Genomic DNA, 115,343 nt, shown 5'->3' with positions numbered 1-115,343 from the left:
TTTTTTGATTTTTTTCTGGAGTTGTTGGTTTCTCTTTTCAACCCCCACTTCGTATGTTGCTTTTTCACCTTTTGAATTAATAACATCAATCTTGATGTAAAAGTAATTTTCTCCTGTTCGGATTAGATCGAAATCCTTAACTTCTCGAAAGGAACGGTATAACAAAAAATATCCAATCGCTTCTAAAAGATTCGTTTTTCCTGCGGCATTCTCTCCGACGAAGAAATTCAAAGATGGAGAGAATCCAAGATTTTCTTTCTGATAATTTCGAAAGTTCTCAACTACTAAGCTTTCTATAATCACATTTATTCATGGATTTTCATAGGCATTACAATGCACAAAAAGTTTTCATCATTTGGATCATGAAAGAGGACTGGAGACTCTGGGTTTTTGAACGACATCACTACATGATTTGATGTCAATGCTTCTAAAACATCCAAAAGATAATTCGAGTTAAAACCAATAGCCATATTGGGTCCATCGTAATTACACTCTATTCCATCTTCGACTTTTCCCAATTCTGGCGTTGATGATACCACCATGAGGATATTCGGGCTAAAATGCAATTGAACTTGCTTATTGGGCTCTGGTGCAAATACCATAGCTTGGCGTATTGCGTTTATAAAATCTTCCCTGTAAATTTCAGCTCTGTGAGGTAAATCAGTCGGTATTACATAGGTATAATCAGGAAAATTTCCTTCAATCAGTTTTGTGGAAAAATATATATCTCCGGATTTTATATAAACTTGATTTTCGTTTGGGTTATGAGCAATTTGGATTTCTTCAGAATCAGCAAGTAGTCGTTTGATTTCTTTTACAGATTTTAAAGGAATAATCATGGTTCTGCCATTCAAAAAGTTTTCTTCTTTTCTTTTGATGAGGGCTAACCTTCTTCCATCTGTTGCAACAAAGTGTAAAAGGTCTTCACGAAACTCCACAAAAATCCCGTTAAAAACAATCCTTGCATCATCTACAGCTGAAGCATAGAAAACTTTGTTGATCATTTCTTGAACCATCACTGAACTCATAGAATGAAATTCCAGTTTGTTCACTTGAAAAGGGATAGGAAACTCATCTGAAGGCATACCCATGATTTCGATATGAGTTTTGTATTTCCTTTCTTGCTCAGGATTTCCGTTTTGAACAACCACTTTTTCACCAACAGACATAAATTTCATGGTATCATAACGAAATCCTTTGACAAGTTCTGTGAGTTTCTTTCCAGGTAGCAAAATACTTCCCTTCTTGGAAACCAAAGCTGGAACACGGTTTCTCAAAGACTTTTCTAGATCGGTTGCTGTGATAGAAATGTAATTGTCTTCCGCCTCCAATAGGACGTTTCCTACAATTGAACTAATTTCTTTGGACGAAGTAATGGTAGTGACAGTACTAAGACATTCCAAAAATTCATCTCTTCTTATAACGAATTCCATTTTCCACCTCTCTTTTATAACTATTATATCTTATGTATTTTTAATTTGTCGTTTTGTTACGGATGAAATTGTGAAATTCCATAATTTGTATTTAAAAAGTCGGTATTTTTCCCAAAGAGAATATCAAAAATTTAAACGGAACTAAGTCAATCGAATTGTGATTTTTATGTGAAAAACTAAATCGAAGATTTCACACTCTTTGTGAGTGTGAGTAAAGATTTTCACATTTCAATACAAGTCATTCACATGATTTTCACACTTCTAACAAGTAATGATTTGACTAAGAGAATATAAAAAAAAGTTTGATTAGTTGTATAAAATATATAGAATAATATCAGAACATTTTTCTACTTAAAGGAGTTATTCAATGAAGCGAACGTATCAACCCTCGAGGGTATCACGACTAAGAACTCATGGTTTTCGAAAAAGGATGTCCACAAAAGATGGAAGAAAAGTATTATCGAGAAGAAGAAAAAAAGGAAGGTGGAAACTTACCGTCTCCGACGAAGTTTTCAGAAAATAAAAAAGAATTTATCGTAAAAAAAAAGAATGAAATATCAAAAATATTTGAAGAAGGGAAAGTATACTACACGAAAGATTTAAAACTCTATGTCTTAAAAAATAATGTAGGACATCTTCGATATGTGGGATGTGTTTCAAAGAAATATGGAAAAAGTCATGAAAGAAATCGCTACCGTAGGCTCATTAGAGAATCCATGAGGAAGATTATAAAAAAATCACACATTAGAAATCTCGAATACGATGTTGCTATCTTACCAAAAAGTGATTGCTTTAAAGATAAAAACTATAAAAACAAAGAATCCAAGGATCAATTAGAAAAGTTTTTTTTGTATTTAGTGAGAATGAGTCAGTGAGGTTCATTTATGGAAGATAAACAAAATTCTCAAAATCAAATGTCTTCTTTGGTGCCAATCCTCATTTTAGGGATAACCACCATCATATTGTTTCAGTTTCTTGATTTTTCTCAAAGAACTCCATCAGAATCAAAACTAACTACTCCACAAAAAGAAACGAATATAACGAGGATTGATTTTTCCTTTCAAAATCAAAACTTACAAATACAAGAATACATAATAGAAAACGATAGAAATGTTTTCGTTCTATCTAGCAAAGGAGGAAGAGTCGAAAGAGTTTATCTCAAGAGTTCAGAAAGTGTAAACATACCCAAAGTAATCATAGAACAATCTCAGGACCCCTTAGAGAAGCAATACAACGCCTTAGAAATCACACGCCGAAAAGGGATGGACTTTCAGCTACATTTATACAAAAACCAGCTGGGAAATCCAATCCTAAACGAAGCAATCTTTAATACAGAAGTTCAAAATGTTGACGAAAAAATCACCCAGATTCTATTTTCTAAGGATATTGCTTTTAAGGATTATAAGTTTACCCTATACAAAATCTATCGATTTCTAAAAGAAGAAAACTTTTTTCATCAGATTGTGATCTTGCAAAACCAAACGGATCGAGATTTTGTTTTGAATGGGGATTTGTTTTATAAACCCATCTCGGCATTGGGACCAAATCCAGAAGATGTGGAGAGTGGAAGAGAATTAGCGATGTTTGGAAGGTTCTACCACTACAATGGGAGTTTGAATACGTTGTTTGGTTTTTCACCAGATACTGGGTTTTTTGGCTGCTTTTCACCTCCACCAGGAAAGTTTGAAGTTCACACACAAAATCCGGATACGCTTCGGTATGTCGGCGTGAATAGTAGATATTTCATCTCTTATGCGCAGTTTTTGGAAACCAATGAGAAATTACATCTACCAGATGGAGTCATCATTGAGAATTACCCACCACTGGATGGAAGTTCAACATTTAGCGTAGTTTTTAGCGATTTTAGTTTGGGGAAAAAAGAACCTGAAGAATTGAGAATTCTAAAGGCATTCAGAGAAGGGATTATAGATAAAGCAGGGGGTTATGTTGAATTAGTAAGAAGTGATCAAAAACGAAAAGATGTTTTGATTATTGATCAGATTGTCTATACGGGATTGAGGAGTGACGAAGAACATCGATTTTTTTCTCAGGAGTTAGCAAGAAGAGAATTTGGATTAGAAAATGTAGAAAATAGTGTTCGTGATGTGATTTATACATCGGGATTTTTGGCTCTTTTTTCGAAACTGCGTGATGGGATTGTTCTGATGATGAGGTTTATCAACAAGTATGTAAATAACTATGGGGTTACAATCATCATTTTGGCGCTATTTTTTAAGCTTGTTACGTATCCCTTGAATCAGGTTCAAGCCAAGACGATGAAGAAAATCCATGAACTCAAACCTGAGTTAGATCGAATCAATGAGCGGTATCAGGATCCGGCAGAAAGGCAAAAGAAAATCATGGATCTTTACAAAAAACACAAAATCAATCCAGCTATGGGGTGTTTACCAATCTTGATACAAATCCCTATATTTATAGCTTTGTATAGTGCATTTGCAGAGTCAATAGAACTTTGGAAGAGCCCATTTATTTGGTGGATGAAGGATTTGTCACAACCTGATACTGTTTATGTCATTAAAGACCTCATCATAATGAAAAACTTTCATGTCAATATCTTGCCATTGTTGATGGTGGGTTCGCAAATCATTCAGCAAAAGATGACGATGGTTTCATCAGACCCACAACAAAAATTTTTACTATACTTTATGCCAATTTTGATGTTATTTTTCTTCTGGGGTTTGCCAAGTGGCGTTACATTGTATTGGACTGTTCAAAACATTATATCAATTATTTGGCAACTAATCGTAGAAAAATTTTCCAAGTCTGCATGATGAAGCTAAAAATTAACCATCACTTCAAAATCAAAAAAACGTTTTTTGTAGGAGTGATATATGTTGAATATTCTCGAGATCGAAGCAAAAACAAAAATAGAAGCTATCGAAAGAGCAAAGAAGATTTTAGATTATTATGATGAGAAAAAATTAGACATAGAAATTGATGGGGGGATTTTAAACATCATATCCAAAAAGCCTGTCTCATTAAAAGTAAGATACTCCAAAAATTTACCTGATTCTGTGATCATACGTGGAGTGACTTTTACATCGTTTTATAAACTGGGGGTTGATGTTGAAATTGAGTATGTCCGTGAGACATCAGAAAATTTTGTGATTTCTTTAATTTCAGAAGAATCAAGCTTTATCATAGGTAAGCAAGGTAAAAACTTAGACGCTTTTCAGTTTCTGATAAATTTGAACTTGAGTAAACTTCTTAGTAAGAACAAGCGGGTATTGGTAGATATTAATCAATATCGAGAAAAACGAAAGGCTTACTTACAAAGACTAGCAAGATCCATCGCAAATCGAGTGATTCAAACAGGTAAATCCTATTTAATGACACCTCTAAGTCCTTATGAGAGAAGAATCATTCATGTGGAGCTAGAGAAAGATAAACGAGTGACCACAGAGTCAGAAGGAAACGGTCTTTATAAAAGAGTAAGAGTTTTTAAAATTGGCTCTTTAGAGTATAAAAAACGATACATGGAAGAATTCGATGATGAATAAAGATGCTCATGGTTAATGAATTACATCAATGATGATACAATCATTGCTCTCTCTTCCTCTCCTGGAAGAGGCGCAATCTCAGTTGTAAGAATTAGTGGAAAAAATACGCTCACAATTTTAGAAAATATCACTAGTAAAAGCAGTCAAGATTATATTCCCTTCAAAAAAGAAGAAATAGAAAAAAGACCAAGGCATTTAATGCGGGCTTTCTTTTTTATCGAAGGAAATATTATTGATGATGGTTTATTTGCTTTTTTTCCATTGCCGAATTCGTATACGGGAGAAGATGTTGCAGAAATATATCTTCATGGAAATCCTTTGATTTCTCGAAGGCTCATTCAATTTGTATCGAAGAAGGGATTGGCTCGCCCAGCTCTGCAGGGAGAGTTTACAAGAAGAGCATTTCTAAATGGGAAGATGGATCTTACCAAAGCGGAATCTATACAAAGACTGATTTCTGCGAAATCAGAATATGAGCTGCAAGCGGCAAGAAGAGTTTACTTTGGGGATTTGTATAGGATCATAAATCGAATCCGTTCTGAGATCATTCTTTTGAAGGCTCAAGTAGAAGCAGAAATTGATTTTTCAGACCAAGACATAGACTATTCAGAAAAACAGCAGCTGATTGAAAAAACCAAAGCCATCATACGACAAATAGATGAGGTTCTGAAAAGAAGTTCACATGCGACTAAAGTTTCACAAGGATTTCAAATCGCTTTGGTAGGGAAAACAAATGCGGGAAAATCATCTTTGATGAATAAAATCTTGGGATGGGAAAGATCCATTGTTTCAGAAGTCGAAGGAACAACTCGAGATTATGTATCCGAAGAAATAGAAATTGCAGGGGTGAACGTTCGCTTGGTGGATACGGCGGGACTTCGAAAAACATCAGATGTAATAGAACGGGAAGGAATCAAAAGAGCAAAAGAAATCATGGAAAAAAGTCAACTCATACTTCATATCATTGATGGTTCTATAGAGATGTATGAGTTTTTACCAGAATTTTTGGAATTTTTAGAGTCAAATAAAGATAAGTATTCGAAGAAGATTTTGTATGTGATTAACAAAAAAGATATATTACATCCGAATGCATGGAGTTATGAGAAAATCAAAGAATTTTCTCAAACTGAACCCGTAGTGATGTATGTTTCTTGCAAAACAGGAGAGGGTCTCAATGATTTATTCAATCAGTTAGAAAACGCGATAAAAGAGGAATTTCAGATACAGGATCCTTTCTTGTTGGAGGAAAGACAAATTTATCATTTTAATAGAATAAGAAATTCTTTGGATAATGTGATACACCTATGGGAAGAACATACACCAGATGAAATCGTTGCTATAGAAATTCAAAACGCTATAGACAACATTGCAGAACTCACAGGGGAAATCACAACGGAAGAAGTTCTAGGGAAGATCTTTTCGATGTTTTGCATTGGTAAATAATTAGAAAATGAATGCAAAAAAGTAGTTGACGCATATTTTTAAAGTGAATACATAAAAAGCCATGAATAGGCTGTTTATTTTTGTTTTTCTGATTCCTTTGTGGTTTTCTTTTTGTAAAAACGCGGTGAGTTCTACTGCTGATCAACCAAATAAAAGCTATGAGTTGTTGTTTTTATTGAACCAAAAATTTATCGATTCTTTCTATTGGGAAGGATTGATGGATATCTCTGCTTGTACAACAACTCCTGAAAACCTTTTGGGTTGCAATTTGTATCGAGAAAACTACAAAAACTTTCTAAGAAGTAGAACGAAAAATTTGTTCGTATATGCAGATACAATACAAAAAACTGGTAATTTACAATTTGAAATAGCACATCCTCAAAAGCTAGATTTCATTAAATATGAGATTCCGGTCTCTGTTGACGTAGAAATCGGACCAGAAACGGGAAGTGGTGTTGCGAGAATTTTGGTGCTAAAGAATACCAACCCTATTTCACAAGACGGTATATCATTAATATTAAATGAATTTCGAGCAGATGTCTTAGAAGACGGACTTCGAGGAAGTTTAAAAGTAAATCTAAAGGATCAGGAAAATCTTAACTTGAATTTAACATTTTCATTCAACATAAAGAAAAGATTATAGGGGGTGAGACCATGAGATCGTTAAAATACTTCATTTGGGTTGCAGCCTTTATCTTGTTTACAAGTGGGATTTTCCCTCAATCAGGAAATGAATTAAGAGGTTTGAAGTTTACAGGTATTCCTCTAATTAGCTTCAGCACGGATGATGGCGTTGGGTATGGTGTGAGGATTTACGGAACTTTTTATGAACAAGGTTTTGCTCCTTTCAAATATCAAGCTTATGGACAGTTTTATAAAACTACAAAAGGTTTCGAGTACCATGAGTTTTCTTTGGATAGTTTAAAGTTTTTAGGTTCACCCTTTCGAATTCGCATGAATATAGGTTTGGAAAGATACTTAAATGCGCAGTTCTATGGGTATAGCAACTATCAGGATTTGCCAAGACAAATCAAAATAAAATCTGGTGAACTCCCCATCAACGAGAACATACAACCAACACCGGTTTTATACGAAATAAACGAAAACTTTAAGCTAAACACTAACTATGTAAACAGCAATAACTTATTTGATCAGAACAACTATAACAAAAGCCAAAAAGAATTAAAGGAATCTCAAGATAAATACTTTAACTACGATAGTATCAAACCATTTTTTACAATCACATCTGAGGATTTTATTGGTGATACAAATTTCAAATGGTTTGTAGGTGTGCGTTTACAACGTTATCGGATACAATCCTACTATGGGGACATTGATAAGGGACAAACCTATCCAAATATAAAAACCTTGATTGATCATGTAAAACCAGTAGGCTACGATGCTACGGAAAAACCAAGATTTGTAAACACAATTCGCTTAGCATTTGCTTATGACTCACGCCCTCGAATTCGTGAGTTGAATCCTAATGATGGTATTTTCACGGATATCCACTATGAAGGGTCAGGAAGAACCTTAGGCTCAAATTATACCTTTAGCCGATATACTTTCACTTTCCGACAATACATAGAAGTTCTCTCTTCTTTGTTCAATCCAAGAAATGAGGAGTTGGTTTTCGGATATAGAGTTCAAGTTCAGAAAACGGATGGGAATGTTCCATTTTTTGAAGCTGGAAGGATATATACAATGCGAGAGAGTGCATTAGGCTTAGGTGGTAATAGTGGCATTCGAGGTTATCCCGCAAATCAGTTCGTGGACAGAGTGATGGGGGTTTTCAACACAGAGTTGCGTTGGACAGCTTTTCGTGTGAGAGCTCTTGGTGGAATTGATTTTGTCATCCTTGCGTATTATGATGTGGGAAGGGTTGCACCATCATTCGAAGAATTCGCCTTTAAAGATTTCCATCGAGCAGCGGGTGGAGGTATTCGAATCGTATGGCAGATGAACACCATTATCAATATTAGCTATGGGAGGTCCAGATACGAAGCCAATGGAAACTTTTCCTTCAACCACATGTTTTAATATGATATGAAGTTTTCTCTTTTTTTATTTGTAGGAGTTCTTATTTCTGAAATTTTATATTCTCAAAATTTAACTTCTGAGTCTTTAAAACGAGCAATCAAAGTTTTACATAAAAAAGAGGGAGTTTATTTATATGAGTATAAAGAAACCTTAGATTCGATTGATCCTTATAAGGACTATATAAAAAAGTATAAAATCACAAAAAAAAGTGTCATTGAAAGATTAACCCAATTAGTGATAGATAATCAAAATTACCAACCTGATTTCAAAGCGAGATGCCTTCCCGTTTGGGAATACGGACTGGAGTTTCGACGTGAAAATGAGAGCAAATTTTTTCTTCTTTCATTTCGCTGTAGAACCCTGATGGATGTGCATGCTCGAACCTACAAAGATTTTACTCCCCAGTTCGTAGAATTTTATAAAATCATCAAATATGAACTTGATGAGAATGCTTTATTTCTTTTGGATCAGAAGTAAGGGCTTTTATCGTTTTTTTGATTCTAATCTAAGATTGATATTTTTTTCATTTGTTCTGACATATTCTCTTCATTCCAATACCATTGCTGTTGTTCCATCTGAGTTTCCGAAAGAAGAATACGTATTGAGGTTTGGAAGGGATTTGATCTCAATCTTGAAGACAAGAAAAGTCTACCAATTAGTGGAAAAAGAAAAGTTAGAAGAAATTTATCAAGAATTACAAAAGAGCCAAAGTGGATTGGTTCAACAAGAAGAAGCTCCAAAGTTAGGTTATTTAAAATCCATCCATTATTTTGTTTTTTATGACATCTCGAGGAATGAAGGAGCTTTGTTTTCGGCGAACTTTCGGATTGTTCTCACAGAAACAGGGTCGATTATCGGAGCTTCTCGTGAAAAAGGAGACTACGAAACTGTCTTAGAAAAACTAAGTCAAAGACTGATGAATCAGTTGGATATTTACTTGAATATTCAAAATCCAGAGAAACCATACACGGTGTTACTACAACTGGATAAACCCATTCCCGTATACAAAGTAGGAGAAAAGCTAAAGATCAGATTCAAAGTAATTTCTCATAAACAAAATCCCCCGAGAAAAGTTTACATCCAATTGTTTTCGATTGATGCAAAAGGAACAATGAGCATGATCTATCCAAATAAATACTCAGGCTTCGAGCCAATAGAATTGAACAAAGAGTATACATTCCCATCTCATGATGATGATTTTGAGTGGGAGCTCGAGCCACCGACTGGTACGGAATTCATTCAAGCATTTGTTTCAGAAGAACCTAAAGATGTGTTTGGTACTCTCGAAGTTTCAAAGCGGGAATTGTTTCCCACATCAAAATATAATGGCAATTCTCTCATGATGACACGGGGAATTAAAGTTCAATTGAACAAAGAAAAATACAAAAACTGGGCAGCTATGAGAATTGCTTATGAACTCGTGGAGTAAACGGGAAGTTCTGAAGATTGGCATTGCACAATATGAAATCAACCCTCAAAATCCTGAGTATAACTTGAGTAAAATAGAAGCCTTTTTAAAGGAAGCTCAGAAAGACATATTGATTTTACCCGAGATGGGAATCACTGGATACTGGTTAGAGAAAATAAAAGAGTATCTAAAAGAAGTGCCTCATTATATTGAAGTGCTAAAAAAGTATTCTTTAAAATACTCTACTTCTATCTGCACAACACTTCCCTATAAGGAAGGTGAAAGTGTTTATAATCGTCTTTTTTTTATAACTCCCGATGGCTTTTATCATTATGATAAGCACTACTTGATTGATTGGGGTGGATTTCATGAAGGAAGTTTTTTTCAGCATGGCAAAGGTTATTTGGTGACTTCCTATTTTGGTTGGATTGTTGGTTTTGCTGTTTGTTATGATCTTCGCTTCCCCGAGCATTTTTATTACATGAATCAATATTCCTATGATAACTATCAACGGTTCATGCACTTGATACTTCTTCCTTCTCAGTGGCCATCCCAAAGACGAGAACATTTTCTCACTTTATCAAAAGCAAGAGCTATCGAGAATCAAGCCTATTTCGTAGCAGTAAATAACATTGGCAATTTGAAAGAATTATCATTCTCTGGAGACAGTAGGATTTATGATCCAAATGGGAATGAAATTTTATGTTTGAACTCAGAAGAGGGAGTCTTCGTCCAAGAATTGAGTCTTGAATTAGTAAAAGAAATCCAGACCCAACGTCCTATTCTGAAGGATCGATATAAAATATATTTACATCAATAAAGTCCAAAGATAATGTGTGAGTATGAAATACAAAGTAGAAATTTCAAAAGAAATTCAAGATATTGTTCCTGTTTTTTTAGAAGAATTCGATAAAAATGTGAAATTATTAGAACAAGCCATTGATTCGCAGGATTATGAGACAATACGTTCTATAACCCACAAAATCAAAGGGAGTGCAGGAGGATATGGGTTTCACCAGATTTCAGAATACTCAAAAGTAATCGAGAACTTGGCTAAAAACAGAAGTCCGATTGAGCAAATCCAAAATCAATTCAAAAAAATGATAGATTATTACCACAATATGGAAATCATTTACACAAATAAGCCTTTGACGTAAGGTGATAAATCACAAATGAGTTTGGCAAATGGAACATAATTTCACATTTTTTGTTTTGGTGAATATTTTCCATCTTGTGTTTATCATATTTTATCTTATCTATTACGGTAATATAAAACCCATTCTCGAGTTTATTCAATCATTTTTAATGGGTGTTCTGGGGGGATTATTCATTTTGTTATTAGCTCCGTTGATAGTTCCTCTTTTGGATACTAATATTGATTTTTTCGATATCTTTTTGAAGGCAGCTCTTATCGAAAAGTTTGTATCATTTTTAATGATTTACTTCTTGGTTTTTTCTTTCAACAGAGAAGCTGATTTGAATAAGATTTTAATTGCAGGAGTTCAATATGCAGCTGGCTTTGCTTTTTTAGAAAATGTAATATATCAACTCCAATTTGACTCAAGGATGATATACCTACGCTTGATCTCTTCGGTTCCAATGCATTTATCAACTTGTGGTATTCAAGCTTATTTCATTGGACTTTCGATCTTCTACAGCTTGAGGAAATTTCGATTCTTAAATGCGTTTTTGGGGTTATTGATTCCTGTTTTTTTACATTCTGTCTATGATTATTTAACCTTGTCAAGCGAGAATACCCAGAGTTTGATTGGTCCTTCGATTGTTTTAAGTATTTTTATCTTTGAAGTTTTATATTCAAAAATTCAAACTTATCCAAAGAAAGAGCAACTACAAAAAGAAGATTTGTCTTTGGAAGACTGGATTACTTTACAAGTCCAAAAAGGGCATTTAAAGTGGATACTTTATTCGTCAGGAACAAGAAATCTACCGAAAATTTCATTTTTTCGATTTGATAAAGATTATGTAAAACTAACAATTGCGATACTAATGTTGATATTCCCCCTGATTTATTTGACAGAGCCTGAGATTTACTATCGAATTTTTAAGACTCCATCCCAACTACAATTCACGTTGTTTTTTATCATGCCTATTTCATTCTTCTTCATTTTCCTGATTTTGGGGAGTGTTAACCCTGAGTACTTTAAGAACAAAAAGATAAGAATTCCCGTGGTCTTAGATGTAGATATTTTATTGAAAAACAAAAACACAACTACTGGAATCAGCTATGAGCTAAAACCCTACTCGACTTTTATTCACCTCGAAGAAGAACTGAAACATGGAGAAGAAATTATTTTAATTTTTAGTTATAAAAAGAATACCTCTTATCCAATAAAAGCTATAGTTAAAAAATACATACCAAACTTTCATAAAGAATATCCCTCTGGAATTATAGTTTCCTTAGCTGAAATGAGGGAAGACTTTGGACAGTTCTATTACAATTATCTTTTGTATCGAATCGTGAAGGGTTTTGTATTTTTATTGAATCTACCTGGAAGTGAAAGGATACGTTCTTTGTTTGTGCGTCCTTTGACGGTGATGCAGAATGAGAGATTCTACAAAAAAGGAGAAGTCATATTCAGAGAAGGAGATACAGGAAAACACTTTTACTTAATCAAGAAGGGAAGAGTTGCTTTTTATAAAGAATCTGATGATAATAAAAGACATAAAATTTCTGAGCTCGGTGTGGGTGATATTTTTGGAGAAATGGCATTGGTTTCTGACAAACCAAGATCCGCAACAGCGGAATGTGTAGAAGACACAATCCTTGCAGTAGCTCATAAAGATCACTTAGAGGCATTACTTCAAGCAAATCCTGAGTTTGTAATGAAAGTAATCCAAAACCTCATTCAGATAATCCACAAGAAAGAAGCGCTTTTAGAAGAATATAGAAAATACAATGAATTGTATATAAAAACTTTGGAAGAAGTTCAAGGCAAAGGAAAGAAGAAAGATTAAAAATTAGTATCATCCTTGTCTTTCTTGATTGTAATGATACCTTCGTTATCTAGTTCTTTTGCTTTTTGTAAAATCAGGTTTCGTGCTTCATGGATTCTCTTTAAAGGAACATTCGATGAAGTATCAAGTTCAAATATCACATCTGATGCTTTATTCTGAGATAGTGAATTTAAAAAGATTCGCTTGAAGTGTTCAGGCATTCCTAAAAGAGCTGTTGCTATGATTTTTGCATCAAATTTCGAAAGTAAAATTCGGAGTTCTTCGAAATCTAAAAATTCCAATTCTTCAAATGTATATAGTTTGGACTTGATTTTTTCTAAAAGCTCAGGGTCAACTTCCTCTAAGTAGTCCAAAATTTCGTTTTCATATTTGCGATCTAAATGATTTAAAATGGATACTGCAGTTTGAATGCCTTCTAATTCTTCATAGATTTCATTAGATCTTTTTTCTATCTTTTCTTTTAAAGACTCAATGATTTTCTCTAAACTCTCAGGATGAACGTAAGAAGAATGAGCAATCCTCAATATGATTTCTTTTCTTTTATCCGAAGGAAAGAGCTTTAAAATTTGAGCACTAAAATTAGGTCTGAGGAATGATAGCAACGCCGCAACAACCTGAGGGTGTTCGTTCGACAATAAAGAAAAAACAAGTTTTGGATCGTGATTCTCAATGGTTTTGATTTCTTTGTATATGTCTTTGTTTTCTGCTTTTTTTAGGATTTTATCGATTTTACTTTTGTCTGATGGATATACTTTTTCAAGGATTTTTATGGCTTCCTCTTTTCCTGATGTGATGATTGTTTCTTCATTCAAAGATGATAAGAATTCACGAAGGATTTCTTTTTTTTCTTTTTCGGAGATTTTTTTTATGCGTATCATTTCTTCGATGATGAGTTGGATTTCGTTTTCGTTTAATTCTTTTAGAACTCTGGATGCAAGATCAGGACCTAATGCGATCAGAAGTTTTGCTGCTTTTTCTTTCCCTTGAGATTTAAGGGATGATTTTAGGTTATTGTAGACTTTGGGGTTGGTTAAATTTTTTGTATTGTCAACGATAGTGTCAGCTACCGTGAAATCAATTTTTCGTTCTTGGTTTTGCATAAGGATATGTACACACTTCTATGATTTGGTATATCTATTCTATTCTTGTTTCTTGTCTGTTTCAATCACGATTTTGATGGTTTTTTGATTTTCATGATTTGGTATGGTTCGGTAAACCTCCCAGTAATAAAGTAAGGATTCTTGACTTTTTCGCTTAGCTAATTCTGTCTTTAAGATTTTGTTTTCCCTCAAGAGCTCTTTGTGTTCAAGTTGCAATAAATACAATTCCCGATCAAGGATTATACTTTCAATCTTTTTACGAAAAACTAAAATGCTAAATGCAAAAATGGCAAAAAACAAACCAAAAATCTTTATTAGCTGTTTGTATTTTTCCATTGTAGAGCTCGCAGTTTCGCACTCCTTGATGCTGGATTGATTTTTACTTCATCATTTTTAGGAGTCAAGGGTTTTTTAGTTAAAATTACATGTCCTTTGGCTTGGTAGTTTTTAAAATATGTTTTTATCAACCTGTCTTCCAACGAGTGAAAGCTGATGAAGATAGCAATTGCCCGATGATCCAAAACGTCAGGAAGGATTTTGAGTAATTCTTCTAATTCTTGAAGTTCCTGGTTTGCATAGATTCTGAGAGCTTGGAAAACTCTTTGAACAACCTTTGGTTGAATGCGTGTTCGATATTTTTTGTAGTAAACTTTGATGATTATTTCTTTTAGCTGAGATGAACTTTCGATAGGACGATTTCGTATGATTTCTTTTGCAATGATTTTAGAGAATTTTTCTTCGCCATACTGCAAAAAAATCTTTGAAAGAGCGTTTTCTTCGAACGTGTTCAAAATTTCTTTTACATCCATGCTTTCGGGATCCAATCTCATATCGAGAAGCCCATCATCAAAAGAAAACCCCCATGAATTTTTAAGATGATACATAGAAATACCCAAATCACAAAGAAGAAAATTGATCTTCTTGCCAAAGTGCTTTAGTATTTCTCTTATGTTTGAAAAACGTTGATTTACTAAATAGATTTTGTTCTTGGAAATTTTGTTTGAAGGAACTGTCAGAATTTCGTTTGGAATAAGAAGACGGTCGAAATTTTCTTTAGCTTTATTTATCATCCTTTCATCTCTATCGAAACCAACATGATATTCAAAAGGATAGTGTTGATGAATGATATAGCTGTGAGCTCCTCCTCCAATGGTTGCATCAACAAACAATGTTCGATTGGAAAGCAAGCTCGCGAAATCACAAACCTCACGATAAAGCACAGGAAAATGAAAAAAATCAGACTTTACTTCTTCGAGGGTGGGTAAGGTTTTCATCATCCGAATCCGAAAGATCCAAGATCTTCTTGTAATTAGCTACGAAAATTTCATAAGGAACACGCTTTAGAGGAGAATTTTTCAGATTTTCCCATTCTTCTTTTGTTGGGATTGAGGTTATGATTTTTTTGACTTCTTCTCGTAAAAAGAAATCTTTTTCATTTGTTTCTTTCGTTTCTACGCTTTTTTTGCGATTGTGGGGGCAAACTTCTTGACAAATATCGCATCCAAAAATCCAGCCACGACTTTTCTTGGCAATGTGATCAGGAATGACTTCTCTACTTTCAATATTCCAGTATGAAATACACTTTGATACATCCAGTTTATATGGTTCCAAAGCTTGAGTAGGACAAGAAAGGATGCATAATTTACAATTCAAACAAAAATCAGGAATTTCTTTGCTTTCTTCGTAAATAGTCAAATCTTTATCTAAAAAAATGCAACTGATGAAAAAAAACGATCCGTAGTTAGGATGAATGATGTTGGTGTTTTTCCCCTGCCAGCCTATCCCAGCATGTATTGCTAACAATTTCTCTGGCACAGGAGCGGAATCAATCGTTATTCTCGTTTGTATGTCATCAAAGAGCTCTTTTATCTTTGATTCTAGTTTTTTAAGTTTTTTTTTCAACACCTTGTGATAATCCTTGCCAATTGCGTATCGAGAAATTTTTACTTTTTGGTTTTGAATTTGATTATAGGTTTTATTTTTGTAAATATGTCCTAAAACAATCACGCTTTGGCTATGAGGCAAAATTTCTTGAGGGTTCAAACGAATCTGCTTTGTTTTTTCAAACCACGTCATGTTGAGATAGTGTTTGTTTTCAATAAAGGATTTTAGATTCTGATATTCCAGTTCGTTTAGATTAGGTCTTGTGATGCCAAACAAGTCAAACCCTAATTCTTTTGCATATTCCCTTAAGGTTTGGATTTTCCTTTGGAGAAGGGAGCTCACTTTAATGATTGGAATGGGAATAGAAGTAATGAAAAATTCCTAATAAAATTAAAATGATGCCGCTAATTTTTTTCTCATAGATTTGTAGAAATTTAGGGTAATATTTCAACAATCCCATATAACTAACGAATGAAAAAGTCAACATTGAGATTAACGTAAGGGCAGAATAAATGATAGCGATCAATATGGCACTTTCAAATCCAAATCTACCCGCAGAAAAAAAAATTGCCTCAATTTCCAAGCAGGGAGAGAAAAACATTGCCAAGTAAATTAAAAAAAGGCTTATAGCAAGCGACCTGTTCTTTTGGATATTTTCTTCCGTATTTATCTCTTGATGGAGTGAATCATGTTTTATAGTGAGGTAAATCATTCCTAAAAGAATCAAAAAAAAAGAAGGAAGCAATCTTTCTAAATACTCAACTTGTGAGCTATGGTAACCTAAATAACTCAAAAAAAATCCTAAAAGAGAAGTGCTGAAGCTGTGAAAAAAGGAACCTAAGCTTACAATTAGGATGAACCGCTTATAATTGAGATTGGCGTTTTTAGAAAGAACAACAAAAGGAAGCCAATGATTGGGAATACTACCATGAAGTAAACTCAGTGTTATCGTAGCAATGATTAAATCATGCATAAAAAGGCTATTATGTATGGAGCTTAAAGTTGGAAATAATTTTCCTTAATTCAATCGCTAATGCGTTTAGGTTCTGGGTTTGTTTTGCTACAGCTACCATGGCGTTCGATGTTTCTTTGGTGGAATTATCGACATCTCTTGCACTGTGTGATGTCTTTTGAATGATTTCTTTTAATTCTTTTAAATTTTGGATTACATCTTGTGATTCTATAACTTCTTTTTGAGCAATTTCTTTAATGATCTTTAATTCTTCTGCAATATTATTTGCTGATAAAATGAGCTTTTCGAAATATTGATATACTATTTCAGTGGTGCTCTTTCCCTGAGATACTAATTCAAACTGGGATGAAGTGCTTTCAACACTCTTTTTTGAAAAATCAATAATTTGATTGATGATTTGAGTAATTTCTTTTGCTTGTTTGCTTGATTGATCTGCTAACTTCGAGATTTCATCTGCAACTACTGCAAAACCTTTTCCGTATTCACCAGCCCTTGCTGCCTCAATGGAGGCATTTAAGGAAAGTAGTGTGATTTGACTTGTAATTCCATTGATGGTTGATGTAATGTTATTTATTTTTTTCGAAAGTTCATTGAGTTGTTTGATGGAATTCATGATTGTCTCTGCACCGTGATAAATTTTATCTGTGATTTCGTTTAGTGATTTCATTTTTTCTTTCCCAGTTGTAGAGATTTGGTATGTATCTTGAGCGATTATGTATGATTTTTCTGCCTGTTTTTTTGCGTTTTCTAATAGTTGAGCAAAAGAAAATAACTTTTGATTAACAAACTCAGTAAATTCTGTTCCTTTTTTCAAATCTTTGGAAACCTCACTGATAGTCTTTGAAATTTCTGACGATGCCGCACTCACTTCTTCTGATGAAGACGCAAGTTCGTTAGCTGTTTTCAAAATTTCTTCAGAGACTTTTTTGATCATAGAAACTAACTGTTCTTGGCTCTGAACCATTTTATTGAATGCTTGAGCCATTTCTCCTATTTCATCTTTGCTAAGAATTTTGACTTCAGTGGTGAGGTCCCCACCTGCCAAACTCTTGGTCGCAGTGTGAACAGCATTGACGGGTATCAAAAGTAACTTTGTAGCTGGTATAGCAATAAAAATTCCTAGAATTACGAATCCAACTGTCATACTTAGAATGATTAAAACCATATGAATTAACGGCTTTTGAACAAGATTTTGATAGTTCATTCCTACACGAATAAATCCAACTTTACCAATCGGAGTCATTAGAGGAATCACGTATTCTTTTGTATAAAGATCACCTTGAGAGCTATAATAGTTTTGGAAAAATTCTTTTTCAGCATAAAAAGCTCTGGTGCTATTTTGGTCATTAAATTTTAGTCCCACATAATGATAATTACTATGAACAACTGCTTGACCATTCCGATCCTGAATGATTATGTATCGAATAGCTGGGTCTTTGGAAAGTTCTTCAGCTGTCTTTTGTAGCCGAAAAAAATCATTTTTTACTAAAGACTCGGCTGCAAATTTTTCTATGGCTTTGCCGATTTCTATGGCACGCTTTTCTATGTTTTGTTCAAAAATAAAGTAGAAATAAACTAGTACGAATGCGCCAGTAGTAACAATTGCACCAAATTCTAAAAAGGCGATTAGGATAACGAGTTTCTTTAATAATGAAATAGGAAAACTAAGAAACTTTTCCCATAAATATTGATATAATCTTTTAATTTCATTCATTTTTCCCCTCTTCCTTATAGGTTTTTAAATTCTGATTCACTAGTTTTTCGAAATCCTATGAGTTGTGGATGTATGGATTGTAGTATTTCTTTGTGTTGGTTTTCATTCAGATTTAAAAACGCATCTATCAGTTTTTGTTGGAGTTCTGGAGGTAAGTCTTTTTGAATTATTATCGGATAATGTTCGAATTCTTCGGATTCGTAAAGAACTTTTAGTCCAATCGCAGTAATCTTAAATTTTTCAAATGCCAAAACATCTACCCATCCCAAATCAAAATTCCCTGAAAGAATGCCCTGAATAGTGTTTTCGAAGTTTGACGAAAAGGCTATGTCTTTGAATTTCTCGGGATCAATGTCAAGATTTTTTAGAATTCTAAGAGGAATTATGTATCCAAATGTAGAATCAGGATTGTCAAATGAAAGAACAATTTTTTCCTGATTTGCTTTTATTTCAAATATGGATTTTACAGGGTTATCGTTTCGAGCTACAAGTAAGGATTTATTTTTCTGGACATTTTTAAAGACAGGTTTTACGGAAAATATGTAATCATTCGATACATTTCTACTCACGTAAACATAAGGATCGATCATAGCAAGGTGGAGTTTGTTCTTTTCGAGTAGCAAATGTATCTTGTAGTATTGATCCAATGGTTTGAAGATAATCCTTCTTTGAGTTTTTTCAGATAAATGTTTGACTAAAGGATCAAAGTCATATGCAAGTTCTAATGAATTTTTATAGGGAAGAACACTAAAATATAAAACATCTTTTTCTTGAGGAACATTCAAAGGATAGCCATCATAAATAAAAGTAGGTTCAGAGAAGCCTATTTTTTCCCGTTTACAAAAAATTAGTGATTGAAAGATGATGAAAGAAATAAATAAGATTTGGAAAAGAATACGAATTTTGATCTTCATCATCTCTTAAAAATTTTCGGATTTTATAAAAAGTAAATAAAAATTAAGTTTGTTTGTAAAGCTTTTTTAATGGGATTGATAGAAAAAATGGTAAATTCATTAGTGAATGGCAGATTATATATCAAAAGTGGAAAAGATGAACTTTTAAAAAACTTTCATAGCTGGATTTTCTCAGGTGCTGTAGAAAAACTCGAAGCTTTCCATCAAAAATTGCGAAATGGTGAAATCATCGAAATCTATAATAGTTATCATGAATTTCAAGGCTATGCCTTCTATGAAAAACAAGACCAGATTGTTGCAAGGATTTTCTATTTTGGAGGTGAACAAATTCGAGATTTCGACGCCTTTTTTTACGAAAAATTCCAAAAAATCTACGAAAGAAAAAAGAAGCTTTTTCTTGATAGCAACGCTTTTCGTTTTCTTCATTCCGAAAGTGACGGGATTCCGGGAATTGTTTGTGATATTTACCATCATTTAGCGGTTATACAGATAGATTTTTTAGAGTCAAAATACTTGATTGGTTTACTGGTGAATTTCTTGAAAGAACAAAATATTCAATATATCCTTTTGAAGAGAAAAGAAAATATCGAGTGGATAACAGAAGAAATCCCTACCGTTGAGTTTGTAGAAAATGGCCTAAAAATCAAAATTGATTTAGATAAATTTTTAAAAACAGGCTATTTTTTAGATCAGCGATGGAATCGAAGAAAGCTTCAATTCTATGTGAAAGATAAAGTGGTATTGGATGCTTTTTGTTATGTGGGAAGTTTTGGATTACATGCTTTGAAGTATGAAGCAAAAAAAGTGGATTTGGTGGATAGCAAGAACTTAATTTCTATCGTGAAAGAAAATATGTTTCAAAATGGATTTTATTTGGATCAGTTTGAGTTTTTTCGAGAAAATGTATTAGAGTATTTGCAAAGAGTCCCCAAAAATTTGTATGACGTCATCGTACTCGATCCACCTGCTTTTGTAAAAAAGAAAATTCAGTATTCTTCCGGTGTCAGAGGATATTTGAGATTGAATCAATTGGCATTAGAAAAAATCAAAAGTCAAGGATGGATTTTTACTTTTTCTTGCTCACAATTTGTGTCGAAAGAGGATTTAAAGAAAATCATTTTTCTATCTGCAAGAGAAGCAAAAAGAAAAGTTTATATAGTAGAATACTTAACTCAATCTCCAGATCATACCATATCTATTTATCATCCCGAAGGAGAATACTTAAAAGGAATGGTTCTGTATGTGGAAGAATAAAACTTTATTGCTTCTTTTGATCACGATTATTTTTGAGAGTTGTGGTCAAAGAAAACTTCAAATCAGTGATCCTAATTATGATTGGATTGAAATTTCCCATCAAAATTTCGTTCGAAGAGCTGTTCTATATTTTCCTGACAATTACGAAAAAATCAATTTTACTTTGGATCCAAACGTGAGAACCTTCCCTCTCATGATTGGACTGCATGGTGGAGGAGGAGACCATGAAACGTTTTTGTCTCTTTCGAAGGGCAGACTCTTGAAACTCAAAGAAAAATATGGGTTTTTCTTAGTGCTTCCTCTTGGCTACAAAAATCACTGGAATGATGGAAGGAAAGGAAGAATTTCAAAATCGCATACATTCAATATTGACGATGTAGGGTTTTTACTAAAGTTGATTGAGTATTTGAAGAAACATTACCCGATTGATGAAAACAGGATTTTTCTATTTGGGATTTCAAATGGTGGGATGATGGCATTTCGTTTCGCTTGTGAGAGGTCTGAAACAATACGTGGGTTTGCAACAGTGGCAACATCTATGCCAGTAGATTTGATTTCGAATTGTCAATCTTCTATCCGAAAACCATTGAAATTTCTTTTTATTCACGGAACAAAGGATCCGATTGTTCCTTATGAAGGAGGGGAAGTCAAAGTATTTTTTCGAAGTAGAGGGGTAGTTCTTTCCGCAGAAGACACCCTTGATTTTTGGAAAAAAAAGCTTCAATGCAAACCCACAAAGAGCTCATTTTTATCGCAAGCAAAGGTTCAGACGGAAGTACTGGAGTTTGATTGCAAAAAACCTAACTCCATGAAGTTCTATAAAGTTCATCAGGGAGGGCATACATGGCCAGGAGGTCTGCAATATCTTCCTGAATGGTATGTAGGGAAAACAGCAGATGACTTCTGGGCTGAGGAAGTGATGATACAGTTTTTCTTGGAGAAGAATTAGATTTTTGAATTCCAATTGACTTTCAAAAAAGGAAAAATTCAACGTGGGTCATGGAAATGCTTCGACGCCCTCGCAGGAATCGAAAATCCGAAAACATCCGAAATCTTGTTCGAGAAAGCAACATTTCTGTGAATGATTTAATCATGCCTCTTTTCGTGAAGGAAGGCAGTGGCGTTCGTGAACCCATCTCATCCATGCCTGGTATTTTTCGTCTCAGTCCCGATGAAGTAATAAAAGAATGTAAAGAAATTCATAGTTTAGGAATTCCAGCGGTGATACTTTTCCCTGCCATTCCAGATGAGAAGAAAGACCCCTTAGCGAAAGAATCCTACAACCCTGATGGTTTATATCCACAAGTAATTCGAATGATAAAACAAGAAATTCCAGACTTGATTGTTATAACCGATGTAGCCATGGATCCTTATAGTTCTGATGGGCATGATGGAATTGTAAAAAATGGAGAGATTTTAAACGATGAGACTTTGGAAATTTTAGGAAAAATGGCACTTGTGCAAGCAAAAGCAGGAGCTGATGTGATTGCTCCAAGTGATATGATGGATGGACGCGTGAAATATCTAAGAACACTTTTGGATTCAGAAGGATACAAAAATGTTAGCATTCTTTCTTATACTGCGAAATATGCTTCGGCATTTTACGGACCTTTTCGTGATGCGTTGGATAGTGCTCCGAGATTTGGAGATAAAAAAACCTATCAAATGGATCCTGCCAACATTCGAGAAGCTCTTTTGGAACTCCATCTGGACATCGAAGAAGGTGCTGACATTGTGATGGTAAAACCTGGTCTTCCTTATCTTGATGTTGTGAGGGAATTTGCTAAAAATAGCCTTGTTCCAGTAGCAGTGTATAATGTCTCGGGGGAGTATGCAATGCTGAAAGCCGCTTCTCAAAATGGATGGCTGGATTACAAAAAATGTGTGATGGAAATCATGTTGGCATTCAAACGTGCAGGAGCTGATATGATTTTAACCTATCATGCCAAAGAAGTAGCCCAATGGCTTAATGAATGAAAAAAATTGATTTTGTAAACATCCACCTATAATAACGTAAAAGTTTAAGTCCCCTGTCTTTTTAGACTTTGATTTCGTGAAGACAGAAAAGCGCTTATTGGGGTATTGAGTTAGCGTTGAAATTTTATCCCTCCAGTTCATCAAAAATTGCTTTATCAATCAAGTGTTGACAATTTTGATAAAATAAAAATGCTTATACTATGCAAAGAAAAAGAGCTCCTTTTAAAGAAATTTTTGGTTGGGCAATGTTTGATTTTGCAAACTCATCCTACACCACTGTCATTATCACCGTTGTTTTCAGTGTGATTTTTCCTAAAATCATTGTAGGAGATGCACCGGAATTTCGTTTAGGGAATTTCCTTTGGAGTTTGTCTTTGTCTATTAGCTATGCTTTGATTGTCTTAACTGCGCCCCTCTTTGGGGCAATCATGGATTTTACTGCTACAAAAAAGAAATTCTTGTTTTTTAGTTATCTACTTACAGTGATTACAACAGCTCTATTATTCTTTATTCAACCAGGTGATATTTTATTGGCAGTCATACTGATCATCCTTTCGAATTTTGGTTTTGCTGCGGGAGAGTCTTTTGTTTCGTCATTCTTGCCTGACTTGGGACCTCAAGAAGAGTTGGGAAAAATTTCCGGTTTTGCTTGGGGCTTGGGCTACTTTGGAGGATTGTTTTCAACAGCAATTGTAATCTTTGGTTTAGGAGAAATCACCCTCGAGAATTATGACAATCTCAGGTGGGTAGGTCCTATCACCGCATTGTTTTTTCTTATGGCGGGGATCCCAACGTTTTTGTTTTTAAAGGAACATGGAGTTTCAAAAACAAAACCCGAAAATCAAACCTACCTCGAGATCGGTTGGAGCCGGATCTTAAAAACCTTTCAAGAAATCAGAGACTTCCGGGATTTGATGATTTTTTTTATTTCAATGTTTTTTTCCCAAGCGGGCTTATCGATTGTAATCAGTTTTGCTTTCATCTACGGAGATCAAATAGTAAAATGGAAATCTTCGACTATGGTAATCATGTTTGTTTTAACTCAGTTCACAGCAGCTGCGGGAGCCTTTCTTTTTGGTTGGATACAGGATCGATTAGGAGCCCTCAAAACCTACGTAATTACGTTGGTTCTCTGGATTTTTTCCATTTTGGCTATTTACTTCACAGAAGAAATCACGATGTTTTTGAATCAAATTTTGAACCTTTCTTTATCCACTGAACAAGCTTTTTTGATTGTTGGGGTTTTAGCAGGAACGGGATTGGGAGCGACTCAATCTTCTGGTAGAGCAATTGTGGGGATGTTTTCACCCGAATCCAAATCTGGTGAGTTTTTCGGTTTTTGGGGTGTGGCTGGAAAACTTTCCGCTATCTTTGGTTTATTGAGCTTAGGAATATTGCAGACTTACTTAGGATTAAAAAATGCTGTGTTGTTCACTGCGACTTTGTTTATTATTTCTATTGTGATTGCTTTTGTTGTGAACGAAGAACGTGGAAAACAATCCGCCATCCAACATGAAGGAGAATAAAAGAAATCAAGCCAAATCCAACGAAAAATTTGCTTTACCAAAAGAAATTTAAGAAATAAAACAATATCATGCCAAGCACTTTAGAAAATAAATACGTAATCTTCACTTTAGATGAGGAAGAATACGGTTTTAGTGTGGAAAAAGTGATCGAGATTGTCAAGATGGAAAAAGTCATCCCCATTCCTAATTCAAAAGAATATTTCATGGGAATGGTGGATATTCGAGGTAAGGTAATACCTGCAATTGATCTAAAAAAGAAATTACAAATCCATACAGAAAGTTCTCAAAAACCCGAGCGACTCATCATCATAGATATTTTCGATAAACGCATTGCTTTAGCCGTTGACAATGTGTTGAATGTGTTAGATCTCCTACCAGATGAGATTGATAAAGGTCCTCCAGCTGTAAAATCTCATTACACGAAATATATCTCTGGAATCGGAAAAAAAAATGATCGCTTCATTGTAATGTTAAACATAAACACACTATTTACAGAGGAGGAACTACGACAACTAATAACTATTGGAAGTTAGAAGACTTCATCAAGCTTACACATTTATCATCTTCAAAATTCAAGAACCAAAACTTGCTTTATAGATAAGAGTTGTAGATTTGTTAAAAAAATTTATAAATTAACTTATACTTCGAAACTCGTAGCTTAGATTTTTACTAAATTCTTTGACTTCTCTTTTCTTTTTTAACTGCCATAGATATTGGTTTATATAAGATTGATGGTTTTCCATATCAACAATGGGGTGAGGATAGTTTTTTCCTAATTCGAAACGATATAGTTTTTGCTCAAGGGTGGTTAACCTCCAAGGAGTGTGAACAAGGGATGGGGGTATATTTCGTAATGATGGAAGCCATTTGTAAATAAACTTTCCTTCGGGATCGTTTTCTCTGCTTTGTTTGATGGGATTATACATTCGAATGGTGTTGTATCCAGTGATGCCCGCCTGCATTTGGATTTGAGGAAAGTGAATTCCTGGTTCGTAATCAATAAAAAGTTTCGAAAGAAAATAGTGAATATCCCTCCAATCTTGTTCTAAATAAAAGCAAAAGAATGATACCAACATAGCCCTCATTCTGAAGTTTAACCAGCCTTCGTGTTTTAATTGGAGGATGCAAGCATCAATTATGGGTATGCCAGTTTCTGCGTTTTGGAATTTCAAGATCAGTTCTTCATTTTTCTGAATGGGGAGATTCTCAAAGTAAGGATTGATTGCATGATATTCATAAGTAGTACAATCTTTTTCAAACTTTTGAATAAAATGCCTTCGCCAAAAAAGCCTACTAATGAAAGCATCAAGATTTCTTTTATTTTTTGGATACTCTTGAGAAATGGCTATGGTTTGGAGAATAGAACGAGTAGTGATATTTCCAAAAGAAAGAAAATGCGACAAACGGGAAGAATAAAAATAACTTTTAAAAGGCTGGGAAATGGTAGACAAATAAAACCTTGCTCTTTTTTGGAGAAATGAATTTAAGGTTTCTTTGGCTTTTTCTTCTCCGACATCGAGATTTAATGAATCATTCTTTATATAGTTCAAAAATGATTCGGGTACGGGGAATTTTTCTTGGAGTTCTGGATATTCGATGAGCCTTTTTAGTTTTGGAGTTGCGACTTTTTTGTGATAATAGTATTCTTGGATTTCTTCGTGGGTGTGAAGTTTTCTACTTCCTCGTGCAATACAATCAAGGGGGATTTCTAACATGTGTATCTGATGGTTTTTGCAGAATTTTCGAACATGCTTATCTCTTTCGTAAAGAGCTCTGGTTGTATATTCTTCATACGCAATTAAAGTATGGATTCTATTTTTTTGATTGATCAAGAACCTAAGAACATCTTCCATCTCGGAATATAGAATAGAAATAGTTTTTCCTGTTTTCTTTTGGATGGTTCTTTGAAACTCTATAGCGTTTTTATAAAATAATTTAAAGAATCTTTCATTTCGATCTTTGAGTTTCAACGAAAAAGGTTCAATTAACACCACAATCAAGTAAGGCAAAGATAATTCCTCAGCTTTTTGTAGAGCTTCGTTATCTTCTATCCTAAAATCCTTTTTTATCCAAACGAGATTAATAAGATTGGACAAAACTTCCATATTTTTATAAAACCGATTTAATATAGGTTTCCACTTGTTTTTGGATTTCATTTTCATTTTTTGATGATAGATGCCTGAGGAGTATGCTCATTCTTGGATTAGTTTGTAGTTTTGATTGGTGATCAAACAAAAACTTCCAAAACAAAGCATCAAAATATATTCGCCAATCTTGATTTTTGTAAGAAGAGTCAGACATCTTTATAATGTATGAACTCGAACTAAAATAGGGTTTTGTGGACATCAAACCCCCATCAGCAAATTGAGACATACCATAAACATTGGGAACCATCACCCAATCATAAGCATCAATATAGTGAATCATAAAAAAAAGATAAACTTCTTCGGGATGAATATTTAAAAGAAGCATCAAATTTCCAAGAAGCATCAATCTCTCAATGTGATGAGAATAGGCAATCTTGTGTACTTTCTCTAATACTAAATCAACTGGCAAAATGTTTGTTTTTCTTTTGTAGAAGATTTCAATCTGCTTTCTGTTTTCGAAGTTCCAATAATTGGAGTTTCTCTGAGTGATTCCGTATTTCACATAGACATAGCGGATGAATTCTCGCCAACCCAAAATTTGACGAAGAAAACCTTCAATGCTATTTATAGGAATTTTTCGCTTTGACTCGAAAAACTCCATCGTCTTTTTGATAACTTCTTTGGGAGTAATTAAACCAATGTTCATACAAGCAGAAAGATTTGAGTGAAATAAAAACGGGTCCCTAAAACTTATGGCATCCTGATATTCTCCAAAATTATGAAGTTTAAACCTCAAGAATAAATCAAGATGATTTTGGGCATCATCAAATGTCAAAGGATAGTATGAATTTTCTAGGATTTCTCCGGGATTTTGATGAAATTTATCTAAGACGAGAGCTTTTGCTTGGATCCATTCTTTGTTTGTGTAAGTTTTTGATACGGGGATGACTATGCTTCGTGGGATTTTTTTTCGGTTTTGAACGTCATAACTCCACTTGCCACCAACTGGTTTTGAATTTTCCTCAATAAGGATTTGAAACTTTTTTCGAAAGTGGATATAAAAAGAAGTTTGATGGGGTTTTGCTTTCTGAAACTCATGATGATATGCTTCTATGTCTTTTTGAGAAAGTAAAAACATGGGGCTATCTAAGATTTTTAGATTAGCATTGAATTCACTTGATTTTCTTTTGATTCTTTTTGATAGCCAATCATCCACAGGATCGATCACGTAAATGGTTGAGTAGCCTTGTTTGATAACATGAGGAATAAGATTTCTTACATCACTAAGAGGGAGTTCATGCGAGATGTATTCAACGTTTAGATTTTTGTTTTTAAGGTAGTGAAAATAGAACTTCATGGTGGCGATGTGATAGGCAAGTTTGGTTTTATGAAATTTGTATTGTAAAAAGAAAAGGTATTCTTCTATTAAGTAATACTTATCAATTTTATACTCAAAAAGGGGTGATGATAAAAAAAGCTGATGCGGAAATATCAATCCACAGGATTTCAACTTTTAAAAATTCCGTATGGTTGACATTCCACCATCAACAGGGATTACTTGACCTGTAATCCAACTGGATTTCGGGCTAAGTAAAAACACTGTTAGCTCTGCAATGTCCTCAGGACTACCTATTCGTTTGAGGGGATGTCGATCGGAGAGATTTTTGACTTTCTGTTCGGTGTTAAGAAATCCACTTGCCAGTGGCGTATTAGTAATGGAGGGAGCAATACAATTCACTCGTATATGAGGAGCAAATTCGGCGGCAAGAGAAAGAGTCAAACCCTCAATAGCGGATTTTGACGTTGAGACAAGAGAATGAAAGCTCATACCAATCTTGGTAGCCACTGTGCTAAAAAGAACTATGCTTGCCTTTTGACTTTGTTTTAGGTACTTCAAAACATATTGGATGGTTTTCGCAGCTCCTAAGACTTGGAGCTCAAAGTCATTTTTGAATTCTTCAGGAGAAATACGATCAAAAGGTTTCAACAAAATAGCTCCAGGTGTGTAAACCAAACCATCAAGAGATGAAAGATTAAGATTTTCAAAAGGGTTGTGATTTTCTAATACATTGTACTGGATTTTCGTTGCTGAAGGAAACTCTTGTATAGGGTGTTTGTTATACGTCAATATCAGTTGATTCTCGGGTTCTCGGCTTAGAATTTCGGCAATTTTTTTCCCAATGCCACCTGATGCGCCAATGATTAAGTACTTCATAGCTTAATAAATTCCCATGAGCATTCGGATTTCTTCGCTTGCCATTTCTCTTGGATTCCATGGAGGATCAAAAGTGATTTGAACAATCACATCTTCAATACCTGGGATTTGTTTGCAATACTCTTTGACTTGGTGTTCTAAGTAAGGTCCTGCCGGACATCCCATAGAAGTGAGGGTCATTTTTATATAAGCTTTCTGATTTTCTAACCAAATGTCATAGACCAATCCCAAATCTACAATCGAAAAACCGATTTCTGGATCATATACTTTTCTGACTTCTTCCCAAAGTCTTACGAGGAGATCTTCTTCATTATTTAGGTTGCTATTATTGGCTTCTCTTTTTTCATTAGTTGGAGAACTCATATAGAAATATAAGAAAGACTAAGACGAAACGTCTATAAAAAATTGCAGAGTGAGATGGCAATAAGCCATCTCACGTAAGTGATATGAATTACTTAATTAAAGGAGCTATAATTAAAGAAACAACGCTCATTAATTTGATCAAAATATTTAAGGAAGGTCCGGAGGTATCTTTGAGGGGGTCTCCTACTGTATCACCAACAACAGCAGCTTTGTGGGCATCGGTTCCTTTCTTATAAATTTTGCCATGAACTTCTACGCCACTTTCGAACATTTTTTTGGCATTATCCCAAGCTCCTCCTGCGTTGGCTTGGAAGATTGCCAAAAGCACGCCAGAAACTGTCACGCCAGCCAAAAGCCCACCTAACGCATTTGGTCCAAAGAGAAAACCAATCAAAACAGGAATGACAACAGCTAAAAGCCCCGGTAGGATCATTTCTCGAATCGCTGCTTTGGTTGAAATTTCTACACATCTTGCGTATTCAGCCTTTCCTTCTGCGGCTTCAAAGATTTCTTTATCTTTTCCTTTTAAGTTGTGGGATTCTCCGTGATGTTTCTTTAATACCTCCAATGCGGCTTTGAGTTCTGGGATTTCATTGAATTGTCGACGAACTTCGTTGATCATGTCCATTGCCGCTCTACCGACCGCACTAATTGCCAATGAAGAGAACAAGAATGGAATCATACCTCCCACGAATAGACCCGCAATCACGTTGGGATCAGAAATGTTGATTACTTTGACGTCTGCTTGTTTCATGAATGCTGCGAAAAGAGCAAGAGCCGTCAAAGCAGCAGAAGCAATAGCAAATCCTTTACCGATCGCGGCTGTGGTATTTCCAACGGCATCAAGTTTATCTGTTCTTTGACGAACTTCTGGAGGTTGTTCGGACATTTCTGCAATACCACCGGCATTGTCAGAAATAGGACCATATGCATCTACGGCTAACTGGATTCCAGTGTTGACTAACATTCCCAGAGCTGAAATGGCAATTCCGTAAAGACCAGCGAAGTAGTAAGATGCCACGATTGCCGCCGCTATCAAGATGATTGGGAAAGCTGTCGATTGCATTCCTACGCCCAAACCCGCAATTACGTTGGTTGCCGGTCCGGTTGTGGATTGACGTGCAATTTGATAAACTGGAGGTCTTCCGCTACCAGTATAGAATTCTGTGATGAAACCAATAGCAATACCCGCAATCAAACCAAAGATTGTGGCAAAGAAAACGCCATTTGCGGTATATCGAAACACTTCATCAGAAATCAAAGTTGGAGCTTCCCATTCAGCAGGCAAAAAGTTGGTGATTGCAAAATAGGAAAAAACAATCATTAAAATCCCAGCAACAACTTGTCCGTTATTGAGGGCTTTTTGGGGATTTCCTCCTTCTTCTACTCGAACCACAAGTGAACCTAAGATTGAAGCTCCGATTCCAATTGCGGCTAGCACCAAAGGAAGTAAAAGAGCTGAAAAACCCCCCATACCATCTTTGTCTTGTAAATATGGAATAAAGGCAGCACCCAAAACCATAGAACCTAAAATAGAACCTACGTAAGACTCAAACAAGTCAGCCCCCATACCAGCAACATCACCCACGTTATCTCCCACATTGTCTGCGATGGTTGCAGGATTCAATGGGTGATCTTCAGGAATGCCGGCTTCTACTTTTCCCACCAAGTCAGCTCCCACATCTGCGGCTTTTGTATAAATCCCACCACCAACACGGGCAAACAGAGCGATTGATGAGGCACCCAACGAAAAGCCTGATAAAACGTTCAAAACTTTTGAAACTTTATCGCCTTCTAAACCGAAAAAAAACTCATAAAAAATAAACAATCCACTTAGACCTATGATACCAAGTCCCACCACACTCATTCCCATCACAGAACCACCGGCAAAAGCAACAGATAAAGCTTCAGTTAAGCTTTTTTTCGCTGCGTTAGTGGTTCGGTAGTTTGCACGTGTAGCTACCTTCATTCCTAAAAAACCCGCCAATCCAGAGCTAAAAGCACCTACTACGAATGATAGAGCTACTAAAGGATGTGAGTCTTCAGAAGCTGTCCCGCTAATGGCTAAAATAATGGCAACAGAAACAACAAAGATAGAAAGAACCTTATATTCTGCTTTCAAAAACGCCATAGCTCCTTCTGCTATGTAGGAACCTATTTTTTGCATCTTTTCTGAACCAGGATCCCTTTTAGAGATCCAGACCGTTCTCCAAAAGCTATATAGCAAAGCTAATATTCCGGCGATTACTGCCAGCAACGCATAATTCATATGGAAACTCCTTTGAAAAATTTATTAAATATTAAATGAAATTCATTAAAATTTTTTAATATTTGAAACAAATTTTCTTTGAAATTTGCTTTGTCAATCTTTTGTAAGGATTTGAGAATGAATTCTATTTCCCGCTGAAGACATTTTTTAATTTACAAGATAAGAATGATCTTTTATTTCATAAATCGCTATGGCAAGGTTAACTAGTAGTATCATAAAATCAAATTATGGAATTATCACCTATATTTATATAAGGTATTTTTTAGCATTTCTATATGGTTTTATTTTAACTATAAGGTTTCAATATTTTTTTGATAAAGTTTTAGTGATTATATTTGGAACTGCAGTTGTTTCATATTTAATCTTTACGATTTTTTATCACTTTTTAGTTGTTAAGGGTGTGAAATTCAAGCACCGAGATTTGATGGGTATATTTATTGATCTAACTTTAGCCTTTGGGATTTTCACCATATTAGTATCTCAGTCCAAGTTTTATGCGACTAATTTTGTTTGGAAATATCCAGTAGCACTTTTTGTCCCAGTTTTTATGATTATTGGAGCTTCATTTTTTGATTTTACAAGAAAGGCAACTATCTTGATTAGTATATACGTCACGATTTGGATGATAATTCTGATATATCTCTCCCATAAGGTGGGTGTGAATTTTTCATTAAATCCTGATGTAAGTATGAAGAGTGATGGTGTAAGTCTAATAATACCATATGCTCTTATTGTTTTTTATAATGTTCTAAGTTTTATAACTTATCGCCTAAAAACGCTCTTTAAGAACTACTATTTGGAACTAGAAGAACAAACAAAGCAAACAAGGAATCATCTTTCAAAAATGAAGTGGATTTTTCATGACATGAATCGTGTTTCTGAAGTGCTTAATCATAATGTAAATTTTTTTAAAGATTTTATAAAAGATTTTAACAAAGAAATGCAGGATGAAGTTTCTTCAATGGAAGAAATATCAGCTACGATGGAGGAATTAGCTAGCACATCTCAGAAAGCAAGTGAGCTGATACAAAAACAATTTCAAGAAATCGTGAGTATTCAAGGTAGCAATCAAAAACTAATTGAGAGTATACAAAATCTGCAGACATCTTTACAAGCTTTGAGTCAAGAAATTTCTAAAACTGAAAAGGATTCCTCAGAAGTTCGGATTGCAATCCAAAACTTGGATCAAGTCATGGAAGAAATCCAAAAATCGTTCAATGAAGTTTTAGATGTAACAGAGGTTATCAACGAAATTGCCGATCGAACCAATCTTCTATCTTTAAATGCTTCCATTGAAGCAGCAAGGGCGGGAGAATATGGGAAAGGATTTGCTGTGGTTGCTCAGGAAATCAATCGCTTAGCCGATAGTAGTCAAGAAAATGCTAAACAGATTGATACCATCATAAAAGACAGTGCCGCTTTTATCGAAAAAGGGATCAAAAACATGTCCTTTACAAAAACCCAAATACAATCGCAACTCCAACAAATAATCAACGTGATTTCGTTCTTTAATGAGCTCCAAAGAAAAATAGCTGAGCAGATTGAATTGAATCAAAAACTTTCCCGTTCCTTAGAAATGATATTTTCTTTGGGAAAAGAAATTGAACAAATATCGAAAGAACAAGTTCAAAGCACAGAAGCCATCAATAAAACGATAGCAACAATGGAAAAGGGAATTTTACAATTGACAAACTTGTCAAATCAGTTGACAGACTATGTGGCACAAATTAGTGAACTATCAAATAAACTGAAAGATTTAGACAAAAGATATTCAGTTTCTGAAACTCAAACAAGCTAATAAAACATCAAGGAAAACCTATGACTTTACTCAAAGAATTAAATAAGCGCATATATGAGAGAATAAAAAAGGATCCCCATAATCCCGATAGTTTGATTTCCTTTAACGAAGCACTGGATCTATATAAAGAAGATTATGAAGAATTGGTTTCCTTAGCAGAGATTGTAAGAAAGTTTTATCATCAAAATTATGTTTTAGTTCATGTCATCAATAATATTCGTAATGGAAATTGTGGAGAGGATTGTGGTTATTGTGCTCAAAGAAAATCAGCAAGTGGTATACCTACTTACAGCTTGAAGAGCGAAGAAGAAATCCTCAAAGAAGCAGAAGAAGCCAAACGAAATGGAGCTTATCGATATTGTTTGGTCACAGCTGGTAGAGGTATCAACCCGAAAATGGCACAGTTTTATGCAAACATAATAAAAAGAATCATCGAAGAAATAGGAATTAAAGTTTGTCTGAGCGCAGGGATTGTAGAGGATCCTACGAGCGCAAAGATTTTGGCAGAGGCTGGATTGGATCGATACAATCACAATCTTAATACTTCGAGACGTCATTATCCAAACATTGCTACTACCCATACTTACGAAGATAGAGAAAAAACCCTGAAAAACATCTCTCAAAGCTCCATTGGTTTGTGTAGTGGAGTGATCGTAGGGATGGGAGAGACCCTCGAGGATAGAATCGAAGTAGGATTAAAACTCAATGAATTTCGTGTGGAATCGATACCTGTGAATTTTTTCCTTCCTGTTCCTGGGCATCAAATACAAAATTATGAAACCTTTACTCCAGAAGAATGCTTGAAGATTCTTTCTTTGTATCGTTTGATGAATCCTCAAGCAGAACTACGAATTGCCGCTGGTAGAGAACTTTATTTGAAAGAAAAACAACCCATTGGCTTGAGGGTGGCTAATTCTTTGTTTGTTTCGGGATATTTGAATGTTCGTGGTTCTTCGGCATATGAGACCATCAAAATGATCTACCTTAATGGCTTTCAATTGGATCCAAAAACTGAAACAACCATTCAAGCCTTGAAGGATCAGATTTTAAAGGAAATGGACTCTCAAGAAAAAGAACAAATGCTTATTTATCGAAAAGAAATGGAGCTTAAAACTTTAAAAGAACTAAGACCTTATTTTGATCATGCGAAAAACTAAGATTATTAAAGGGATTATCTTTGATTTGGATGGGACGATTATTGATACTTTGCCTGATTTAGCAAATAGTGTGAACTACGGACTTCAAAAGGTAGGATTGGAAAAAATTCCCACTGATATTATCAAAGGATTCATTGGAGATGGAATGAAATCATTAATTGAAAAAACGTTGAATGACTTATATAACCAACAAAAAATCTCTCTGGAAGAAAAAGAAAAACTTTTTCAAATTGTTTTCCAGTATTTCTTTGAGCTTTATGATCGAAATTGCGTTAATCTGACCAAACCATATGAGGGTGTGGTAGATTTCTTGGAGGAATTTCGTGATCGGTATAAATTTGCCATACTCACGAATAAATCTGATTATTTTACGAAAAAGATCATAAAGCAATTGGATTTGGAGAAATATTTTTCTCACATTCTCTCAGGAGATGTAGAAGAATACAAAAAGCCCAAGCCTAATGGAATCAAAAAGATTCAGCAAGACTGGAATTTGTCGGAAGATGAAATCATTGTTGTAGGCGATCATTATACAGATATACTCTCAGCAAAAAATGCAAATGTAAAATCCATATTTGCTATGTATGGTTATGGGAAACTGAATGGTTATCAACCTAATTATTCCATCAAGCAATTTAGTTCTCTAAAGGTTCTTTTAAAAATCCTTCAAGAGTAATTTACTTCATCACATAGACCCAATCCGTAAAGACAGGATCCAAATCTTTTTGTTTGAGCATATTAACTATATCAGCAACACTTCTAGTATCAGAAATATGGAATTGTTCAGTAGTGTCATAACCACTGTAACCGCCGGGTTCTGTTTTTGATCCAGCGGAAATTTGAGTGATACAAATGGGAATCATGTTATCACGAAATCGGGGGGATTCTCGTGTGGAAAGGATCAAACTCACGTCAGGCAAGAAAATACGCAAAGCAATGAAAAACAAAGCGTAAAGAGAATCAGAAATCAAAGGAACATTTTTGATGTTTTCTGCGGGACGCAATCGGGGCAAAGAAACCGTGATTTGTGTTTTCCAGTATCTTTTTTGTAAGTATTGAGCATGAAGTCCCACCATTGCTACTTCTGTTTGAGGGTCTGAGAGTCCGAGCAGAGCTCCGATCCCAATTCTACGTAATCCTGCCTTGCCAGCTCGGTCGGGACAATTAAGACGAAATTCCATCCTTCGTTTGACTCCTTGAAGGTGGACTTCTCTATATCGTTCAGGATCGTAAGTTTCTTGGTAGATAGTCAAGCTATCCACGCCTTTGGTTCGCAAGTATTCATATTCGTTTTGTTTTAAAGGATAGATTTCGATTCCAATGGAAGAAAAATGTCTTTGTAGTTTTTCAGCTACTTCTCCTATATACGAGATGGGGGTATTTCGATAGTCCTCGCCAGTCAAAAGTAAAATGTGGCGAATTCCCTGGGAGTGAAGTATCATGGCTTCTTGGATGGCTTCTTCAACGGTGAGAGTTTTTCTTTTGATGGGATTATCATAACGAAAACCACAATAAGTGCAGATGGATTTACATTCGTTTGATAAATATAAGGGTGCGTATAGGAGAACTGTTTTTCCAAATCGTTTTCGAGTGATTCTTTGAGCAATCTGAGCTAATTCTTCGATGTAGTCTAATGCTGGCTTTGTGAGGAGATATAAAAATTCATCCCAACGTATGTGTTCGTCTTGGTAAGTTTTTTCGATGATTCTTTCAATTGTTTTTTGAGTGTGATTTTTTTCTTCGTTTAGATAATAAATTCTTTGTTGAACTTCTTTGAAGGGATAATTTTGTATGTAGTGGCTGAATTCTTTTTCTTGCATAGATTAACGGTTTTCTTCGTCTAAAAAGCCAGTCAAAGGACTGGATGCACTTGCCTTTTTCCATGTATTACTTTCATAAGAAAGTTCCAGAGTTCTTGCATTGGTATTTCCATAAATACCGTTTAAATAAGCTTCTCTTCCAGCTAAAGTCGCCAAAGCAAACGAAAAAGCAGAATATCCAGAATGAACTGAAATTGCGATCGCCGTATTTACAAGCACAGCGTCAGCTCCCATTTCGAATGCCTCTGCCACGTGAGAGGGTAATCCCAATCCAGCATCAATCACAACGGGAACCTCTGCTTGCTCAATGATGATTTTGATGCTTTCTTTCGTGCGTATTCCTTGATTAGAACCAATTGGGGAACCCAAGGGCATTACGGTAGCAGCACCTGCTTCTTGTAGTTGTTTTGCTAAAATGGGATCTGCTTGGATGTAAGGAAGAACCACGAACCCTTCTTTTACTAAGATTTCTGTGGCTTTGAGGGTTTCTTTTCCATCAGGAAGTAAATAATACGGATCAGGTGTGACTTCTAGCTTAATCCAGTTGCCACCTCCCATCTCTCGGGCAATCCGTGCCAAACGAACAGCCTCTTCTGCATCCCTTGCTCCTGAGGTATTAGGAAGCAATTGAATCTTAGTTAGATCCAACGAAGCAATAATGTCTTCTTCTTCCATTGGTTTGGTTAAGTCAATCCTACGCAGAGCTACCGTAACCATTTCTGTGCATGATAGTTCAATCGCATCCCTCATGCTTTTGGTAGAGGAGAATTTTCCTGTGCCAACGAAAAGACGGGATTTAAAGGTTCGGTTGGCAATCTTTAAGGGTTTAGGATCACGTTGAAACTGATCTTCAATCATTTTTTCTAAATGGGTTCTTAGAGTTTCTTTTGAGTCAAGGGATGCTTTCATATGCTTCAAAGTAATAAAAAAACCGCATTAGTCAAATTAAGCAATCAAAAAAAGGTCTTGGGTCTTGTGAATATGTTTATGCTCATTTTATGTAAGCTATGGGGATTTCTTCTATGTTTGTTGTATATCGCTGGGATAATCGGAGCTGCTTAGGTTTCCATGAAGAGTGGGATTGTAGGTTTTTTGCAAATTGGATTTTTTGCCTCCCACTATGATTATAGGCTTTGAGGAGTTTTAGGATAGTTTCATTTCGTTTTTTTTCTTTTTCTCGTTTTTCTTCGCTTTGGTATTGAAAAAGATCGTTTTGAAAGTCTTTGATGGGAACTAATCCCAGTGCCATGACTCCCATTTTTTTGTATTTCATTTTGCTTTGGTAGATGGAGGATAACAACTCCTTTGCGTGGTGATAGAGCTCTCTGATAGTGTATGCGGGAGTTTCTAACTTTTTTACTCGATAGTTGGAGTAATAAGGTTCCTTTTTATCGAAAGGATTACTTTTGATGAATACTCCCAAGAAGGTTGCTTGTTGTTTTTGATGGTGTAATTTTTCTGAGAGTTTTTCACAAAATACCAATAGAGCTTCGCAGAGTTCATCGAAATCCTGAACGGGATTTCCAAAAGAACGAGAAACAATGGTGCTTTTTTTGTGAGGGTCAAATTCTTCCAGATCATAACAAGCATAGCCTCTGAGTTCTTTTACCATCCTCAAGCCTGTGATTTTTAAGTTCTTTCGAATCCAATAATCATTTTGTTGAATGAGATGGTAAGCTGTTGTGATTCCTTTCTTCTTTAAAAATTCTGATAATTTTCTTCCTATTCCCCATACCTCTTCAATGGGCATGCTTTTGAGAAGAAATTCTTCTCGTTGAAGTGAGTTGAATACTCCATTGGTTTCAGGATACATTTTTGCATAGCGGTTTGCTAATTTTGCTAAGGTCTTAGTTCTTCCAATCCCAATGCATGTTGGGATTTTAATCCATCGATAAATTTCATTTCTCACGAAATGAGCATAAGATGTAATATCAAAGCCCTGAAGTCCGCTAAAATCAACAAAACTTTCATCAACAGAATAAACCTCCACATTGGGAAAAAACAAACTCAAGATTTCATGAAATCGATAACTAAAATCAGCATATAGCGTGAAGTTGCTAGAAAAAACGTGAACCTGATGTTTCTCGATCAGATCCCGAATTTCGAAGGCAGGCTGTCCCATTTGGATGCCCAGAGCTTTTGCTTCTTTTGAGCGGGAAATCACACATCCATCGTTGTTGGATAAAACGATCACGGGCTTGTTTTTGAGTTTGGGGTTGAGGGCTTGCTCACAGCTCGCATAAAAATTATTAGCATCCACCAGACCAAAGACTTTATTTTCTTGTGGAATGTATGACATATGTGATCACTCCCCAGATTTCGAAATCTCCAGAATCTTGGATTTCGATTTCTTCGGAGTTTAGGTTTATTATGTAAAATTTATTATTTTTCTTTATGATTTTTCTTATGAGAAACTCGCCTTCCAACACTGCAATCACGTAATCTCCTGAGATGGGTGTCAATGAACAATCAATAATAATGATGTCTCCATCTCGTATTAGTTGGTCATAGCTATTTCCTTGAACTTTCATGAAAAACGTGGCTTTGGGATTTCGAATCAGTAGAGAATTCAAATCAATCCTTCTTTCTAAAAAATCCTCAGCAGGACTTGGAAACCCAGAATAACTAATTGGCAAAAGCTTGTTATATAATTCTTCATCAAGCTTAAAGTAAGTTCGACTATAGTATGGATGAAATCCCTTCTTTTCCATATTCTCCATATCGACATTTAAATACTAAACAAATACTAGTCAACATTTATTTAGTATTAAAAATAAAATCAAAAATTTGTTTTAAATAATTTTTTTAAAAAAATTTACTATCTTTCCTGATTATGGCATGCTCGTAAAAGCTTCTTTGTGAACCCATCAGATCCTGTGAATTGTTCGTTATTTTTGAGTCTCGTAGTTGTGGGAACTGAAGTTTGTTTTGTTGGTGTTTGTTTTGATGTTGTTTCTTGAGTTTTGGATTTGGGATAACCAAAAAATCGTTTTTCGCCAATGAGAGTGTGAATTTTTTATTCCCAGTGAGTGTTTATTCGTTGAAAGAAGTCTACTTTCTTACGTTTGTTCGGACGCTTCTCGCATTTGGCTACACAATGGCAAACATGTTTATTCCCTTGTATCTATTGGAGAAGCATCAGCTCTCTGTGGGGATTGTTGGAACCATCTCGAGCTTGAGCATGTTGTTTGGCTTAGTGGGCTGGCTATTTGCAGGAACGCTCATCAAGAGATTCAACGAAAAGTTTTTAATCACAAGAAGTTTATTCCTTCGCTCAATGAATTACTTAACAATTGGTGTTTTGATTTTGATTCATGCACCTTATTATTTCTTTTTCCCTTTTTTGTTTTTGAATCACTTTCTTCTTGGGATAACCATCTCTCCTATGGAATCCCTGATTCTAACGTCATCTGAAGAAGAAAAACGTCACATTGCGGTGAGTATCCATCGTGTGGGAATGAACATTGGTTGGTCCTTGGGTCCGTTGGTGGGAGGATTTTTCGTAGAAACCCATTATGCTTTGCCATTTTTTGGAACTTTTCTTATTGTTCTGATTTGTGCGTTTCTTATTCTATGGGGGCTTCCTGAACCCAAACAAGTTAAACATGAAATCACATATAACTTCATAAACCTTTTTCGAAATCGTAAGTTCTTATTTTTTTCCTTGAACTCTTTGAATCTTTTCATCATGATGTCCTTACTGATTACTCCCTTGGCTATGTATTTGACGAATCACTTTCAAATCTCCAAAGTGGATTTAGGAAAGTTGTATTTTCTTAATGGCGTGATGGTCGTGATACTTCAAATCCCTATTTCTGTTAAAATAAAAAATCTTCCTTTGGCTTCTCAGCTGGGATTGTTTTTGTACTTTGTTGGCTTTTCTCTTGTGGGTGGGTATTCTCCTGATTGGGGTTTTCCATTTCTTATCTTGTGTATTGTGATAGTGACGTTAGGGGAGCTCTTAGGGGTGAGTCCCGTTTATGCCATTGCGAGCATTTATGCAAAAGAAAAAAATCACCAAGAAAACATCACAAACTTTTATGCCTCAAGCTTTATGGGGTTTATGCGTTCGTTGGGCTGGAGTATCGGACCTTTGATAGCTGGATGGATTCAAGAATTTTTTTCTTCCTCGCCTCTCACAATATGGCTTTTGAGTTCTTCGTTCGCTCTGATGGGAATGATCATCAATCAAATCTTGTTTTTTTATTACCCTTTACGTTTTAAACACACGGATTCGTAATTCTTGGAGTTGATTGACTTCTACTTCAGAAGGAGTTCCAGACATCAAGCACATTCCTCTTTGAGTCTTGGGAAAAGCTATTACGTCTCGAATGGAATCCCGTCCCAAAAATAAAGCCAAGATTCTATCCAGTCCAAAAGCGATCCCTCCATGGGGAGGTGCACCAAAAGACAATGCATCCAACAAAAAGCCGAATTTTTCCCGAGCTTCTTCTTCAGAAATTCCTAAACGTTTTAGTGCTGTTAACTGTACTTTTTCGTTGTGAATTCGGATAGAACCACCTCCAACTTCAACCCCATTGATGACCATGTCATAAGCACGAGATCGAATGTTTTCTCCGTATTTCTGAAACTTTTCATCATCCAAAAGAAGTTCCAAATCTTCTTCGACCGGTGATGTAAAAGGATGGTGGACACTTTCCAATTCTCCTGTTTCTAAGTTCCTTTCAAAAAGTGGAAAATTTACCACCCAGCAACAAGCATATTGATTTTCAGGAATATAGCCAAAACGTTTTGCTAAGTGTATCCTCAAATTACCCAAAGTATTATGAACTATCTTATCTTTGTCAGCAGCAAAAAACAAAATGTCTCCTACTTTTGAGTTAGTTCTCTTGATGAGTTCGCTTAGCAATTCATCGCTGAAAAATTTTGTGATGGAGGATTTTAACCCTTCTTCTTCGTGTTTCATCCAGGCAAGTCCTCCTGCCTTGAAGTCTTTTTTTACCCATTCTGTTAAGTCTTCGATATCTTTTCGAGAAAGAACACCACCTCCGGGCACTCGTAATGCTTTGACTCTTCCTTTTTTTTCCAATGCATTTTTGAAGACCTGAAACTCAGATTTTTCGGCAATGTCGGCTATATCCACCAATTTCATATCAAAGCGTAGGTCAGGCTTATCAGAACCATAGAACTCCATAGCTTCTTTGTAGGAAATTCTCGGAAAAGGATTAGGAAGATCGATATCAAAGATTTCTTTTACTACACTTCGCCAAAGTTCTTCCATCAGGTTCATGATCATGTCTTCGTTAATGAAACTCATCTCGATGTCTAATTGTGTGAACTCAGGCTGTCGGTCGGCTCGTAAATCTTCATCTCGAAAGCACTTCGCAATTTGATAATATCGCTCAAAACCGCTTGCCATCAAAATTTGTTTGAATAACTGCGGGGATTGGGGTAAAGCATAGAATTTGCCGGGTTGCAAACGTGATGGAACTAAAAAATCTCGAGCTCCTTCAGGTGTGGATTTGTTCAAAATCGGAGTTTCGATTTCTAAGAAATTGTGGAAGTCTAAAAATTTGCGAATGGCTAAATTCAGTTTTGATCTCGTGATGATGGCTTTTTGCATGTCATCTCTACGTAAATCCAAGTATCGGTATTTAAGCCGAACTTCTTCCCCTACTTGACTATATTCATCCAAGCCGAATGGAAGCGCTTTTGATGTGTTTAAAATGTAAAATTCCTCCACAAAAACTTCTACTTCTCCTGTGGGAAGTTTAGGGTTTATGGTTTGTGGACTTCGTTTCTTTACTTTCCCCTTGATGGCTAAAACATATTCATATCGAATAGTGGTTGCGAGCTCATAATTTGACAAAAAAGACTCCTCGAAGACAATTTGGACAATCCCTGAACGGTCTCGAAGGTCTACAAAGATAATACCTCCTTGATCTCGATAACGAAATGCCCATCCTACTAAGTGAACCTGCTCTCCTTCATTTTCTGCTCGCAGGCTTCCGCATGGTATACGATGACGATAAATAAAATCAATTACTTCTTTTTGTTTGGTATCAACAATAGCTTTTTCTTGAGAAATCATAGGGTAAGTTTTTTTATTAACTTTATCATGAGAAATAAAAATTCAAAAGATAAATTTATTTTCTTAGTGATTTCTCGATATAGGGATAAATTTTTTCTGCCATGAGGATGTATCCTTTTTCGTTAGGATGGATTCTATCTCCTAAGGTAAGGGATGGATTTTGCACAATTTCCCTCAAGACATCAGGTATGAGCTCCAAATCTTTGTATTCTTGTTTGAGTTTTTGATACATGTTTTGGTATTCTGACTTTCGGGGTTCAAAGATAGGATCAAATTCTATAAGAAACAGTTTTATCTCTGAATTATATTGATAAAATAATTTTATAATTTTTCTAAAATTTTCTAAGGTTTCCTTTGTAGGGATTTCGTAGAAAAAGTCATTGGCTCCCAGGTAAATAACTCCAACGATAGCAGGTTTATGTAAGCGAAGTTGGTATTCCAGTCGTTCTAAAGCTAAGCCTGTGGTATCTCCGGGAATTCCCACTTTTGTAATCACTACGTCAGAATTAATTATCTTTCGCTCCCGCAGTTTTCTTTCAATAATAGCTGGATATGAATAGGAAGGATGAACCATATATCCATACGTCAAGCTATCACCCAAAAAAAATATGTGCTTTTGATTCTTTTGATGCATAGAGCAAGAAAATACAAAAGCAATCAAAAATAAACTAAAATTACTGTAGATGGACATCTTTACTGAGATATAGTTGGATTTTTTTGGTTTCCTTCAGAACTGTGCCAGGTGGAGGGATTTGTTTCGTTACGTAGCCACTACCATAAATTTCTAATGTGATTTTGGTCTTTTGATTTTCGTTATAAACATCCAAAACCTTGCTTTTCCAATAAAGGATTTCTTTTAAAGAACGTTTTTCGAAATTAGGGATTTTATCTGAAGAACCCTCAAGGTCTTTAAAATCAATCTTTTCACTTAAATCTTTTGTAATTAAAACCTTTTGATTTTTAACAGGAGAAAAAAGATAATTTTTTGTTCTCGTAAGGAACTTCGAAAAAGCAGGGGCTGCTAAACTCCCTCCTGTGTATGATGGACCCACATCATCAAAAATAATCAAAAGAGAATACTTCAGTTTTGGGTAAGGAAAAGCTCCAACAAACGATACGGTATAATAATCAGAATAACCAAAAGGTGTGGATTTTTGAGCTGAACCCGTTTTTCCAATCACCGAAAGAAAATCCACTTTTGCTAACTTTCCTGTTCCCTTTTCTACTACGTTTGAGAGGTAGTGTTTGATTTCGTCGGTGGTTTTTCTTCGCAAGGAAAGGTTTTTGACTACAAGGTTAGATCTTTCTAAAACCCCTTTTTTCTCAGAAAGGATGGCTTTTACCAAAATGGGTCTTATCCAGACATTGCTTACTAATGCATTGAAAGCAGCAAGAATTTGAATGGGGGTTGCTGACATACCTTGTCCGATCGGAAGATAGTAGTAGTGAGACTCCACCCAATTGCTAAGCTTGGGTACATAGCCTGAGTGCTCGAAGCGCTCAGGAACAACTCCCGTGGGATTTCCAAAACCAAACTCCGTCAAATACTTGAGGATTTGTTCTTTGCTGAGTTCTTTTGTTAGCTGAGCAATACCCACATTACAAGAAACCTCAATGATTTTTTCTAAGTTTACTTTTCCATGAGCAACAATCTTTCCATCACGAAGACAGCGAATACTACCAGTTTTGAAGTGATACTCCCCATCACAATGAACATATTTTTCTGTGATATCTGGTTTTTCGTTGATTAGCATCGCAGCAAAAAATGGTTTCATCAAAGATCCTGGCTCAATTGCATAAGAAATTGCCCAATTAGATTTTTTTATCGCATCTTCTTTGTAGTATTCATTCGGATTATAATTCGGGATATTTGCCATAGCTAAGATTTCTCCTGATTCATTGTCCATCAGAATGCCTATGGCTTTGCTTGCCTTTGATTTTTCATAAAACTCAATCAGGACCTTCTCGAGCTCATTTTGTAAAAAAGAATCAATTGTGAGTTGGATTGAAACTCCTTTATGGATATCATCAGGTGTGGTGAGCACATCTTCGTAATATTTTTCAATGCCTGCAATGCCTTCCATTGTGTCGTTTTGCACAAATCCAATCAGGTTTGAGGCTAAGCGGTTAGCTGGGTAAACACGTTTATACTCAAAATCACGATAAACTCCGGGAAGACGTAAATCCAAAATCAACTCAGCAACATAATTATCAATTCTCCTTTCCAAAAGAAAATAATTTCGGTTTTGATGAAGATAAAGTTTTTGTAAAATGCCATTTGCATCTAAGTTTAAATATCCAGCAAGTAGTTTGGCAGTTTTTTCTGGGAACATGATTTCCTTGGGATTGATGCCGATGGTGCTGGCTTCTTCTGTGATTGCCAAACTCATCCCTTTTCTGTCTAAAATTGAACCACGAAGGATTTTTTTGGTTCCTTCTCTTGGTTTGTTTTCTTGGAAAATCTCACTAAGATAAATAATTCGAATGAAAACCACAACAAAAAGAAAAATAAAAATTCCAACCACAAAAAACAACCGTCTTTGTGATTTATTCAAATCAAAAGACATAAATCACTCTTCCGATAATGCGATCTTTAGGAATAAAGCCAAAAATCCGACTATCTCGAGAAAAAGTGTGATTATCTCCTAAAAGTAAAAACGTGTCTTTGGGGACTATGCCTGATTTTCTTATTCCTGAGGTGAAGTAATACTGTATATGGGGTGGGTAGCTCTTTAGTTCAGGAGGTAATTCGAAGATTGGCGTAGAGTGAGCTTCTGGCAAGAAATCAATTTGTTGGTAGATAGGAAAGATTTTTTCGTTGATATAAAGTTTTTTGTCTTTGAAGGCATAGGTGTCATTTTCTTTGGCAATGAGTCTCTTGATCCATGTTCGATTTTTTGTGATAGGATCAGGGAAATCAAACACAACAAGATCGCCAACTTGCAAATTCTCAACCGCATGATTGAAAAAAGGAAGCTTGAGCTGTGATTTACCTGTAAAAAAAAACAAAAAATAAGATAGATTCCAGTTGTAGAAAAATTTATCCACGACAATGAAAGAAAACTCCCGGAGAGTAGGTTCCATGCTTTTTCCTCTGACGAGGCTTATATCAATCCCATAGGTTTTGATCAAAAAGATAAGAAAGAGAACCAACAGAAATGGTCGAAGGAATCGAAACCTACTCGAGAGGAAATAGAATCCAACAACAAAAGCTATGTAAAACGTAATTCCAATACCAAAAATCAACGAAGGGGGAAGGAACCAAAACCAATACCCATGAAGAAGAAAAAGATTGATAAAAAATAAAATCAAAATCAAATAAAAAAAAGACTTTACAAACGAAAAAGTTTTCAGAATCTTGATTAGGATATTCTTTTTATCCATCGTTATGAACAAAACAATCATGAAACCTGAAGAAAATCCACTATTGGTGGAACTTTTAAAAATTGATGGGAATACACTCAAGCGTTTATTGACGATTTGGAACATAAAAAAAATTCCCAAGGATAAAAAAAATCAAATCAAAACTTTAATGGCTGTAATGTCGGATGAGTTTTACGTAAAGGGCATATTAGAAAAGTTAAGCTCGATACAAATCCAAATATATTTAGAAATCCTCTCTGTTAAAGATAAAGTTTTAACATTAGGAGAGATTGCAAGAAAATTCTCTCTACCCCCCAACAATGCAGAAGTAGAGTTAGGGGTTTTAAAGCGATATTTTTTGGTATACCAAAGAAAAAACCGAGAGCGACTTACTAATACCTTAGATAGATACTATGCGTATCCACAAAGTGTTAATGCCATTCAATTTACTGAAAGAAAACCACAAGAAATCTTTCAACAACGAATAATTGATGTTATTGAACGAATAAGAAAAGAAGGAAAGTTAAATACCTTAAATCCCATTTGGCAGACTCATGAAAAACTCACTGATACTCAAATCCAAGAAAACATAGCAAAACTGATTGGTGAGCTCAATGAAGTAGAAGAAGAGTTAGTCTTAGCTGCCTTCAAACAAGGAGGAATATTAGAAATAAACACTGCAAGAGAAATCATAGATAAACATAAACTCCATTGGGAAGAAGTAATAATCAAACTCCATAAACAGCTTTTGCTTATTGATGAATTCTTCGTGGAGGAACGATTTGTTCGAATTCTTGTTATGCCAGCAGATGTATTCGACTACATTGTCAAAAATCCAATTGTTCCAAAAGCTCCCAAAGGAGTAAAAAAATCATTAGAAAAAATCACCGACAATCAATTGGATTTCTTTATCAACATCAAAAGGACAATCGCTTATATCCTCAAACGTGGAATTACTTTATCGAAATCAGGAAAGTTAAAACAGACTGACCTACGAGATACAGAAAATATTCTTCTTCCCGTTGACATTCAATTATTCAAAGAAAAAAGTCAAATCTATCAAATTGAACTGACTTTATCTATCATGCGTGTTCTGGACATCCTTCGGATCAAAAAAGACGACGTAGTTTTACGAAACGACTGGGAAGACCTATTGAAAAAAGATCCACTAGAAATCCTGAAGAAAACTCTAAAAGCCATCGAAGAAATAGAAGAAAAACTGGTGCGCTACGAAGAAGTTTTTGAACCAGTTCATGTTCCTTTTTACAAGAAGAAGGTTTTTCAGAGTGTAGTGAAAACGTTGTTAAAACAAGAAAGAAATATTTATTACGTAATCATGGCATTACTCATTAGAGAAAACATTATTTTAAAAAATGATTTTACCATGAAGGATTTTTCTGAACGTCTTTCCGCTTATGAGAAAGAATTAGTGTCAGCTCTTTTTTATCTTCAGCTTTTTGGATATTTGCAAGTAGAATATCCCGATCGTTGGATTAGTTTTTCAAAATTAGGATTACACATGGTTAAGAAAGAACCCTTAAAAAAAGAAAATCAAAAAGGTGGAGTTTACGTTAACCCTGATTTATCTATCATTGCCTTTCCAGAAAAATTATCCCTCTCAGGACTCTATTATTTAAAAACTTTTTGTGAACTAAAATCTTTCGAAAACATTTACACATTTCAATTCACGCGAGATTCTTTCTTCCTTGCTCTCTTGATGAAAGAGGATCCAAATGATTTTATAAATTTTTTAAAAGAAGTATCCCCCACAGATTTGCCTCAAAACCTGCTTTTTTCTATCAATGAGTGGAAAAACAATCTCCCCTTAGTAACCATCACCGATGAATGTGTGGTGGTAAAAACAAAAGAATCACAACATATGGAGCTTTTGATTGGGCAAATTTCCAACAAAGATTATATTATAGAACAACTAACCCCAAACACTATTATAATCGAACAAGAAGCCATTCCCGAGTTAATTGAATTGGCAGAAAAGATGAATTTATTAGTAAAGCTTTATCGATGAAACTTTGGAAGTTTTTCTTCTTTTTATTGCTTTTGCAATGTAATCACCAAAAAAGCGAGAAATTAGTAATTTCTGATTATTTGTTTTTGTATAAAAATCCAGAAACCAATGAAATCATCCAAAGTGGTTTTCCCATAGCTCTGATACCAACAGAAGCGAAAGTAACTCATTTTCTGTATTTAGAACGAATGGGATTTTGGTCCCCTGAACAATACGCCATCCGGCTTGAATTCCCTCATCAGAATTACGAGGAGGTTGTGAATGATTATTTATCGTTATTACGGGATTATGGTTGGCAGGTTCTTCAGTCTAAACAAATCAAATCAAAAGAGAAGCAATTTTACTTCATCAATGCTCAAGATTTTTTTAATCGAAACTTGAGTGTTTTGATCGAAAAAACCTTTCCGATAAAAGTAAAAATGTTCATAAAGAAAAGCACCGATGAATGATAACACATCAACCAAAAACTTTCAGTTGTTTTTTCAAATTTTGATTTTAATGTTGATTTTGCTGGGCTCGGTATTTTTGGCATTCTACACTTTGCGTGCTTTTTTTTGGTCCTTCTTGATTGCCGTCCTTTTGTATTCCACCCTGGATGGCTATAACAAAAAACTTCAAAAAACTCTAAAAAACAAAGATCTTGCTTCCCTCGCAAGTATAGTAGTAATTATAACTTTAATCATCACCCCACTTTCGATTTTTTTTGTTTTGTTGGTTCAACAAATCATTGATTTTGTCTTTTTGGTTCGAGAGGGTATAGAAACCGGGAGCTTGTTTTTATTGTTTCTTCACTTTGACTCACTTGTTGAGTTTTTTACAAAGGATTCCTTTTTTTGGGTGACTTTTCTAAATCGCTTGGATAACTTTTTAATGGAATATGGAAGCTATTTAGATAGGATCAACTTTCCCACAATTGTAGGTGGTGCCTATAACGTGTTCTTGTTGAGTTTAGAGATTACGTTGAAAATCATAGTTTATCTTTTGTTTGGCTTTTTGATTCTTTATTTTCTTTTTCGAGATGGTGACAAACTTTATAACACACTTCTTGATATTTCTCCTTTTGATAGAGAACTGATTGATGAATTAAAAAACCAAATCAAGCTCACGATGTCGTCAATTCTCTTAGGAAACGTTTTGATTGCTATATTACAAGGTTTTTTTTTGGCGTTGGGATTTTTCGTTACTGGCATTCCTAATGTTATTTTGTATGGGTTTATTGCCTCGTTGGTTTCTGTCATTCCCGTGATTGGGACGGGATTTGTTTGGATCCCAGCTTCCCTTTATTTATACTTTATCAAAAAAGATCTGATTGCCAGCGTGGTGTTGGGTTTGTATTGCTATGCTTCTTACTTGATTTTAGAAAATATCGTAAAGCCAAAGATTTTAGACAAAAAACTGGGGATTTCATCGGTAGTGTTGTTTTTCGCAATCCTAGGGGGTTTGAAGGAATTTGGTGCCGTTGGGATTGTTTTAGGACCTTTGATTTTGTCCGTTTTTATTATTCTATGGAGAACAATAACAAGTAGAAAACTCAAAAAAGAGTCTGAAATCGCATCGGAGTCAAAGAATGGAAATTAATACTATCGAGAGTTACAGCGTAATCAATCAAATTGACATAACTCAAACTCCCCTGCAGTGGGAAGAGAATGTATATACACCAAAACAAATCCTGAGCCAAATAAAGAAGTTGATTACCTCTCAAAGTGAATTCAAAAACATTTGGATTGAAGGAGAAATAGTCAATTACAAACCCCACAATGACAAAATATTTTTCTCTTTAAAAGAAAATGATGTAACCTTGGATTGTGTCATATTCAATTCAAGCTCCATAAAAGACAACTCTGAGTTGAAAGATGGAAGGAAAATACGAGCTCTGGGATATATCACTTTATTCGATAAAAATGGAAGATGCCAGTTTATTGTGAGGAGTTTTTCCGTTGTTTTAGATAAAGGAGAAGTACTCAAAAAAATAGAGGAGCTAAAAGAAACCCTCCAAAAGGAAGGTTTATTTGATGAGGCAAGAAAACGAGAATTGCCAAAGTACCCCAAAACCTTGGGAGTAGCTACTTCGTTGTTTGGTGCGGCTTTACGAGACATCGTTCAGTCTGCAAGAAAACGTTTTCCTCCTATTAACATTGTCATAGCACCGTGTTTTGTTCAAGGGAAAGGAGCAGAGGAAAGTATCGCTCAAGCCATCCAACTCTTGAATCAAAGAAAAGTAGATGTCATCATTGCTGGGAGAGGTGGTGGTTCTTTTGAGGACTTGATTGCTTTCAGTAGTGAAATTGTAGTTCGTGCTTTTGCAAATTCTCAAGTTCCTATAGTTTCTGCTGTTGGACATCAAATCGATAAACCTTTATCTGATTTAGCTGCAGATAAATCAGCAATCACCCCCACAAAAGCAGTTGAAATTTCTGTCCCTGATGTTTCGGAAATCATGAAAAAACTTGATGGATACCAACGACAAATCGAATTCAGCTCATTAAATAAGATAAAATCCAAAGAAACGAAATTTACTGCTTTATCCCAGAGAGTCATTTTTACTCATCCTGAGAAAATCTTAGAAAAATCCCAAAACAGATTCGAAAATTTGGAAAAATCCCTCTTTGTATTTGCAGAAAAAGTTTTCCTCAAGATTTTTTCAAAATTTCAAATTCTAAATGAAAAAATTGAATTCCTAAATCCCCTACTCCCGCTTGAAAAAGGCTATGCGATAGTGAGAAGCAAGGATCAGCAAATCAAAAAATCCATAGAAGAAATCAAAGAAAAAGAAGAACTATACATCCACCTCTCAGGTGGATATGTGAAAGTACTCGTAAAGAAAATCCATCGAATCTCAGATACTTTTTTTAAATGATAAAAGGATTTAAGGAATTCTCATTTTCATTTTATAAATTCTTTTCATTCGTTTTCTTTAAGCGTTTTTTTACTAATTCTACATAATAAGTTTTAACTTCATTGATAAAAGAAGTAAATATTTCGTTTTTATTGTATTTACTTACTACGGTGTTGATCTTCGAGTTTATATTATGAGTATGGCATGTTTTAGCAACTTCTATTTTTATTTAGTGTATGATTCTTGGAGGTTTTTCTTCCAATCGATAAATTAGTTTGATGATCTAGGCTATCGATACTCAAAACCAAAATATATCGAGATAATTTTTCATTTCCTTTATCCAATCTGGATTGATCCTATTTCCGTTAGTGACTAGACTAGTTTCAAAACCCAACTTTTTCGCATGCTTTTATGTGTGGGACTAAAATGGTTTCGTCTTCGGCAAAATTGATTTTTCTAAAAGCTTTGTAATCTGCCAAAAGAGAGATGAGCTTTTTTTGTTCTTCAAAAGAAAGACCCTTTTCTTTGATATCTTCAAAAGTAGCATAGCAATAGATACACTTGTAATTGCATGCTTTTGTTAGATGAAAATTCGTTGGTATTAATGTTTGTTTTTCTTTTTTCCTTTCGAAAAATTGAATTGATAAGTTTTGAAGATAAGAGAATATACATTTTTTTGATTTTGACAATGGCACATGAATTTTTGTTCTACTTTGCTAAAAAAAGAGGGCAAAATTTTTATTTTCTACCATACCTATCATGCCTACCATAATTCGATAGGATGATTCAAACCATATGCGAATCAAAAAAAGTTTGCTTTAGTTTTTGTTTTTATTTTTTGATCTAAATTCTTTCCTATGGAACTGAAAAAGACGAGTTTGTATTCTTTTCATATAAGTCAAAAAGCCAAGATGGTGGAGTTTGCGGGATGGGAAATGCCTATTCAATACCAATCCATTATCGAAGAGCATCTTGCTGTGAGAAATCACGTAGGAATGTTTGATGTTTCTCACATGGGGGAAATTCGAATTCAAGGAAAAGATGTGATTCAATTTTTGGAACAACTAACACCAAATTTCGTAGCAGATCAGAAAATAGGTCAAATCCGATATAGCGTCATTTTAAATCCCGAAGGTGGTGTAAAGGATGATGTGACGATGTTTAGAGAAAATCAATACTCATTTTTTTTGATTGTGAATGCCGCAAATACGCAAAAGATTTATGACTACTTACGAAATGAAAAAAAAGAACATCAAGTGGAGATCCAGAATTTAAGTGAAGAAATCTCCATGATAGCACTCCAAGGTCCAAAGGCTGAAGAAATAGCAGTAGAAGTATTTCCTACTCAAAAAAACTACATCAAAGAATTGCAGTATTATCACTTTATAGATGTTGAATACAGCAACTCAACTCTACGAATTGCAAGAACAGGATACACGGGAGAAGATGGTTTTGAATTTTTGTCTGAACATTCTGTCATTTTGGAATTGTGGGAAACTTTTTTCAAAAAGGGTGTGATTCCTTGTGGACTTGGAGCGAGGGATAGCTTACGATTAGAAGCCGTGTATCCTCTCTACGGAAACGAACTGGACGAAGAAAAAACGCCCATTGAGTCTGGCATAGGATGGGTGGTAAAAGAAAAAGAAATCTCATACTATGGGAAAGAAAAATTGCTACTTCAAAAAAAATCAAACCCAGAGAAAATGGTGATACCATTTTTGATGTCAGATTTTGCCATCCCACGAAAAGGGAATTTGGTTTTTGATCCGACAAGTGGTCTTGAGATTGGTGTGGTTTTGAGTGGGAGCTACTCGCCCATTTTAAAAAAAGGAATAGGAACAGCTTTTCTTCCTTTCTTGTATAAAGAACCAGAAAAAGAAATCCACATCGAAATTCGAGGGAAAAAACAAAGAGCCTATACTATCAAACCTCCTTTTGTTAAGGGTTCAGTGAAGAAAAAATAAAAGCTATTTTGCGATCAGACGACCTAAGAAAAAAAGAGAAAAACCAACAACAAAGTTGCCAACCAAATAAAGAAAAAGTTCATACCAACGACCTTGATTCATCAGGTAAAAAGTTTCATATCCGAAGGAACTAAAAGTAGTAAGTCCGCCCAAAAATCCCACTAAAATCATTTCTCTATAGGGAGAAACGATAAGATTTCTTTCAATAATGATGACTGAAAAAAAACCGATCAAAAACATTCCTATGGTGTTGGCAAGAATGGTTCCCAAAGGAAACAAGGGGAGGTATTTTGCGCTCATTCTGGATATTAAAAAACGCAAAAGCGAACCAATACCACCAGCAAAAAAAACAAGAAAAAAACTCATGCCTCCTCCTTGAAGAGAATCACTTTTGCTTTTTCGTATGTCAAAAACCCACCAACCTTCGCTTCGGAAAAAATTTTTTTTGTGATTTCTAATGCTTTTTGGATGCTTTCTGAGGTGTCGCAGACTTCAACTACTACTGGCAAAGCATCAGAAACATCCAAAATCCCAGCGGAGTGAATGATTTTTTTTGCCCCATACCCTGCTATTCCGTGAAATACCGTAGCTCCCGCAATCCCTTCTTTTAGAAAATTTTCTAAAAGTAAATTATACACAGGCTTGCCTTTTAGTTTGTCCTTGTCTGTTAGAAAAATTCGAAGAAGAACTAGTTCTTTTTCTTCATGCATGTTTCTATTTTGTTTATTGATTTGATTAGTCAAGAATTGAAGCAAAGTATCTATCTTATGTTATCTTGTCGTTTGTGCATTTCTTCAATTTCTTTTCGAAGTTTCGCCATGTTGATGTGTTTTCCCGGACATTTTGTGTTTTGGATTTCTCGATGTCCAAAAATTCGCTCTGGAGGAATGTCGTATTTTTTTGAGAGTTGAAACACTAAATTCAGTAGAGCTTCGTATTGCTGTGGAAGTGGTGGATGTTCTTCTAAGTTCCCTACAATTACGATGGAAATTCCAAAAGTATTTACAAGCCAATTTTTCGTGGAATAACCGCTTTTTCTTTTTTTCCATAATTCACTTTCTTCAATTTGTCCTGGTATAGTTCCCATGCTTCCATTGTTGATGACAAAGTGATATGCTATGTTATCCCAACCTTTTTCTTCTTGGTGAAGTTTTTTATAGTATTCTAAATTTCCAATATCTGAAGCAGAATGATGAATAACAATATATCGCCATCGTTTTTCTTCCCATAGATACTTCAAAAGCCAAAAAGCAAAAACAAAGATCAGGAAGAAGGTAAAATAGAATTTGAGCTTTGATTTCATGGGGCTCAAGATGTCAGTTTCAAATCTTATTTTCTGGGAAACAATGTTTTTATGAATTTTTCAATAAAAGATTTAATGAAAAAATTAAAGTTGAAAATCAAGAAAAAGCAAAAATAATGTAATAAGCATGAAACTTATTTACAATTCGGTTAGAACTTTGTTTGAAAAATTCTTCAAAGAGGTTTCATTGAAGGTTCGCATTACACTTTTTTTCATTTCAGCCGGTTTATTTTTTGTGATTACCTTAATTGAGGTTTTTTATTTTTATGCTAAAAAGATTTCTTTGCAAAGATTGGAAATTGATGTAAAAAATTACGTCGATATCGCATACACACAAATTCATGATACAATGCTTGAGGTTCAAAAAAGGAATATTACTTTTGAAGAGGGATTAGAAAAACTAAAAATATATTTTTATGGTCCTGTTGAGTACGCTCAGATTGAGTTCGAAGCAGGAGAATATCCATCGAAGTTTTTAGAGGTTTTAGCGCAGCTGGGCATTGATCTCAAAGAATCAGATTTGATTTACCAAAAAGAAGAAAATGGGAAAAAACTTTATATTATCCCAAAACATGACTCTCAGTTGATACTCGAACAAAAAGAAAAACAAAACTTTGTAAAGGTCCTTCCGCCATTATCAGAAAGAATTTATAAAAATTTACAGCAAATTTCAAAAGAAATTCAAAAAGATTTGGTGACTCAAAATAAATTGAGGTTCATTCGTGATTTCAGTAATTCTTCTCTAAAAATGGGAAATGAAGGATATGTTTTTGTCCTTCAATCTTATCGTCCTTTGTGGTTATTACCAAATACCCAATACCCTGAAGATTATACTTTGGAAAAAATCAAAGATAGATTTCAAAGAAATTTTCAAGGATATTTCAGAAATGAGCAGGAAAAAGCCGAATACCTCAAAATAGTTGGAGATACAGAAGAAGAACAATTTCATTACATTAAAGAAGAACTAAAAAAAATCAAGGAGCCTCCTGAACCTATATATGCGATAATGCATCCCTATTTCGAAAATGAGAATTTATATAATACGAAACAAGGAGAGGTTTTCCCAGCACGGGAGATCGTATATCGAAGAAATGGTTATTTTCGCTATGTATGGAAAAATCCAATTGATGAGCGTTTACGAAGCAAATTGGCGTATTTTAGAAACTTTACGTTTTCTATTCCAGATGAAAATCTAACATTGGATTGGATAGTAGGAATAGGTGCATATGAAGATGAAAGTTATCATTATTTAGAAAAATTTAGAATATTTTTATACATTTTTTCTTTGATACTTTTGGGGGTGATTGGAGGTTTTTACTTTTTATTTTTAAGGTATACATTTATAATACCCATTAAAAATATTATTAAAGGGATCAAAAAAGTCAATCAAGGTGATTATTATACAAGAATCGCAATCACAAGTAAGGATGAGTTAGGTTATATCGCATCTACTTTGAATCGTATGTTGAGTTCCATTCGGAAGAAGAATAAAGAATTACAAAATTATGCAAAAAAACTTCACGAAATGGTAGAGAACCAAACCAAAAAACTAAAAGATACTATTGAAGAAATCCATAGGCTAAAAGAAATTCAAGACGGTGATTATTATTTAACCTATCTTTTGTTGAAAGAGTTGGGAACTTTTCAAATCAAAGAAAAGAATATACAAGTAGAGTATCTTCTAAAACAAAAAAAGGAATTCAGCTTTCGAGGTAAAAAAGGAGAAATCGGTGGGGATCTTTGCATGGCTCGAACAATTTATTTGAAAGAGCGTCCTTATCTCTTTTTCTTGAATGCTGATTCAATGGGTAAATCTTTACAAGGTGCTGCTGGGGGACTGATTATAGGATCTGTTTTGGAGTCCATCATTGATAGAACTATCCATGCATTTATTTTTAAGAACTATTCTCCAGAACGATGGCTAAAAAACACCTATAGGGAGTTAAAACATATTTTTGATTCATTTCGAGGTTCAATGGGTGCTACCATGATCATGGGGTTGATTGATCATTTGTCTGGAACAATTTATTTCATAAATGCTGAGCATCCTTATGCGATAGTCTATCGAAATGGTAAAGCTTTTTTTATTGAAAATGCTACTCATTTGCCTCGATTAGGTGTTGATACACCTCTCGATGTTAGTAATGACTTTACTACCATTAAGATATTCAAATTAAAAGATCAAGATACTTTATTCGTTGGATCGGATGGAAAAGACGACATCAAATTTTCCAATGGGGAAATCAATTCAGAACCAGAATTATTTTTGAAAGTCATAGAGGCTCAATCAGGAAATATAAAGAAAATTTATGAACACCTGCAAGAACAAGGAGAAATTGTTGATGATATTTCTATCTTGAAGATCACTTATTACTCACCAAAAAAGCTCCAAATAGAAGAAAAAGATAAGCAACTTCTAATCCAACTCAAAAAAGGTTTTTCTAAGAATCCAGACTCAACGATTCATAAGTTGATTGAATTTCATAAAAAATATCCCGATGAACTAACAGCAATAAAGTTAATTACAAAATACTATATGAAGCAAAGAGATTTTGAAAAAGTAGCTGAGTATGGAAGTAAATATTTGGAATTAAATCCTTCGAACACCATCATTTTGTATTTGGTGTTTTATTCTTTGTATAAATTGAAAAACTATTCGCAAGCGGTGGAATTTGGCGAACGACATTATTTGAGAGATCCCAAAAATGTTAATCTTTTGGTTCAATTGGCTCAATGCCATTTTGAATTAAATCAGTTTTCCCGAGCGGAGTATTTGATTGAAAAGGCTATGGTATTGGACTCAAAAAATCCAAGGGTAAAAGCAATCATAAAAAAAATTTACAGTCGATGATTTCCATCCCTCAAACTTGTGGGATGGAAATCATGAAAATCATTTGCTTCGAGATTTATCAGTAAGAGCTTTTAAGAAAGCTACGATGTTCTGAACTTCTTCGTCTTTTAGTTGTTTGTTGAGCTGTAACCATGCCATTTTTCTTACGGCTTCTTCCAAGGTTCCCACAGAACCATCATGGAAGTAAGGAGCTGTTAATGCTACGTTTCTCAATGAAGGAACTTTGAATACATATTTGTCTTCTTCTTTCTTAGTCACGTTGTATCTTCCAAAGTCTTTTGTGTTTTCGTAGGGATTCATTACCCCCATTTTTTGATACATTGAACCACCAACTAGAGCTCCATTATGACAGCTTGCGCATCCTACTTCTATAAAGGTTTCTAAACCTTTCATTTCCTGAGCTGTTAAAGCTTTTGTGTCTCCTTTTAAGAAATCATCAAAGCGATCTTTGGTGATGAGAGTAGACTCAAAAGCCGCAATTGCCTTCGCGATGTTGTCATAAGTGATGGGGTCTTTTTCGTTTGGAAAAGCTTTGGGAAACATTTCTTTGTATTCTGCAATGGTCGAGATTTTCTTTACTACTTCTTTTTCAGAGGGCATTGCCATTTCGACAGGGTTGAGGATAGGACCTTTTGCTTGTTCCACCAAATCCTTCGCACGTCCATCCCAGAATTGAGCGATGTGAAATCCGGCATTCAAAACTGTGGGTGAGTTTCGATCGCCTTTTCTTCCTGCTATGGCGCCATCTGATACGGGTTTATTATCAACACCAGGTCCGTTATTATCTATGACATGGCAGCTATTACAAGATTGTTGATCGTTAACAGAAAGTCTTTTATCAAAATACAATTTCTTTCCTAATTCAATTTGTTCAGGGGTTACGTTTTCGAAACCAGGCATTTTTTCAGGAATGGGCTTAAAAATTTGGTTGGCTTTTTGTATGAGTTCTTTCGCTTTTTGATCTTCCTGCTTACAAGAAACATGAGTAAGAAAAATAAGAGTTGCGGTTAAAACGAAAAAAGTTTTCATTTTCATGGTTTTTGCCTCCATATCAGATAAAGAAAAAAAAGTCAATTTAGAGTCAATATAAAAATAAGATGATTCTAAATGACAGAAGCTTTAATCACTTGGAAGGAAAAATTTTTTTCGCAAGATTCGCAAGAAATATAGTGCTATAATTATTTTTAAAAAAAACTTTTAAAAATTGACAACAAATTACGTCACATAAAAATAACATGATGGTAACAAAAACATCCTTACAAACGAAATTATTTTGGACTTTTCTGGTTTGGTTTTTATTTCCTTTTATAGCTGCTTTAGGAGTGGTTGTGCTGATTATGATTAACTTTTACAGTAAAGATCAAGAGGAAGCAAATCTCCACAAAATGGAACAAATGAACAAAACGCTATTAATAGAAATAGAAGACTTAAATATGACAACCCATGATTGGACTGACTTCGAGGATCCTGTTTTGTATTTCAATGGGAAATATGATAATTTTGTAGATGAATCCATTAGAATAGCTTCGCAAAGAATCAATATCCAATTTTTTGCATCAATCAATAAAGACAACACAATAAAAGAAGTGAGGATGTTTGATCGAAACTCAAATATCATTCCGACTCCTCCAGAGGTGATAGAATATCTTGAGAAAAGTCTGAAAGATGGAAAAATCAAACACATGAACCAAAAAGGTGAGTTTATCGTAGGATATATCCCAACAAATACCTATCCCATCATGATTACAGCAAGACCCGTGATGTGGTTCAAAGAAGATTATAAAATCAGTCATGGAACAATCATTTTTGGAAGAGTTCTTGATGAAAAGTTCATGGAAAAGAAAAAATTGTTCTTGGATAGAAACATCGAAATACGTTCTGCGATGGATCTGGGTGATACAGGAGGACAGGAAATATTTTTGAGGGATAAGGGTTTCTTTATGCAAGAGGGTGTATATGTAATCAAAGACGTGTATGGTAATCCGATTTTTTATCTATCAGTGGAGTTGCCAAAGACATTGTTGAGAACAACGATTTTGGTTTTTAGTGCTATTATTGGAATTTTGTTTTTGGTGTTGGTAATTTCGTTTTTCTTTTTGCGATGGGAGATAAATAAATACATGATCAAAAGACTTCAGAGAATCGCAGAGGAAGTAGAACAACAAGAGAAAAGAAGAAAAGAAAGACAAGAAATTCAAGTCCTTACGGAGGATAAATTCGATGACGAGATTAGTTTGATTATAAGAAGTTTCAATAGGTTGTTGAATGGAATAAAAGCTGAGGAAGAAGAGAAACTAAAGTTCAAAAGATTGTTGCAGGATCAAGCGGGCGCATTGAAGAAGTTTATAGATGAATTCACAAGGGAGATGCAGGAGGAAGCCTCAGCGATAGAAGAGATTTCGGCAACAATGGAGGAATTTACTAGCAATTTGATGAGGTCATTTGAGGTGATGAAGAAGCAGTTTGATGAGATTGGATTGATAACCAAGAAGAGTGATAGTTTGAATGAGAGTATCGTTGCAACCAAAAACTCGTTAGTAGAATTGAAGACACAGGTGATAAAGAGTGAGAAAGATACATCGGAAGTTCAGGCAGCATTGGATAGAGTGAATGATAGTTTGAATAATATAAAGAATTCGTTTTTTAGTATAATAGAATTTGTTGAAGTGATAAAGGACATAGCCGATAGAACGAATTTATTGTCATTGAATGCCTCAATTGAGGCGGCGAGAGCAGGGGAATATGGGAAGGGATTTGCGGTGGTAGCACAAGAGATCAACAAGTTGGCGGAAAGTAGTCAGGAGAATGCGAAATCCATCAACAAGATAGTGAAGGAGAATAACGAAAATTTAGAAAAGAATGTAACGAATATGGCAGAGATGACCGAAAGGGTAGAGAAACAAATAGAGGAGTTGAAGAAGATATTAAGTTTATTTAATACAATGCAGGATCGGGTGATAGGTCAGATGGAGAGTGTGGAAAGTATATCTCAGACGATAAAGAAAGTAAATGAATTAACGAGGGAGGTAGAGAAATTATCTGAAGAGCAGAGAGGGAGTTTAGAGTACATAATAAAGACGATAGGGGAGATGGAAAAGGGATTTATGAATTTGAATCAGCAAAGTCAGAAACTTGCGGAGTTTATAGAGAAGATAAACGAGTATATACGATAATTGGGGATTAAAGAAATCATAAGAATTTTTTATAAGTTTGGTTTAGTATTTTCATGTTTTGAATGGAAAAAATACCCAAGAAATTTAAAACCTTCAAAATCAGGATTATAAGTATTTAATTAAAAGGTATTGACTCAAAAGAAGAATCGATTTCTTTTTATATAACTGAAATTTTGAAGGAGGATCAAAATGCCTATTACTTTGCCTGATTTACCTTATTCTAAAAAAGCCCTTGAGCCTCATATTTCTGAAAGAACGTTGGAGTTTCACCATGGGAAGCATCACGCTGCTTACGTAAACAACACCAATAATTTAATACAAGGAACGCCCTTGGAAAAAGCTGACTTAGAAACCATCATCAAAGAAAGTGAAAAAGATTCTACGAAAGTAGGGATTTTCAATAATTCAGCTCAAGTTTGGAATCACACATTTTATTGGCATTCCATGAAACCTAATGGAGGAGGTGAACCCCCTAAAGCTCTTCTCGATAAAATCATAAGTGATTTCGGGAGTTTTGAGAACTTCAAAAATGAATTCAAGCAAGCAGCGGCAACACAATTTGGTAGTGGCTGGGCTTGGTTAGTTCTGGATCCAAAAGAAAATAAACTCAAAGTGATGAAAACCCCTAATGCCGAAACCCCCTTCACAAAAGGCTTAAAGCCACTCATCACAATTGATGTTTGGGAACATGCATATTATTTAGACTACCAAAACCGAAGACCCGACTATATTGATATTTTTATCAATCACTTAATTAATTGGGAATTTGCTTTAAAAAATCTCGAGTCATAACGGGCTTTGCCCGTTTTTGCTTTAATACTGCAACATCACAGGATGATAGACATATTCAGGAATGATCTTATAAGGATCGAATTTCTTTAAAATTTTGCTTTTTTCTTCACAAATTTCATCAAAGTTCTTTTGAAAAAAAGCGGAAAACCACTTCAAACGTAAATAATGGGCTTCTGTATTTCTAAGGGAAAAAGCAGAACAATAACTTTGTCTTGCTAAGTTCAAAAGTTTTTCTTCGTTCGTTATGGAGTATTTGATGATATAAAGATCACCTAAAATTCTATGATTAACAGAATCAAAAGGAAAAAGAAAATTTTTGAGTCTGGCTAATCTTATGAGTTCATTTGTTTCGTTTGGATTCGGATTTTGTATGTGTCGATGGTGAGCATAAAAATAAAACTGGTGGATGTATATTGAATTGTATTTTTTAAATATTTTGATTTGAACAAAAAGAACTAAAGAAAAATATGAAATCGCAATCAATATTAGAATTGAAAAATATTTATAAATTTTCTTTACTAAATCAGAATTAAGACTTTCATTTCTTGAGTTGGTTTGATTGTGGGAATTTTTAGAAATCAAAATCACAAAAGAAAAGAACCAGAAAACAAACCCCGTAGAAATGCTAAAAGCAAAGGGTTCAGTAATGCCGTGAAGTATACTAATTAAAACAATGCCACCAAAAACAATAAATATGGGATGATTTTGGATAGCATCGAAAAAGGAAAAGATGGTTTTGTAAATAGTTAGTAGGTATATACTTAAAAAAAGTAATCCTCCTGCAAACCAAAACGAAACCAGATCATTGTGTAGATGGTTGTGAAAAGAACTAAAAATATCAATCATATGATGGTAGGGGAATTTATTTATTTCGAAAGTGAGATACTTAAACAAAAAAAAGGATTGAAATTCAGACGTGCCAAATAATAAACCAAAGGGATGATGGAAAAGGTAAGCAAGAGCTACTTGCCAGTAAAAGAATCGGTTTATTAATGAACCGTTCCCGTTCTTTGCCAACTTCCAAATATAGATATAAATCAAAACAAAGGTTATAAGGAAAAAAACGATAAGAATCAGATTTTTCTTATTTGTATTTAGGGGAAGTTTTTCTATAAGAGAAACAATAATAAAAAAAATCAATATCAACAAAAACCCATATATTGAAGTCTCGTTCCTAAATAGCCATAGAGTGAAAAAGGCAAATACAAAAAAATAGAAAAGATAAATTCCATAAAGGAGTTTTTTCCAATCTTTTTTAATTACAATGAGAGGTAAAAAAGAAAAAATGATAACCCAATCAAAGAACATGCTTACATGGTTTTCGTTTACCATAACTCTAATTCTGTTATGGTAAAGATAAAGATTCAGAGCAATAAAAAAACCTAAAAGAGCAAAATACCCCGACTTATAAAAAAAATAGTTAGCTAATTCTTCTTTGCGGATACGATAATCAGAAAAAATTAAATAAAAACAAAAAAGGGATGTAAGGTAAACTAAAATTACGAAAAAAGCAAGAAAACTATTACTATAAGATGTATTGATAATTGTTTGTAGTGTAATAAAAACAACAAGGAAAACAAGGGTAGATAAAATGAGTTTCAAAAAGAACTTTTTTCGTAGAATTCGAAATGTTTGTTTTTTGTATTTGGAAAGGATTAAAAAAATAGGTATTAAAGCAACGGTTATCAATTCTTGGTTGATTAAATAAAAAATAGAAATGGGAGGAACAAGAAAGGAAAACAGAAGAAAAAACGGACTCCATCGAAAATATTTTTTGTCAGAAATACTCAAAATAACAAAAATCAAAAATTGAAAGATGAGTTCATAGCGTATTTTTACGTCATGATATTCAACATTTCGAAAAGCAAGACTTACGGCTAAATTGTAAAGGAGTAGAATCAAAAATATTTCAGAAATGATTGAGATAATGAGCCAACTTTTTCGAGTAGGGGGTTTCAATTTTTTGAAGAAAATGCCTAAAAAAATGAGGTCTAATAACAAATAATAGTTTAGGGTCTTTAAAGACACAAGTTCAAACAAAACGAAGAAAACAAGGGAAATACTTATAACATAAAAAAATAGATAGAATCCAAAAAACCTTTGAGTCATTAGAGTTGTTTTTTTTATTTTCATTTCATATGCAATGAAAAAATTGACAAAAGGATGGCACTCATTGTTCAAAAGTACGGTGGAACTTCTGTTGGTGATGTAGATCGAATCAAGAATGTTGCAAACCGGATCAAAATGTATTACGACCAAGGTCATGATTTAGTAGTAGTAGTTTCTGCGATGGGGCATACTACTGATGAACTCATCGAAATGGCAAAAAAGATACACCCTTACCCCAAAGCCAGAGAAATGGATGTATTACTTTCAACAGGAGAACAGGTATCGATAGCTTTACTTGCGATAGCATTAGATTACATTGGTGTACCAGCAATCAGTTTTACCGGGGCACAAGTTCGAATATTGACGGATAGCAAACATTCTATGGCAAGAATCCAAGAAATAGATACTTCAAGACTCTGGGAGAATTTACGACAACGGCGAGTTTGTATTGTGGCGGGTTTTCAGGGGGTTGACGAAGATTTCAATATCACAACGTTGGGAAGGGGTGGTTCTGATTTGACAGCTGTAGCTCTAGCTGCGGCTTTAAAAGCAGATTCCTGTGAAATCTATACAGACGTAGATGGGGTTTACACGACCGATCCCAATAAGGTTCCTAATGCAAGGAAATTATCAAGAATCAGCTACGAAGAAATGTTAGAATTAGCAAGGTTGGGTGCGGGAGTTTTGCATTCAAGAAGTGTGGAAGTGGCATCCAAGTATAACGTCATTATTCATGTTCGTTCGAGTTTTAATAACAATCCAGGAACCTTAGTTGTACCGGAGGATCAAATGATGGAAAAGGTTGTTGTTCGTGGTGTTACGTTGAAAACTGATGAAGCCCGTGTTTCTGTGATGGATATTCCTGATAGACCTGGGCTTGCAGCTGATTTGTTTAATCGCATTGCTCGTGCAGACATCAACGTTGATATGATTGTCCAAAGCACTGGGAAAGATCAAAAAAACACCATTTCATTTACCGTTCCAGTGAATTCAATCCACATAACGAAAGAGATTGTTGAGTCTTTTATTAAAGAAATGGGGAGTGGTTCTTACGATATTGATGAAAATATCTCGATTGTGTCAGTTGTAGGAATTGGGATGAAATCTCATTCAGGAGTTGCAGCGAGGATGTTCGAGGCAATTGCAAAACGGAATATCAATATTGAAATGATAAGCACTTCCGAAATCAAAATTTCGGTCGTAGTCAAAAAAGATGCAGGTATTCAAGCATTGCAGGCAGTCCATGATGCCTTTGAATTAGATAAGGTTCAATAAACAAGTAGATGGATTCAAGATCGATTGGTATTTTTGACTCAGGACTAGGTGGCCTTACCGTCTTGGCAGAGTTGGTTCATCTACTACCTCACGAGGATTTCGTTTATTTAGGTGATACGGCGAGAGTCCCTTATGGTTCTCGTTCAAAAGAGACTATCATACGGTATAGTTTAGAGAATGCCTCTTTCCTCGTTCAGCAAAACATTAAACTCTTGGTTGTTGCATGCAATACTTCCTCGTCCTATGCTCTCCCGATTTTGAAAGAAAAATTTTCTGTGCCAGTTATTGGTGTGATAGAACCAGCAGTAGAGTCGTTTTTTGAACAATCTCCGAATTCTTCAGTGGCGGTGATTGGAACAAGAGCTACCATCAAATCCGAAGCTTATCCCAATCTGATTCATAGCATTGATCCAGAAATCAAGGTCTATGGCAAAGCATGTCCTTTGTTCGTTCCTCTAGTAGAAGAAGGAAAAATTCATGATGTGGTTACAAAAGAAGTCATAAAAGAATATTTGCAAGAAATTGTGGATTTAGAGATTGAAGATGTGATTTTGGGATGCACCCATTATCCTTTGTTGAAAAAAGCAATTTTGGAGGTTTATCCCCACCTTCGGTTGATTGACTCCTCAAAAGAAACCGCAAAGTTTGTAAAAAGAACTCTCATAGAACACAACATCATGAGTCATCGAGAAGAATATGCAACCATCAAAATCTTTCTTACTGATATCACTGACAAGGTGAGTTTTTTAGAAAAGTTGTTTCTCGAAAAGGATGGGTTTCTGATTGTGAAGGATTCTCACGTATTGCTAAGAAAAAAGCCGGAAGTCAAGTTTCCCGTTTACATCCAAGAACTCTCGTTAGAACGACTGATAATGTCTTAGTTTGTTAGAAAAATTAAAGTCTCAATCAGTGAAGATTTGAGTTGACTAAATCACAGTGAAGAATTTTACGTTCTTTTAGGAGAAGCGAGAAGTGGCAAATCTTAAATCATCGAAAAAAGACATAAGAAGGATTGAAAGACGAAGAGAAAGAAACAAAGCACAAAAATCAAGAATTAAGAATTTAAGAAAAAAAATCATTAAGTTATTAGAAGAAAAAAAGATAGAAGAAGCAAAAATAGCATTTAGAGATTATTGTCGATATTTAGATCGAGCGGCAAAAAGAAACCTAATTCATTGGAAACAAGCTTCAAGAAAAAAAAGTAGAGCTGCACTACTCATAAACAAAAAAGAAAAAGAATTATTATCGGCGAAATCATAAATGTGGGCGATTAGCTCAGCTGGAAGAGCGCCTGCCTTACAAGCAGGAGGTCAGAAGTTCGAATCTTCTATCGCCCACCACTTTTTATGATTATTACAAAAACTATTCGACTGAAGCCAAAATCCTATGGTATCCACATCATCACAAACGAAGTTATAGATTCTGCAAAGGAAATCGCTCAAGTCAAAAAAGGAATTTGTTTTTTGAATTTACTCCATACTTCAGCAGCGATTACCATAAATGAAAATGCATCTCCTGAGGTAAGAACTGATTTTAAATCATTTTTGCAAAAACTTGTTCCTAGAAACTTTCCCTTTACGCACTCAATTGAAGGTGATGATGACATGCCAGCTCATATACTTTCAAGTTTGATTGGAACGCAACTTCAGATACCCATTGAAAATGGAAGATTGGTTCTGGGGACCTGGCAGGGAATTTATCTCTGTGAATTTCGGGATGGGACGCACTCGAGAAATTTACAAATTACCATCATCGGAGAATAAAAGAAGATGATACCAGTTTATTACTATAATGAATTAACAGAAAAAAAGATCAAAGAACTTTGTTTTCGTCCTTCTTTCGAGGATCCAGAAGCTTATAGGATTGCAAACGAAATCATCGAGGAAATACGAGTGGGGGGAAAAGAAGCTCTAATCAGAATCACTCAAAGATTGGATCATTATACCCCCAATCCTCTCGTAATAGAAAGAGAAGAATTCAAAATTTCTGAAAAACTCCTTTCAGAGGAAGAAAAAAAAGCCTTTCAAAAAGCAGCTCATAATATTTATCTCTTTCATGAATTCCAAAAGAAAAATCTAAAAGATGATAAAATCGTGAATTCAGACATTACGTTGGGATATATTTATCGACCAATAAAATCAGCGGGCATTTACGTTCCAGGCGGAAAAGCTCTTTATCCCTCTTCAGTTTTGATGGGGGTAATACCAGCAAAAATAGCTGGAGTTGAAAACATCACCGTCATAACACCAGCAAATGAACGAGGCGAAATTCACCCATCTATTCTTTACTGTGCCATGATTGCGGGGGCTACTTCAATACTAAAAGTAGGTGGTGCTCATGGGATTGCAGCGGCGTATTTTGGAATAGATGTTCCACCAGCGGAAATCCTGATTGGTCCGGGTAATCGATTCGTCACAGCTGCAAAAAGCATTTTGGCTTCAACAGGAAAAGTAAAGATTGATCAGCCCGCAGGACCTTCAGAAGTTCTAATTGTAGCTGATCACACCGCAAATCCAAAGTTTATTGCAGCAGACATGTTGGCACAATCAGAACATGGAGAAGATAGTATATCTGTGTTGCTAACAGATAGTTTGGTTTTGGCAGAGAGCGTGATAAAAGAAATCGAAAGGGGATTGATAGATCGACCCTCTCGTAATGAAATCAAAAAAGAAAGTATAACGAAAAATTCATACATTATTCTTTTTGATAGTTTTGTTGAAGAAATTCAAGAGAAAAATATAAAAACGGTTACTGATAACTTTCGGAAAGCCTTTGATTTTGTGAATGAATTTGCTCCAGAACATTTAGAAATTTGTTTGAACATTTTTGATGAACCTGAGGCTTATTTAGAATATGTTCACTCGGCTGGAAGTGTTTTTATAGGAAAATATGCACCCGTGGCTTTGGGGGATTATTTTAGTGGCACAAACCATATCCTTCCAACGGGTGGAGCTGCGAAAATCTATTCGGGAGTTGGTGTGGAAACATTTTTAAAAAGAATCACATGGCAGAATACTACAAAGCAGGGCTTAAAGGAATCATCAGAATATATCGATACAATGAGTCGGATCGAAGGTTTAGAAGAGCATGGTTATTCTATCAAAATAAGAACAAATGGTCAAAAGTGAATTTAATTGATTTTACGAATCATAATCGCTGAGGCATCATCATTAAAATTCAAAATTTTTAATTCTTTTTTTAAGAAAGTCGTGAGTTCTGAAAGCGAGAGTTCTTTATTATTGATTTTTTGTAATTTGAAGTATTTCTTTAAAAGCGTGATAAATTGTTCATACTTAAGGATTTCGTTATCAGTAGTAGGGATTTCATAAAGTCCATCAGTGCAAATAAAAAGAAAATCTCCTTTTTTCAGTTGTATCTTGGTGTATAAAATCTCGTCTTTTGATTTTAATGGCAGCATACCTAGTGTTTGATTGTGTTGAAATGTCTCAATCAAGTTTAAGTTGGAATCAAAATGGTAGATGTTATTTAACGAACCGATAGCATAGATCAAACCGTTTTTGTGGATTTTTAATATAGTTAATACAGCAAAGTTTTTGATTTCGAGTTTTTTTAGGATTTGATGATAATGATTGTTTAATTCAAAATAAATTTCAAATATGTCTTCTATTTCTTTATCTATGATTAGGTAATTCACAAGGGTATTGATTTGCATTGTTAACATACCTGATTGAATACCATGCCCTGTTACATCGCCAAATATCAAAAAATAGTTTTCTTTTTTCTCTATGATTTCAATGAGGTCACCTGAGACTTTATCCAGAGGTTCGATAAAGTAATCAATTTGGAAATTCATTGATTGGATTTTTGGCGGGTAAAGTTGAATTTGGATTTCTCGTGCCAGCTCTAAATCCTTTTCTCTCGTTATATTGACTTCTTTTAGTTTGAGTTCTAATTCTTCTCGAAAATGCCCATAAATTTCTAACAAAAACCATAGTAATAAAGAATTAAAAACAAGGTCATTAAAGTATTGAAGCATTAGTTCCTTCTGATGGCTTTGTATTCCATCAGCAAATTTGATTAAAATCAAACTTAGATAAACAAAAATCAGAAGAATAATATATATCAAAGAAACTTTACGACTATAGGTAAAGTGCAAAATAACAATAATAGAAATAAAAGACAAAAGATTTAGAGGTGGGATGATGAAATTCGAAAAAAGTTGATAGGTATTGATAATAATACCAGTTAAAATCAAAAAAAGTAAGGTTGCTTCAAAGTATTCAAAGCTATAGGAAAGATTGATGATGTAAGAAATAATAACTATAGAAAAATATGAAAATGTAATGATTAAGTTAATATCAGATTTGAGATGAAAGATAATGTAAAGTAAAATGTTTATGATAAGAAACACAGTAAGACCATTGTAGATTCTTAAGCGTTGGCGTTTGCTATGAGATAAAAGAAATTTGTGATCAGCTCTTAAAAAGCCATCAAGGAATCGACTCCCCAAATCAAAAAAAAATTCCCTTTTTTGGAAAATTTTTAGATAAATTTTTTTCATTGAGTATTTACGAAAAATGTATGTTTTTCAAAAATTCAACAACTTCCTTTTGGGAAAAATCCTTCAATGGATAAATTCGAATATAAATGATTACGTTTGCATCAAAGAGTAACATTTCGTAGTAGGATTTTGTCTGATTTGATTTTTCGTATGAAACAAAATAGATTTCTTTTTCCAACGATTTTCGTAGATAGTTGTAGTGTTCCTTTGTGTTTTGATTCCATGAAAATTTCACATCAATAAAATCAAGAACTTCTTGGGGTTTTATTTTCATTCTATCTTTTTGTTTCACGAGGAAAAAGTGAAAGTATAATAAGAGTTCGGTGTTGTATAATACAAAAGACATGTTTGATGGGGTTTTTTCAATCAAATAAAACCACTTAAATCTTGGATCTTGATAGATATACCAATAGTTTGGAATTTTTAACGTAAAGCCAAAAAGATTAGAGATGATTTTAGTTTTAGAGCTTGTATCTTCAAAGAAAAATATGGGATCCATTTTTAGGTAAAGTTGTTTGTAAGTTTCGTTTTTTATCATGTTGCTGATTAATTTTGACGCTTCGATTTGGATTTTTCGATCAGAGCAATGTTCTAAGCTTTTCCAAAGAAATAAAGCTTCTTGAATTCTTTTTCTTTTCCATAGATTTTGGCTTTCGGCGAGATAAAAGTCGCATTCCCCGTCAACAGGGATCAACAATTGCCATTGAGTGGTAGAATCAGCATAATTTTTTTTAAATTCATTCCATGAAAACTCTAACGATGAGCTTTGTAAATCCAAGAAAAACTCTCGGAACTTTGAATCATATATCCTTTTTTCTATCGCAGGAGCTTCGATGATTTTTCTTAAATTTGAAATCTCTCCATAAATTTCGTGTTTCAAAAAAGAAAAATCTTCACCTCTGAGTGGTAAGAAAGAAAGCGAAAATAAAAAAAACTTCGTTAAGTGGAATGAAAAGGTGGGGGGCTCCCACCTCATGGGTTATTCTTCTAAGGTCGAAATATCACCTGGATCCAATCCTAATTCTTTTGCTTTGAGTAATCTTCTCATGATCTTTCCGCTTCTTGTTTTTGGAAGCATATCGACGAAATCGATTTCTGATGGTGTTGCAATAGGACCCAATTCTCTTCGGACATGATCTCGCAAGATTGCCTTTAGGTTTTCGCTAGCCTCATGTCCTGGACGTAATACCAAAAAGGCTTTGATTCTTTCTCCTTTTACTTCGTCTGGTAATCCAATCACAGCTGCTTCTGCAACTGCTGGATGAGAAACAAAAGCACTTTCAACTTCAGCAGTTCCGATTCTATGTCCGGCAACATTCATTACATCGTCGGCTCTACCAAGAACAGCAAAATAGCCTTCTTCATCATAATAGGAAATATCACCGCAGGAATAAGAACCTGGAATTTGATTCCAATATTCCCGATACCTTGCGTCATTGTTCCAAACAGTTCGTAGCATGTAAGGAACTGGTCTTCGAATGACTAAAAGTCCTCCTTTATTGGGTGGAACCTTGTTTCCTTGAGCATCGACCACTTCAGCGACAATACCGGGCATTGGTTTTCCAGCTTTTCCTAATTTGGCTTTCATAGAAGGAAGTGTTCCTAAAATAGGGGAAGCTACTTCTGTTTGCCAGAAATTATCAACCACCATACCATGATCTTTCAATATGACTCGTTGTGCCCATGCTTGAGCTTCTGGGTTGAGGGGCTCTCCTGCCGATGCCAAAAGTCTCAAACTCGATGTGTCATATTTATTTACATATTCTTCACCAAACCTCATGAACATACGAATAGCAGTAGGAGCTGTGAATAGAATATTGACTCCATGTCTTTCTACAATTTTCCAAACAATACCTGGGTCAGGGTAGTTAATGGCTCCTTCTCTTGCTACCACAGTTGCACCAGCAATCAGAGGTCCATAAACGATATAACTATGTCCTACAATCCAGCCAATATCTGATGTGCTCCAGAAAATATCACCATCTTTTATATCATAAAAAGCCCGGGAAAGATAATAAGTTCCAACCATGTATCCACCATGAACGTGAACGACTCCTTTGGGTTTTCCTGTTGTTCCACTCGTATAGAGGATGAATAATGGATCTTCTGCATCCATGATTTCAGGATCGCAAGTTTGAGGCTGATGTTCTATCCACTCTTCAAAATCGATTTCTCTTTCTGATGATAAATCAATGGGTGGTTTTTGTCGTCGATGAACAACGATTTTTTCGATGTATTCTAACCCTTCGATTGCTTCATCAACGATGGGTTTTAAGGGGATTACTTTCCCATTTCGATACGTCACATCAGAACAAATCACCACTTTTGCTTTTGAGTCTTCAATTCGACTTCTCAGTGCTTGAACCCCCATGCCAGCGTAAACCACCGAATGGATAGCTCCAATTCGCGCACATGCTAGCATAGCATAAATACCCTGCAAAGTTAGAGGCATGTAGATAATTACCCGATCACCTTTTTTGACTCCAATGCTTTTTAGAGCATTAGCGACTTGACTTACTCTTCTGAGCAATCGATCATAAGTAATCAAAACTTCTTCACCAGTTTCAGACATCCAGATAAGAGCCACACGATTACGGTTGGCACGTTTTTCACCAACCACATGTCGATCGAGAGCATTTACGGTTATATTTGTTTTTCCGTTGATGAACCATTTATGATAGGGAGGATTGAATTCTAAGACTTTATCCCATTTTTGATACCAAAATAATTCATTGGCAATGCTTGCCCAAAATTTCTCAGGTTGTGTGATGGAGTATAAATACACGGCTTCATAATCTTGGATTAAAGCGCCTTTTTTTAAAAATTCAGGTGGCTCAATGATTTGTTCTTTTTGGGAAAGGGTTTCTATTGTCTGGGAAACATTCGCTACTGTCATAGTCTCTCCTTGTGAAGTGATGTATGAATCGAAATATAACTATAAATGCAATGTTATTTTGAAGTCAATAATAATTACGACCTCATTCTTATTTTTATGATGATTTGATTTAACTCAAAAAGACTTTTCTAAAAAATCTAACTATGATAACTTAAAAATATGAGGATTTATTCTAAGATTTTTTCTCATTTATATGATCCTGTTATGCAAGGTTTAGAGAAAGGTGTTTTGCACGAAAAAAGAAAGTTTCTACTGCGTGATGTGGAGATGCCCGTGCTTGAAATTGGTTTTGGAACAGGAGCAAATTATTTTGCTTATCAAGATAGAGCGGATTTAAATTTGACAGTGATAGAAAGATCCCCCTTCATGATAGAGAAATTTTATAAAAAATTCCCAAAAAACCAAAATGTGGTAATTTATGTAGACTCCATTGAAAATGAAGCTCTAATAAAGAGTCTACCGAAATTCAAATCGATTGTTTCGACATTGACATTGTGTTCTGTTTCTAATTTAGAGAAATCAATTAGAAATGTTCTTTTTTCTCTTTCTGATGATGGGACCTTTTATGTGATGGAACATATCCGCTCAGATAAAAAGCTTTACGGAAAATTTCAAGATGTGATTTCACCTGCTTGGAAGCTCATAGGAGATGGTTGCCACATCAACCGAGAAACTGATAAAGTATTAAAACAATTTTTTTATCCTTTATTTGAAGAATACTTTTTCGCTGGTGTTGATTTTTATCTTGCTAAACTAAAAAAACGATCTTAGATTTGATCAGCGTATACAAATTCTATGGTTTTTGTTTTTTTCCAATTTTGGCTTTTCTGATCAAAGTAAGTATATTTTTTTATGCGATTTTCAGAATCGTATTCATAGACACATTTGGAATATAGGTTTCCTGATTTTTTTATTCTTTCCGTCAAGTTTCCATTTTCGTATTTGTAGCGTATTTCCATCAAGATTTGGTTTTTCTCTTTAAATACGATTGATTTGACTAAACCGTTCTCAAGGGTGATAATAAAAGGATCCGAAAATGACGAATCTTTTTCTTTGCCGACGATTTGATTCTTATCGTAAGAGTAAAAACGTGAAAATGTAAAATTCCCTTTTTCAAAAAAATCAATTCGTATGAGTTTTCCGTTTTGATAATTTCTTTTCTTTGTGGCTATTTCAAAGCCTTGTGAGTCAATATATTTTTCTTCAATGATATTTCCGAAAGTGTCATAAGTGTATTGAACCTCACCAGTGAATTGGTTGTTTGAGTTATAGATTTTCTCAGCAATCAATCGCCCTTCCCGATTGTATATTAAAAAAGATTTTTCTAAAAGTCTTCCCTCTTCATCGTAAGCTAATAAATAATATGGACGTTTTTTGATATTGCTATTTCCGTAAAGTAATGTCGGTCCTAAAGGATTAAAAATTCCTGGTTCATAGAGATCATATCCAGCTGCTTTTTCTAAGGAAAAAAGTTTTTCTCCTCCGAAAAAAAAGAGTAATAAAAAGAACGGTAAAATAAAAATACGGTAAAACTTCATAATTGCTATTTCGGTATTTTCAAAAAAAGTTTGAGGTTAATGTTGTTGTGATTTTCTCTTTGAAACGAAGTTTTCTGTGAATGGAATCTCAAGTCTTGCTATGGTTTTGTCTTTCTCGATAATGATACGAAAATAATTGGGATCAATTCCTTCACCTTTGAGTAAGATGATTACAAGTGCGAGTCCAAGTCCAGCTCCTTCCGCTTCACCGCTCATGGCTTGATCCATGTAAAACTCCGCTAAGTCATTATAACCCATTGCCTTTTTTAGTTTTTCCCTCATTAATCGTTCTTCTTGAGGAGAAATAGTTGAGTTATTGATGACTTCGATCCTAATGCCATCTTCATCAAACTCAAAATCCATTAGAACATAAAGTCCTTTTTCTTTGGATTTCTTACCATACTCAATAGCCATTTCCTCACTGAATGATTTCTTGTATTCTTCAATTCCGATAGCATAATGCTCGGAATTATTAATGTCATACCCTCTTTCTTCGAAAAATATACGTTTTTGATTGGCTTTACAACCATTGATGACTAGTTCTTTCAATATGGTATATAATGAATGAATGTATCGTTCATGCTCAGTTTTCTTTAATATGGTTTCTAAAGCAAAGAGTATATGTTTTTCTACAGAGTCTGTCATCCTATGTGTTTTTAAAGATAAGTATTTTCCATTTTTGACAACGAATTCGATATTTTCATTAATTTTCTGGATGATGGTTTCTGTCATCTCTTTCAAAATCTACATGATATCAATAAAATCAACAAAAAACTGATTTTGTTTGATTTTTAAGTGATGAATCAAAATTCCTCATTATATGAAATTAGTTCTGATTCGCCATTGTAAAGCTTATGAGTCATACGAGGATCCAGAAAGAAGATTAAATGAACAGGGTATTCAAGAAGCAAAAATAGTAGCTCGATTACTAAAAAAAACAAATTGGAAATTCAAAGAAATTTTAACTAGCCCAATCTTGAGAGCTGTGCAAACATGTGAAGTTTTTAATCAAGAATTTCATCTTCCAATTGTCCAAAGAGTAGAATTAAAACCGAATAATGCTCTTGTTTATTTTGATTCATTATTAGCTTCGTATCATGCTAATGATGCGATCATCATTGTGTTCCATATGCCGGATGTTGCTGAGATTGCGGCTCGTATTTTGAAATTACCATCCAATAATCTCTACGTTTCTACAGGTGGTATGATCGGTATTAATCTAACAAATATCCAAAGGCTTGAAGGGATTCTAGTTTTTATGTATCAACCCGAATTGTTAGATTAGGTTTTGCTTTCTATTTAAGGAAAAAACCCCGAAAATCCGGGGCTTAAACCTTAACTGGCTTTTTGAACTTTAAGTGATAAACGGTTTTGTATTTGGAGTGGTCTCTCAAAAATTCTTCTAATTCCATTTTTGTTACTTCATCAATTATGTCATAGAGAGGTTGAGGAACATACGGAATTCTCAGAAGAGCTGGTATGATCTTTCTATCCCATTCTTCGTAATATAGATCAAAATCGTCTGGTGTGAGTTGATTCCTACAATAGGGCTTATCACAGTAGAGTTCCATGGTTCTCTCAAGATTAAAAATACCATACTCATCAGTGATTTGTTCCCCCGGTTCGATGTCTTTGATGGCTATTTCAAAGCCATATCCTGTGCTGATGGTGTTTGGATCACAGCAATGATTTGTATACTTGGCTATATCCCAGCTTATGATGCGATAGCCTTCAGGATCGATATAAGAGTATCGATCGATTATACTTCGGAGAGGTTCTTTGATTTTTTGAAAATCCTCTTGTGAAATCATGATCTCGAATTCATCTTTCACATACACTATGGTTCCCATGGGAATTTTTTTCGTGGCGAAAACACCATACCCTATTATAGGATTGACGTAACGGATCTCCGTGTCTGGGTGTATCATACTTCACCTTCATAAGGGTTTAATATAAATGTAAAAATATCAATATAGATTTCGTCAATTCTTTAAATTTCCCAAGGAAAAGATTTTGAGAAAAAAAGTTTATTCTTTGTGATTGGCTTTTTGAATAACCTTCATGATGATTCAGTTAATTTTATTAAAAATCATAAATAAAAAAAATATACTTTTTATTATGCTTTTAGGTAGTGCTCTATCTTCTCTTTTAGGTTTCGAAGAATGGATGTATGTCTATCATCGAACCTTGAATCAAGCCTACATACAAAAAAGATTGAATGATTACCAAAATTTGTGTATCACGGGATTTCAAATTGACTCCAAAGGAAATCTCTTAGTTCTCTTCGATTTGAATTCATATCAGAAACTTTTAGAAAACAAACGAGTTTTTATGTTAATATCATTAAAAAGCACAAAGGACGGAAAGGAATTCTTGCAATCAGAGAAGACTCGTTTTGCCGGTATAAAAAATATAATGGAATTTATAAAAAAATATAATTATTTTAATGTTCATATTGATTTTGAATATCTTTCAGAAAAAGAAACTTTACCCTTTTCTTTTTTTCTACGAGATTTACAAAAAGAACTACGAAAAGAAAACCGTCCCTTGACAATAGCAGTTTTCCCTCCTATCTGGGATATGAAATATAAGGATTTTCATAATCTGAAGGTTCTTTCACCTTATGTAGATGAAGTTGTTGTCATGATGTATGATTATCACAATCCGAAAACTCAACCTGGACCTGTTAGTGAATTGTCTTGGATTGAAAAAAACATTCAAGAAATCTTAAAGTTCTTTCAACCCGAACAGGTTTGGTTAGGACTTCCTTTGTATGGTTATAGTTGGGATTTCGAAAAGAAAAAAGTTTCTGTTATTGATTATACCAAATTCATAAGGATTTTAAATGATTTTAAGGATATTCAAATCACAAAATCATCAAACTATGGATACAAACTTGTATATCAAAATCGAAATAAAATTTTGTTTTATCCAGATGAGGAATTTCGCCAAAATGCTATAGAACTCGCTAAAAAAAACAACTTAAAAGGTGTAGCCTATTGGAGGTTAGGTTATGAAAAACAAAAATAACCTTATGGTGAATACCATAAGGTTTATGTGTCAGGTATAGGTTTGGCAGGTTTTGGTGGACTTTTATCTTCTATAATTTCAACAGGCTTTTTGTCTTTGTAATAACGAAATCTAATCATCACATCAACTTCATCCTCAAAATTCAAACCTCGTGCATCAACTGTATCAACGTGCCATTTTTCAGGAACGCGAAAATCAAAGATAGGATGTAGGTTCTTGGGGAGGACATAAGGATTTTTTGACCAGTTCATTTTCACTCCATGTAGTGAGGGGATTTCACCAGGCTGATCATCACGTTTTTCTGTTTTGCCGAACTGGTTGTGTAGTGGATAGTTATCGTAGGGATACTTCAAACCAAATACAAACTCTGCATTCAACTTAGCCTGTCTTGAATATTCGATTGATTTTTTATAGTAATCAATTCTCTTTAAAAGCATTTCTGGTTCTATTTCTTTTGTTTTAGCAACGTCTTTTTCAAGAGCAATAGCCTTCATTCGATATTCTTTGGCAAGAGACAAATATTCATACCCTTTCTGAGCTGCTTGTTCAATCTTATATTTATTGATAGCCCAGTGGAAATTTCTTGGATCGTATCTGCGTAAATCAAGAGGGATTTCGCGAGCACGTTCGAAGTCTTTTCGAATTTTTGAACCTGGTCCAAAATCCATTGATATATCAACATATGACATGTCATTTGGATCATTGGGATTCTTTTTTTCCATTGCTTCTCGAAACATCATCTCTGCTCGATCAATATACTGTTGACTAAGGGATTCCAAAATCTTATCCACGACTGCTTGACTTTCTAAAAATTTTGAATATGCATTTATATAGTTTTTCTCGAAGTAGTAAATAATTCCTTCTTGGTAGATTCTTTTAGCTTTTCGATAAAGGGCTACATGAATTCCTGGATTACGAATTCTTTCATCTGGATTTTGTGGCAAACACTCAGGATAAGGATCACAAGGAAAATTAAACACCATTGGTTTCAAAAGTCTTAAGGTTTGAATCAGCTCATTTCTCTGAAGGGTTGCCTTTTCACTCACAGATTCGGAATATAGATTATCAACAAAAAAGAAAACAATGCAACCCACAACCAAAAGAAGTAAGATATTTCTTTTTTTTCTCATTGCTATTTTCCTGCTTTGTTTTTTTTATGTATCGGTTTTTGTTTTTTTGAACTTAGATTTTCGGTTAGAAATTAATCACATTTTGAAGAGATGGAAACTCTAATTTCATGGGCAAGAAAACTTGATATAGTGTGTTTCATTGTGAGTGTGAATTTTTAGTGGAATTTCGTTAAGTACTTTTTCTGGATAACCGTCATGGACTTCATCATATCTACATTGTAAGATGTATTCTCCTGGCATGATGTCATGCAAAATGTTGTCGCTTCCATTTCTTGTTGGTGTTGCGGAAACGGGAAGTAAATCAATATCTCGGTTGCATAGCCCATCGCTACATTCACGAGCGTAATATAATGCATAGTAATGCCGTGTGGTGTAAGTTCCTCCTTCGATCACGAGGGTGTTTTTAATAGAAGGATATATCATTTTCATTCTAAGAAGCAAATTTCCCCCTGCATAATTTTCTCCGTTATGAGGTCGCCTCCAATCACTAATACCAACAAAGGTTTGAATTGCGCCCGTTGTGGAGCTTTGAAACGCATGCACCATTAAGTTTTCTTTGAAGTTGAATCGGAATTCAATAATGGTAGGTATATATTCTTGATATATTGTGATGTTTTCGCTTCCTGGGTAAGACTTGTGATGTAAAGGAAAAAGTTGTGGTGGTAATATAGAGATGGAACCGCTATCTGTAGTTGGATCATAATGTAGAATTTTCAGAATATCCAAACCTGTATAATCGATTCCGTCAAATTTTGATGTGATATCGCTTTCACCTAACTTTGCATATCCTGTAAACACACTTCGAAAGAAAATCCCACCATGAGTATAGGTTCCAGCTCCGACGTCTCTGGATGGATAAACAACTCCGGTTCCGTTCATCAAGAGCTCAAAACCCAAAAACCCATTGCTTCTAATGCAGCTATTCAAATCAGGGTTAGACGTATAAATTCTGTTACAATAAACTTGTCTGGTAGGAGATAATACGTCCCAAAAATCTTCGGATGCTTTCTGAGTATTAATTAACGCTAAGTCAATAAGAGGTGATTTTGTGGAAACACGTATTTCTCCGATGTCAAAGAAAATGGGCAGGTTATCGTAATTGGGAAGTCCGTTCGTGTTAGGGTTTTCATTGGAACCAACATCCACAAAAATCTTGTTATTGTTGATTTCATAGAATTCCAGAGGACGATCACTTGCATAAGTGGCTTTAAGAATTACTATGATTTTGTTATTGAATAGCGCACTAAGGAGAGCTAAATTTGGATTTAGTGAGTTTGAGCCCTTGCAAGAAATCAGAGCTACTATAAGAATAAAAAAAATGATTTTGATCTTCATAGTTCTTAAACGATCAGTATAAAAATGAAACCATCAAACCAAAATTGTAGACAGCACCATCACGTAATTTATAATTCAAGCTATTTTGGATTCTGGGATCGTAAGTGCCGGGAAAGAAATAAAGATAACGTATGATTTTGGGTTCTCTTCGAAGTCTTTCATAGATATAGTATCCGTCAAAGCGAAGACCCACTTTAAATCTACGGCTGGCAGAAATAGAGAATTCTACCCCCCCATATAGAATAGGATTCCATCCACTAAGATTGTTTGGGCGAATTTGCAGATAAGTAAAACCTCCCCCTATTTTCGTTTGCAAACTAAAACGATTGTATAGTTGAAACAAATAATTTAGAGAAAGATAAAGAGGAACGCTCAATAATTTCTGCATGGATAATGAAGTATAGTTTCCGTAGGACGTTCCGATTTCGGTCAAAACAGGAGCAAACGAGTGGTTTCGATAGAACAACCCAAATCCCATGCTCGACTCTAAAAGCTCATCCATGGGTGTGTTAGGTGCAGGGAACGTTCCCCCAACCCAAAATCCTATTTCTGATTCGAGATCATCGTTCAGATTTTGACCAAAAATCTCAAAAGAAAAAATCATGACCAACAAGAAGAAAACAAAATGTTTCCTCATAGTTTTAATTCTTTTTTTTAGTTATGATGTAGAAGTCGATAGATTTTTCTTTCTTTTGAAGATTGAGTTGACTAAGAATTAGTTAAATTAAATTCCAAAGCCAAATGGAATTGAAAAACAAATATGCTTTGATTACGGGTGGTTCTTCTGGGATTGGTGAAGCTCTTGCTTATGAACTCGCCAGTGTAGGCTCAATCCCAATTTTGATTGCGAGAAAAGAAAATGAACTTAAACGAGTTCAAAGTGAAATTAGTTCACGTTATGGCATAAACTCATTTTCTTTTCCGTGTGATATTACTTCTTCGTCAGATAGAAAAAATCTCAAACAGTTTTTAGAGGAATTCACGAAGATTGATTTATTGATACATAATGCGGGAATAACCAATCATGGGAAATTCGAAGTTTCAACGGAAGAAGCTTTGAGAAAAACATTCGAGATCAACTTTTTTTCTGTGGTAGAAATCACGAGGATAGTCTTACCAAAAATGAAATCAATGTCTCAATCATCCAATGAAAAGAAAATGATTGTTTTGGTTTCTACACCAAGTGGTTTATTTGGAATTCCTGAGCGTTTTGCCTACTCATCAAGTAAAGCAGCAGCTCAACTCTTTATAGAAAGTATTTCTTACGAACTCCTTCCTTATCAAATCAAAACTTGTATTGTTTTTCCCGGCTATACAAAGACCAATTTGAGAAAAAGCGGAATCACAAGTGATGGACGACCATTGGATGAAGAACAAGAAAAAAACGCAAAATCTCCCGAAGAAGTAGCGAAAATCATAGTCAATGCCATTCAAAAAGAAAAGAAATATGCCTTTACAAATCTCACGGGAAAATTTATCTTTTATGGCAGGGTTCTTTTTCCGGAGTTTTTAGAAAAATTGATCTTAAAGAAAACGGCTAAAAATTAGGTTTGTAGTTCTTCGAGTTCTTTCTTTTTGAGGATTTCGATATGAGCTTCAAGAATGTTTCTTATGTGATCAGAAAGTTCATCCACACTCATGTTTTTATATTCATCAGGATAAACGGGATTACAAACCATAGCCCAAACCTTTCCGGGGTAAATTCTTGGAATTTTTCTTATTCGATCTACTGGTATAATGTATTGAGAACCCCAAATCACAATAGGTTGTAAGACTACATTTGCTTTTTTAGCAAGTATAAAAGAACCCTTCTTAAATGGTAGGAGTTTGCCATCAATCTTTCCTCTCGTTCCTTCGGGAAAGATAATCACCGACTTTCCGTTTCTGATTTGTTCTGCGGCTTCAAACATGGATTGCATTGCTTTTTTTTTATCTTCACGTTCTACGGGAATATAGCCTGCTGCTTTCATCGAAGGACCGATAATGGGAATACTAAAAAGAGACTTTTTTGCCATCCATCGGAAGGAAATATCTAAGAAGCTATAAAATATAAAAATATCAAACAAACTTTGATGATTGCTTATGATAATGGAAGGACCAGCTGTGTATATCATCTCTTTGTTATAAACTTCTATTTGGATTTTTGAAAATTTCAATATAGTTCTAGCCCAACGAATAGCAAACTTATGCACTTTTTCTTCGTTTTTGGTGATGATATAGGGAGCAGCAATGATACTATAAACTATGGTGATCAAAATCATTCCGAGCCAGTAATACAAAGACAAAATTAAATTCGTTGTTCTTTTTTTTTGTTTTAAAAACTCTTTTATATTTATGGCTATTTCATTCATATTTTGCTTTGATTTTTCTTGATTTTAGCTTGTTTGTCAATAATTAATATCATTCGTGATATCATAACGAAAAACTTAAATTTGAATTGGTTATTTTTTTAAATCCTCTTTGACATTTGGTAATATGAAGGCTAATGGGAAAAAAGTATGAGTTTTGACAATCAAAGAAACATTTCTTATCGAATGAAAGATCCAGTGATATGCCCAGTTTGTGGCATGAAATACTTTAAAGAAATGTTATTGACGGGGGGAGGTAGGCTTATTGCGGGAAACTTGACTCCTGAATTGAGAAGGCTTTATGTTCCTTCGAAAAAGTTTGGGGTGGTGATTCCTTTGATTTATCCCATTTCGGTTTGTCCTAGTTGTTTTTATGCATCCTTTGGTGAGGATTTTACGAAACTACAAGAAGAAGAAGTAAGTAAAATCAAGTTAGAAACCTCACAACGAAAAGACGGAATCCAAAAAATTTTTGGCATGTTGAATTTTGAAGAAAATCGGAATTTGGTAACTGGAGCGGCTTCTTATATATTGGCATTGGATTGTTATCAAAAACGTGGTATCCAAGTAGCACCTACCCCAAAAAAAGCTGTTATTTCCTTGCGTGCAGCATGGTTGATTGGAGATTTGCACGAGAAGTTCCCCGATCTTGGATATGATAAGATACAAAAATTTTTGTATCATAAAGCAATCGTGTACTACAAATCCCTTTTGGATATAATGAGTTCTGGAGTTGAACCTCACGATCAGTTTGTGCATCTTTTGGGTCCTGATACCGACAAAAACTGGGGATTTGATGGTGTGATCTATTTGAATGGATATTTGAATTTTAAATTCATAGAAGAATTGACATCTAACGATCAAGAAAAATTAAAGCTACTGGAAAATTCTAAACGAATGATTGGAAAACTTTATGGGATGGGAAAAGCATCAAAAGCAAAACCTTCTACCATTATGAACTTAGCAAGAGATTTATACGAATCCATTAATAAAAAAATAGAAGAAATCACTGGGGAAAAAGTAACCGAGTAAAAATGAAGTATGCTTTAACCATCGCTTATGATGGAACTAAATTCGTAGGAATGCAAATTCAAAAGGATGATATCACCGTTCAAGGAAAAATCGAAGAGGCTCTCAAAATCCTCTTTCGTTATGAAGAACGGATTGCTATGGCAGGTAGAACTGATTCTGGGGTACATGCAACAGGTCAGGTTATTAGTTTTCGAGCTCCAGGAGAAATTCATCATTTAGAAAAATTCATTAGTTCGTTCCATGCCTTAGCAGGTCCCCATATTAGTGTGATAGACGTACATCAAGTTCCGAACAATTTCCATGCGAGGTTTGATTGTATTGCCCGAGAGTATGAGTATCTGATTTATTGCGGGAAAAAAAATCCCATTTTTTTGGAAAATAAAGTCTGGCATATATACGAAGAGATCAATCTTTTCGAAATCCAAAAAGAAGCAGAAGCTCTGATTGGAGAACATGACTTCAAAGCCTTTAGTAAAAAGTCGAGTGAAGTTACGATCAGATATTTGGAATATATCAAAATCCAACAGATAGAAGAACCATTTCTGGGACTATCACTATATTCGATCCGTTTTCGTGGAAATGCATTTCTTCACAATATGGTGCGGATTATTGTGGGTTCAATGGTTGACCGTATTTTGGGAAAACTACCTTATTCGCTAAAAGAAATTTTGGACTCAAAGGACCGAACTAAAGCAGGAAGGACAGCTCCAGCAGAAGGACTCTATTTTCGAAGTGCATATTACCCAGATGTTCCAGAGTTGAAAAACTCAGGTTTGAAGTTATTGAAAAACTACCCTGTATTTGGTAGCTCTTATTACAAAGGAACCATGAAAGTTACAGAATGAAGAATTTTTGCAAAATTTAAGATTTTGTTTGTCTTTATAGTAAAACACCATTTTTTCTGATCATCACAAGGAGAAACAAAAAATGAATAAAAAAATGGTCATAGCAAGTTTTTGGGTAGTATTGATTTTAGTAGTGTTTTTAGATTGCAAGCAGAAGGTTCAAGAGGTGCAAAATCCCCAAATCAGTGAACCTATAGCAAAAGTGCAGTTTATTCAAGGCGATGTGTATTTGTTTAGAGGAGAGGAAAAACGAAAACTCCAAATCAACGAATTCTTATTCATGAGCGATGCAATCCAAACTGAAAAAAATTCAATAGTGGATATCATTTTTAGAAATAAAGGGATCGTCCGACTTAATCAAAATACGAAAATAGAACTCCAAGTTTTGTCAGAAGATAAAATACAACTTCGTCAAGACTCAGGAACAGTCATTAACCATTTGAAAAAACTAAGTGATAAAGAATCCTATACAATCACCACTCCAACTTCAATAGCAGCGGTGAGGGGAACAAGTTTCATCGTAAAGGTTAAGGATTCAAGAAAAACAGAATTTGCTTTAATTGAAGGTAAAATTGAGATCCAAAATCAAAAAGGACAAAAAGTAATCATAGATAAGCCTGGAGAAATAACGATAGAACAAGACAAGGAGCTCAAAGAAGATTTATTGAAACCACTTTCAAAAGAATCAATACAGATACTAAAAGAAATTGCAGCAAGTGATGTAGGAAATGTTCAAGAATACGCAAGCTTCATTCAAGAAATCAAAAATTCTACTGCTTTGAAAGAAATCGCAATTGATGAAGATTATGAAAAAAAAGTAAGTGAGTCCGTCTTTAAACAAAATAAAAAGTCTGTTGAAAAAGTCCAGTCAGCAGAAAAGTTAGTCATCAAAAGAAATACTCAAAATGATCCTTTAAAAATCCCAGTAAATGAGGATTATCGAAAGGATAATTAAAGTAAGTGAAATTCTATAAATTTTTTTTAATATTTCTTTTCATAAATCCTGTTTTTTCCAATCAAGAGTATCGCTACCAGCTACAGAGCGATACCGTAAAAATCGCTTTTGGTGGCGATACTCATTTTGTTTGGGGGATAGAGGAATATCAAGAGAGAAAAGGAATTAACTCTCAAATATCGTATATCAAAGAATTGCTACAACAGTTTGACTTTCGAGCTCTGAATTTAGAAACAGCCTTTTCAAAAAATGCAAAGTCGGTTGACTTTACCAACTACGTTTTTCGAAGTTCACCAGAGCAGATTCAAGTATTAAAAGACTTAGGTTTGAATCTGGCTATTTTTGCCAATAATCACTCAATGGATTTAGGTTTGCAGGGTTTACAGGATACGATTAAACACTTTCAGGAATATCAAATTCCTTTTGTGGGGATGGGAAATGATCTCAACCAAGCGTTGGAACCCTATATTGTCGAAATTCACGGTGTAAAGTTTGCTTTTTTTGCCATTTCTTTCATAGGAAGAAAAGAAGATTTTGCTGATGGAAAAAAATCAGGCATAGGAAAAGTTCATCCTCTCTTGTTTCAGAAAATAAAAGATGCAAAAACAAAACAAAAAGTAGATTACGTTTTTCTTTCTGTGCATTGGGGCATGGAATATCAACCCTTTCCTTCGGAAGAACAAAAACGTTGGAAGAATCAGTTTTTTCAGCAAGGCGTGAATTTCATTATAGGACACCACCCCCACATCCCTCAAGGGATTGAAGTCTATAACGATAAAGCAATTGTTTATTCATTAGGAAATTTTCTGTTTGGTTCATTGAACTACTATCAAGATAATAACATCGTTGCTGTTTTTCATTTCGATAGAGCTTCTAAGAAATTTATTGGGATCGAAGTCTTTCCCATTTCGGGTAAAAACCGCAAGTATGACTTCCAGCCGAAACTGCCAACATACGAAGATAGAAAAGAACTATTCCAAAAATTATATATTTTGAGTAAAAAAGAACAGCCCAATCAAACAATCTTGATTTCTAACACATGGGATAGTATGTTTTTCAAAGTGCCGGCTGAACAATAGGATCCTTTGGCGTGATAGGAATTATCTGTGGACAAGTAGCGTTTTGAGCTTCTTGCAAAAAATCTAATTTGTATTTTTGGAGGTGTTTTTGATTTTGATTTACGAACAACAAAAATTCTTTCGTATTTGCACAATAGAACTTTTTTACATCTTCTGTGATTTTGGTTTGGATCTCTTGAAACTCTTTTTCGGTTTTGAAATGATTCAGAAACATGTTGAAGAATTCTTTACTTGCATTTTCGATTTCTCCAAACCTAATAAAAGCTTGAAAGCGTAAAACAATCATTATGGGAAGACGAGAGTTTTTTGTAACATCAATCAACTTAGCGATAGATTTGGTGTTTTGGTGTTTTAAAGATAATTCAAAATAAGAAACCAAAAATTCTTCATGTTGAAAATTTCGATTCAGAGCTTCATAATAAGATTCAAGTGCTTGTTCAGGAGAACTTTTTTCTAAAATCAAACCTTTTAGATAAAAAAACTCGCCATAATTGTCCCTCATTTTTATACAACGCTGGATTTCATTTAGCGCCTTTGATGTTTCATTTACGAGATAGTAGGTCTTTGCTAAGTTAAAACAATACACAGGATGGAAGCGATTTAACAATACAGCTTTTTGAAAAGATTTCAAAGCATTTTCATAATCAAAATTAATACTTTGAATGTAACCTAACAAATTCCAAGCAGGATCAAAATCAGGATTAAGAGAAATTGATTGCTCAAGATACATTCTTGATTTGATGTAATTTTTTTGCTTGGTTTCAAAAACAGCCAAGTAGTATAAGTAGTAACTTTCGGCTTCTGGGTAAGTTTTCAAAATGTCTAATTTTTTTGAAAAGTCTTGATAATTGTCAAGAAGCAATAAAGAATTCATCTCTGCGAGGATGGATTGAATCTGTAGTTTCTTTTCGATTTTTTCGAGATCTTCTTTTTTCAAAAAATGCTCAAGAGGGACGTAATACTTATTGGTCTTGTAATTCTTAATATGGGTATTGACGTCATTCAAGAAAAAAAACAAAGGGACAAAAATGTCAAGAATCAAATTTCCACCCTTTGATGAATTTTTGCCACTCTTGATGAAGTGATTCTGGAATCAATTCCTTTATGATGGGATATGCATGATTGACAACTTCGTATTTTTGTTTGCTTCCACAATCGAGAACTATTCCTTCATAAAGAATACCGTATAACTCACGATTTTGCATAACCTCTAAGAGTTCTTTTTTAAAGATAGAATCAATCGAATGCTTCTCTTGATCCATCATATTCTTTTTGTAGTAATCAAAAAAACTTTGATGAAAAAAAGATAAGCCAATGTAATAATATTCATCAATACTTTGTAAATTTGATAAATTTATCTTATAAATATTATTTATAATTTTTTTCTTTAAAACAAATCCTTTTTCTTTCTGGTGTTCTTGATCTTTTTCTTTCAAAAATAGAACACAAATGAGATTCCTTTTTTGGATGTCAGGAAGAAAAGTAAAAGGGTTTAAACTTGGAAATAAAAGTATGTCGGAGTTAATGACTAAAAAATAATCATCAAGAAAGTTTTGGTAGATGGCATAAGAAATCCCTCCAGCGGTTCCCAAAAGGATTTCTTCTTCTGAAAAGAAAATCCGAAAATATGGAAAGTTCTTGAGGTATTCTTTAATTTTTTCTTTTTGGTAATGAAGATTGATAACAACTGAATCTACCTGCCATAAATAAAGCAAAAACAAAGAATACGTAATCATGGGATACCCCGCAATCGGAAGTAGTGGTTTGGGCTTGGTTTTTGTTAGTTCCCCCATGCGAGTTCCAAAACCCGCTGCCAATATCATGGCTTGTTTTTTATACATGAGAAAATCTTTGCTTGATTTTAGCTTTCAAATCAAAAAGATAAAGATAAATAACGTCAGGGAATTTTGCTTCTTTTTGGAGGTTTATAAGTTGATTGATGGCTGGTAAAAGGTATGATAAAAAATGCTTTTTGTTTAATTCTACTCCCAAATACAAAAAACTTCCAATGGCTTTGATAACTCGTTGGAATGCCTGCAAATAAAAAGTATGTAGTGAGTGGTCTATCTTTCTTTTTGGCATGTTTCGTAAGTCATAGTAGAAAAAAAATAATCCATTTATCAACGAGAAAGGAAGCTCTACGTAAGGATCAAAAAGAAGAGAACTCAAATCATACCAGGGAAGTCCCATTCTCGCATCTTGATAATCTATTACATAAAAATTCTTTGTTTGGATGTTCTGAAAAAGAATATTTCTTGCATGGAAGTCTCGATGGGTGAAAACAAACGTTTTTTGTTTTGTCAAAAAATCTAAGCATTCTTGCATAAAGCTATGAAACTCAAAAGTAGGTAGAGGAAGTTGATTTCTTTTTAATCTTTCCAAAAAAAATTTCCATTCAAAATCAAATTTTTCTAAGTCAAAATACCTCTTTTTTACAAAAAGTGGAATATCCTTGAGCTCATGCCAGCGTATCAATTCTTTTATGATTTCTTGATAAAAGTTTTGGATTTCATCCCAGCGCTGTTCTTTTCTGAAAGAACGAATGATATCTTCTAAATAAAGTGAACCTCCATCTTCTATTAGAAGCCATCCCTTTTGTGGCATAGAGTCAATGATTTTAGGAACTCTTAAGTTTTTTGAAATCAAGTAAAGGTTGAGTTCTAAAAAATCATCATGTTCTTTTATAAAGGGATAGGTTATGCACAAAATCAAGCTTTGATTCTGGTTCGAGACACGATAGTATTTTCGGTTGGAACCTTCTTCTGAAATTTCTGTGATAGTATAATTTTTTATGTATGTTTCTATAAAACTTTTTAAATCTTGATCAGAAAGATCCATTAATGAATCAAATCATGAATAAAGTTCCCTAATCTTTCCAATCCTTTTCGGATATTTTCTTCGCTTAGAGCATAAGATAACCTTATGCAATTATCATCACCAAACGCAATCCCAGGAACAACGGCAACATTGTGATGTTCTAACAAGAGCCGACTAAACGCCATGGAATTGGATTCGTTGGGAAGTTTTTGTTTTTGAAAACTATCATATGAATAAATTTCGGATATATCAGGAAAGATATAGAAGGCTCCTTTGGGCTTAAAAACTTTGATTTTGTTTATGGATTTGAGGATACGATACATCAAATCTCGTCGTTCACTAAAGATTTTTTTAAAGGTTTCAATGAAGGATTGATCCCCCGTTAGGGCTTCAACCGATGCTTTTTGAGCAATCGATGTTGGGTTTGATGTGCTTTGTCCTTGAATGGTATCCATCGCTTCTATGATTTCAGCTGGACCAAGAGCGTAGCCGATACGCCATCCCGTCATGCTATAAGTTTTGCTAACGCCATTGATAATGATGGTTCGATCCTTTAATGAAGGATCTACTGTAAGAACGTTGTCGAACTTTAAACCGTCATAAAGAAGTTTTTCGTAAATGTCATCCGAAACTATCAAAATATGAGGGTGTAGTTTCAGTAGTTTAACTATTTCTTCCAATAATTCTTTGTGATAGTAGGAACCAGTAGGATTGGAAGGAGAATTGATGATGATGGCTTTGGTTTTCGGGGTTATGGCATTTTTGATGTCCTCGACTTTAGGTAAAAATTCATCTTCATGTTTGGTAGTGATGATGACGGGTTTTCCCTCAGCAAACTGCACAATATCGATATAAGAAACCCAATACGGAGAAAATATGATTACTTCATCTCCGGGATTGAGTATAGCAAAAAACAAATTATAAAGGGCTTGTTTGCCACCAACACTTACGACAACCTCTTTCATGCTATAATTTAGTTTAAATTCTTTTTCGTATTTTTGGATGATGGCTTTTTTGAGTTCAGGGATTCCTCCGACAGCTGTGTATTTCGTGAAGCCTTCTTGGATAGCTTTGATGGCAGAATTTTTTATATTCACTGGGGTATCAAAATCAGGTTCACCAGCACCAAAGCCAATCACGTCTTTTCCCATGGATTGGAGTTCTCTTGCTTTTGCTGTTATGGCAAGGGTGAGGGAAGGAGTGATATTTTGCATCCTTTTTGCTAAAAAATTCATAGAGTACCATATTATTTTAAAAGATTCATGAGACAATGAAAAAAATTTATCTCACAAAATCTGTTTTTAGAACTTTATTCTACTCCACCAGCAGGACGAACATAATTGATTTCAAAAATGTCAAACTTTGTTTCTCGTAATCCCGCAATGAGAGCTTTGGATACGCCAATGTGGTATTCTTTCGTGTATTCCATAGCGGTTTTTATGAAATTTGCCATATCTTCGTTGGTAAGAGAAAAGGGACGTATTTTATCCCTTTGACGATCGTAGTAGATTCCTTCGTAAGATTTAATCGCAGTTCCCCGATATTCAAGCTGTAAGACTTTTCCAAAAAATGAATAATTTTCTACGCCACTTTTGGTAACGATGAATTTCTCAGGAAAATCTATCGGAAGATTGAGCTTGAAGGGATATGCTTTCAACACTTCGAAATTTGTTCCTAAAGCAATCGGTTCGATTCGATGGATTTTGTAGTCAATCAATATTACTTTATTGAGGTTTTCTTGGATAAACTTGATGGTTTCTTTGTTTTCTATTCTGATGCTGAATTCTACTTTTTCAATTTGGGGAGTATAACAATTCTGAAAGTCTGAGCATTCTTCATCTTCATTGTAAGAGGCGATTTCGAAAACACCTTCATAGGATTCGACAAAAATTCCTTTGGAAATTAGTTGGATTACTTTTACGATTGCTCTTCCCTCTGCATAGGTTCCGATGGCTTCGATATTTTTTATTAAAGTCAATAACAAAATACTAAAAATGATTATTCGGTGTTTCATCCTTAATCCATTTCGGAAAAATTCTATTTACAAGTAAACGATTTCATGCTCTGAGGTGTTATGAAATTTCAAAAACGAAATGGAGTTAAGTCAAACCAAATAGAAGCAAGAGCTGTTCCCGAGATTGAACTATATTTCCCTAAGTTTTCACGAAAAGAAGAAAAAAGCCTAACGTCCCAAGAAAAATGTATTTTATGCCATGGTTGTTGTATGTATATCACCGTTCCGTTAGATCCTCCTGATAATGAAGAAACTATCGAGAATTATCTTTGGTATTTATATCATCGAAATATTGAAGTTTATCTCGATCACAACGATCAATGGCAGTTACTTGTAAAAACACCTTGCGAAAATCTGCTTCCGAATGGCTTGTGTAGTATTTACGAAAAACGTCCTAAAATATGCAGAGAATATGATCCTTCTTCATGTTCTCGTGTGGGAAAAGATTACAAAGTTCTGTTCAAAACAGCCTCAGACTTTCTAAAGTTCATAAACAAAAAGAATAAAAAATAAAAGAAGGTTATCTCAACTTTTTAATCAGAAAAACTAGAACTGGAAAAATTATCAATAAGTTCGGAACTATGTTCATGTTATTGTTCTTGCTTTTTTTGATAATTGCTATATGATTGATAGTATGATATTTTTACTTTCATAGGTGTTTTATGTGGAAGTATTTTAGGTTTTACATTACACCTTTACTTTTTTTGTCATTGTTTCCGATTGTTTTTTTCGGTGGTTGGTGGTTATGGGTGCCAAGCCTTATAATTACAATAATCATGATTGTGGGCGACAGCATAAGTGGAAATGACTTATCCAAACCAAAGTATCAATACGTATTTCTTTTAAATCTTCCATTGTATTTAGCACTTCCGATTGGAGTAATGGGGCTTTTGATTTTACTTTGGTTTTCTCAGTCAGGTGATCAGGACCTTTTGTTTTTGGGGAGTTTGGTGATTGAAGTTTTTGAAATCCCAGTTTTTGAAATACGACAGGATACGAAGTGGTATCATTTGATGGGACTTGTCCATTTTACTGGTTATCTAACAGGTGGTTATGGTATTAACGTAGCTCATGAACTAACCCATCGAACTTGGAATAGGTTTTCTAAAATATGGGGAAGGTGGATCTTAGCACTTTCAATGTCCACGGATTTTTCTATCGAACATGTATATGGACATCATGAAAATGTGGGTACTAAAAAAGACCCCGCTACAGCAAGAAGAGGGGAAAATGTTTATCACTTCATTTTTCGATCTTGGTTTGGAAGCATCAAAAATTCTTGGGATTTTGAGGCTCAACGTTTGAAAAAAATCAAAAAACCTGTTTTGAGTTTTCATAATCAGGTCCTTCGTGGACATTTAATGAGCTTTTCTGTATTGATTTTTTTTATGGTTTTTGGTGGATGGAAAGGGGCTACTCTCTTTTTATTGCAAGCTTTTTGGGCGAGGGCTTTACTTGAGATAGTTAACTACATTGAACATTATGGACTTGTAAGGGTAGAAAATTCTCCTGTAGAGCCAAAACATTCATGGAATACCAACCGACGTATCTCATTTTACATCTTGTTTTCTTTAACTCGTCATTCCGCTCATCACGAAAAAGGAGATTTACCCTTTTGGGAGCTTGAGCCTTATCCTAAGGCTCCAGAGATGCCTTATGGCTATTTGACAACGATTTATTTATCATTAATACCACCCTTGTGGTTTCGTATTATAAAACCAAAATTGGAAGAATGGGATAAGCATTTTGCAAGTCCAGAGGAGATAGAATTGATCTCTGAAATGTCCAAACCAAATCCCAACTTTGCTTAGCGGAAAAAGCCAGTGTTGAAAAATCTCTTCCAGAAGAAAGAAAAAATATTTCGATTAACAATACTTCCTTTGAATTTGACCCTAACCATAGACTCAGAGAAAACCATCTTGCAATCCCTTTTAGATCAGGGGATAGCTTTTCCTCATCGTTGTAGAGTAGGAAGCTGCACCACTTGTGCTTCTAAACTAATAGAAGGTCAAGTGAAAGAACTTACAGACAAGACTTTTGTTTTAGATGAAGAAAGTCTAAAAGAAAATTACATTTTGATCTGCCAATCTATTCCAAAGTCAGATTTGATCATTGAAAACCCCAGAGCCGCAGTAACCACAAGATCAAAAGTTCAAAATTGATTTTTTCTCCAATAGAGAAAGAATTTTTCCCAAATCTTTTCAGGTTGATCGTTTTGTAAAAGATGACCTCCTGGCAGAACAAAAAACAGGATATCAGGTATTTCGGAAGCCCAAACTTGTGAATAGGAATAGGGAATGTTTTTATCTTGCGTTCCCCAAAATAGGAAAGTATGAACTTTTACTTCTTTTAAGTAAGGATTCAGAATGTAGTATCGACAAGATTGAATGTCTTTTCGGATTTTGTTGTTCCAGCGGAAATCATCAATAACTTTTGGATTTTTTTCGTTTATGATGAGTTCATCTGGTAGAAGTTGGTAGGGCTTTTGGTTTTCGAATTCAATCCCAGCAGGATTAATCAAAATCAAGGAGTCCACTTGTTCGTGGTATTTGAGTGCAAATACGGTTGCAATGTGTCCTCCCATGGAGTTTCCCACCAAAATAACTTTTTTTCTGGGCTTGATTTCTTTTAACATTGTATGGAAAAAATCAGCCAAAAACTCAATCGAGTAGTTTTGTTCAGGAATTCTTTTTGTTCTTCCTTGTCCGGGTATGTCTGGCAAGAGAGCTCGATAGGGATATTTTTGGATTAAGGTTTTTGCTAAAATCAGCATGCTATTTTTGTCAACTCCCAATCCCGAAAGAAAAAGAAAATAAGGTTCATTTTTGCCACCTACATAATACTCGATGGGATAAGATTGAATGGTGATGGATTCTATTCTAAGCTCATTTGCTATCAAAGTATTTGCTAAAAATATCCAAAGAATTTTCTTTGGCATAGATTGAAATTTTAGTAGACGTTCACAAAATCGATGATTTTTCGTCATCATGAGAAGAGCTCGGATGGTGGAACTGGTAGACACGCTACTTTGAGGTGGTAGTGCCAGCAATGGCGTGGGGGTTCAAGTCCCCCTCCGAGCATAGTCAGAAAAATCAGAACATATAGCACACAAACTACATATCGAACAACTCCTCAAACTCAAAGTAGAAAAAAAGAATTGATATTGATTATATAAAAATAAAAAGGTTAACTGGAATGACAAAAGAGTTTGTGTATCATGTCTCTGAAGAAGAAAAATTGCCACTTGTATTAAATAAAATCTACTTTTCAAAGAATCGTATTGTTCTATTTATAAAAGACAGACAACGATTGAATACGTTCTTTGATTACTTCAAAGACTATGCAATCCCCTATAGCCATTTATACACAGCAAATCAAAATTTATCTTTTAAAAACTTTAATGAAGGGAAAAGTAAAGTTTTTTTAATAAGTGATGAAAACATAGAATCAAAATCATTTTATATTTACAACTGTGATGAAGTTATCCATTATGATATTCCATCTCATCCCATAAACTATTCAAAAAGAAATGAGATAATCAAGAATCAAGAGGTGATCAAAAAGATACATCTATATTGTAATGAAAGGGAGCATCAGGATTTAAAAGCAATTGAAGTTTACTTTGATAAAAAGTTCATCGTTGGGAAAATCATACCTAAGCACCTCGAGCTACCAAAATTCATCAAAAAACCGAAAAAAGGTCAAACCAAGAAAGTAGCACGAAAAAAAGAAAAAATTCACAAATCCATGAAAAAAGAAATCAAAAGAACCATTCCAACGAAAAAAGAAGTTATTATCGTAGAATCCCAAGCACAACAACAAGAGCCATGGTGGAAACGTATTTTGAATCGTATCAAAAGTATTTTTGGAAAATCAAATTAGTTTTAATTACTTTGTAAGTTTTTGAGGTTTCTATTTCAAAATTAAATTTAATAATATTTTTTATAAATTTCTATTAATTTTCTTACATGGGTTTTCCAATCGAATTTCTTTGCTTGTTTTTTCCCTTCTTGGATGAGATGGTTTCTTAATTTACTATCATGTGTGATTTTTAAAATAGATTGTTCGATTTCTTCGGGGTTATATGGGTCGAAATAAAGAGTAGCTTTTTCGGCTATTTCTGGTAGGCTTGCCTTGTTAGAAGAAATCGTAGGGACACCACATGCCATTGCCTCTAATAAAGGAAAGCCAAAGCCTTCAATTTTCGATGGCATTATAAAAGCCAAAGAAGATGCATAGAGCAAACGAATCTCTTGTTTTGGTATGAAGGGTAGAAATAAAAGATTTTTTTCAATGTCTTTTGTAATCAGATCCTTCACATAATTAGGTACTTTACGATTAGTGCCAGCAACAACTAAGGGGAGCTTGAAGTTCTTTTCTTTCCATAGTCTTTTTAAGGCGATGAGAAGTGTGTCTAAGTTTTTGTGCTTTTTGCCGATTCCTACAACCAGCAAAAATTCATTGGGTAAATGGTATTTGTTTTTGAATTCGGAAATTTCGTTTTTGGTTGCTGGGTAGAAAACTTCATGATTAATTCCATTATGCACAACATAAATATTATCTTTGTGAAAGGGAAATACTTCTTGTAATCTTTGCTTTGTGTAGCGGGAAACAGTCACGATAGCTTTCGCTCTTCTTACAATATTACTCAGAAGTAGTTTCGCGTAGGCTTGATAATGAATTTTTTTGAATTCATCAGAGTCCAAATGAATCAAGTCATGAATAACAACGATTCCATTTGAAAGTTGAAATAAATTGGCATTATAATGGGGGAAATGATATAACCCTTTGTTGGTTTTTCTTTTTGGATAACGGATCTGTTCTTTAATGGAATAGATGGGGGCATCATAATCAATAACTTGGGATGAGGGCAAGTGAGGAAAAAACTCATAGATAGTTTGATTTTTCCCAATCAAATATAGTTCGATTCCGGGAGACTTGAGGAGGTTTGAGATCACTTCTTCGATCTGGGTTCCTATTCCTGAGTGTCCTAACATCCTTGCATCAAAATAAATCGTTAAAGCATTTGACATGAACCTATGATATTTTTTTCTTTTTCATTGTGAAGATTTTTTTACTTTTTTCTTTTCTTGTTTTGGGGTTCTTTTACTGCACGACGAAAGAAGAATCACTTTATTCCATTGAAGAATCTAATTTAAAGCTGTATTCTATGGTGGTTCTAAAAAATACAGAATGCTCAACTCAAAAAGAAATGGAGTGGATATTTTTTCCTTTAAACAAAAAAGAAGTAGATATGTGTTTTTATGAACTGTATTTTTTGAGTTGTGAAAAGTGGATAAACAATTTATTTCCCGATAGTTGTCAATTATTTAGTTTGAATTTGCGATAAAATCAAATTCCATCTCCATCCATGAAATTCCACGAAATGCTCGTGCTTTTCTCTTTGGTTTCCTTTTCTTCTCGTTGGAGTTCTGAGAGACGATATTCACTCAGAGGGAGGGACTCAGGTGGATTGACTCTGCGATTCCCTCTTTTCACGATAACTCCTGGAGCTCCGACGACAGTGCAATTAGGGGGAACGTCTCGGTTCACAATCACGGTTTCGGCACCAATTTTCACATTATCTCCCACATAGATAGGACCCAAAAGAGTGCTATGGGTTCCAATGAAAACATTATCTCCAATGGTAGGATGACGTTTGGTTTTGTGTTTTCCGGTCCCACCCAATGTCACACCATGAAACATCACGCAGTTTTTCCCAATTTCTGCTGTTTCACCAATCACAACCCCCATGCCGTGATCGCAAAAAAAACCTGGTCCGATCTTCGCTCCTGGATGGATTTCCAAGCCAGTCAAAAACCGTGAAATTTGAGAAAATAGCCTTGCTAAAAAGTAAAGTTTGATTTTATACAAAGGATGGCAAATCAAACGATGGAAAATCATGGCATGTAAGCTGGGATACAGAATTACTTCTAAACCTCTGGCCGCAGGGTCATTTCTATAAATGGCTTTAATATCTTCATACAAATAAAAGAAAACCTCAAAAAATTTGAAAAGGAAAGACTTCATGGTAATATATATAAGCAAGAAATCATTCTCTAATCAATAAATTTTTTGAAGCAAATAAAAATAAGAATAAACCATATCCAAAACCATAAATAATCGCAAGAATCCAAAACCAGCTTAGCCGACCCGTAAAGACATACCAACCTGTCAAGATAGAAATCAAAAACAAAAAAATGGATTGGTAAAGAGCTAAATCTCTGTGGAGGTTAGGTTGATTACCTATATAAATGAACGACAAAAAAATGTAAATTAGACCGACTCCCAAAAAACGAAAAAGTAAAATTAAAAATTCGGTTTGTTCGATATTCAACCATAGGAAAGTAAATCCTGGGAAAAACAAAAAAAGAAATCCCACAAAAAGAAAAGGAAGAGCTCCCATCCACAAATAAAATCGAAACTTACTAGCCCAAATTCTTTTTGCCATACATATCCCACTCGTGGATTTCTTTGTATAAGAAACTGGGTTGGATACCTCTGTTGTTTTGGTACTTACCATGTTTGTATTCAAAAAATTCACCTTCGATAGTATGATAAAAGATTTGACAAACAGGAACAAAAGGATAAATTCGAACACGCTGTATAGCAAAGATTTCTAAGGTCCAATAGCCTTTGAATCCCACATCTCCAAAACCCGCAGTGATGTGAATGAAAATCCCCAACCTTCCGATCGATGAACGTCCTTCCAACATAGGAACTAGATTATAGGTTTCCGTGTATTCATAAGTTCTTCCTAAATAAAGTCTATTGGGTTCGAGAATATATCCTTCTGGGGGAATAGTGATGGTTTCGGTTTCGTTGGGAGTTTTCATATCTAATATCTCGTTTTTGTATACGAGAAGTTCATTGTGAAGCCTCAAGTTATAGGAATTCGGATTCAATAATTTTTCTTCAAAGGGATCAATGATAATGTCTTTCCCCAGTCTTCTCTTTATTTCTAATCCTGATAGAATCACAACAACAACAAATATATTAAACTTAAAAAATCAATAAAAAAATGAATTGCATTATTTTCAAAGTCGATATAATTATGAAGCATGGCTGGGAATCGATTGATTTTCAAAACACAAAAGATTGGCAAACCTCAAGAAAAATTATCCATGCAATTGCCAGAAAAATATAAAAAGTTTCAAGGGATGGATGAAAGTGTTGAATATGCCATCGATACAGAAGGTCAAATTATCGAACAATATCACGGACCAACCATCGAAGAGATTGAACAAGAATTAGAAAGATATAAACGTGAAGTTGAGGAACAAATACAAAAACAATTGGAAGAGTCTCAGCGAAGAGCGAAAGAAATCGAAGATCAAGGGAGAAACTTAGCCTTTCAACTGACACAAGAAGCAAATGAAAAAGCGAAGCGGGAAATCGAGAAAGCTCGACTGGAGGCAGAGCAACTCATACAAAGAGCAAAGACCGAAGTAGAAAGAATGATCAAAGAAGCTGAGATGAGAGTTGCAGAGATTGAACATGAAGCTTACCAAAAAGGATATGAAGCTGGAAGAGAAGTGGGTTTCAAAAAAGGTCAAGCTGAGGTTCGAAGGCTTATTGATCGATTAGGGGTAATCATTGGACAAGCAATTGACATTCGAGAAGAAATCATCGCTGCATCAGAAAAACAAATGGTGGAGATGATTTTAATGATTGCAAGGAAAGTTATCAAAGACGAAATTGCAGAACGAAAAGAAGTAGTTCTCAATAACATCCGTGAAGCTCTCAAACGAATTAAAGATCGAGATCGTGTCAACATTCGGGTCAACTTTGCTGATCTAGAATTGACTACAGCTCATAAAGATGAACTAATCAAGATGATGGAGTCTTTGAGGAAAGTAAATATTTACGAAGACTCAAGAGTTGATAGAGGAGGATGTATCATTGAAACTGATGTGGGAGCAATCGATGCAAGGATTTCCACACAGCTAAAAGAAATAGAAGAAGCTATCCGAAATGCTGAGCCCTTACGATAACATCGAGCTAAAAACATCAAAAGAATTTTTGGTTTAATTGAGCTCAGGTCTTTTTTCAAATGGATAAAAGTGATCAAAAGTCAATGTAAGAAAATGTCAAAATACACTTGATGCTAAAAGAGAATCTAACGATGTGAAATCATGAAGCTCCTCGAAGATGTCTATTTGGAACCGGAAAAAATCCTTGAGGTTCTGAATTTTCGTCATGCTTGCAAGAAATTTGATCCTGATAAAAAAATCTTAGAAAAACATTGGGATGTGATATTAGAATCAGGAAGACTTTCGCCTAGTTCTTTTGGTTTGGAACCATGGAAATTCTTGGTGATACAAAATCCGAAAATGCGAGAAGAACTCATTCCAGCGTGTTGGGGAGCAAAAACCCAATTTCTTACAGCCAGTCATGTAGTAGCGATTTTAGCAAGAAAAAATGTTAGGTGGGATTCTGAATATCTACTCTCTCATATGAAAGAAGTTCGAAAGTTAGATGCGGAAAGTATCAAATCCAGAATTGAGAGGATACGCTCATTCCAAGAAACACAATTTGAGCTTTTGTCTTCTCCGACAGCTCTTTGGGAATGGTCGGTTCGACAAAGTTATATTGCTTTGGCAAACATGATGACTATAGCTGCACTATTGAAGATTGATTCTTGTGCTATTGAAGGTTTTAATCGAAAAAATGCACAAGAAATCATCAAAAATTGGTATGATGTGAGTTGGGATGAGTGGGGGCTTGCAGCTTTTGTAGCATTTGGATATCGAGTCGAAAATCCAGGAAAAAAAGCTCGTTGGCCAAGAGAAAAAGTAATTGATCAAATAGAATAAGAATTGCTAAATATAATTTATAAATTTCTTTAAACATCATAAGGTCGCACAATGGGTTTAGTCAAACTTTTGCATTCTTCCAAAAGGATTTGAATTTCTCTTCTCAGAAGATCCGTCAGATTTTTCACTGCGGTTTTCTTGGATTTTTTGTATTCTTCGTATGAGTTTTTTATAGAGATGACAGGGCTAAAACGAACAATTGCTTTTCTCGGACGAAAGGGGGACTGACCGAATAAGTATTCTTCATAATGTTTTAACCATTCAAACATTCTTTCGGCAGTAGGATAGGAAATTAGATATTCTGTGTGGATTGTGATGAAGCTATAAGCCTTCAAACATTCCTTTTGCGCCCATTCAATCTCTTTTTTTGACATGTTTGGGAGTCTTGGGTCTGGATAATTCACAAGCTTCATTTCGATGATTGACAATAAGTAACGTAATTTTTCGATGGCATTTGCTGAATAATCATATCCTTGAATTTGAAATTTTTTTGCGATTTGATCTAAAATCTCATGTCGGATTCTTCCAATGCGATAATCCCATCCTTTTTCAACCTCTGGTGTGATTTGGTATTCTTTCTCTGCTTGCTCGAGTAAAATTCTTCCTATTGTGAGTATTCTTTGAAGAAAATTCTTGTTTTTGGGATCGATACCTAATAGCTTTTCTATTCGTTGTAATGATTGATGGAGCTCCCCTTTGATTTGAGCATCTGTGCCAGTCAGAATGTATTTTACAAATGCTGGAAGAATAAAAATGTCTTCGTCTGGTTCTTGTTTTCTTATATCTTCGTAAGCCCAAAATGCCAACTGGACAACTCCAGGCTGAAACGGCATGAGGTTATCGTTTTCTCCGCTGGTGGGTTCGCCTTCGGGAAATAATACCAATTTACTACCACGTTGTGATAAAATTTTTCGTGAAGTTTTTATGGATTCTAAATCTGTGGCTCCGGGTAGCACTGAAAATGCACCAACGTTTTGAATAAACTTTCCGACAAGTCCGTTTCCCCAATCGAAAACTTGTCGAGAAGCCATGTAATAAAATCTAGAACCAATCACATTTGCTACATAATAAGCAACAATAGGTTCAGTAGTCGTAGGATGATTACTTGCATAAATCAAGCGATGGTTCCTTAAAGTTCTTAAGTAATTTTGATGTTCTCGTGAGATTTCAATTCCATCCAAATTTTGTATGAGTTTTGCTAAAATAGGAAAAGTCAAATCAATTATCCAAAGTAAAGGTAAATTAAAACTTGGTGGTATGAATGCTTCCATTCCAAAGGGAAAATTAGAAACTATGTAATATCCTTCAACTAAAAAAAGATAGACAAAGAAATGAAAGAGTGTTTTTTTTCAGCATGGTCACTGCAACATTACTAAAAGCAGAAAATCAAGTCCAAGTAATCGATAATATTGTTCCTACATTGGATAATCCATTTCGAAAACAAAATCAAACAGAAGAAAAAAAGGAATTCCTCACTCCCTATGACAAAGCCTTAAAGATGGGAAGAGAACTAATACAAAAACCTTTAGAAGGAGGTGGAATATCCAGAATCATCATTCAACATCATAAAAACCGAATGACAGTTTTTGAAAGGATTCAGGTCCTAACAAAGCAATATCCAACCTACTTATACCAAAACTGGGGTAAATATTTAGATGGTGCAAGCATCGTCACAGCAATCATCAATATCGACGGAAGGGATGTAGCAATTTATGGTCATGACTTTACAAATCGTGCTGGTTCAATGGATGCCACAAATGGAGAGAAATTAGCTCGTTTGATTTACCTTGCTGGAGAAAAAGGAATCCCTTTGATTGGAATGAATGACTCTGCGGGAGCATATGTTCCTGCAGGTGTAGGGGGATTGGATGGGTATTCGGAAGCCTTTTATGCTATGAGGAAAATTTCTGGAGTGGTTCCAAGCATCATGCTCATGTTTGGTTTTAATGCTGGGGGTGGTTCCTATTTGCCAAGACAAGGTTCTTTTGTCATCCAACCTCAAGATACTTTCTTTGGATTGACGGGACCTCAAGTTATCAAAGATGTTTTGGGAGAAGAAGTTACACCTGATGATTTGGGAGGTCCAAAGGTTCATAGCCAGAGTGGTGTAGTGGATGTAGTTGCCAATGATGAACTGGGAGCTCTACGAAAAGCACTCCGACTTTTAAGTTATCTACCTGATAATAACCACAGTATGGCACCTTATGTTCCTACTAGTGATCCCATTGATCGTTTCATCTACGAAGAAGACATCCTTTTGAGAAAAACCATTAACTCTCCGACAGGTTATAACACTCCTTTTGATATTACCCTTTTGATTCAAAACATTGTCGATCATGGTGAATTTTTTGAGATTCAAAAATATCGAGCACGAAACTTGATTTGTGCCTTTGGTCGTATTGGTGGACATGTAGTGGGAATTATGGCAAACAACTCTGCTGTGGCAAGTGGCCAGATTGATATTCATGCTGCATATAAAGGAGCAAGGTTCGTTCGTTTCTGTAATCTCTACAACATCCCAATGATTTTCTTCGAAGACACGACTGGATTTTTACCCGGTAAAGAACAGGAAACAGGAGGTATCGTTCAAGCTGGTAGAGCTCTCTTGGATGCAATCATTGATTTACGAACACCACGATTTTTAGTGATTGTTCGAAATGCTTTTGGTGGTGCGTATGCATCTTTTAACTCCTATCATGTGGGAGCAGATATGGTTTTTGCTTTCCCAACAGCTCGAGTAGCTGTGATGGGTCCTGCGGGTAAAGACTTTGTTTATAAAGAAGAACTCAAAGCCGCAAGAGCCGAAGCCAGAAAATTAGAAGCTCAAGGAAAATTCGAAGAAGCCAAACAACTACTCCAAAAAGTCACTAAAGAACTTTCCGAACGATATGAAGAAGAACTCATGAACCCCAAGGAAGCCCTTTCGTTGGGTTCAATTTCTCAAATCATCATGCCGGGTGAAAGTAGAAGAGTTTTAGCGGAAAATCTCAATTTCTTTTTACGCCACTACAAACCAACGCCGTTTACAGAACCTCAAAGAGAATTTCATTAATATGCCAGTTTTTGTCACTGGCACGGATACAGGTGTTGGAAAAACCATCACAAGCGGCTACATACTAAAAAAATACCATCAGAAGTACAAAAACCTTCGATACTGGAAGCCTGTGCAGACGGGCTTCCCACCTGATGATGATGCCAAAACAGTTCTTGAAATTAGCAATTTATCGGAAAGCTGGATTTTGCCGGGTTGGAAGTATCGAGCTCCCGTAAGTCCCCATTTCGCTGCTGAACTCGAAAACACAGAAGTTCCTTTGTCAACTTTGAAAGAAGCATACTACAATTATTCAAAAGAATATTCGTTATTGATAGAAGGAGCTGGGGGAATTCTTGTGCCTTTAAGTAGAACTTACCTCTGGATTGATTGGGTTCAAGAATTGAAAATCCCTGTTTTGATTGTGGCAAGAAGCACCTTAGGAACCATCAATCATACTTTACTAACCGTAGAAGCTCTAAGTAAACGAAACATCCCGATTATTGGCATTGTATTCTGTGGTAGATATGATGAACCCTATATTCATGACAATCGAAAAATCATTTCCGAATTAACGAAACTTCCTGTTATTAGCTATTTTGATATTCATAAAGACACAAACATTGATGTGGATCCTAACTTCATTATTGAAAAATATTTATAAATATCTTTAACTATTTCTTGTATTTTTCTTTGTAGATTTGATCCAAGATAGGTTTGAGTTTTTTTGCGATCTCTTCATATCCTTTTTGGTTGAAGTGTAGTTTGTCGTATCCTGTTGATAGAAAATCAGTGTTTTTTCGATAGTATTCTTCTCTGAGTTTTGGAACCTCTTCATCAGAAAGGATTTCCCATAGATCAAAATATATAGCTTTGGGATATTGTTTAAGTAAATTTTGGATTTTTTGATTAAAGTAAGGAGTTATAGTATTGACTTTCCATGATAAAACGGGTGGGATACTTGCAAAAATGATATAGGTATCAGGAGATTGTTGAGAAATTTTATAAAAAATTAAATTTAAATTATTTATAATTAAATTCAAACATCTCCCTCCGAGTAAATCATTCCCTCCTATGGAAAGAAAAATGACATCAGGCTTTAATGCTAAAATGTCTTCGTCCATAGAGGTAAGAAACAGAATTGTGGTTTCTCCTCCAATGGCACGATTGACTACATTATACTCAGGAAAGTAGGAACGATAAATCTCTGATTCAAATAGAGCTGAGGTGGATTCTCCTGCAATAACTAAAAAAGGTTTTTCTTTTACAGGAGGGAAGTTCTTTCGGATATTTTCTCGAAGTTTTAAATAAAAAACATTGGTTTCTTTTTCTAAGAATCCCCTTTTGCACTCAAAACCTGGCTCAAAATAATTTTTTCCTGGTTCTGATTGATCGAACTCTTCCCCAAGGGTTTTGCAATAGCTAAAAATAAAAAATATGAAGACAATAAAGAATTTTACTTTTTTCATTTGCATTATTTATTTTCGAATGAATTTTGTTGTCGATTCGATTTTATGGATTGTTTGAGGACCTTTTTCAATTCCCTTTTTCGTTTCCACCTTTGGATCCATGTTCTGATGATTTTGGGTTTTTCCATGCCATGAGTTTCTAACCAGTTTAAAATAATGGGAAAGATTTCTTCGGGGGCATATTCTCCTACCGACAAACACAAATGACCATAATCTTCTTTGAATTGGTATCGTTTTCCAGCGATTACGAATTTTTTGTTAGGAGATTTGATGGTTTCATACACAAATCGAATCTGAGATACGGGAACAACATGATCCACGGAACCAGCAATTAGCAGTGTGGGAATTTTGATGTTTTCTAAATTCTTTCGATAATTGATAGTTTTATCCAGCGAGAGCTCTTGTTTGGTTTTAGCCCATAGTGAGAATTGATCAATAATTCCTTGATTTATAGGTTCAATGCAATTCGCTAATAAATCTTTGATGGTTTTTCTTTTTGTGTTTTCGGGATTGTATAAAAATCGATCCATAGGAGTAAATAAAAACTTTCCTAATGGGGAAATCAGTCGAGAACCCGAACGTAGAGGCACAAGTTTATTTATCCAGGGATGTTGAATGACATGTTGTAGAACTTTGTTATTAATATAGTCAGCTTTTCCGGGACTACCTAACGTGATAAGAGTTTGGATTTTTTTTGACTCAGGTAGTCCCATTCCACAAATCCCATAGCCAATCATGCCTCCTAAGCTAAAGCCTACCCAGTTCACAGCTGGAGCTTCCGTGAGTTCTATCACTTTTCTTATGATTGCGGGAGCATCGTAAAGAACATGATCATCAAAAGTAAAGTATTTGCCTTTTTGTTTGCTGCCTTTGAAAAAAGCTAATCCAGAACCTCGAAGACTCACAACAAAAACGGGAAACCCTCGAACCTTCAAAAAAACCGCTAAACTGTGAAATTCATCTAGATCCAAGGCATATTTGTTTTGAGCAATGCCATGAACTAAAATTACAGGTAGAGCTTTTTTTCTCGGATATCGTGCTTCGTGGTAATGCAAAGGAAGATACCAATTATCTTCTGTGCGAGCAAAAAAGATTTTATCTGCTAAATCCGAACGATGTAGCTTTTTTCTTATTAGTGGATAACTTAAGGGCAAAAAAAGAAAGTAAGTAAATAATCCCACAATGAGGGCAATCGTAATGCTACCAGAAAGAAGAATCAGAAGAATAATCACCAAAAAAGCAAAAAAAAGAGAAATGACTGATTCTTGGTTTTTCTGCATTAGGAGTAGGTTTTAAAAATTGATTTTTATGTCAATTCGTATTGATGCAGAGCGATATCTAAGAAAAGTCAAAAAGTTTAAAAATACAAAAAATACGTAGTATTTGTCATTCACTTGCTCTGAACGAGAATCAAATAACCCAATGGAATTCTTTAAATTCCTACTCCATCAAAGCTAATCTTCGAGAAAAAATCATATTTTGTGTTATTGAGATTTAGAATCATTTTATGAAAAATTTTTGTCATTTTTCTGAGATGAATTCTAAAATGTCTTGCTTTTTTATTTTGGATTAATAGAGTATTAAATCAAAATTCAGATCATAGGGGTGAAATATGAAATCCCAAGTCAAAACTAAGGCATCAAAGGCTAATGAGTATGAAAGTTCTCAAATAGAGAGAAACTCTATTTGGGGACGCATGATGAATAAAGGTTATTCGCGAAAAGAATTTTTACAGTTTTGTGCTTACGCAGCAGCAACAGCAGGAATCGCACTTTCTGATTTGGATAAAGTCATACATGCGATGGAGCGAAAAAAGCGACCACCAGTGGTTTGGATGCATTTCCAAGAATGCACGTGTTGTAGTGAGTCTTTCATTCGAGCTAGCCATCCTATTGTAGCCGACGTTATTTTAGATAAAATTTCATTGGATTACACAGAAACATTACAAGCAGCGGCAGGTTTTCAAGCTGAGAAGTCGTTAGAAGATACCATAAAAAATTACAAAGGAGAATACATTGTTCTTGTGGAAGGTTCTATTCCCACAAAAGATGGTGGAGTTTATTGCACAATAGCAGGGAAAACAGCTCTACAAATTTTAGAAGAAGTCACAGAGCATGCTGCGGCTATTGTAGCATGGGGTAGTTGTGCGTCTTTTGGTTGTGTACAATCGGCAAGGCCTAATCCTACGGGTGCTACGCCTGTTCATAAGTTAACCTCGAAGCCAGTGATTCGAGTGCCGGGTTGTCCTCCGATTGCTGACGTGATGACGGGTATTTTGACACATATCCTTGTTTTCGGAAAAATCCCTGATTTGGATTCTCGGGGTCGTCCAAAGGAATTTTATTCTCGACGAGTTCATGATACTTGCTATCGAAGAGCGAATTTTGATGCAGGGTTATTTGTTGAGTCATGGGATGATGAAAATGCAAGAAAAGGATATTGCTTGTACAAAATGGGATGTAGAGGTCCAACAACCTATAATGCTTGTGGAACTATGGAATGGAATGGTGGTGTGAGTTTTCCTATCAAGTCTGGTCATCCATGTATTGGTTGTAGTGAAGATAATTTCTGGGACAATGCACCGTTCTATCAACGATTGGGTGGAGTTACTGAACTCAGTGCGGAAGAAACCGCCGATACCATTGGTATTGCTTTAACCGTTGGTGTTGGTGCGGGTATAGCAGCTCATGCTATAGCCACAAATTTAAGAAAACGTAAATTAATCACTCAACAATCAGACAGTGAATCAGAATCCCATAAAGAAAAAGAAAAGTAATCAATAAGGAGGTATCCTATGGCAAAAAGATTAGTAGTAGATCCCATTACAAGAATTGAAGGACACTTACGAATAGAAGCAATAGTTGATGAAAATGGCATAATCACAGAAGCATACAGTTCAGGAACTATGGTAAGGGGACTTGAAATCATCCTTAAAGGAAGAGATCCCCGAGATGCATGGGCAATTACTGAGCGGGCATGTGGAGTGTGCACGACCGTTCATGCTTTAGCAAGTGTTCGTGCAGTCGAAGATGCATTAAAAATCCAAGTTCCTCACAATGCGGAGTTGATTCGAAACTTGATGTTTTGTGCTCAGTATTTACAAGATCACGTGGTTCATTTCTATCACCTTCATGCTTTGGATTGGGTGGATGTGGTGAGTGCTCTCAAAGCCGACCCCAGACAAACATCACAACTGGCTCAATCTCTCTCTAAGTGGCCTAAGAGCTCTGTTGGTTATTTTTCGGATTTACAAAAACGATTAAAGTCTTTTGTAGAGAGTGGACAATTGGGTATTTTCGCGAATGGCTATTGGGGACATCCTGCTTATAAACTTCCACCTGAGGTCAATCTTTTAGCGGTTGCTCATTATTTAGAAGCATTGGAGTGGCAAAAAGAGATTATAAAAGTTCATGCAGTTTTTGGTGGAAAAAACCCCCATCCTAATTACTTAGTTGGTGGTGTTCCATATGCCATCAATATTAACGAAGCCAATGCCTTGAACTCCGAAAGATTAAACCTAGTAGGAAGGCTATTCAAGGAAGCAAAAGAATTCGTAGAACAAGTTTATATTCCTGACTTATTAGCAATTGCTGAGTTTTATAAGAATGAATGGACAAAATATGGTGGTGGACTCAAAAATTACTTAGCATATGGTGATCTACCTACAAAAAGTATTAATGAACCATCAAGCTTCCTCTTTCCGAGAGGTATAGTATTGGATCGAGATTTGACGAAGGTTCATGAAGTTGATCCTACAGATAAAGATGGAATAAAAGAATACATTGCTCATTCTTGGTATGAATACTCTAAGGGTGATAAAGAAGGATTACATCCTTGGGAAGGAGAAACAAAACTCAATTATACAGGTCCAAAACCACCATATCAGTATTTAAACGTAGAAGGCAAATATTCCTGGTTGAAAACACCTCGATGGAAAGGAAAACCAATGGAAGTAGGACCTTTGGCAAGATTAGTCGTAGGCTATGCTTCTGGAAGAAAAGATATCCAAGAGGCGGTTAACGCTGCGCTGAGAAAACTTAATGCACCAGTTGAGGCACTTTTTTCTACCTTGGGAAGAACAGCTGCAAGAGGTATCGAAACTCAACTTGTTGCAGAGTGGTCCTTACAACTTTATGATATGTTAATCCAGAACATCAAGAATGGAAACACCACAACTCATGCGAAGGAGAAATGGGATCCTGAAACATGGCCAAAAGAAGCAAGAGGTGTGGGAATGACAGAAGCTCCACGTGGTGCATTGGCTCACTGGATTGTGATCAAAGACAAAAAAATTGAAAATTATCAACTAGTGGTTCCTTCTACATGGAATGGTTCTCCCAAAGATCCGAATGGCATAAGATCCGCCTATGAAGAATCCCTGATTGGAACGAAAATTGCTCGCTTAGATCAGCCAGTGGAAATTTTACGAACAATTCATTCTTTTGATCCCTGCCTTGCTTGTGCGGTTCATTTGTATGACTCTGAAGGAAAACACATAACCCAAGTTCGAGTGATGTAAAATCAAACAAGGAGGGAAGCATGAAATTTGAACGAAAATACGTTTGGGAATGGCCTGTTCGATTATTTCATTGGATTAATGTTTTTTGTATTGTGGGTTTAACAGCTACTGGTTTTATCATAGGTAACCCTCCTGCCGTTCTATCGGAGTTGGAAGCTTCCCAGCAATTCTGGTTCGGAACAGTGAGGATGATTCACTTTATCTTGGCATATGTTTTGGTTTTGAATTTTGTTTTTCGTTTTTACTGGGGTGTTGTGGGAAATGAATATGCTAAGATATTTTCAAATTTCCCAAGAACAAAAGAAGATTGGGAAGCTATCAAAGATGTCTTGAGGACAGATATTCTCTTAGTAAAACTTGAAGGTCGTCCCTTTGTAGGGCATAATCCTGTTGCTTATCTGAGTTATTGGGTATTTTTCTTCTTGTTGGTTTTTCAGACTGCGACGGGTTTTGCTTATTATTCCCAAATGAGTGATGCTTGGTTTCCTCAGTTATTTAGTTGGGTGACGGTGATTTTGGGTGGTGAATATAATGTTCGATTTCTCCATCATATAACTACCTGGTTTTTTATTATCTTTGCTATGATACATGTCTACATTGCTGCCTATCATGATTATGTTGAGGGAACTGGTATCATTTCTTCGATGATTAGTGGCTGGAAATTTATTCCCAAAAAAGAAACCGAAAAAGAATGAAGCCTAATGGTATCAAGGTCCTAGTTTTAGGAATTGGGAATTATTTAATGGGAGATGAAGGAATAGGGGTTCATACAATTCAATGTTTAGAACAAGAGAAGTTTCCGCCTGAGGTCCAACTCCTCGATGGAGGAGTTGGGAATTTTCTTTTGTTAGAATCAATGGAGTCTTGTGAAAACTTGATTTTGATTGATGCTGCAAGTGATGGTAAACCTAAAGGAACAATTTCGAAAATCTTTCCCAAGTTTTCTTCGGATTATCCTCGAACCTTGACAGCTCACGACATTGGTTTAAAGGACCTACTCGATGCATTCTATTTGACTGGAAAGCAGCTACCCAACGTGGTTTTATTTACTGTAAGTATTGATTCTTTGCCCGAGAGTTTGACCACAGAACTTTCACCCGAGATGAAAAACGTCCTGCCCATTTTGTGTGATGAAGTAAAAAAAGAAATCCAAAACATACTCGAGTCCAAAAGATCATGAATCGTTCTGTCTTGCAAAATAAAAAAATCACTCGAAGAAGAATCGAAGTCTATGGGTATGTTCAAGGGATTGGATTTCGTCCTTTTGTGTATCGTTTGGCAAAAAACCATCAACTCACGGGATTTGTGTTGAATGATTATGGTAAAGTAATAATCGAAGTTCAAGGTAAAGAAGAAAACATCATAAACTTTATCGACGACCTTCAACAAAAAAAACCTTCCTTATCCCAAATTACGAAAATAAAAATCGAAGAAAAAGAACTTCAAGAAAGCGAAAGCGAATTCAAAATACAAAAATCAAACGAAGACAATGCGAAAGCCTTTTCTGATATTTTGCCTGATATTGCCATCTGTGATGATTGTAAGCATGAGTTATTGAATCCTCATAATGAAAGGTACTTTTTTCCTTTCATTACCTGCACTCATTGCGGTCCTAGGTATACTATCATTGAGAATCATCCCTATGATCGGATTCAGACCACGATGGCGGTTTTCGACTTGTGCGAGAATTGCCAAGAAGAATATCATAATCCAGAAGATAGAAGGTTTCATGCCGAGACGATAGCATGCCATCAATGTGGACCTATTTATATATTGTTGTCAAAGAAAGAAATTTTGGGATTGTCAAAAAATGAAACCCTTAATTACATTCAAAATCAGTTCAAAAAAATCTCGAGTTCATTCCCCAGCAAACAAGATAGAATCAAGTATAATCAAAGTTTGATTTTTCAAATCATAGAAATCTTACAAAAGCCGTCCATCTTGGCAATCAAAGGAATTGGTGGTTATCACTTAGCATGTGATCCTTTTCATGATGAAGTTACCAAACTTCTTCGGGAAAGAAAAAAACGAAAACAAAAACCCTTTGCTCTGATGTTCAAGGATATTTCGTCTATTGAGGCGTATGCTTACGTGAATGAGGAAGAAAAAGCATTACTTCTTTCTCCTCAAGCACCCATTGTGCTTTTAAGGTCCAAATTTCCTTTTTCTTCTTATGTGATACCACGAATACCAGGATCACAAAATTACATAGGAGCTTTTTTGCCATATGCTCCAATGCATTTTCTCATCATGCATTTCTATCAAAAACCATTGATTATGACCAGCGGGAATCTTTCTGATGAGCCTATTTTTTATCAAGAGGATGAGAATTTTTTAAAGATTTTCGAGCTTGCTGATTATGTCCTTATCCACAATCGAAGGATTCACACAAGGTGTGATGACTCAGTAATCAAAGTTCATCGAAAGAAAAGCATCATTTTTCGTATGAGTCGTGGATATACCCCAAAAGTATTTTCCTATGACAAACCCCATAAACCGATCTTGGCTCTGGGAGGAGAATTAAAAAATTCCATCTCTATTTTAGTGGATCACAAGCTCATCACTTCTCATTATATTGGAGATTTAGATAATTGGGATACCTTTCAGTCTTTTTTAGAAACCATGCAGTTATTTAAAAAACTTTATCGTTTTGAACCTGAATTTATTGTAGCTGATTATCATCCTAACTATTTATCCACTCAATGGGCAAAAGAAAAATTTTCCCATCAAAAAGAAAAGATTCTTTTTGTTCAACATCATCACTCTCATATTGCTGCGTGCATGTGGGAAAATCACCTTCAAAATAAAGTTTTAGGGATTGCTTTAGATGGAACGGGATTTGGAATTACGAAAGATCATCCAGAGGTTGTTGGAGGAGAAGTATATCTTGCAGACTATCTTGATTTTAAACATCTGGGAAGTTTGCTTCCCATGAAGCTCATTGGTGGAGAAAAAGCTATCAAAGAAGTAGATAGAATTGGAACTGCGTTATTGTATGAATTTTATCAATATTTCTACAAGGATGGAAATTTCTGGGAATGGTTCAAATCAAAGCCATATCTAGCCCACTTGTTTGAAAACTCTGAACGAATCAGACTCCTACTTTCCTTGATGGAAAAAAACTTATCGTTGGTTTCTACCTCGAGCTGTGGTCGACTTTTCGATGGGATTTCCGCCATTTTGAATGTATGTCTTTTTTCGGATTATGAGGGACAAGCAGCAATTTCATTAGAGCAAATCATTCAACCTCAAGATGTTGAGGATGAAAAAATTTATTCTTACAAGTGGGTTTTTCATCAAAATGGAATTCGTTATCTTGATTGGCGATACATCCTACGTGATATTCTACTGGATTTGGAATCAGGGGCTTCTTCATCTTTGATTGCTTTGCGTTTTCATCGAACATTAGCAAAAGCGTATTCTGATCTTGTGTTGGAGTTATCTCAACTTTATTCTGTTTACGATGTGGTTTTGACAGGAGGATGTTTTCAAAATACCTTTTTACTTGATTTTTTCGAAAAATATCTTTTTACTTTGAAGGTTCATACGCATAAAGAACTACCACCTGGGGACGGATCCCTTTCCATTGGTCAAATCCTTATTGCCAACGAAAGACTTATGAAAGGAGGTGAAAATGTGTTTAGCAATTCCTATGAAAGTTATCAAGGTGTTTGATTCTCAAGAAGCATTGGTGGAGTATAAGGGTATCGAAAAAAAGATTGATGTTTCTCTGGTTCAACCCGTTTGCGAAGGTGAGTTTGTGTTAGTTCACACAGGATTTGCCATCCAGAAAATCGACGAAGAAGAATTCCAAAAAACAATGGAAATCTTAGAAGAAGAAAGTAAAATTCGAGAAGAACTTTTCCCTCAAGATTGGGACTTAGATGATCCAGAACCCAAATTCATCAAATTTCCTTCATCATGAAAACGAATATCATTACGCTTTCTCATGGAAATGGTGGAAAACAAACCCATGAACTTATCGATAATGTGTTTCGTCCATTTTTTTCGAATCCTTATCTAAAGAACTTGGATGGAGCATTGGTCTCGTTACCTCAAAATCGAATAGTTGTTTCGGTAGATTCTTTTGTTGTTAAACCTATTTTCTTTCGAGGTGGAAACATTGGCAAACTTTCCATTACGGGAACCATCAATGATTTAGCATGCATGGGAGCAAAACCATTATTTATCTCAGCAGGTTTCATTCTCGAGGAAGGGTTGGAGATAGAAAAACTCAAAGAGATTCTTTTTTCGATGGCAGAAGAAATACAAAGACATCAAATTTTCTTCATAGCAGGAGATACAAAAGTGGTCCCAAAGGGAGAAATGGATTCTTTGTTTATCACAACCACTGGGATTGGTGTGCTTTTGGATTATCCCCCTTTGGGTTTAGATCAAGTTGAAGAAGGAGATGTGGTTCTTCTTTCAGGAAACGTAGGAGAACATGGAGCTACCATTTATCTGGAAAGAAATCAGTTGGAAATTGCAACAAATCTTTCGAGTGATTGTGATTCCATTTACTTTCAGGTTGAAGCAGTTTTGCGAGAATGTAAAAACGTAAAAGTGATTCGAGATCCCACAAGAGGAGGGTTGGCAACGGTCCTAAATGAATTCGTAAAATACCAAAATTGGGGAATAGAGATTTACGAAAATGAAATTCCCATCAAAGATGAGGTTCATGGCATTTGTGATTTATTGGGAATTGATGTAATGCATTTAGCTTCTGAAGGAAGGTTCGTCATGATCATTCCCGAAAAGGAAACAAAGAAGGCTCTCGAGGTCCTCAGAAGTTTCCCTGAAACCAAAGAAGCAAACGTCATTGGAAGAGTCACCCATAAATATCCCAGTCAAGTAGTGATGCACACAAGAATTGGTGGGAAGCGAATTTTATCGATGTTATCTCATGAACTACTTCCTAGGATTTGCTAACATGCACGAAATGAGCTTAGCACAATCTATCATCGAAATTCTTTTAGAAGAATTGGAGAAAGAAGATCAGGTTGCAGATAAAGTATTTTTAAAGGCTGGAAAATTACAACAAATCGTGCCAGAATCCCTAATGTTTTATTATGATATCTTCAAGGTTGAACATGCAAAACTAAAACAATCTACTTTGATTATAGAGATAGAAGAAATAGAAGGAAAGTGTCCTAATTGTCAAAAGGAATTTGTGATGAAGGAATTGTTCTTTCTCTGTCCTGATTGTCAGGTTGCTATCGAAATCACCAAAGGAAGTGAACTTTATATTGATAAAATTGAATTATTTTAAATTTTTCAGAGGAGTTAATCATGAGCACAACTACGCAAACAAAAGAAATCAAAATCGTAAGGAATGTGTTAGAAAAAAACAATGCTTTGGCGAATCGAATTCGAGAAATCCTCAATGAAAAACGTCAAAGCATGTTTAACTTCATGAGTTCACCAGGTGCGGGAAAAACTATGTTACTTGATAAGGTAATTGCTCTTTTGAAGCAAAAAGGCATATCTGTTGGAGTTATTGAAGGTGATGTCCAAACCGATAATGATGCAAGAAAGCTCCAGCATCACAACATCCCTATTGCGTTGATAAATACTTCTTTGTTTGGTGGAAGTTGTCATTTAGCATCGAACGTGGTCTTAGGAGCAATCGAAGAACTCAAAGACGAAGAAATGGATATCATCTTGATTGAGAATGTGGGAAATTTGATTTGCCCTTCTAGTTATGATACAGGTTCAGATTGGAACTTTGTGCTTCTTTCCGTGACAGAAGGAGAAGACAAACCCCTCAAATATCCAAGTATGTTTCGAAAAACCCAAAGTGCCATCATCACAAAAATGGATTTAGCAGAGGCTGTTGAATGTGATGTAGAACTCATCAAGAAAAATATCCATCAGATCAACCCGAATTCAAAGATATTCCTCACCTCAGCAAAGAAAAATATAGGGCTTGAGGAAGTTGTTGATTTTCTCATCCAAACCCATCAAAAGAAAATTGAGAGGCTCCAATGAAGCTTGCTCAACAAAAAGTTTCAATCCATGAAGCCTTTTTTAAGAAAGAGCGAATTCAAGGATTAGTAAAAAAAATCCAACAAGAAGTTCAAAAGGATCGGATCTATCGCATCATGGAATTTTGTGGGGGTCATACCCATTCTTTGTTGAAGTTTGGGATTTTAGATATACTTCCCGAAAACGTGCAGATGATTCATGGACCGGGTTGTCCAGTTTGTGTTTTGGCAATGGAAAGAATCAACTTAGCCATTGAATTAGCGAAACTTCCGAATGTGATTTTATGTTCTTATGGGGATGTTTTGCGGGTTCCAGGAAGCAAACGAAAAAGCCTTCTGCACCTCAAAGCTGAAGGCTACAACATCAAAATGGTCTATTCTCCACTGGAATGCTTAGAGATTGCAAAGAAAAATCCCGAAAAAGAGGTAGTCTTTTTTGCTATTGGATTTGAAACTACCACACCACCAACGGCAGTTTTAGTTCAACGAGCAAGGGAAATGATGATACTTAATCTCTCAGTGGTTTCGAATCATGTGCTTACACCTGCAGCACTTCATCATTTATTGAGTTCTTCGGATTCTCATGAAGAAGTCCAGATCGATGCTTTTATTGGACCTGGACACGTAAGCACCGTCATTGGTTATGAACCCTTTGAGGATTTTGTAGAGAAATACAAAAAACCGATTGTTATTTCTGGATTTGAACCAGAGGATTTATTACTATCTATCTTATATTTGATTCGAGCTCTGAATGATGAACAACCCAAATTGATGAATGAATTGATTCGTTCTGTGAAACGTGAAGGAAACCTAAGGGCAAAACAAGTAATTTCAGAAGTGTTCGAGCTTCGAGAATCATTTCGTTGGCGTGGATTAGGAGAAATTCCCTTCAGCGGTTTGAGGTTGCAAAAAAAATACGAAGAGTTTGATGCAGAAAAAAAGTTCCAAAAAGAACTTGAAGGAATCCCCGACATTTTACAAGCAAAAGAAAATAAAGCATGCATTTGTGGTAGAATTCTCAAAGGTTTGAATAAACCTTATGATTGCCCTGTATTTGGTAAAGTTTGCACACCCGAGAATCCTTTAGGTTCGTGTATGGTTTCTTCTGAAGGAGCTTGTGCGGCTTATTACTTGTTTAAGTTTGGTTGATGTTTTTTTGGGCTTGAGGCTAACTTCTTATCAATTTCGAAAAAATCAAATCACAATATGTCTTGTAAAAACCATGCTATAATTATGATGTTTGATGTAATCTAGGGCATCGGGTCTTGCACGAAAGCCGAAGAAAATCAATCGAATTTTATAGCCATGAAAGTTTTGTTTATGTTTTTTTTGGATCCGCTTTGTGATTTTTTCAAAACGTATCACTTCGTTAATGGTGATATTGCTTTTTGCTTCTCCTAGTACGATGTAGTTTTGGTCCTGAATTTTTCCTTTGATGAAGATATCGATTTCGTAAGTTTTTCCATTGTAATCGAAAGTTCGACGTTCCACTGATTCAATTTGCATATTCCAATGTTGCTTTAAAAGCTCGGGGACTAAATCCAATGCAAAATCTTCCAAAGAACCACCGATTGTTTCAGAAAGACCACCTACTTGTTTTTCTAAGCGTTTTTGGGATGCTTCTAATCGATAGTAAAGTTTTTTTAATTCATCAACATCGGCACGTAGTTGTTTATGATTTTCCGTGAGTTCTTTTACGGTTTGTTTGAGTTCATCGAGTTCAACTCGCATTTTTCCTTGGTTTTCTGTGAGCTGTTTTACTGCTTCTGAGAGTTCTTTTACGGCTTGTTTGAGTTCGTTGGTTTCGTTTTGATTATTATCAACTTTGGCTTGAAGGATTTTTTGGTTTTCTGTGAGTTCTTTTACGGCTTGTCTTAGTTCGTTGATATCGTTTTGAGTTTTGATGTAGTTTTCGTCAACTTTGGCTTGAAGGATTTTTTGATTTTCTGTGAGTTCATTTACAGCTTTTGTGAGTTCTTTTAGGGCTTGTTCTGTTTCGATTTTACTTTTCTTTTGTTCTTCTGAGACATGATTAACAGACTCAGTGAGTTTTTGGATTTGAAATTGGGTTTGTCGGTAAAGTTCCTTGAGTTCGTTGAGGTCATTGACTTTAAGAAGATATTGAAAGCTTTCATAAATGACCTCAGCGAGTTGACTGGCTTGTTCTTTGGGAAAAGTTTTCGAGAGCTTTTCAATCAGTTCTTGGAGTAAATTCATTGAATTCATATTACTGATTTTTTCTTGTTTGTCAATGTCAATAAGAAATAAAAAAATGCGATCCAATCCGCAGTCCAAGCCGTTTCCACAGTCAAGTCATGTCTTCAAGATCACAAAAGAATTCATGTGAGATTTTTCTTACCATTACGT

113 protein-coding genes and 2 tRNA genes (1 of these 115 only partly in view) are annotated in these 115,343 nt (G+C 35.0%); 63 read left to right on the top strand and 52 right to left on the bottom strand.

All coding sequences use genetic code 11. The features are described 5' to 3' along the window. Both recF and dnaN read right to left on the bottom strand, forming a co-directional pair. Positions 1-303, bottom strand: the 5' end (the start) of a protein-coding gene (recF, locus tag NZ853_00780; protein MCS7204212.1) for a DNA replication and repair protein RecF. The gene continues 810 nt to the left of window position 1, outside the view; the window shows 303 of its 1,113 coding nt (coding positions 1-303); it begins with the start codon at positions 301-303; its stop codon lies beyond the left edge, outside the window. A gap of 2 nt (positions 304-305) precedes the next feature. Next, positions 306-1,433, bottom strand: a complete 1,128-nt coding sequence (gene dnaN / locus NZ853_00775) for a DNA polymerase III subunit beta (GenBank protein MCS7204211.1) — start codon at positions 1,431-1,433, stop codon at positions 306-308. Positions 1,434-1,800: 367 nt separating this feature from the next. Here dnaN and rpmH point away from each other — a divergent pair, with 367 nt between their 5' ends. The 12 genes from rpmH to NZ853_00715 all read left to right on the top strand — a co-directional run bounded on the left by rpmH (position 1,801) and on the right by NZ853_00715 (position 12,821). Further along, a complete protein-coding gene (gene rpmH / locus NZ853_00770) occupies positions 1,801-1,956 on the top strand; it encodes a 50S ribosomal protein L34 (GenBank protein ID MCS7204210.1) in 156 nt (51 codons plus the stop codon). Positions 1,957-1,966: 10 nt separating this feature from the next. Continuing rightward, positions 1,967-2,308 (top strand): ribonuclease P protein component, encoded by a 342-nt coding sequence (gene rnpA, locus NZ853_00765; GenBank protein MCS7204209.1) that lies wholly within the window; start codon positions 1,967-1,969, stop codon positions 2,306-2,308. 9 nt (positions 2,309-2,317) lie between these two features. Further along, entirely contained in the window at positions 2,318-4,225 is a 1,908-nt protein-coding gene (locus tag NZ853_00760) for a YidC/Oxa1 family membrane protein insertase (protein ID MCS7204208.1), read from the top strand. Positions 4,226-4,285: 60 nt separating this feature from the next. Further along, complete coding sequence (locus NZ853_00755) at positions 4,286-4,954, top strand: KH domain-containing protein (protein ID MCS7204207.1); 669 nt, start codon at positions 4,286-4,288, stop codon at positions 4,952-4,954. Between the two features lie 15 nt (positions 4,955-4,969). After that, positions 4,970-6,397: a tRNA uridine-5-carboxymethylaminomethyl(34) synthesis GTPase MnmE gene (mnmE, locus tag NZ853_00750; GenBank protein MCS7204206.1), complete on the top strand. Its 1,428-nt coding sequence runs from the start codon at positions 4,970-4,972 to the stop codon at positions 6,395-6,397. A 61-nt stretch (positions 6,398-6,458) separates the two neighbouring features. Then, positions 6,459-7,040: a hypothetical protein gene (locus NZ853_00745; GenBank protein MCS7204205.1), complete on the top strand. Its 582-nt coding sequence runs from the start codon at positions 6,459-6,461 to the stop codon at positions 7,038-7,040. 11 nt (positions 7,041-7,051) lie between these two features. Then, the gene (locus NZ853_00740; GenBank protein ID MCS7204204.1) at positions 7,052-8,437 is read left to right on the top strand and encodes a BamA/TamA family outer membrane protein; all 1,386 of its coding nucleotides are present in this window, start codon (positions 7,052-7,054) and stop codon (positions 8,435-8,437) included. A gap of 6 nt (positions 8,438-8,443) precedes the next feature. After that, positions 8,444-8,914, top strand: coding sequence for a hypothetical protein (locus tag NZ853_00735; GenBank protein MCS7204203.1), 471 nt, complete (start codon positions 8,444-8,446; stop codon positions 8,912-8,914). Beyond that, entirely contained in the window at positions 8,886-9,866 is a 981-nt protein-coding gene (locus NZ853_00730) for a DUF4384 domain-containing protein (GenBank protein MCS7204202.1), read from the top strand. The genes NZ853_00735 and NZ853_00730 overlap by 29 nt, the downstream gene beginning before the upstream one ends. Beyond that, positions 9,850-10,665, top strand: a complete 816-nt coding sequence (locus NZ853_00725; GenBank protein ID MCS7204201.1) for a carbon-nitrogen hydrolase family protein — start codon at positions 9,850-9,852, stop codon at positions 10,663-10,665. Before NZ853_00730 ends, NZ853_00725 begins: the two co-directional genes overlap by 17 nt. A 22-nt stretch (positions 10,666-10,687) precedes the next feature. Next, a complete protein-coding gene (locus tag NZ853_00720; protein MCS7204200.1) occupies positions 10,688-11,002 on the top strand; it encodes an Hpt domain-containing protein in 315 nt (104 codons plus the stop codon). Positions 11,003-11,030: 28 nt separating this feature from the next. Then, on the top strand, positions 11,031-12,821 hold the full coding sequence (locus NZ853_00715) for a cyclic nucleotide-binding domain-containing protein (GenBank protein ID MCS7204199.1): 1,791 nt from the start codon (positions 11,031-11,033) through the stop codon (positions 12,819-12,821). Here the strand turns inward: NZ853_00715 and NZ853_00710 are convergent. Genes NZ853_00710 through NZ853_00680 form a run of 7 tightly spaced genes read right to left on the bottom strand, consistent with a single transcriptional unit; the run spans position 12,818 to position 19,406 of the window. Then, entirely contained in the window at positions 12,818-13,921 is a 1,104-nt protein-coding gene (locus tag NZ853_00710) for a hypothetical protein (protein MCS7204198.1), read from the bottom strand. The genes NZ853_00715 and NZ853_00710 overlap by 4 nt on opposite strands. 39 nt (positions 13,922-13,960) lie before the next feature. Next, positions 13,961-14,257: a hypothetical protein gene (locus tag NZ853_00705; GenBank protein MCS7204197.1), complete on the bottom strand. Its 297-nt coding sequence runs from the start codon at positions 14,255-14,257 to the stop codon at positions 13,961-13,963. Further along, entirely contained in the window at positions 14,236-15,195 is a 960-nt protein-coding gene (gene rsmH, locus NZ853_00700; protein ID MCS7204196.1) for a 16S rRNA (cytosine(1402)-N(4))-methyltransferase RsmH, read from the bottom strand. Before rsmH ends, NZ853_00705 begins: the two co-directional genes overlap by 22 nt. Next, entirely contained in the window at positions 15,158-16,147 is a 990-nt protein-coding gene (queG, locus tag NZ853_00695) for a tRNA epoxyqueuosine(34) reductase QueG (protein MCS7204195.1), read from the bottom strand. The genes rsmH and queG overlap by 38 nt, the downstream gene beginning before the upstream one ends. Before the next feature lies 1 nt (position 16,148). Next, complete coding sequence (locus NZ853_00690) at positions 16,149-16,778, bottom strand: hypothetical protein (protein MCS7204194.1); 630 nt, start codon at positions 16,776-16,778, stop codon at positions 16,149-16,151. Positions 16,779-16,788: 10 nt separating this feature from the next. Then, positions 16,789-18,492, bottom strand: coding sequence for a methyl-accepting chemotaxis protein (locus NZ853_00685; protein MCS7204193.1), 1,704 nt, complete (start codon positions 18,490-18,492; stop codon positions 16,789-16,791). 14 nt (positions 18,493-18,506) lie between these two features. Next, positions 18,507-19,406 carry a phosphate/phosphite/phosphonate ABC transporter substrate-binding protein gene (locus tag NZ853_00680; GenBank protein ID MCS7204192.1) on the bottom strand — a complete coding sequence of 300 codons (900 nt, stop codon included), beginning with the start codon at positions 19,404-19,406 and terminating at the stop codon, positions 18,507-18,509. A gap of 87 nt (positions 19,407-19,493) precedes the next feature. On the opposite strand from NZ853_00680, the gene NZ853_00675 reads away from it, so the two are divergent. The 5 genes from NZ853_00675 to NZ853_00655 all read left to right on the top strand — a co-directional run bounded on the left by NZ853_00675 (position 19,494) and on the right by NZ853_00655 (position 24,696). Beyond that, positions 19,494-20,660, top strand: a complete 1,167-nt coding sequence (locus NZ853_00675; GenBank protein MCS7204191.1) for a class I SAM-dependent rRNA methyltransferase — start codon at positions 19,494-19,496, stop codon at positions 20,658-20,660. Then, positions 20,647-21,609, top strand: a complete 963-nt coding sequence (locus NZ853_00670) for a hypothetical protein (protein MCS7204190.1) — start codon at positions 20,647-20,649, stop codon at positions 21,607-21,609. The genes NZ853_00675 and NZ853_00670 overlap by 14 nt, the downstream gene beginning before the upstream one ends. Before the next feature lie 50 nt (positions 21,610-21,659). After that, complete coding sequence (gene hemB, locus NZ853_00665; protein MCS7204189.1) at positions 21,660-22,637, top strand: porphobilinogen synthase; 978 nt, start codon at positions 21,660-21,662, stop codon at positions 22,635-22,637. Between the two features lie 200 nt (positions 22,638-22,837). Then, a complete protein-coding gene (locus NZ853_00660; GenBank protein ID MCS7204188.1) occupies positions 22,838-24,163 on the top strand; it encodes an MFS transporter in 1,326 nt (441 codons plus the stop codon). A gap of 68 nt (positions 24,164-24,231) precedes the next feature. Then, positions 24,232-24,696, top strand: coding sequence for a chemotaxis protein CheW (locus NZ853_00655; GenBank protein ID MCS7204187.1), 465 nt, complete (start codon positions 24,232-24,234; stop codon positions 24,694-24,696). Between the two features lie 99 nt (positions 24,697-24,795). On the opposite strand, the gene NZ853_00650 is transcribed toward NZ853_00655, so the two are convergent. The 5 genes from NZ853_00650 to NZ853_00630 form a co-directional block, all read right to left on the bottom strand. After that, entirely contained in the window at positions 24,796-26,268 is a 1,473-nt protein-coding gene (locus NZ853_00650) for a deoxyribodipyrimidine photo-lyase (protein MCS7204186.1), read from the bottom strand. A gap of 4 nt (positions 26,269-26,272) precedes the next feature. Beyond that, a complete protein-coding gene (locus tag NZ853_00645; protein ID MCS7204185.1) occupies positions 26,273-27,745 on the bottom strand; it encodes a cryptochrome/photolyase family protein in 1,473 nt (490 codons plus the stop codon). Positions 27,746-27,763: 18 nt separating this feature from the next. After that, the gene (locus tag NZ853_00640; GenBank protein MCS7204184.1) at positions 27,764-28,465 is read right to left on the bottom strand and encodes an SDR family oxidoreductase; all 702 of its coding nucleotides are present in this window, start codon (positions 28,463-28,465) and stop codon (positions 27,764-27,766) included. A gap of 3 nt (positions 28,466-28,468) precedes the next feature. Then, complete coding sequence (locus NZ853_00635) at positions 28,469-28,828, bottom strand: metal-sulfur cluster assembly factor (protein ID MCS7204183.1); 360 nt, start codon at positions 28,826-28,828, stop codon at positions 28,469-28,471. 88 nt (positions 28,829-28,916) lie between these two features. Next, a complete protein-coding gene (locus tag NZ853_00630) occupies positions 28,917-31,097 on the bottom strand; it encodes a sodium-translocating pyrophosphatase (GenBank protein ID MCS7204182.1) in 2,181 nt (726 codons plus the stop codon). Positions 31,098-31,287: 190 nt separating this feature from the next. On the opposite strand from NZ853_00630, the gene NZ853_00625 reads away from it, so the two are divergent. From NZ853_00625 to NZ853_00615, 3 genes are read left to right on the top strand one after another with little or no spacing between them, the layout of a single operon-like run. After that, positions 31,288-32,895: a methyl-accepting chemotaxis protein gene (locus NZ853_00625; protein MCS7204181.1), complete on the top strand. Its 1,608-nt coding sequence runs from the start codon at positions 31,288-31,290 to the stop codon at positions 32,893-32,895. A gap of 20 nt (positions 32,896-32,915) precedes the next feature. After that, entirely contained in the window at positions 32,916-34,052 is a 1,137-nt protein-coding gene (bioB, locus tag NZ853_00620) for a biotin synthase BioB (protein ID MCS7204180.1), read from the top strand. Then, entirely contained in the window at positions 34,039-34,728 is a 690-nt protein-coding gene (locus tag NZ853_00615; protein ID MCS7204179.1) for an HAD family hydrolase, read from the top strand. Before bioB ends, NZ853_00615 begins: the two co-directional genes overlap by 14 nt. Before the next feature lies 1 nt (position 34,729). Here NZ853_00615 and thiH read toward each other — a convergent pair whose 3' ends face one another. The 4 genes from thiH to umuD all read right to left on the bottom strand — a co-directional run bounded on the left by thiH (position 34,730) and on the right by umuD (position 38,583). Beyond that, positions 34,730-35,872, bottom strand: coding sequence for a 2-iminoacetate synthase ThiH (thiH, locus tag NZ853_00610; protein ID MCS7204178.1), 1,143 nt, complete (start codon positions 35,870-35,872; stop codon positions 34,730-34,732). A 3-nt stretch (positions 35,873-35,875) separates the two neighbouring features. After that, on the bottom strand, positions 35,876-36,730 hold the full coding sequence (locus NZ853_00605; GenBank protein MCS7204177.1) for a thiazole synthase: 855 nt from the start codon (positions 36,728-36,730) through the stop codon (positions 35,876-35,878). A gap of 133 nt (positions 36,731-36,863) precedes the next feature. Continuing rightward, entirely contained in the window at positions 36,864-38,171 is a 1,308-nt protein-coding gene (locus tag NZ853_00600; protein MCS7204176.1) for a Y-family DNA polymerase, read from the bottom strand. Continuing rightward, positions 38,146-38,583, bottom strand: coding sequence for a translesion error-prone DNA polymerase V autoproteolytic subunit (gene umuD, locus NZ853_00595; protein MCS7204175.1), 438 nt, complete (start codon positions 38,581-38,583; stop codon positions 38,146-38,148). Before umuD ends, NZ853_00600 begins: the two co-directional genes overlap by 26 nt. A gap of 296 nt (positions 38,584-38,879) precedes the next feature. Between umuD and NZ853_00590 the strand changes: the two genes are divergently transcribed. Next, the gene (locus tag NZ853_00590) at positions 38,880-40,112 is read left to right on the top strand and encodes an MFS transporter (protein MCS7204174.1); all 1,233 of its coding nucleotides are present in this window, start codon (positions 38,880-38,882) and stop codon (positions 40,110-40,112) included. On the opposite strand, the gene aspS is transcribed toward NZ853_00590, so the two are convergent. From aspS to lepB, 4 genes are read right to left on the bottom strand one after another with little or no spacing between them, the layout of a single operon-like run. Then, positions 40,086-41,924, bottom strand: coding sequence for an aspartate--tRNA ligase (gene aspS / locus NZ853_00585; protein MCS7204173.1), 1,839 nt, complete (start codon positions 41,922-41,924; stop codon positions 40,086-40,088). The genes NZ853_00590 and aspS overlap by 27 nt on opposite strands. A 55-nt stretch (positions 41,925-41,979) precedes the next feature. Next, a complete protein-coding gene (locus tag NZ853_00580; GenBank protein MCS7204172.1) occupies positions 41,980-42,615 on the bottom strand; it encodes a GDSL-type esterase/lipase family protein in 636 nt (211 codons plus the stop codon). Further along, the gene (locus tag NZ853_00575; protein ID MCS7204171.1) at positions 42,599-44,491 is read right to left on the bottom strand and encodes a penicillin-binding transpeptidase domain-containing protein; all 1,893 of its coding nucleotides are present in this window, start codon (positions 44,489-44,491) and stop codon (positions 42,599-42,601) included. Before NZ853_00575 ends, NZ853_00580 begins: the two co-directional genes overlap by 17 nt. Beyond that, complete coding sequence (gene lepB / locus NZ853_00570; GenBank protein MCS7204170.1) at positions 44,481-45,329, bottom strand: signal peptidase I; 849 nt, start codon at positions 45,327-45,329, stop codon at positions 44,481-44,483. Before lepB ends, NZ853_00575 begins: the two co-directional genes overlap by 11 nt. Here lepB and NZ853_00565 point away from each other — a divergent pair. Genes NZ853_00565 through xseA form a run of 4 tightly spaced genes read left to right on the top strand, consistent with a single transcriptional unit; the run spans position 45,328 to position 50,170 of the window. Then, positions 45,328-47,313 carry a helicase gene (locus NZ853_00565; protein ID MCS7204169.1) on the top strand — a complete coding sequence of 662 codons (1,986 nt, stop codon included), beginning with the start codon at positions 45,328-45,330 and terminating at the stop codon, positions 47,311-47,313. The two genes, lepB and NZ853_00565, sit on opposite strands and share 2 nt — an antisense overlap. Beyond that, complete coding sequence (locus NZ853_00560) at positions 47,310-47,762, top strand: hypothetical protein (GenBank protein ID MCS7204168.1); 453 nt, start codon at positions 47,310-47,312, stop codon at positions 47,760-47,762. Before NZ853_00565 ends, NZ853_00560 begins: the two co-directional genes overlap by 4 nt. Continuing rightward, positions 47,755-48,891, top strand: a complete 1,137-nt coding sequence (locus NZ853_00555) for an AI-2E family transporter (GenBank protein MCS7204167.1) — start codon at positions 47,755-47,757, stop codon at positions 48,889-48,891. The genes NZ853_00560 and NZ853_00555 overlap by 8 nt, the downstream gene beginning before the upstream one ends. Continuing rightward, the gene (xseA, locus tag NZ853_00550; GenBank protein ID MCS7204166.1) at positions 48,881-50,170 is read left to right on the top strand and encodes an exodeoxyribonuclease VII large subunit; all 1,290 of its coding nucleotides are present in this window, start codon (positions 48,881-48,883) and stop codon (positions 50,168-50,170) included. The genes NZ853_00555 and xseA overlap by 11 nt, the downstream gene beginning before the upstream one ends. 362 nt (positions 50,171-50,532) lie before the next feature. On the opposite strand, the gene NZ853_00545 is transcribed toward xseA, so the two are convergent. Next, a complete protein-coding gene (locus NZ853_00545) occupies positions 50,533-50,844 on the bottom strand; it encodes a hypothetical protein (GenBank protein MCS7204165.1) in 312 nt (103 codons plus the stop codon). Positions 50,845-51,006: 162 nt separating this feature from the next. Between NZ853_00545 and gcvT the strand changes: the two genes are divergently transcribed. After that, positions 51,007-52,113: a glycine cleavage system aminomethyltransferase GcvT gene (gene gcvT, locus NZ853_00540; protein ID MCS7204164.1), complete on the top strand. Its 1,107-nt coding sequence runs from the start codon at positions 51,007-51,009 to the stop codon at positions 52,111-52,113. Between the two features lie 3 nt (positions 52,114-52,116). Here gcvT and NZ853_00535 read toward each other — a convergent pair whose 3' ends face one another. The 3 genes from NZ853_00535 to NZ853_00525 are packed head-to-tail and all read right to left on the bottom strand — an operon-like array spanning position 52,117 to position 53,416. Further along, the gene (locus NZ853_00535) at positions 52,117-52,479 is read right to left on the bottom strand and encodes a CrcB family protein (GenBank protein MCS7204163.1); all 363 of its coding nucleotides are present in this window, start codon (positions 52,477-52,479) and stop codon (positions 52,117-52,119) included. After that, positions 52,476-52,823 carry a DUF190 domain-containing protein gene (locus NZ853_00530; GenBank protein MCS7204162.1) on the bottom strand — a complete coding sequence of 116 codons (348 nt, stop codon included), beginning with the start codon at positions 52,821-52,823 and terminating at the stop codon, positions 52,476-52,478. Before NZ853_00530 ends, NZ853_00535 begins: the two co-directional genes overlap by 4 nt. Positions 52,824-52,873: 50 nt before the next feature. Next, positions 52,874-53,416, bottom strand: coding sequence for an N-acetylmuramoyl-L-alanine amidase (locus NZ853_00525; GenBank protein ID MCS7204161.1), 543 nt, complete (start codon positions 53,414-53,416; stop codon positions 52,874-52,876). A 127-nt stretch (positions 53,417-53,543) separates the two neighbouring features. Here NZ853_00525 and NZ853_00520 point away from each other — a divergent pair, with 127 nt between their 5' ends. Continuing rightward, a complete protein-coding gene (locus NZ853_00520; protein ID MCS7204160.1) occupies positions 53,544-56,267 on the top strand; it encodes a SpoIIE family protein phosphatase in 2,724 nt (907 codons plus the stop codon). A gap of 39 nt (positions 56,268-56,306) precedes the next feature. Here NZ853_00520 and NZ853_00515 read toward each other — a convergent pair whose 3' ends face one another. After that, on the bottom strand, positions 56,307-57,296 hold the full coding sequence (locus NZ853_00515; protein ID MCS7204159.1) for a cytochrome-c peroxidase: 990 nt from the start codon (positions 57,294-57,296) through the stop codon (positions 56,307-56,309). Positions 57,297-57,502: 206 nt separating this feature from the next. Here NZ853_00515 and NZ853_00510 point away from each other — a divergent pair, with 206 nt between their 5' ends. Together NZ853_00510 and NZ853_00505 are read left to right on the top strand one after the other, a co-directional pair. After that, entirely contained in the window at positions 57,503-59,440 is a 1,938-nt protein-coding gene (locus NZ853_00510) for a methyl-accepting chemotaxis protein (GenBank protein MCS7204158.1), read from the top strand. Positions 59,441-59,629: 189 nt separating this feature from the next. Then, entirely contained in the window at positions 59,630-60,232 is a 603-nt protein-coding gene (locus NZ853_00505; GenBank protein ID MCS7204157.1) for a superoxide dismutase, read from the top strand. A gap of 21 nt (positions 60,233-60,253) precedes the next feature. On the opposite strand, the gene NZ853_00500 is transcribed toward NZ853_00505, so the two are convergent. Then, positions 60,254-62,341 (bottom strand): hypothetical protein, encoded by a 2,088-nt coding sequence (locus tag NZ853_00500; protein ID MCS7204156.1) that lies wholly within the window; start codon positions 62,339-62,341, stop codon positions 60,254-60,256. 54 nt (positions 62,342-62,395) lie between these two features. Between NZ853_00500 and NZ853_00495 the strand changes: the two genes are divergently transcribed. From NZ853_00495 to hisD, 6 genes are all read left to right on the top strand, one after another. Further along, entirely contained in the window at positions 62,396-63,616 is a 1,221-nt protein-coding gene (locus NZ853_00495) for an aspartate kinase (GenBank protein ID MCS7204155.1), read from the top strand. 8 nt (positions 63,617-63,624) lie between these two features. Beyond that, on the top strand, positions 63,625-64,497 hold the full coding sequence (gene murI, locus NZ853_00490) for a glutamate racemase (protein ID MCS7204154.1): 873 nt from the start codon (positions 63,625-63,627) through the stop codon (positions 64,495-64,497). 91 nt (positions 64,498-64,588) lie between these two features. Continuing rightward, entirely contained in the window at positions 64,589-64,876 is a 288-nt protein-coding gene (gene rpsT / locus NZ853_00485; protein MCS7204153.1) for a 30S ribosomal protein S20, read from the top strand. A gap of 4 nt (positions 64,877-64,880) precedes the next feature. Beyond that, positions 64,881-64,956: transfer RNA gene (locus NZ853_00480), tRNA-Val, on the top strand. 6 nt (positions 64,957-64,962) lie between these two features. Next, on the top strand, positions 64,963-65,379 hold the full coding sequence (locus NZ853_00475) for a secondary thiamine-phosphate synthase enzyme YjbQ (GenBank protein MCS7204152.1): 417 nt from the start codon (positions 64,963-64,965) through the stop codon (positions 65,377-65,379). Positions 65,380-65,385: 6 nt separating this feature from the next. After that, on the top strand, positions 65,386-66,744 hold the full coding sequence (gene hisD / locus NZ853_00470; GenBank protein ID MCS7204151.1) for a histidinol dehydrogenase: 1,359 nt from the start codon (positions 65,386-65,388) through the stop codon (positions 66,742-66,744). Positions 66,745-66,746: 2 nt separating this feature from the next. On the opposite strand, the gene NZ853_00465 is transcribed toward hisD, so the two are convergent. Genes NZ853_00465 through acs form a run of 3 tightly spaced genes read right to left on the bottom strand, consistent with a single transcriptional unit; the run spans position 66,747 to position 71,034 of the window. Further along, positions 66,747-68,138 (bottom strand): serine/threonine-protein phosphatase, encoded by a 1,392-nt coding sequence (locus tag NZ853_00465; protein ID MCS7204150.1) that lies wholly within the window; start codon positions 68,136-68,138, stop codon positions 66,747-66,749. Positions 68,139-68,145: 7 nt separating this feature from the next. Then, positions 68,146-69,114 (bottom strand): hypothetical protein, encoded by a 969-nt coding sequence (locus NZ853_00460; protein MCS7204149.1) that lies wholly within the window; start codon positions 69,112-69,114, stop codon positions 68,146-68,148. A 3-nt stretch (positions 69,115-69,117) separates the two neighbouring features. Further along, positions 69,118-71,034: an acetate--CoA ligase gene (gene acs, locus NZ853_00455; GenBank protein MCS7204148.1), complete on the bottom strand. Its 1,917-nt coding sequence runs from the start codon at positions 71,032-71,034 to the stop codon at positions 69,118-69,120. Positions 71,035-71,193: 159 nt separating this feature from the next. On the opposite strand from acs, the gene NZ853_00450 reads away from it, so the two are divergent. Next, positions 71,194-71,805 carry a methyltransferase domain-containing protein gene (locus NZ853_00450; protein MCS7204147.1) on the top strand — a complete coding sequence of 204 codons (612 nt, stop codon included), beginning with the start codon at positions 71,194-71,196 and terminating at the stop codon, positions 71,803-71,805. On the opposite strand, the gene NZ853_00445 is transcribed toward NZ853_00450, so the two are convergent. Both NZ853_00445 and NZ853_00440 read right to left on the bottom strand, forming a co-directional pair. Further along, positions 71,802-72,572 (bottom strand): hypothetical protein, encoded by a 771-nt coding sequence (locus NZ853_00445; protein MCS7204146.1) that lies wholly within the window; start codon positions 72,570-72,572, stop codon positions 71,802-71,804. The genes NZ853_00450 and NZ853_00445 overlap by 4 nt on opposite strands. A gap of 36 nt (positions 72,573-72,608) precedes the next feature. Continuing rightward, positions 72,609-73,304 (bottom strand): histidine kinase, encoded by a 696-nt coding sequence (locus tag NZ853_00440; GenBank protein ID MCS7204145.1) that lies wholly within the window; start codon positions 73,302-73,304, stop codon positions 72,609-72,611. An 88-nt stretch (positions 73,305-73,392) separates the two neighbouring features. On the opposite strand from NZ853_00440, the gene sixA reads away from it, so the two are divergent. Continuing rightward, positions 73,393-73,857, top strand: coding sequence for a phosphohistidine phosphatase SixA (gene sixA / locus NZ853_00435; protein MCS7204144.1), 465 nt, complete (start codon positions 73,393-73,395; stop codon positions 73,855-73,857). Between the two features lie 43 nt (positions 73,858-73,900). Here the strand turns inward: sixA and NZ853_00430 are convergent, their stop codons facing one another. Next, positions 73,901-74,500, bottom strand: coding sequence for an SET domain-containing protein (locus tag NZ853_00430; protein ID MCS7204143.1), 600 nt, complete (start codon positions 74,498-74,500; stop codon positions 73,901-73,903). Between the two features lie 190 nt (positions 74,501-74,690). Between NZ853_00430 and NZ853_00425 the strand changes: the two genes are divergently transcribed. Then, positions 74,691-75,602: a glycosyl hydrolase family 18 protein gene (locus tag NZ853_00425; protein MCS7204142.1), complete on the top strand. Its 912-nt coding sequence runs from the start codon at positions 74,691-74,693 to the stop codon at positions 75,600-75,602. 23 nt (positions 75,603-75,625) lie between these two features. Here NZ853_00425 and NZ853_00420 read toward each other — a convergent pair whose 3' ends face one another. The 3 genes from NZ853_00420 to NZ853_00410 form a co-directional block, all read right to left on the bottom strand. After that, positions 75,626-76,732, bottom strand: coding sequence for a hypothetical protein (locus tag NZ853_00420; protein MCS7204141.1), 1,107 nt, complete (start codon positions 76,730-76,732; stop codon positions 75,626-75,628). Positions 76,733-76,837: 105 nt separating this feature from the next. Beyond that, on the bottom strand, positions 76,838-78,067 hold the full coding sequence (locus NZ853_00415) for a hypothetical protein (protein MCS7204140.1): 1,230 nt from the start codon (positions 78,065-78,067) through the stop codon (positions 76,838-76,840). Positions 78,068-78,080: 13 nt separating this feature from the next. Beyond that, a complete protein-coding gene (locus NZ853_00410; GenBank protein MCS7204139.1) occupies positions 78,081-78,704 on the bottom strand; it encodes a hypothetical protein in 624 nt (207 codons plus the stop codon). Positions 78,705-78,808: 104 nt separating this feature from the next. Here NZ853_00410 and NZ853_00405 point away from each other — a divergent pair, with 104 nt between their 5' ends. Then, the gene (locus NZ853_00405; protein ID MCS7204138.1) at positions 78,809-79,615 is read left to right on the top strand and encodes an SDR family NAD(P)-dependent oxidoreductase; all 807 of its coding nucleotides are present in this window, start codon (positions 78,809-78,811) and stop codon (positions 79,613-79,615) included. Here NZ853_00405 and NZ853_00400 read toward each other — a convergent pair. Further along, a complete protein-coding gene (locus tag NZ853_00400; protein ID MCS7204137.1) occupies positions 79,612-80,418 on the bottom strand; it encodes a 1-acyl-sn-glycerol-3-phosphate acyltransferase in 807 nt (268 codons plus the stop codon). The two genes, NZ853_00405 and NZ853_00400, sit on opposite strands and share 4 nt — an antisense overlap. 147 nt (positions 80,419-80,565) lie before the next feature. On the opposite strand from NZ853_00400, the gene NZ853_00395 reads away from it, so the two are divergent. From NZ853_00395 to NZ853_00380, 4 genes are all read left to right on the top strand, one after another. Further along, positions 80,566-81,447, top strand: a complete 882-nt coding sequence (locus tag NZ853_00395) for a DUF2225 domain-containing protein (protein ID MCS7204136.1) — start codon at positions 80,566-80,568, stop codon at positions 81,445-81,447. Positions 81,448-81,449: 2 nt separating this feature from the next. Next, positions 81,450-82,292: a tRNA pseudouridine(38-40) synthase TruA gene (truA, locus tag NZ853_00390; protein ID MCS7204135.1), complete on the top strand. Its 843-nt coding sequence runs from the start codon at positions 81,450-81,452 to the stop codon at positions 82,290-82,292. 82 nt (positions 82,293-82,374) lie between these two features. Then, a complete protein-coding gene (locus NZ853_00385) occupies positions 82,375-83,247 on the top strand; it encodes a FecR domain-containing protein (protein ID MCS7204134.1) in 873 nt (290 codons plus the stop codon). Positions 83,248-83,252: 5 nt separating this feature from the next. Continuing rightward, the gene (locus NZ853_00380; GenBank protein MCS7204133.1) at positions 83,253-84,326 is read left to right on the top strand and encodes a CapA family protein; all 1,074 of its coding nucleotides are present in this window, start codon (positions 83,253-83,255) and stop codon (positions 84,324-84,326) included. Here the strand turns inward: NZ853_00380 and NZ853_00375 are convergent. The 5 genes from NZ853_00375 to NZ853_00355 all read right to left on the bottom strand — a co-directional run bounded on the left by NZ853_00375 (position 84,304) and on the right by NZ853_00355 (position 89,157). Then, positions 84,304-85,368, bottom strand: coding sequence for a hypothetical protein (locus NZ853_00375; protein MCS7204132.1), 1,065 nt, complete (start codon positions 85,366-85,368; stop codon positions 84,304-84,306). The genes NZ853_00380 and NZ853_00375 overlap by 23 nt on opposite strands. Further along, complete coding sequence (locus NZ853_00370) at positions 85,358-86,167, bottom strand: sugar phosphate nucleotidyltransferase (protein MCS7204131.1); 810 nt, start codon at positions 86,165-86,167, stop codon at positions 85,358-85,360. Before NZ853_00370 ends, NZ853_00375 begins: the two co-directional genes overlap by 11 nt. Next, positions 86,160-87,164: a phosphotransferase gene (locus NZ853_00365; GenBank protein MCS7204130.1), complete on the bottom strand. Its 1,005-nt coding sequence runs from the start codon at positions 87,162-87,164 to the stop codon at positions 86,160-86,162. Before NZ853_00365 ends, NZ853_00370 begins: the two co-directional genes overlap by 8 nt. Beyond that, positions 87,164-88,378 carry a pyridoxal phosphate-dependent aminotransferase gene (locus NZ853_00360; GenBank protein MCS7204129.1) on the bottom strand — a complete coding sequence of 405 codons (1,215 nt, stop codon included), beginning with the start codon at positions 88,376-88,378 and terminating at the stop codon, positions 87,164-87,166. The genes NZ853_00365 and NZ853_00360 overlap by 1 nt, the downstream gene beginning before the upstream one ends. Positions 88,379-88,452: 74 nt before the next feature. Further along, positions 88,453-89,157, bottom strand: a complete 705-nt coding sequence (locus tag NZ853_00355) for a hypothetical protein (protein ID MCS7204128.1) — start codon at positions 89,155-89,157, stop codon at positions 88,453-88,455. A gap of 60 nt (positions 89,158-89,217) precedes the next feature. On the opposite strand from NZ853_00355, the gene NZ853_00350 reads away from it, so the two are divergent. The 3 genes from NZ853_00350 to NZ853_00340 all read left to right on the top strand — a co-directional run bounded on the left by NZ853_00350 (position 89,218) and on the right by NZ853_00340 (position 91,319). Continuing rightward, positions 89,218-89,670, top strand: coding sequence for a YkgJ family cysteine cluster protein (locus NZ853_00350; GenBank protein MCS7204127.1), 453 nt, complete (start codon positions 89,218-89,220; stop codon positions 89,668-89,670). A 149-nt stretch (positions 89,671-89,819) separates the two neighbouring features. Next, positions 89,820-90,968: an alkane 1-monooxygenase gene (locus tag NZ853_00345; GenBank protein ID MCS7204126.1), complete on the top strand. Its 1,149-nt coding sequence runs from the start codon at positions 89,820-89,822 to the stop codon at positions 90,966-90,968. Between the two features lie 12 nt (positions 90,969-90,980). After that, the gene (locus tag NZ853_00340) at positions 90,981-91,319 is read left to right on the top strand and encodes a 2Fe-2S iron-sulfur cluster-binding protein (protein MCS7204125.1); all 339 of its coding nucleotides are present in this window, start codon (positions 90,981-90,983) and stop codon (positions 91,317-91,319) included. Here the strand turns inward: NZ853_00340 and NZ853_00335 are convergent. Beyond that, complete coding sequence (locus tag NZ853_00335) at positions 91,310-92,095, bottom strand: alpha/beta hydrolase (GenBank protein ID MCS7204124.1); 786 nt, start codon at positions 92,093-92,095, stop codon at positions 91,310-91,312. The genes NZ853_00340 and NZ853_00335 overlap by 10 nt on opposite strands. Positions 92,096-92,153: 58 nt before the next feature. On the opposite strand from NZ853_00335, the gene NZ853_00330 reads away from it, so the two are divergent. Both NZ853_00330 and NZ853_00325 read left to right on the top strand, forming a co-directional pair. Then, a tRNA-Leu gene (locus NZ853_00330) sits at positions 92,154-92,237 on the top strand. A gap of 115 nt (positions 92,238-92,352) precedes the next feature. Next, positions 92,353-93,039: a helicase-related protein gene (locus NZ853_00325; GenBank protein MCS7204123.1), complete on the top strand. Its 687-nt coding sequence runs from the start codon at positions 92,353-92,355 to the stop codon at positions 93,037-93,039. A 47-nt stretch (positions 93,040-93,086) separates the two neighbouring features. Here the strand turns inward: NZ853_00325 and NZ853_00320 are convergent, their stop codons facing one another. Beyond that, positions 93,087-94,190: a glycosyltransferase family 4 protein gene (locus NZ853_00320; protein ID MCS7204122.1), complete on the bottom strand. Its 1,104-nt coding sequence runs from the start codon at positions 94,188-94,190 to the stop codon at positions 93,087-93,089. Between the two features lie 29 nt (positions 94,191-94,219). On the opposite strand from NZ853_00320, the gene NZ853_00315 reads away from it, so the two are divergent. Further along, on the top strand, positions 94,220-94,507 hold the full coding sequence (locus NZ853_00315; GenBank protein MCS7204121.1) for a hypothetical protein: 288 nt from the start codon (positions 94,220-94,222) through the stop codon (positions 94,505-94,507). Between the two features lie 2 nt (positions 94,508-94,509). On the opposite strand, the gene NZ853_00310 is transcribed toward NZ853_00315, so the two are convergent. Genes NZ853_00310 through dcd form a run of 3 tightly spaced genes read right to left on the bottom strand, consistent with a single transcriptional unit; the run spans position 94,510 to position 96,137 of the window. Continuing rightward, a complete protein-coding gene (locus tag NZ853_00310) occupies positions 94,510-95,187 on the bottom strand; it encodes a serine O-acetyltransferase (GenBank protein ID MCS7204120.1) in 678 nt (225 codons plus the stop codon). Positions 95,188-95,209: 22 nt separating this feature from the next. Continuing rightward, the gene (locus NZ853_00305; GenBank protein ID MCS7204119.1) at positions 95,210-95,608 is read right to left on the bottom strand and encodes a hypothetical protein; all 399 of its coding nucleotides are present in this window, start codon (positions 95,606-95,608) and stop codon (positions 95,210-95,212) included. Next, positions 95,586-96,137, bottom strand: coding sequence for a dCTP deaminase (dcd, locus tag NZ853_00300; protein MCS7204118.1), 552 nt, complete (start codon positions 96,135-96,137; stop codon positions 95,586-95,588). Before dcd ends, NZ853_00305 begins: the two co-directional genes overlap by 23 nt. A gap of 81 nt (positions 96,138-96,218) precedes the next feature. On the opposite strand from dcd, the gene fliH reads away from it, so the two are divergent. Beyond that, complete coding sequence (gene fliH, locus NZ853_00295) at positions 96,219-97,151, top strand: flagellar assembly protein FliH (protein ID MCS7204117.1); 933 nt, start codon at positions 96,219-96,221, stop codon at positions 97,149-97,151. Positions 97,152-97,292: 141 nt separating this feature from the next. Further along, on the top strand, positions 97,293-97,973 hold the full coding sequence (locus NZ853_00290; GenBank protein MCS7204116.1) for an NAD(P)H-dependent oxidoreductase: 681 nt from the start codon (positions 97,293-97,295) through the stop codon (positions 97,971-97,973). A 29-nt stretch (positions 97,974-98,002) separates the two neighbouring features. Here NZ853_00290 and NZ853_00285 read toward each other — a convergent pair whose 3' ends face one another. After that, entirely contained in the window at positions 98,003-99,244 is a 1,242-nt protein-coding gene (locus NZ853_00285) for a 1-acyl-sn-glycerol-3-phosphate acyltransferase (protein MCS7204115.1), read from the bottom strand. Between the two features lie 227 nt (positions 99,245-99,471). On the opposite strand from NZ853_00285, the gene NZ853_00280 reads away from it, so the two are divergent. Both NZ853_00280 and bioD read left to right on the top strand, forming a co-directional pair. Beyond that, positions 99,472-101,025 carry an acetyl-CoA carboxylase carboxyltransferase subunit gene (locus NZ853_00280; protein MCS7204114.1) on the top strand — a complete coding sequence of 518 codons (1,554 nt, stop codon included), beginning with the start codon at positions 99,472-99,474 and terminating at the stop codon, positions 101,023-101,025. A 1-nt stretch (position 101,026) separates the two neighbouring features. After that, positions 101,027-101,668, top strand: coding sequence for a dethiobiotin synthase (gene bioD, locus NZ853_00275; protein MCS7204113.1), 642 nt, complete (start codon positions 101,027-101,029; stop codon positions 101,666-101,668). Positions 101,669-101,678: 10 nt separating this feature from the next. On the opposite strand, the gene NZ853_00270 is transcribed toward bioD, so the two are convergent. Next, a complete protein-coding gene (locus NZ853_00270; protein MCS7204112.1) occupies positions 101,679-102,473 on the bottom strand; it encodes a GDSL-type esterase/lipase family protein in 795 nt (264 codons plus the stop codon). Positions 102,474-102,478: 5 nt separating this feature from the next. Then, a complete protein-coding gene (locus NZ853_00265; protein MCS7204111.1) occupies positions 102,479-103,753 on the bottom strand; it encodes an alpha/beta hydrolase in 1,275 nt (424 codons plus the stop codon). Positions 103,754-104,085: 332 nt separating this feature from the next. On the opposite strand from NZ853_00265, the gene NZ853_00260 reads away from it, so the two are divergent. Genes NZ853_00260 through hypD form a run of 10 tightly spaced genes read left to right on the top strand, consistent with a single transcriptional unit; the run spans position 104,086 to position 114,125 of the window. Continuing rightward, entirely contained in the window at positions 104,086-105,249 is a 1,164-nt protein-coding gene (locus tag NZ853_00260; GenBank protein ID MCS7204110.1) for a hydrogenase small subunit, read from the top strand. An 18-nt stretch (positions 105,250-105,267) separates the two neighbouring features. Then, positions 105,268-106,992, top strand: a complete 1,725-nt coding sequence (locus tag NZ853_00255) for a nickel-dependent hydrogenase large subunit (GenBank protein MCS7204109.1) — start codon at positions 105,268-105,270, stop codon at positions 106,990-106,992. A gap of 20 nt (positions 106,993-107,012) precedes the next feature. After that, positions 107,013-107,687 (top strand): Ni/Fe-hydrogenase, b-type cytochrome subunit, encoded by a 675-nt coding sequence (gene cybH, locus NZ853_00250; protein ID MCS7204108.1) that lies wholly within the window; start codon positions 107,013-107,015, stop codon positions 107,685-107,687. Beyond that, positions 107,684-108,172, top strand: a complete 489-nt coding sequence (locus NZ853_00245; GenBank protein MCS7204107.1) for a hydrogenase maturation protease — start codon at positions 107,684-107,686, stop codon at positions 108,170-108,172. The genes cybH and NZ853_00245 overlap by 4 nt, the downstream gene beginning before the upstream one ends. Continuing rightward, entirely contained in the window at positions 108,169-110,667 is a 2,499-nt protein-coding gene (locus NZ853_00240; GenBank protein MCS7204106.1) for a carbamoyltransferase HypF, read from the top strand. Before NZ853_00245 ends, NZ853_00240 begins: the two co-directional genes overlap by 4 nt. Then, positions 110,627-110,917 carry a HypC/HybG/HupF family hydrogenase formation chaperone gene (locus NZ853_00235; protein ID MCS7204105.1) on the top strand — a complete coding sequence of 97 codons (291 nt, stop codon included), beginning with the start codon at positions 110,627-110,629 and terminating at the stop codon, positions 110,915-110,917. Before NZ853_00240 ends, NZ853_00235 begins: the two co-directional genes overlap by 41 nt. After that, on the top strand, positions 110,914-111,921 hold the full coding sequence (gene hypE / locus NZ853_00230; protein ID MCS7204104.1) for a hydrogenase expression/formation protein HypE: 1,008 nt from the start codon (positions 110,914-110,916) through the stop codon (positions 111,919-111,921). The genes NZ853_00235 and hypE overlap by 4 nt, the downstream gene beginning before the upstream one ends. Then, a complete protein-coding gene (locus tag NZ853_00225; GenBank protein ID MCS7204103.1) occupies positions 111,896-112,261 on the top strand; it encodes a hydrogenase maturation nickel metallochaperone HypA in 366 nt (121 codons plus the stop codon). The genes hypE and NZ853_00225 overlap by 26 nt, the downstream gene beginning before the upstream one ends. A gap of 20 nt (positions 112,262-112,281) precedes the next feature. After that, complete coding sequence (gene hypB / locus NZ853_00220; protein MCS7204102.1) at positions 112,282-112,980, top strand: hydrogenase nickel incorporation protein HypB; 699 nt, start codon at positions 112,282-112,284, stop codon at positions 112,978-112,980. After that, positions 112,977-114,125, top strand: a complete 1,149-nt coding sequence (gene hypD, locus NZ853_00215; GenBank protein ID MCS7204101.1) for a hydrogenase formation protein HypD — start codon at positions 112,977-112,979, stop codon at positions 114,123-114,125. Before hypB ends, hypD begins: the two co-directional genes overlap by 4 nt. 45 nt (positions 114,126-114,170) lie before the next feature. On the opposite strand, the gene NZ853_00210 is transcribed toward hypD, so the two are convergent. After that, positions 114,171-115,193 carry a hypothetical protein gene (locus tag NZ853_00210; GenBank protein ID MCS7204100.1) on the bottom strand — a complete coding sequence of 341 codons (1,023 nt, stop codon included), beginning with the start codon at positions 115,191-115,193 and terminating at the stop codon, positions 114,171-114,173. Positions 115,194-115,343 lie beyond the last annotated feature (150 nt).

The sequence above is a fragment of the Leptospiraceae bacterium genome (assembly GCA_025059995.1).
In the GTDB taxonomy this organism is placed as follows: Bacteria; Spirochaetota; Leptospiria; order Leptospirales; family Leptonemataceae; genus SKYB61.
The sequence above is the reverse complement of the archived record's forward strand: the minus strand, read 5'-3'. Positions and strand labels throughout refer to the sequence as shown.

Excerpts from the sequence above, each read along its gene's own strand:
- dnaN (MCS7204211.1), bottom strand. The coding sequence starts at position 1,433 with ATGGAATTCGTTATAAGAAGAGATGAATTTTTGGAATGTCTTAGTACT.
- rpmH (MCS7204210.1), top strand. The coding sequence starts at position 1,801 with ATGAAGCGAACGTATCAACCCTCGAGGGTATCACGACTAAGAACTCAT.
- NZ853_00760 (MCS7204208.1), top strand. The coding sequence starts at position 2,318 with ATGGAAGATAAACAAAATTCTCAAAATCAAATGTCTTCTTTGGTGCCA.
- NZ853_00755 (MCS7204207.1), top strand. The coding sequence starts at position 4,286 with ATGTTGAATATTCTCGAGATCGAAGCAAAAACAAAAATAGAAGCTATC.
- mnmE (MCS7204206.1), top strand. The coding sequence starts at position 4,970 with ATGAATTACATCAATGATGATACAATCATTGCTCTCTCTTCCTCTCCT.
- NZ853_00745 (MCS7204205.1), top strand. The coding sequence starts at position 6,459 with ATGAATAGGCTGTTTATTTTTGTTTTTCTGATTCCTTTGTGGTTTTCT.
- NZ853_00740 (MCS7204204.1), top strand. The coding sequence starts at position 7,052 with ATGAGATCGTTAAAATACTTCATTTGGGTTGCAGCCTTTATCTTGTTT.
- NZ853_00735 (MCS7204203.1), top strand. The coding sequence starts at position 8,444 with ATGAAGTTTTCTCTTTTTTTATTTGTAGGAGTTCTTATTTCTGAAATT.
- NZ853_00730 (MCS7204202.1), top strand. The coding sequence starts at position 8,886 with ATGCTTTATTTCTTTTGGATCAGAAGTAAGGGCTTTTATCGTTTTTTT.
- NZ853_00725 (MCS7204201.1), top strand. The coding sequence starts at position 9,850 with ATGAACTCGTGGAGTAAACGGGAAGTTCTGAAGATTGGCATTGCACAA.
- NZ853_00720 (MCS7204200.1), top strand. The coding sequence starts at position 10,688 with ATGAAATACAAAGTAGAAATTTCAAAAGAAATTCAAGATATTGTTCCT.
- NZ853_00715 (MCS7204199.1), top strand. The coding sequence starts at position 11,031 with ATGGAACATAATTTCACATTTTTTGTTTTGGTGAATATTTTCCATCTT.
- NZ853_00710 (MCS7204198.1), bottom strand. The coding sequence starts at position 13,921 with ATGCAAAACCAAGAACGAAAAATTGATTTCACGGTAGCTGACACTATC.
- NZ853_00705 (MCS7204197.1), bottom strand. The coding sequence starts at position 14,257 with ATGGAAAAATACAAACAGCTAATAAAGATTTTTGGTTTGTTTTTTGCC.
- rsmH (MCS7204196.1), bottom strand. The coding sequence starts at position 15,195 with ATGAAAACCTTACCCACCCTCGAAGAAGTAAAGTCTGATTTTTTTCAT.
- NZ853_00690 (MCS7204194.1), bottom strand. The coding sequence starts at position 16,778 with ATGCATGATTTAATCATTGCTACGATAACACTGAGTTTACTTCATGGT.
- NZ853_00685 (MCS7204193.1), bottom strand. The coding sequence starts at position 18,492 with ATGAATGAAATTAAAAGATTATATCAATATTTATGGGAAAAGTTTCTT.
- NZ853_00680 (MCS7204192.1), bottom strand. The coding sequence starts at position 19,406 with ATGAAGATCAAAATTCGTATTCTTTTCCAAATCTTATTTATTTCTTTC.
- NZ853_00675 (MCS7204191.1), top strand. The coding sequence starts at position 19,494 with ATGGTAAATTCATTAGTGAATGGCAGATTATATATCAAAAGTGGAAAA.
- NZ853_00670 (MCS7204190.1), top strand. The coding sequence starts at position 20,647 with ATGTGGAAGAATAAAACTTTATTGCTTCTTTTGATCACGATTATTTTT.
- hemB (MCS7204189.1), top strand. The coding sequence starts at position 21,660 with ATGGAAATGCTTCGACGCCCTCGCAGGAATCGAAAATCCGAAAACATC.
- NZ853_00660 (MCS7204188.1), top strand. The coding sequence starts at position 22,838 with ATGCAAAGAAAAAGAGCTCCTTTTAAAGAAATTTTTGGTTGGGCAATG.
- NZ853_00655 (MCS7204187.1), top strand. The coding sequence starts at position 24,232 with ATGCCAAGCACTTTAGAAAATAAATACGTAATCTTCACTTTAGATGAG.
- NZ853_00650 (MCS7204186.1), bottom strand. The coding sequence starts at position 26,268 with ATGGAAGTTTTGTCCAATCTTATTAATCTCGTTTGGATAAAAAAGGAT.
- NZ853_00640 (MCS7204184.1), bottom strand. The coding sequence starts at position 28,465 with ATGAAGTACTTAATCATTGGCGCATCAGGTGGCATTGGGAAAAAAATT.
- NZ853_00635 (MCS7204183.1), bottom strand. The coding sequence starts at position 28,828 with ATGAGTTCTCCAACTAATGAAAAAAGAGAAGCCAATAATAGCAACCTA.
- NZ853_00630 (MCS7204182.1), bottom strand. The coding sequence starts at position 31,097 with ATGAATTATGCGTTGCTGGCAGTAATCGCCGGAATATTAGCTTTGCTA.
- NZ853_00625 (MCS7204181.1), top strand. The coding sequence starts at position 31,288 with ATGGCAAGGTTAACTAGTAGTATCATAAAATCAAATTATGGAATTATC.
- bioB (MCS7204180.1), top strand. The coding sequence starts at position 32,916 with ATGACTTTACTCAAAGAATTAAATAAGCGCATATATGAGAGAATAAAA.
- NZ853_00615 (MCS7204179.1), top strand. The coding sequence starts at position 34,039 with ATGCGAAAAACTAAGATTATTAAAGGGATTATCTTTGATTTGGATGGG.
- thiH (MCS7204178.1), bottom strand. The coding sequence starts at position 35,872 with ATGCAAGAAAAAGAATTCAGCCACTACATACAAAATTATCCCTTCAAA.
- NZ853_00605 (MCS7204177.1), bottom strand. The coding sequence starts at position 36,730 with ATGATTGAAGATCAGTTTCAACGTGATCCTAAACCCTTAAAGATTGCC.
- NZ853_00600 (MCS7204176.1), bottom strand. The coding sequence starts at position 38,171 with ATGTCATACATTCCACAAGAAAATAAAGTCTTTGGTCTGGTGGATGCT.
- umuD (MCS7204175.1), bottom strand. The coding sequence starts at position 38,583 with ATGGAAAAGAAGGGATTTCATCCATACTATAGTCGAACTTACTTTAAG.
- aspS (MCS7204173.1), bottom strand. The coding sequence starts at position 41,924 with ATGATTTCTCAAGAAAAAGCTATTGTTGATACCAAACAAAAAGAAGTA.
- NZ853_00580 (MCS7204172.1), bottom strand. The coding sequence starts at position 42,615 with ATGTCCATCTACAGTAATTTTAGTTTATTTTTGATTGCTTTTGTATTT.
- NZ853_00575 (MCS7204171.1), bottom strand. The coding sequence starts at position 44,491 with ATGTCTTTTGATTTGAATAAATCACAAAGACGGTTGTTTTTTGTGGTT.
- NZ853_00565 (MCS7204169.1), top strand. The coding sequence starts at position 45,328 with ATGAAACCTGAAGAAAATCCACTATTGGTGGAACTTTTAAAAATTGAT.
- lepB (MCS7204170.1), bottom strand. The coding sequence starts at position 45,329 with ATGATTGTTTTGTTCATAACGATGGATAAAAAGAATATCCTAATCAAG.
- NZ853_00560 (MCS7204168.1), top strand. The coding sequence starts at position 47,310 with ATGAAACTTTGGAAGTTTTTCTTCTTTTTATTGCTTTTGCAATGTAAT.
- NZ853_00555 (MCS7204167.1), top strand. The coding sequence starts at position 47,755 with ATGAATGATAACACATCAACCAAAAACTTTCAGTTGTTTTTTCAAATT.
- xseA (MCS7204166.1), top strand. The coding sequence starts at position 48,881 with ATGGAAATTAATACTATCGAGAGTTACAGCGTAATCAATCAAATTGAC.
- gcvT (MCS7204164.1), top strand. The coding sequence starts at position 51,007 with ATGGAACTGAAAAAGACGAGTTTGTATTCTTTTCATATAAGTCAAAAA.
- NZ853_00535 (MCS7204163.1), bottom strand. The coding sequence starts at position 52,479 with ATGAGTTTTTTTCTTGTTTTTTTTGCTGGTGGTATTGGTTCGCTTTTG.
- NZ853_00530 (MCS7204162.1), bottom strand. The coding sequence starts at position 52,823 with ATGCATGAAGAAAAAGAACTAGTTCTTCTTCGAATTTTTCTAACAGAC.
- NZ853_00525 (MCS7204161.1), bottom strand. The coding sequence starts at position 53,416 with ATGAAATCAAAGCTCAAATTCTATTTTACCTTCTTCCTGATCTTTGTT.
- NZ853_00520 (MCS7204160.1), top strand. The coding sequence starts at position 53,544 with ATGAAACTTATTTACAATTCGGTTAGAACTTTGTTTGAAAAATTCTTC.
- NZ853_00515 (MCS7204159.1), bottom strand. The coding sequence starts at position 57,296 with ATGAAAACTTTTTTCGTTTTAACCGCAACTCTTATTTTTCTTACTCAT.
- NZ853_00510 (MCS7204158.1), top strand. The coding sequence starts at position 57,503 with ATGATGGTAACAAAAACATCCTTACAAACGAAATTATTTTGGACTTTT.
- NZ853_00505 (MCS7204157.1), top strand. The coding sequence starts at position 59,630 with ATGCCTATTACTTTGCCTGATTTACCTTATTCTAAAAAAGCCCTTGAG.
- NZ853_00500 (MCS7204156.1), bottom strand. The coding sequence starts at position 62,341 with ATGACTCAAAGGTTTTTTGGATTCTATCTATTTTTTTATGTTATAAGT.
- NZ853_00495 (MCS7204155.1), top strand. The coding sequence starts at position 62,396 with ATGGCACTCATTGTTCAAAAGTACGGTGGAACTTCTGTTGGTGATGTA.
- murI (MCS7204154.1), top strand. The coding sequence starts at position 63,625 with ATGGATTCAAGATCGATTGGTATTTTTGACTCAGGACTAGGTGGCCTT.
- NZ853_00475 (MCS7204152.1), top strand. The coding sequence starts at position 64,963 with ATGATTATTACAAAAACTATTCGACTGAAGCCAAAATCCTATGGTATC.
- hisD (MCS7204151.1), top strand. The coding sequence starts at position 65,386 with ATGATACCAGTTTATTACTATAATGAATTAACAGAAAAAAAGATCAAA.
- NZ853_00465 (MCS7204150.1), bottom strand. The coding sequence starts at position 68,138 with ATGAAAAAAATTTATCTAAAAATTTTCCAAAAAAGGGAATTTTTTTTT.
- NZ853_00460 (MCS7204149.1), bottom strand. The coding sequence starts at position 69,114 with ATGAGGTGGGAGCCCCCCACCTTTTCATTCCACTTAACGAAGTTTTTT.
- acs (MCS7204148.1), bottom strand. The coding sequence starts at position 71,034 with ATGACAGTAGCGAATGTTTCCCAGACAATAGAAACCCTTTCCCAAAAA.
- NZ853_00450 (MCS7204147.1), top strand. The coding sequence starts at position 71,194 with ATGAGGATTTATTCTAAGATTTTTTCTCATTTATATGATCCTGTTATG.
- NZ853_00445 (MCS7204146.1), bottom strand. The coding sequence starts at position 72,572 with ATGAAGTTTTACCGTATTTTTATTTTACCGTTCTTTTTATTACTCTTT.
- NZ853_00440 (MCS7204145.1), bottom strand. The coding sequence starts at position 73,304 with ATGACAGAAACCATCATCCAGAAAATTAATGAAAATATCGAATTCGTT.
- sixA (MCS7204144.1), top strand. The coding sequence starts at position 73,393 with ATGAAATTAGTTCTGATTCGCCATTGTAAAGCTTATGAGTCATACGAG.
- NZ853_00430 (MCS7204143.1), bottom strand. The coding sequence starts at position 74,500 with ATGATACACCCAGACACGGAGATCCGTTACGTCAATCCTATAATAGGG.
- NZ853_00425 (MCS7204142.1), top strand. The coding sequence starts at position 74,691 with ATGCTTTTAGGTAGTGCTCTATCTTCTCTTTTAGGTTTCGAAGAATGG.
- NZ853_00420 (MCS7204141.1), bottom strand. The coding sequence starts at position 76,732 with ATGAGAAAAAAAAGAAATATCTTACTTCTTTTGGTTGTGGGTTGCATT.
- NZ853_00415 (MCS7204140.1), bottom strand. The coding sequence starts at position 78,067 with ATGAAGATCAAAATCATTTTTTTTATTCTTATAGTAGCTCTGATTTCT.
- NZ853_00410 (MCS7204139.1), bottom strand. The coding sequence starts at position 78,704 with ATGAGGAAACATTTTGTTTTCTTCTTGTTGGTCATGATTTTTTCTTTT.
- NZ853_00405 (MCS7204138.1), top strand. The coding sequence starts at position 78,809 with ATGGAATTGAAAAACAAATATGCTTTGATTACGGGTGGTTCTTCTGGG.
- NZ853_00400 (MCS7204137.1), bottom strand. The coding sequence starts at position 80,418 with ATGAATGAAATAGCCATAAATATAAAAGAGTTTTTAAAACAAAAAAAA.
- NZ853_00395 (MCS7204136.1), top strand. The coding sequence starts at position 80,566 with ATGAGTTTTGACAATCAAAGAAACATTTCTTATCGAATGAAAGATCCA.
- truA (MCS7204135.1), top strand. The coding sequence starts at position 81,450 with ATGAAGTATGCTTTAACCATCGCTTATGATGGAACTAAATTCGTAGGA.
- NZ853_00385 (MCS7204134.1), top strand. The coding sequence starts at position 82,375 with ATGAATAAAAAAATGGTCATAGCAAGTTTTTGGGTAGTATTGATTTTA.
- NZ853_00370 (MCS7204131.1), bottom strand. The coding sequence starts at position 86,167 with ATGTATAAAAAACAAGCCATGATATTGGCAGCGGGTTTTGGAACTCGC.
- NZ853_00365 (MCS7204130.1), bottom strand. The coding sequence starts at position 87,164 with ATGGATCTTTCTGATCAAGATTTAAAAAGTTTTATAGAAACATACATA.
- NZ853_00360 (MCS7204129.1), bottom strand. The coding sequence starts at position 88,378 with ATGAATTTTTTAGCAAAAAGGATGCAAAATATCACTCCTTCCCTCACC.
- NZ853_00355 (MCS7204128.1), bottom strand. The coding sequence starts at position 89,157 with ATGAAACACCGAATAATCATTTTTAGTATTTTGTTATTGACTTTAATA.
- NZ853_00350 (MCS7204127.1), top strand. The coding sequence starts at position 89,218 with ATGAAATTTCAAAAACGAAATGGAGTTAAGTCAAACCAAATAGAAGCA.
- NZ853_00345 (MCS7204126.1), top strand. The coding sequence starts at position 89,820 with ATGTGGAAGTATTTTAGGTTTTACATTACACCTTTACTTTTTTTGTCA.
- NZ853_00335 (MCS7204124.1), bottom strand. The coding sequence starts at position 92,095 with ATGCCAAAGAAAATTCTTTGGATATTTTTAGCAAATACTTTGATAGCA.
- NZ853_00325 (MCS7204123.1), top strand. The coding sequence starts at position 92,353 with ATGACAAAAGAGTTTGTGTATCATGTCTCTGAAGAAGAAAAATTGCCA.
- NZ853_00320 (MCS7204122.1), bottom strand. The coding sequence starts at position 94,190 with ATGTCAAATGCTTTAACGATTTATTTTGATGCAAGGATGTTAGGACAC.
- NZ853_00310 (MCS7204120.1), bottom strand. The coding sequence starts at position 95,187 with ATGAAGTCTTTCCTTTTCAAATTTTTTGAGGTTTTCTTTTATTTGTAT.
- NZ853_00305 (MCS7204119.1), bottom strand. The coding sequence starts at position 95,608 with ATGGCAAAAAGAATTTGGGCTAGTAAGTTTCGATTTTATTTGTGGATG.
- fliH (MCS7204117.1), top strand. The coding sequence starts at position 96,219 with ATGGCTGGGAATCGATTGATTTTCAAAACACAAAAGATTGGCAAACCT.
- NZ853_00290 (MCS7204116.1), top strand. The coding sequence starts at position 97,293 with ATGAAGCTCCTCGAAGATGTCTATTTGGAACCGGAAAAAATCCTTGAG.
- NZ853_00285 (MCS7204115.1), bottom strand. The coding sequence starts at position 99,244 with ATGGAAGCATTCATACCACCAAGTTTTAATTTACCTTTACTTTGGATA.
- NZ853_00280 (MCS7204114.1), top strand. The coding sequence starts at position 99,472 with ATGGGAAGAGAACTAATACAAAAACCTTTAGAAGGAGGTGGAATATCC.
- bioD (MCS7204113.1), top strand. The coding sequence starts at position 101,027 with ATGCCAGTTTTTGTCACTGGCACGGATACAGGTGTTGGAAAAACCATC.
- NZ853_00270 (MCS7204112.1), bottom strand. The coding sequence starts at position 102,473 with ATGAAAAAAGTAAAATTCTTTATTGTCTTCATATTTTTTATTTTTAGC.
- NZ853_00265 (MCS7204111.1), bottom strand. The coding sequence starts at position 103,753 with ATGCAGAAAAACCAAGAATCAGTCATTTCTCTTTTTTTTGCTTTTTTG.
- NZ853_00260 (MCS7204110.1), top strand. The coding sequence starts at position 104,086 with ATGAAATCCCAAGTCAAAACTAAGGCATCAAAGGCTAATGAGTATGAA.
- NZ853_00255 (MCS7204109.1), top strand. The coding sequence starts at position 105,268 with ATGGCAAAAAGATTAGTAGTAGATCCCATTACAAGAATTGAAGGACAC.
- cybH (MCS7204108.1), top strand. The coding sequence starts at position 107,013 with ATGAAATTTGAACGAAAATACGTTTGGGAATGGCCTGTTCGATTATTT.
- NZ853_00245 (MCS7204107.1), top strand. The coding sequence starts at position 107,684 with ATGAAGCCTAATGGTATCAAGGTCCTAGTTTTAGGAATTGGGAATTAT.
- NZ853_00240 (MCS7204106.1), top strand. The coding sequence starts at position 108,169 with ATGAATCGTTCTGTCTTGCAAAATAAAAAAATCACTCGAAGAAGAATC.
- NZ853_00235 (MCS7204105.1), top strand. The coding sequence starts at position 110,627 with ATGTGTTTAGCAATTCCTATGAAAGTTATCAAGGTGTTTGATTCTCAA.
- hypE (MCS7204104.1), top strand. The coding sequence starts at position 110,914 with ATGAAAACGAATATCATTACGCTTTCTCATGGAAATGGTGGAAAACAA.
- NZ853_00225 (MCS7204103.1), top strand. The coding sequence starts at position 111,896 with ATGAACTACTTCCTAGGATTTGCTAACATGCACGAAATGAGCTTAGCA.
- hypB (MCS7204102.1), top strand. The coding sequence starts at position 112,282 with ATGAGCACAACTACGCAAACAAAAGAAATCAAAATCGTAAGGAATGTG.
- hypD (MCS7204101.1), top strand. The coding sequence starts at position 112,977 with ATGAAGCTTGCTCAACAAAAAGTTTCAATCCATGAAGCCTTTTTTAAG.
- NZ853_00210 (MCS7204100.1), bottom strand. The coding sequence starts at position 115,193 with ATGAATTTACTCCAAGAACTGATTGAAAAGCTCTCGAAAACTTTTCCC.